The 115,343-nt window shown below is 51.2% G+C and carries 74 protein-coding genes and 4 pseudogenes (2 of these 78 only partly in view); 18 read left to right on the top strand and 60 right to left on the bottom strand.

Annotated features, from left to right (window positions below; translation table 11 throughout):
• Both MHI42_RS01690 and MHI42_RS01685 read right to left on the bottom strand, forming a co-directional pair.
• Positions 1–441, bottom strand: the 5' portion of a protein-coding gene (locus tag MHI42_RS01690; protein WP_171715811.1) for a carbohydrate ABC transporter permease. Its footprint begins 438 nt before the window's first position; only the first 441 of its 879 coding nucleotides appear in the window; it begins with the start codon at positions 439–441; the stop codon falls past the left edge of the window.
• Between the two features lie 32 nt (positions 442–473).
• Entirely contained in the window at positions 474–1,325 is an 852-nt protein-coding gene (locus tag MHI42_RS01685; RefSeq protein ID WP_342424669.1) for an ABC transporter permease subunit, read from the bottom strand.
• 223 nt (positions 1,326–1,548) lie between these two features.
• Between MHI42_RS01685 and MHI42_RS01680 the strand changes: the two genes are divergently transcribed.
• The 7 genes from MHI42_RS01680 to MHI42_RS01650 all read left to right on the top strand — a co-directional run bounded on the left by MHI42_RS01680 (position 1,549) and on the right by MHI42_RS01650 (position 13,881).
• The gene (locus tag MHI42_RS01680; protein ID WP_342422515.1) at positions 1,549–3,312 is read left to right on the top strand and encodes a histidine kinase; all 1,764 of its coding nucleotides are present in this window, start codon (positions 1,549–1,551) and stop codon (positions 3,310–3,312) included.
• On the top strand, positions 3,290–4,900 hold the full coding sequence (locus MHI42_RS01675) for a response regulator (protein WP_342424668.1): 1,611 nt from the start codon (positions 3,290–3,292) through the stop codon (positions 4,898–4,900). Before MHI42_RS01680 ends, MHI42_RS01675 begins: the two co-directional genes overlap by 23 nt.
• A gap of 111 nt (positions 4,901–5,011) precedes the next feature.
• Entirely contained in the window at positions 5,012–6,739 is a 1,728-nt protein-coding gene (locus tag MHI42_RS01670) for an extracellular solute-binding protein (protein WP_342422514.1), read from the top strand.
• Between the two features lie 166 nt (positions 6,740–6,905).
• A complete protein-coding gene (locus MHI42_RS01665) occupies positions 6,906–8,048 on the top strand; it encodes a hypothetical protein (protein ID WP_342422513.1) in 1,143 nt (380 codons plus the stop codon).
• Between the two features lie 32 nt (positions 8,049–8,080).
• On the top strand, positions 8,081–11,098 hold the full coding sequence (locus MHI42_RS01660; RefSeq protein ID WP_342422512.1) for a right-handed parallel beta-helix repeat-containing protein: 3,018 nt from the start codon (positions 8,081–8,083) through the stop codon (positions 11,096–11,098).
• 314 nt (positions 11,099–11,412) lie between these two features.
• The gene (locus MHI42_RS01655) at positions 11,413–13,278 is read left to right on the top strand and encodes a beta-L-arabinofuranosidase domain-containing protein (protein ID WP_342422511.1); all 1,866 of its coding nucleotides are present in this window, start codon (positions 11,413–11,415) and stop codon (positions 13,276–13,278) included.
• Positions 13,279–13,578: 300 nt separating this feature from the next.
• Positions 13,579–13,881: a MazG-like family protein gene (locus MHI42_RS01650; RefSeq protein ID WP_342422510.1), complete on the top strand. Its 303-nt coding sequence runs from the start codon at positions 13,579–13,581 to the stop codon at positions 13,879–13,881.
• Positions 13,882–13,980: 99 nt separating this feature from the next.
• Here MHI42_RS01650 and MHI42_RS01645 read toward each other — a convergent pair whose 3' ends face one another.
• On the bottom strand, positions 13,981–15,585 hold the full coding sequence (locus MHI42_RS01645) for a M4 family metallopeptidase (protein WP_342422509.1): 1,605 nt from the start codon (positions 15,583–15,585) through the stop codon (positions 13,981–13,983).
• A 552-nt stretch (positions 15,586–16,137) separates the two neighbouring features.
• On the opposite strand from MHI42_RS01645, the gene MHI42_RS01640 reads away from it, so the two are divergent.
• The 4 genes from MHI42_RS01640 (at position 16,138) to MHI42_RS01625 (ending at position 22,629) form a co-directional block, all read left to right on the top strand.
• The gene (locus MHI42_RS01640; RefSeq protein WP_342422508.1) at positions 16,138–19,914 is read left to right on the top strand and encodes a glycosyl hydrolase 53 family protein; all 3,777 of its coding nucleotides are present in this window, start codon (positions 16,138–16,140) and stop codon (positions 19,912–19,914) included.
• A gap of 276 nt (positions 19,915–20,190) precedes the next feature.
• Positions 20,191–21,033: a hypothetical protein gene (locus tag MHI42_RS01635; RefSeq protein WP_342422507.1), complete on the top strand. Its 843-nt coding sequence runs from the start codon at positions 20,191–20,193 to the stop codon at positions 21,031–21,033.
• 144 nt (positions 21,034–21,177) lie between these two features.
• Positions 21,178–21,645 carry a MarR family winged helix-turn-helix transcriptional regulator gene (locus MHI42_RS01630; RefSeq protein ID WP_342422506.1) on the top strand — a complete coding sequence of 156 codons (468 nt, stop codon included), beginning with the start codon at positions 21,178–21,180 and terminating at the stop codon, positions 21,643–21,645.
• Between the two features lie 45 nt (positions 21,646–21,690).
• The gene (locus tag MHI42_RS01625) at positions 21,691–22,629 is read left to right on the top strand and encodes an NADP-dependent oxidoreductase (protein WP_342422505.1); all 939 of its coding nucleotides are present in this window, start codon (positions 21,691–21,693) and stop codon (positions 22,627–22,629) included.
• A gap of 170 nt (positions 22,630–22,799) precedes the next feature.
• Here MHI42_RS01625 and MHI42_RS01620 read toward each other — a convergent pair whose 3' ends face one another.
• Positions 22,800–23,168 carry a helix-turn-helix domain-containing protein gene (locus tag MHI42_RS01620; RefSeq protein ID WP_081970015.1) on the bottom strand — a complete coding sequence of 123 codons (369 nt, stop codon included), beginning with the start codon at positions 23,166–23,168 and terminating at the stop codon, positions 22,800–22,802.
• A gap of 217 nt (positions 23,169–23,385) precedes the next feature.
• Between MHI42_RS01620 and MHI42_RS01615 the strand changes: the two genes are divergently transcribed.
• The 4 genes from MHI42_RS01615 (at position 23,386) to MHI42_RS01600 (ending at position 28,593) form a co-directional block, all read left to right on the top strand.
• Positions 23,386–24,354 (top strand): nitronate monooxygenase, encoded by a 969-nt coding sequence (locus tag MHI42_RS01615; protein ID WP_342422504.1) that lies wholly within the window; start codon positions 23,386–23,388, stop codon positions 24,352–24,354.
• A 102-nt stretch (positions 24,355–24,456) separates the two neighbouring features.
• Positions 24,457–24,882, top strand: a complete 426-nt coding sequence (locus tag MHI42_RS01610; protein WP_342422503.1) for a MarR family transcriptional regulator — start codon at positions 24,457–24,459, stop codon at positions 24,880–24,882.
• An 872-nt stretch (positions 24,883–25,754) separates the two neighbouring features.
• The gene (locus MHI42_RS01605) at positions 25,755–27,113 is read left to right on the top strand and encodes a glycosyl hydrolase family 28 protein (protein WP_342422502.1); all 1,359 of its coding nucleotides are present in this window, start codon (positions 25,755–25,757) and stop codon (positions 27,111–27,113) included.
• Positions 27,114–27,153: 40 nt separating this feature from the next.
• Positions 27,154–28,593, top strand: a complete 1,440-nt coding sequence (locus MHI42_RS01600; RefSeq protein WP_342422501.1) for a glycosyl hydrolase family 28 protein — start codon at positions 27,154–27,156, stop codon at positions 28,591–28,593.
• Between the two features lie 379 nt (positions 28,594–28,972).
• Here MHI42_RS01600 and MHI42_RS01595 read toward each other — a convergent pair.
• The 5 genes and pseudogenes from MHI42_RS01595 to MHI42_RS01575 all read right to left on the bottom strand — a co-directional run.
• Positions 28,973–29,485 (bottom strand): annotated as a pseudogene (locus tag MHI42_RS01595) (C40 family peptidase); the annotation flags it as partial.
• 838 nt (positions 29,486–30,323) lie between these two features.
• On the bottom strand, positions 30,324–30,779 hold the full coding sequence (locus MHI42_RS01590; RefSeq protein ID WP_342422500.1) for a hypothetical protein: 456 nt from the start codon (positions 30,777–30,779) through the stop codon (positions 30,324–30,326).
• Positions 30,780–31,290: 511 nt separating this feature from the next.
• On the bottom strand, positions 31,291–31,953 hold the full coding sequence (locus MHI42_RS01585; RefSeq protein ID WP_342422499.1) for a reverse transcriptase domain-containing protein: 663 nt from the start codon (positions 31,951–31,953) through the stop codon (positions 31,291–31,293).
• Between the two features lie 1,422 nt (positions 31,954–33,375).
• Positions 33,376–34,227, bottom strand: coding sequence for an aldo/keto reductase (locus MHI42_RS01580; protein ID WP_342422498.1), 852 nt, complete (start codon positions 34,225–34,227; stop codon positions 33,376–33,378).
• Between the two features lie 157 nt (positions 34,228–34,384).
• Positions 34,385–35,146, bottom strand: coding sequence for an SDR family NAD(P)-dependent oxidoreductase (locus MHI42_RS01575; RefSeq protein ID WP_342422497.1), 762 nt, complete (start codon positions 35,144–35,146; stop codon positions 34,385–34,387).
• 236 nt (positions 35,147–35,382) lie between these two features.
• Here MHI42_RS01575 and MHI42_RS01570 point away from each other — a divergent pair, with 236 nt between their 5' ends.
• A complete protein-coding gene (locus tag MHI42_RS01570; RefSeq protein ID WP_342422496.1) occupies positions 35,383–35,928 on the top strand; it encodes a TetR family transcriptional regulator in 546 nt (181 codons plus the stop codon).
• A gap of 820 nt (positions 35,929–36,748) precedes the next feature.
• Here MHI42_RS01570 and MHI42_RS01565 read toward each other — a convergent pair.
• The 18 genes and pseudogenes from MHI42_RS01565 to MHI42_RS01480 form a co-directional block, all read right to left on the bottom strand.
• Positions 36,749–37,108 carry a hypothetical protein gene (locus MHI42_RS01565; RefSeq protein ID WP_342422495.1) on the bottom strand — a complete coding sequence of 120 codons (360 nt, stop codon included), beginning with the start codon at positions 37,106–37,108 and terminating at the stop codon, positions 36,749–36,751.
• A 643-nt stretch (positions 37,109–37,751) separates the two neighbouring features.
• Positions 37,752–38,483: an NAD(P)-binding domain-containing protein gene (locus MHI42_RS01560; RefSeq protein ID WP_342422494.1), complete on the bottom strand. Its 732-nt coding sequence runs from the start codon at positions 38,481–38,483 to the stop codon at positions 37,752–37,754.
• Positions 38,484–38,551: 68 nt separating this feature from the next.
• A complete protein-coding gene (locus MHI42_RS01555; protein ID WP_342422493.1) occupies positions 38,552–39,988 on the bottom strand; it encodes a DHA2 family efflux MFS transporter permease subunit in 1,437 nt (478 codons plus the stop codon).
• A 153-nt stretch (positions 39,989–40,141) separates the two neighbouring features.
• Positions 40,142–40,669, bottom strand: coding sequence for a hypothetical protein (locus MHI42_RS01550; RefSeq protein ID WP_342422492.1), 528 nt, complete (start codon positions 40,667–40,669; stop codon positions 40,142–40,144).
• On the bottom strand, positions 40,642–41,235 hold the full coding sequence (locus MHI42_RS01545) for an LLM class flavin-dependent oxidoreductase (protein WP_342422491.1): 594 nt from the start codon (positions 41,233–41,235) through the stop codon (positions 40,642–40,644). The genes MHI42_RS01550 and MHI42_RS01545 overlap by 28 nt, the downstream gene beginning before the upstream one ends.
• 94 nt (positions 41,236–41,329) lie before the next feature.
• Positions 41,330–41,464 carry a hypothetical protein gene (locus MHI42_RS01540; RefSeq protein WP_342422490.1) on the bottom strand — a complete coding sequence of 45 codons (135 nt, stop codon included), beginning with the start codon at positions 41,462–41,464 and terminating at the stop codon, positions 41,330–41,332.
• 112 nt (positions 41,465–41,576) lie between these two features.
• A complete protein-coding gene (locus tag MHI42_RS01535) occupies positions 41,577–42,002 on the bottom strand; it encodes a MarR family transcriptional regulator (RefSeq protein ID WP_342422489.1) in 426 nt (141 codons plus the stop codon).
• 83 nt (positions 42,003–42,085) lie between these two features.
• Complete coding sequence (gene nfsA, locus MHI42_RS01530; RefSeq protein ID WP_342422488.1) at positions 42,086–42,826, bottom strand: oxygen-insensitive NADPH nitroreductase; 741 nt, start codon at positions 42,824–42,826, stop codon at positions 42,086–42,088.
• 321 nt (positions 42,827–43,147) lie between these two features.
• A complete protein-coding gene (locus tag MHI42_RS01525) occupies positions 43,148–44,179 on the bottom strand; it encodes an aldo/keto reductase (RefSeq protein WP_342422487.1) in 1,032 nt (343 codons plus the stop codon).
• Positions 44,180–44,417: 238 nt separating this feature from the next.
• Positions 44,418–44,563: pseudogene (locus MHI42_RS01520) on the bottom strand (LLM class flavin-dependent oxidoreductase); the annotation flags it as partial.
• 53 nt (positions 44,564–44,616) lie between these two features.
• Positions 44,617–44,811: pseudogene (locus tag MHI42_RS01515) on the bottom strand (nitronate monooxygenase); the annotation flags it as partial.
• An 11-nt stretch (positions 44,812–44,822) separates the two neighbouring features.
• Positions 44,823–46,181 carry an NtaA/DmoA family FMN-dependent monooxygenase gene (locus MHI42_RS01510; RefSeq protein ID WP_342422486.1) on the bottom strand — a complete coding sequence of 453 codons (1,359 nt, stop codon included), beginning with the start codon at positions 46,179–46,181 and terminating at the stop codon, positions 44,823–44,825.
• A 15-nt stretch (positions 46,182–46,196) separates the two neighbouring features.
• Positions 46,197–46,622, bottom strand: coding sequence for an alpha/beta hydrolase (locus tag MHI42_RS01505; RefSeq protein WP_342422485.1), 426 nt, complete (start codon positions 46,620–46,622; stop codon positions 46,197–46,199).
• Between the two features lie 453 nt (positions 46,623–47,075).
• Positions 47,076–48,065 (bottom strand): nitronate monooxygenase, encoded by a 990-nt coding sequence (locus MHI42_RS01500; RefSeq protein WP_342424667.1) that lies wholly within the window; start codon positions 48,063–48,065, stop codon positions 47,076–47,078.
• Between the two features lie 645 nt (positions 48,066–48,710).
• A complete protein-coding gene (locus MHI42_RS01495; protein WP_342422484.1) occupies positions 48,711–48,854 on the bottom strand; it encodes a hypothetical protein in 144 nt (47 codons plus the stop codon).
• Positions 48,855–49,141: 287 nt separating this feature from the next.
• A pseudogene (locus MHI42_RS01490) lies at positions 49,142–49,234 on the bottom strand (YARHG domain-containing protein); the annotation flags it as partial.
• Positions 49,235–49,409: 175 nt separating this feature from the next.
• Positions 49,410–50,072 carry a nitroreductase family protein gene (locus MHI42_RS01485; protein WP_342422483.1) on the bottom strand — a complete coding sequence of 221 codons (663 nt, stop codon included), beginning with the start codon at positions 50,070–50,072 and terminating at the stop codon, positions 49,410–49,412.
• A 750-nt stretch (positions 50,073–50,822) separates the two neighbouring features.
• Complete coding sequence (locus MHI42_RS01480) at positions 50,823–51,185, bottom strand: helix-turn-helix domain-containing protein (RefSeq protein WP_342422482.1); 363 nt, start codon at positions 51,183–51,185, stop codon at positions 50,823–50,825.
• Between the two features lie 250 nt (positions 51,186–51,435).
• Here MHI42_RS01480 and MHI42_RS01475 point away from each other — a divergent pair, with 250 nt between their 5' ends.
• Together MHI42_RS01475 and MHI42_RS01470 are read left to right on the top strand one after the other, a co-directional pair.
• The gene (locus tag MHI42_RS01475) at positions 51,436–52,542 is read left to right on the top strand and encodes an IS110 family transposase (protein ID WP_342422481.1); all 1,107 of its coding nucleotides are present in this window, start codon (positions 51,436–51,438) and stop codon (positions 52,540–52,542) included.
• A 579-nt stretch (positions 52,543–53,121) separates the two neighbouring features.
• Positions 53,122–53,751 (top strand): hypothetical protein, encoded by a 630-nt coding sequence (locus tag MHI42_RS01470; RefSeq protein WP_342422480.1) that lies wholly within the window; start codon positions 53,122–53,124, stop codon positions 53,749–53,751.
• 203 nt (positions 53,752–53,954) lie between these two features.
• On the opposite strand, the gene MHI42_RS01465 is transcribed toward MHI42_RS01470, so the two are convergent.
• The 33 genes from MHI42_RS01465 to MHI42_RS01305 form a co-directional block, all read right to left on the bottom strand.
• Positions 53,955–54,926, bottom strand: coding sequence for an aldo/keto reductase (locus MHI42_RS01465; RefSeq protein ID WP_342422479.1), 972 nt, complete (start codon positions 54,924–54,926; stop codon positions 53,955–53,957).
• A gap of 16 nt (positions 54,927–54,942) precedes the next feature.
• On the bottom strand, positions 54,943–55,365 hold the full coding sequence (locus tag MHI42_RS01460; RefSeq protein WP_340986976.1) for a MerR family transcriptional regulator: 423 nt from the start codon (positions 55,363–55,365) through the stop codon (positions 54,943–54,945).
• A 129-nt stretch (positions 55,366–55,494) separates the two neighbouring features.
• The gene (locus MHI42_RS01455; RefSeq protein WP_342422478.1) at positions 55,495–56,058 is read right to left on the bottom strand and encodes a GNAT family N-acetyltransferase; all 564 of its coding nucleotides are present in this window, start codon (positions 56,056–56,058) and stop codon (positions 55,495–55,497) included.
• A gap of 65 nt (positions 56,059–56,123) precedes the next feature.
• Positions 56,124–56,318, bottom strand: coding sequence for a hypothetical protein (locus MHI42_RS01450; RefSeq protein ID WP_342422477.1), 195 nt, complete (start codon positions 56,316–56,318; stop codon positions 56,124–56,126).
• 431 nt (positions 56,319–56,749) lie between these two features.
• Entirely contained in the window at positions 56,750–58,708 is a 1,959-nt protein-coding gene (locus MHI42_RS01445; protein ID WP_342422476.1) for an ABC transporter permease, read from the bottom strand.
• Positions 58,698–59,465 carry an ABC transporter ATP-binding protein gene (locus tag MHI42_RS01440; RefSeq protein WP_039291976.1) on the bottom strand — a complete coding sequence of 256 codons (768 nt, stop codon included), beginning with the start codon at positions 59,463–59,465 and terminating at the stop codon, positions 58,698–58,700. The genes MHI42_RS01445 and MHI42_RS01440 overlap by 11 nt, the downstream gene beginning before the upstream one ends.
• A gap of 87 nt (positions 59,466–59,552) precedes the next feature.
• Positions 59,553–60,584, bottom strand: coding sequence for a HAMP domain-containing sensor histidine kinase (locus tag MHI42_RS01435; protein ID WP_342422475.1), 1,032 nt, complete (start codon positions 60,582–60,584; stop codon positions 59,553–59,555).
• Entirely contained in the window at positions 60,581–61,285 is a 705-nt protein-coding gene (locus tag MHI42_RS01430; protein ID WP_342422474.1) for a response regulator transcription factor, read from the bottom strand. The genes MHI42_RS01435 and MHI42_RS01430 overlap by 4 nt, the downstream gene beginning before the upstream one ends.
• Positions 61,286–61,330: 45 nt before the next feature.
• Positions 61,331–61,579 (bottom strand): phosphopantetheine-binding protein, encoded by a 249-nt coding sequence (locus tag MHI42_RS01425; protein ID WP_039291970.1) that lies wholly within the window; start codon positions 61,577–61,579, stop codon positions 61,331–61,333.
• Positions 61,576–62,946 (bottom strand): radical SAM protein, encoded by a 1,371-nt coding sequence (locus tag MHI42_RS01420; protein WP_342422473.1) that lies wholly within the window; start codon positions 62,944–62,946, stop codon positions 61,576–61,578. The genes MHI42_RS01425 and MHI42_RS01420 overlap by 4 nt, the downstream gene beginning before the upstream one ends.
• Positions 62,943–65,873 (bottom strand): amino acid adenylation domain-containing protein, encoded by a 2,931-nt coding sequence (locus MHI42_RS01415; RefSeq protein WP_342422472.1) that lies wholly within the window; start codon positions 65,871–65,873, stop codon positions 62,943–62,945. Before MHI42_RS01415 ends, MHI42_RS01420 begins: the two co-directional genes overlap by 4 nt.
• 5 nt (positions 65,874–65,878) lie before the next feature.
• On the bottom strand, positions 65,879–66,166 hold the full coding sequence (locus tag MHI42_RS01410) for an acyl carrier protein (RefSeq protein ID WP_342422471.1): 288 nt from the start codon (positions 66,164–66,166) through the stop codon (positions 65,879–65,881).
• A 6-nt stretch (positions 66,167–66,172) separates the two neighbouring features.
• Complete coding sequence (locus MHI42_RS01405; protein ID WP_342422470.1) at positions 66,173–67,780, bottom strand: amino acid adenylation domain-containing protein; 1,608 nt, start codon at positions 67,778–67,780, stop codon at positions 66,173–66,175.
• Positions 67,773–68,927: an acyl-CoA dehydrogenase family protein gene (locus MHI42_RS01400; protein WP_342422469.1), complete on the bottom strand. Its 1,155-nt coding sequence runs from the start codon at positions 68,925–68,927 to the stop codon at positions 67,773–67,775. Before MHI42_RS01400 ends, MHI42_RS01405 begins: the two co-directional genes overlap by 8 nt.
• Before the next feature lie 74 nt (positions 68,928–69,001).
• Positions 69,002–70,630: an AMP-binding protein gene (locus MHI42_RS01395; RefSeq protein ID WP_342422468.1), complete on the bottom strand. Its 1,629-nt coding sequence runs from the start codon at positions 70,628–70,630 to the stop codon at positions 69,002–69,004.
• Positions 70,631–70,652: 22 nt separating this feature from the next.
• Positions 70,653–71,687 (bottom strand): hypothetical protein, encoded by a 1,035-nt coding sequence (locus tag MHI42_RS01390; protein WP_342422467.1) that lies wholly within the window; start codon positions 71,685–71,687, stop codon positions 70,653–70,655.
• Positions 71,688–71,703: 16 nt separating this feature from the next.
• Positions 71,704–72,777: a 3-oxoacyl-[acyl-carrier-protein] synthase III C-terminal domain-containing protein gene (locus MHI42_RS01385; RefSeq protein ID WP_342422466.1), complete on the bottom strand. Its 1,074-nt coding sequence runs from the start codon at positions 72,775–72,777 to the stop codon at positions 71,704–71,706.
• 26 nt (positions 72,778–72,803) lie between these two features.
• A complete protein-coding gene (locus MHI42_RS01380; RefSeq protein WP_076243108.1) occupies positions 72,804–73,073 on the bottom strand; it encodes an acyl carrier protein in 270 nt (89 codons plus the stop codon).
• A 4-nt stretch (positions 73,074–73,077) separates the two neighbouring features.
• The gene (locus tag MHI42_RS01375; protein WP_342422465.1) at positions 73,078–74,100 is read right to left on the bottom strand and encodes an electron transfer flavoprotein subunit alpha/FixB family protein; all 1,023 of its coding nucleotides are present in this window, start codon (positions 74,098–74,100) and stop codon (positions 73,078–73,080) included.
• Positions 74,101–74,239: 139 nt separating this feature from the next.
• Positions 74,240–74,992, bottom strand: a complete 753-nt coding sequence (locus MHI42_RS01370) for an electron transfer flavoprotein subunit beta/FixA family protein (protein ID WP_342422464.1) — start codon at positions 74,990–74,992, stop codon at positions 74,240–74,242.
• Between the two features lie 31 nt (positions 74,993–75,023).
• Positions 75,024–75,536, bottom strand: a complete 513-nt coding sequence (locus MHI42_RS01365; RefSeq protein ID WP_042137623.1) for a flavodoxin domain-containing protein — start codon at positions 75,534–75,536, stop codon at positions 75,024–75,026.
• A 33-nt stretch (positions 75,537–75,569) separates the two neighbouring features.
• Complete coding sequence (locus tag MHI42_RS01360) at positions 75,570–76,343, bottom strand: 4'-phosphopantetheinyl transferase superfamily protein (protein ID WP_342422463.1); 774 nt, start codon at positions 76,341–76,343, stop codon at positions 75,570–75,572.
• A gap of 10 nt (positions 76,344–76,353) precedes the next feature.
• On the bottom strand, positions 76,354–77,136 hold the full coding sequence (locus MHI42_RS01355; RefSeq protein WP_342424666.1) for an enoyl-CoA hydratase-related protein: 783 nt from the start codon (positions 77,134–77,136) through the stop codon (positions 76,354–76,356).
• A gap of 12 nt (positions 77,137–77,148) precedes the next feature.
• Positions 77,149–78,381 carry a hydroxymethylglutaryl-CoA synthase family protein gene (locus MHI42_RS01350; protein ID WP_342422462.1) on the bottom strand — a complete coding sequence of 411 codons (1,233 nt, stop codon included), beginning with the start codon at positions 78,379–78,381 and terminating at the stop codon, positions 77,149–77,151.
• Entirely contained in the window at positions 78,382–79,686 is a 1,305-nt protein-coding gene (locus tag MHI42_RS01345) for a beta-ketoacyl synthase N-terminal-like domain-containing protein (RefSeq protein WP_342422461.1), read from the bottom strand.
• Positions 79,673–79,912, bottom strand: coding sequence for an acyl carrier protein (locus MHI42_RS01340; RefSeq protein WP_039291935.1), 240 nt, complete (start codon positions 79,910–79,912; stop codon positions 79,673–79,675). The genes MHI42_RS01345 and MHI42_RS01340 overlap by 14 nt, the downstream gene beginning before the upstream one ends.
• Complete coding sequence (fabD, locus tag MHI42_RS01335) at positions 79,909–83,460, bottom strand: ACP S-malonyltransferase (RefSeq protein WP_342422460.1); 3,552 nt, start codon at positions 83,458–83,460, stop codon at positions 79,909–79,911. Before fabD ends, MHI42_RS01340 begins: the two co-directional genes overlap by 4 nt.
• A 26-nt stretch (positions 83,461–83,486) precedes the next feature.
• Positions 83,487–84,164 (bottom strand): MBL fold metallo-hydrolase, encoded by a 678-nt coding sequence (locus MHI42_RS01330; RefSeq protein ID WP_039291928.1) that lies wholly within the window; start codon positions 84,162–84,164, stop codon positions 83,487–83,489.
• Positions 84,165–84,305: 141 nt separating this feature from the next.
• Positions 84,306–86,864: an alpha/beta fold hydrolase gene (locus MHI42_RS01325; RefSeq protein ID WP_342422459.1), complete on the bottom strand. Its 2,559-nt coding sequence runs from the start codon at positions 86,862–86,864 to the stop codon at positions 84,306–84,308.
• Complete coding sequence (locus MHI42_RS01320; protein WP_342422458.1) at positions 86,861–95,842, bottom strand: SDR family NAD(P)-dependent oxidoreductase; 8,982 nt, start codon at positions 95,840–95,842, stop codon at positions 86,861–86,863. The genes MHI42_RS01325 and MHI42_RS01320 overlap by 4 nt, the downstream gene beginning before the upstream one ends.
• A 53-nt stretch (positions 95,843–95,895) precedes the next feature.
• A complete protein-coding gene (locus tag MHI42_RS01315; RefSeq protein ID WP_342422457.1) occupies positions 95,896–105,141 on the bottom strand; it encodes an SDR family NAD(P)-dependent oxidoreductase in 9,246 nt (3,081 codons plus the stop codon).
• Complete coding sequence (locus MHI42_RS01310) at positions 105,142–108,957, bottom strand: beta-ketoacyl synthase N-terminal-like domain-containing protein (RefSeq protein ID WP_342422456.1); 3,816 nt, start codon at positions 108,955–108,957, stop codon at positions 105,142–105,144.
• Positions 108,954–115,343 carry the 3' portion of an SDR family NAD(P)-dependent oxidoreductase gene (locus tag MHI42_RS01305; protein ID WP_342422455.1) on the bottom strand. The gene runs 6,003 nt beyond the window's last position, so the window shows 6,390 of its 12,393 coding nt (coding positions 6,004–12,393); its start codon lies off the right edge, out of view; its stop codon occupies positions 108,954–108,956. Before MHI42_RS01305 ends, MHI42_RS01310 begins: the two co-directional genes overlap by 4 nt.

Here is a 115,343-nt window from a genome sequence, read left to right as displayed (position 1 = left end):
GAGGATGAAGATCCAGAAGGAGTTGATCAGGTTGATCTTCTCCATCAGGATATAATGCGGGACGAGCCCGGCGTCGAAGATCATAATAATCAGAAAGAACCATACATAGAAGCTGCGTCCGCGGAATTCCTTGGAATTCCGCGAGAGGGGGAAGGCGGCCAGCACCGTTACGCACATGGCCAGTATCGTGCCGACAGCGCTGCGCAGCACTGAGATTTTAAGTGCCGACAGGAAATTACTATTCTCGAAGGTACGCAGATATCCATCCAGCGAGAAATCCACGGGGATCAGTCCGACCAGGTTGGAATCTGCTGCCGATTTACCGCTGAGGGACACCGCAAAGATATGGAGCAGCGGCAGCACGCAGACCACGGATATCAGCACAAGAAAAGCGATATTGAACAGATAGAATATGCGGTAGGTCGGGTTTTTATGGTACATGAGGCCTTTCCTCCTTCAAATTGACAAGCATGTCAGAAAATCCGGTAATTTGCCCACTTGTAGGCTGAATAGTAGCCTCCACCGATCATGATAAAGCCGATCACCGACTTGAACAGGCCGACGGCGGTGGACAAGCTATATTGGCCTTCCTGGAAAGAACGGTAGACATACGTATCGATAATATCGCCCTTGTCCAGCACCAGGGAATTGATCAGATTATAGATCTGGTCGAAGTTGGCGTTCAGCATGTTGCCCAGCGATAGGGTGAAGACCACAACGATGATCGGCAGCATCGAGGGGAGCGTGATGTAGAGAGTCTGCTTCATGCGGCCCGCCCCGTCAATCTCCGCCGCTTCGTAGAGCGCGGGATTGATGCCGGACAGCGAGGCCAGGAAGACGATGGCGCTGAAGCCGAATTCCTTCCACAAGTCGCTCAGAATGACAGTGAAGCGGAACCAGTTCCCTTCACTGAGGAACATCACGGGCTGCATGTGGAAGAAGCTGAGCAGCTGGTTCACAATCCCTTCCAGGGACAAGAGATCAAGGAGAATGCCGCCCAGAATCACCCATGACATGAAATGGGGCAGATAGACCAGGGTTTGAACCGAACGCTTAAGCCCCGTCTGGCGGATTTCGTTGAGCAGAAGGGCGAATATCACCGGAACTACGAGCCCGAAGGCGATTTTGAGACAGGAGATAATCAGTGTGTTGAGAATGACCTGCCGGGAATCATGCATCGAGAAAATCAGCTCGAAATTGCTCCAGCCCACCCACGAAGAGCCGGAAATCCCCTTCCAGGGCTTGAAGTCCTGAAAAGCAATGATGATGCCCGGCATTGGGGCATATTTGAATATCAGCGCGATGATGACGGCTGGCACCAGCATAAGATGCAGCCTCCATGTGGCGGCAAACTGCCTGGCTATTGTGCCGGTTCCGGGATTGGCCTTGGGAGCGGCATTGGCCGCCATATCTGTGCCTGGCTTCATACGGGTCTCCTCCTAAATGTCCGCCGCTTGCGGATTCTACAACCATATTAGGCTTGACAATCCTGAACTGTACAGATATAGATATTTAAGGTAACTGTCAATTTGTTAAGGGGGTGCTGCCATGCGGAGATACCGGCCGGTATTTGTCAAAATCACTGCTGTTATTTTTATGCTGATTTTGCCAATGGCTCTGCTCTATACGTATTTCAGTGAGAAGAGTCTTGAAGTCATCGATGGACAGATTACAGATAACAACGAAAGCCGCTTGTTTTTCCTGAAAAATCAGATTGAGTCGAACATCGACCGCTTGTCCTTATCCTCCAGTGTGCTGACGAGAGATTCCTCCATTACGGATTTGCAGCTCAATTTGCTTACCGAGGATTATTATCAGACGCTATACTACCAGACACAGGTCAAGGAAAAGCTGCAGCTGCAGAGTCTTTCCAGCAACTGGCGCAACGATCTGTCCGTCTATTTGCCGGAGAGCCGGCGACGTATATCCACCAATCCGGGCGACACGTTCGACATGAAGGAGATGAAGCTGTCTCCCGCGGGTGTATGGAGGCTGCATCCGGGCACCGGTGCGGTGAATCCGTATTATCAGATGTTCGTCTGGGACCCTTATCTTTCGCAGGAGCAGAACCAGGAGCCCGTTGCTGTATTCGAGGTACGGTTCACGGTCGACAACATCCGGCGGATGCTGGGTGACTACAAGCAGGATAATCCGGGCAAAGCCTTTCTGCTCACGGCTTACGGTACAGCTTACGGTGCCGTATCGGCAGACGATGCGGCCGCAAGGGAAACCGGGCGCCGGCTGCTCAAAGATCCGCTGGAGGAATCCGGACACCGGAGCCTGGAAATCGGCGGGGAGGATACTTTTATCAGCTATGCGTATCTCTCTTCCCTGGATGCCTATCTGGTGGATTATGTCCCGCTTGATGTTATTCACGCACCGGTTGTGCAGAGCCGCAGAATGTTCTATCTCAGCTTTGTTGTCTTGGCCCTGCTGGCGCTTATTGCCTCTTATCTGTTGTACCAGCATGTGCAGAAGCCGGTGTCAGAGGTGGTCAAAGGCTTGCGGAGCTTTGAGCGGGGCAATTATTCCTTTCGCATAAGAAAGCGCTTTAATAACGAATTTGACTACATGCGCCTGCGGTTCAATGAGATGGCCGAGCAGACCCAGCATTTGATCAACGATGTCTATGAGGAGCAGAACCGTTCAAGGCTCGCAACACTGAAGCAGCTGCAGTCCCAGATTCATCCCCACTTTCTGTACAATTGCCTCTCCTTCATCGCCGCCTGTGCCAAGGCAGGGGAAACGGAAACGATCCGGGAGATGGTCTATCATCTGGGTGATTATTACCGCTATACGACACGGGTGGAGAACCAGCGTCCGCTCCTGGAGGAAGAGGTACAACAGGCCAGGAACTATCTGCATATCTACGCCTTCAGACTGGAGCGTCTGGATTTCGGGCTGAATATTCCGATGGAAATGCTGGCTGAGCCGGTCCCCCGGTTGTTTCTGCAGCCTGTAGTGGAGAATGCAATTATCCATGGTGTGGAGCCGCAGCCGGGAGCGGGAACGATACAGGTCACAGGTGTACAAGAAGGGGAGTATAATCTGCTGCAGGTTGAGGACAGCGGGGCGGGCATGACGGAGGAGCAGATCGCCGGCTATATGAAAGAGCTGGCGCTGCCCATGAATGAGCAGACAGGCTGCGGCCTGTGGAATGTCAATCAGCGTCTGAAGCAGCAGTACGGTCCGGGGTCCGGCATCAGGCTGGACGCCTCGCCGGGTCTCGGCGGTTTACGGGTCACCCTGCGCTGGAAAAGGGAACATGAAGGAGGACAGCCAAGTGAAAATGCAGCTGATGCTCGTAGATGACGAGCCGATGATTCTTAAGAGCATGGTCCAGAATGACTGGGCTTCCGCCGGTGTGGAGCATGTGTATCAGGCAGCATCCGGTCTGGAGGCGGCAGAGCTGCTGAAGCATCATCCGGTCGATATTGTGGTCACGGATATCCGCATGCCCGGAATGGATGGTTTGGCCTTATGCAAGCATGTGCATGAGCATTATCCAAGAACCCGCTGTGTGCTGCTGTCAGGCTTCGGCGAATTTGAATACGCCCGGCAGGCGATTGAGCACCGGACGGTAGGCTATCTGCTGAAGCCGGTCAAGGATGAAGAGCTGCTGGCCGAGGTGAAGCGGGTTGCCGCCGGCCTCCGCACGGAATGGGAGCAGATTGCTTCCCAGGAACGGGCGCGGCGGACCTTGCACCAGCATATGCCGATGCTGCGGTCGGGATTTCTGAATAATCTGCTGTCAGGCCAGCTGCCGGAGAATGGAGCGTTAGCCGAGCGGTTGAAGGAGTACCAGCTACCCTTCCATGCGGAGGATTCGCTGCTGCTGGTGATGGTGCGGCCCGAGAAGGTATTCGGCAGCGGAGAAGAACCGGATGCTCTGCTGTTTGAATATGCGGTACGGAATATTGCTGCAGAGATTCTGGAGCCGGACTGTGATGTCTGGCATTGCCGTGATGCGTATGGCTATCTCATCTTTGCGCTGCGCAGCCGGGAGCAACCGCAGGAGATGGGCGAAATGGATGTGAAAGCTCTGCATACACATGCGCATGAACTGCAGCTGAAGGTGTCCGGACTGCTCAAAGGACAGGTCTCACTCTTGCTGAGTGAGCCGCTGCAATTTCCCGGGGAGCTGGCACAGGTCTACCGCAAATCACTGAATGAATTCCGGAAAATCCCGCGCAGTGAGCAGGAATTCCTGGCTCTTGCAGGCGGCAACCGGACGGTTGACCGCACCTTGACCTCACTCTATGCGCCGCCGGCATTCCTGCGGCTGATGGAGGGAGGGCGGTGGGAGGAGGTACGCAGCAAGCTGTCCGCCATTGTCCGCGAAATGGAGGAGAAGCGGCTCGATTCCGAAGAGCATCTGGCCGAGCTGTACCATACGCTGGTGAGCGCTTTCCTGGCCATTGCCCATCAGCAGGGAAAGACCCTGATGGAGGCGACAGCCGGGAAGGGAGAGCTTGGTGAACCAGCCCGGATTATGCGTAGTGCCGCCACCATTGCGGACTGGGCGGAGGGGATATTGTCCTGTCTTGCGCAGTCGGAGAATGCGGAATACAACGATCACAAGCGCCAGCTGCTGGCGAGAATCCACCGCTTCATCGAAGAGAATCTTGCCCGGGATGTCTCCCTGCAGAGCATTGCCGACCACGTGAAGCTCCATGCGGTATATCTGTCCTCCATGTACAAGCTGGAGACGGGCGAGAATCTGAGTGATTACATTATGCGTTACCGGATGGAGCAGGCGGCGGTGCTGCTGCGCTCTACGGAGATCCGGATTTATGAGCTGGCCGCCCGGCTGGGCTTCCAGAATCCTCCGTATTTCAGCAAGCTGTTCAAGAACTATTACGGGATTACGCCGCAGGAATACCGGGAACGCCTGCTGTAACAATGCTTAAGAATTTACCATATCACCTTAAATCTTTCTCTCTTACTCCCGTGAAAGCGTTGTAATAAGATGAATGCGTCAGAGATTACAGGAACACAGGGAGGCTCTTGCATGAAGAGGACAAAAAAAAGGTTCGCGCTGCTGCTGTCGGCAACGCTGCTGCTGTCGCTGCTCACAGCCTGTTCACCGAACAGCAGCAACGGGGCTGCCGGCACAGCGCCGCCGTCATCCGCCCAGCCGTCTGCGCCTGCGGAGGCGGAGGGAGACGCTGCCCGGATTGAAGGGATCAGGGACGGGACATACCGCTTCGAAACTCCGGTCACCATCACTACCGTTACAGCCACGGATTCCAGCTTCAAGTACAAAAACGGAGAGACACTGAGCGACAATGTGCATACCCGTTGGGCGAAGGAGCAGCTGGGGATTGATATCCAGCATCTGTGGGAGGTGCCCGGCGAGCAGTTCGCCACCAAGATGCGGCTGATGCTGACAGCCAAGCAGGAGCTGCCGGATGTCGTCACAACGATGGATATCGGACTGATGAATGAGCTGATCGAATCCGGAGCCTACAAGGATGTTTCAGCGGATTTCGACAAGTATGCCTCGGACCGTGTGAAGGAGATCTTCAGCTCCCACCCGCTGATCTGGAGCCAGGTTACCTTCCAGGGTAAGCATATGGGCCTGCCTTACTTTGCCAACGCCGGGAACGATAATGCTGTCATGTGGGTCCGCCAGGACTGGCTGGACGAACTGGGGATGCAGGCACCGTCGACCTTTGAGGAGCTGGAGGCCTTCATGCAGGCGCTGCTAGATAAGAAGCCGGGCAATACGGATTCTATCATTCCGCTTGGCGTGAGTCTTGGCTCGGGCGGCGGCCACCCGAATCCGCTGGCAGGCTGGCTCGGGGAGAGCACCTGGATCTTCGGGCCGTTCGGAACCGTTCCTTACCAGTGGAACCAGGGCGCGGACGGTAAGCTGGTGCATGGTTCGACCGTACCGGAGATGAAGAAGGGCCTTGAGGTAATGCGGAACTGGTACCAGAAGGGCTATATCTCCAAGGAGGCCGGGCTGCACGATGAGAACAAGCTCGCTGAGCTGATCGGCCAGGGACGGGTAGGGGTTGTGGTGGCTCCGTATTGGATGGGCAGCTGGCCGGTTCCTGACCTGCAGAAGAACGTACCGGGAGCAACGATGAAGCCCTACCCCATCCCCACTGAGAATGGCAAGGCGGGAGCGCGGGATACCACGTTCCTGAAGGGAGGGATGCTCGTAAGGGAAGGCTTTGAGCATACCGACGCTCTGTTCCTGTATCTCAACCGTCTGTTCGCCGGAGTGGACAAAGAACCAGGCAGCGAATTCGAGCACGGCTGGGCGGAAGACTATGACTATACCCTTAAGGCGGACGGAACGGTCTCCACGGTTAGCGAGGATATCCCCGGAGGCTCGGTAGGGGTCTACAAATACTTCCTGTATGAGCCGAAGGACCCGTTCAGTGTGCTGCAGCAATCCGCAGACAAGGGGGATTTGCTGGAACAGGGAAATCTTACAGAGGCTGAAGCTGCGGCTCTTGGCAATCCCGATATTCTGAAGGCGGCGCAGATCGTCGTCGATGGATGGGCCAAGGACAGCTACTGGGCGCCCAAGTTCCTTGGCGCCAGTACACCGGCGATGCAGTCCAAGGGAGGCATCACAACGAAGCTCGAAGGAGAGGCGATCATGGCGATCATCTACGGCCGCAAGCCGCTGGAGGATTTCGATACATTCGTCAAGGAATGGTATAGCATTGGCGGAGAGCAGATGACGAAGGAAGCCAATGAATGGTTTGACAGCACGAAGTGACGGGGGAACACAGCAGGAATCATCAGGATTAAAACTGCCGGCTGCATCTGCCGGAGGCTAGCCGGAAGGAGGAGGGGAAACGGACGGGAAGCCGGGATCATCCTCCTCCTTTTTGCTGCCTGGTGAATATGCAATGTATACCTGTTAAGGAAGGTGGGAGAATGCGGTGAAATGGACAAAAAGCAGAGCCGCCGCAGCTTTAGGTGTCCCGCTGTGTCTGGCCGTTGTCCTGCTGTTAAGCGGAGGCGGAGTCCCGGAAAGGCTCGTTGGGCCTGAGGGAAAGGAGAATGCTTCCACCAAGGCTCAACTGGGCATAACGGAGCGGATGGCAGCGGCCGAGGTGGCAAGGATCAACGGGCATGCAGTGACGGCGGCGGAACTGAAGTATGCGATGGGACTCCAGCGCACGCAGGTGATTGAATACTTCCGGGATACTTACCATCAGGCGTATGAAGAGAACTTCTGGGAGCTGGAGATTGACGGGGTGAATCCGCTGGAGCTGCTCAAGCGTGAGGCGCTTACGTCCTGGACACGAAGCCGGATTCTGCTGGAGATGGGGTATGAAGGAGGGCTTGTTGACAGCACGGACTTTGACGGGTTGCTCTCTGAGATGGAACGCGAGAACAAACGGCGGGCTCAGGCAGCGGCTGCCGGGATAGCGGTGTTTGGTCCGGCCGAGCTGGATGAAGGCAGCTTCATCCCTTACTATCTGAGCAATCTGGAGGTTGCGCTTCGGGAGAGGATGACAGTGCCTGGGGAACACGGACGGGATGCTGAACCGGCAAGGGAGGATCAAGTTAGCAGCATTCCTGAGGAACAGGAGCTTACGTTTACCCGCATTTCCATAGCATACCGGAGCAAAGGGCAAGGTGTAGCGGATAACAAGCCGGGAACACAACAGCTTCTGTCTGAGGTGCGTCAGTTGCTTCTTGAGGGCAGAAGCCCGGAAGAGGCGGTTTCAGAACCGAGAAATGATAACGCTTCCTTTCCTGACTTGACTCTAAGCAGTGAAAGTCTGGACAGCGCAAACGCCAGAGTGTATTTCCGCGAGCAGGGCCAGCTGTACGCCTGGCTGACCGGTGAGCGGGAGCCCGGCGAGATCAGCCCGGTCATGGATGAAGGCTTCACAGGGGAATGGGTAATGGCGGTGCTTGGCGATGTAAAACCGCAGAAGCCAGAAACAGCAGCGGAGGAGCGGAACAAGAAAGCGGCGGCGGAGACAGGCTTCGGGCGGGAACTGGAGCTGCGAATCCGTTCCGCCCGGATTGAGCTAACGGAGCCGGGATATTCCGGCTTGCAAATGCAGTAGCATACCATTCATATCGGGAGGTTTAAGACAAGATGACAAGAAGACCATGGCATCAGATGAACAAGCTGATTTTGACGGCAATCCTGATTCTGGCATCTGTACTGTCCGTATTAGTCCCGTCAACGGTCCGCGCAGACGGTACATCCTATTATGTCGATTCGGCAGGGGGCAGCGACAGCAACACAGGCAGCTCCGAAGCCCAGGCCTGGAAGACCCTGGACAAAGTGAACGCCTCAGTTTTTCAGCCTGGGGACCGCATTCTGTTCAAGGCGGGCGGAGTCTGGACGGGGACGCTGTCACCCCAGGGTTCCGGCAGCGAAGGCAGCCCGATTCAGATTGACCGGTACAGCGAAGGGGCCAAGCCGTTGATTGCAGGTGGTGGTGCCGCCGCTGCCGTATATTTCTACAATCAGGAGCAGTGGGAGGTCCGTAATCTCGAGATTACCAATAATGCAGCCAGTTCGGGCGAGCGCAGAGGCATTCATGTCAGCGGCAGCAGCGGCAGCTGGACCAATCCCAAGGTCTATAAGCATTTCGTGTTCGAGAATCTCGATATCCATCAGGTCAAAGGGACAACAGCCACTGATTATGTGCATAACGGCGGAATTATCGTCTGGGGTCCGGACTGGGATCTGCATGTGTCGGACGTGGTCATCAAGAATAATCACATCTATTCGCTCGACAGTGTAGGAATCTATCTGAATGGAGCACAGCGTACCTACTCCACCGGTCTTAAGGTGCAGAATAATGTCATTAACGATGTGGCTGCCGACGGGGCGGTTGTGCTCAATACGACGGGCGGGGTCATCGAGCATAATGTGGTGTACGATACCCATGTCCGCGCGTCCGGATACCATGTGCCGCTGTGGGTATGGGGCACGAAAGATGCGGTCATCCAGTACAATGAAGTCTACAACACCGCCCCCGGCGGCGACGCAATGGCCTTTGATGCGGATTATAACAGTGACGGCACTATTATCCAGTACAATTACAGTCACCATAACGCAGGGGGGATGGTACTGGTCGTCAATGACGGGACAACTGCCTCCAATTACAATACCAATGCGGTCGTCCGCTATAATATCAGCGAGAATGACGGCGGTGCGGTGTTCAATCTGAACGGCCCGGTCAGCGGCGCGAAGTTCTATAATAATACGGTCTATCTGCCGCTCACTTCCAGCACCAAGGTGGTCAATTACGGCTTTTGGGATGGCTATGCTTCAAATACGGCCTTTTACAACAACCTGATCTATAATCTGGGCACCGGGGGATACCAGTTCGGCTCCAGCACCGGCAACATATTCGATAATAATCTGTTCTACGGCAACCATCCATCCAGCGAACCGGCTGACCCGTACAAAATCACCACTGATCCGAAGCTCGCTTCGCCAGGCTCGGGTGGCATCGGACGCGGCACGCTGGCCGGTTATCAGCTGCTGAATACCTCTCCGGCCATTGGCAGCGGCAGAATCATCAGCAGCAACGGCGGCAGCGATTATTTCGGCAATGCTGTTCCGGCAGGCACTGCTCCCAATATTGGGGCCTACCAGGGAGCGGGGCTGGACCCGAACAATCTGCCTCCGCTGCCACAGCCACCTTCCCAGAGTAATCTGCTGCTCAATCCGGGGTTTGAGACAGGTGATTTCAGCAACTGGCCGCTTCATTACAATGGAGCTTCTATCGTAAACACCGGAGCACATACCGGGACCTATGCAGCAGCACTTACCGGCAACTATGCCGGAATGGAGCAGAACATTGGCGGACTGCATCCGAACACCATGTATAAGCTGTACGCTTATGGCGCAGCCAGCGGCGGCGGCTCAGCCGTATTCGGAGTGAAGAACCACGGCAACGCCGAACAGAGTGTCTATATGACTGCAGCTGCTTATACCCGCAAGGAGATTACCTTTACGACAGGAGCGTCCAGCACCAGCGCTACGATATTTCTGTACAAAGCCGGAGGGTCCGGACAGGTGACATTCGACGATCTGGAGCTGATTCAATTCAGCGCATCCCCCGCCGGTCCAGCCGAACCGGTGTTCACCGAAGGCGGAAGTGACGAATTCGCCGGGCCCGATCTGGATGGTCAGTGGACTTGGGTTAGGGAGAACAGTGCAGCCTGGTCGCTGACGGCTAATCCCGGCTCTATGCGGATAACAGCAGAGAGCGGGGAAATCGCAGAGGGGGCTGCAACGGCCAAGAATCTTCTGCTCACCGGAGCGCCTGAAGGGGACTGGACCTTGGAGACTAAGCTGACGGGATTGCCGGCGTCCCCTTGGGCCCAGGGCGGCCTGATTGTCTATGAGAGCGATGCGACCTTCGTCCGGATTACCCGGATGTACGGCACAGGCAACGAATTCCAGTTCACCGCACAAAAAAATACCGTGCGGCAGCATGTCGAAACTGCCGATACTCTGGGCTCGGCCGTATACCTCAGACTCGTGAAGACGGGCAATACGTACAGCGGCTTCTTTTCCGCTGACGGTGTGAGCTACCAGCAGGCCGGAGCGGATCAGACAGTGGAAATTGCGGAGCCGAAGATCGGCCTGTTCACGGGAGGCGGTACAGGATTTACGGCGAACTATGATTATTTCAAGTTCATTCCGGCGGAGACCGAACCGGAACCGGAGCCTGTCAACCTGCTGCAGAACCCCGGCTTCGAGAGCGGTGATTTCACCGGCTGGGCAGTCCATTATAATGGTGCTGCGATCTCAGACACTGCCCCGTATACAGGAGAATACTCCGCAAGGCTAAGCGGGCCGGCTTCAGGCATGGAGCAGACGGTCTCCGGCCTGCTTCCGGACACGACCTACAGGCTGTCCGGCTTAGGACAAAGTGCAGACGGCGGTGTAGCGGTATTTGGGGTCAAGAATTACGGCGGCACATTCACGGATGCCTGGGGCTTCGAGCAGGGCACAGGATATGTGCACAAAGAAATTGAATTCACAACAGGAAGCGCCAGCACCAGCGCCACGATTTATCTGTATAAAGGCAGCGCCGCCGGTGAAGTCCATTTCGACGACCTGGTGCTGACGGCGGTGCAGGAGTAGAAGCCAAGGTATCACAATAGATCATCAACCGGATTGAAACAGTGAAGTAGATTACGATAATTCCGGTAACCCGGCAATCAAAAGGGACGGTTCTTTAAGTCACTTCAGTGACTTAAAGGACCGCTCTTTTTTAAAAAAATGGGGCTAACAAACCGAAAGTGGAGGCAATCTATCATAATTTTATTTAACACCGGCTTTCAGCTTATTACTCAGTATGGATCAACTTTATATTAGGATTAATCATTGGATTGATGGAAGCGCTGCTATATACTTTCATTGTAAAATCAATGTCAGTATATTAAGGGGCTGCAGCAATGAGAGAACTTAAGGGCAAGCATGTCGTTCTTCATGATAATGATCTGACACGCAGGGAGGAAGCAAACCGGCGGTATTTAATGAAACTGACAAATGATAATCTCCTGTTTAACTATAAAGTAGAAGCGGGAAGATACCATGGCAGAGATATTCCAAAGGATGCACATGGGGGATGGGAGACGCCAGTCTGTCAGATCCGGGGACATTTTCTTGGACATTGGCTGTCTGCGGCAGCTATGCGGTTTCATGAGACCGGCGATCTGGAACTCAAGCTCAAAGCGGATCTCATCCTGGACGAGCTTGCCGAATGCCAGAAGGACAACGGTGGACAATGGGCAGCGCCTATTCCGGAGAAATATTTACACTGGGTTGCTCAAGGTAAAGCGATATGGGCTCCGCAGTATAATATCCATAAGTTATTTATGGGACTGGTGGATATGTACCAATTCACCGGCAGTCAACACGCGCTCGAGGTGGCCGATCGTTTTGCAGACTGGTTCGTCACATGGAGCACTACCTTCACCAGAGAGAAATTCGATGACATTCTGGACATGGAGACAGGGGGGATGCTTGAGGCTTGGGCGGACCTGCTCCATATTACAGGGAATGCTAAATACAAGACCTTGCTGGAGCGTTATTACCGCAGCAGACTTTTCCGCCCGTTACTGGAGAACAAAGACCCTTTGACCAACATGCATGCCAACACCACCATTCCTGAAGTACTCGGCTGTGCCAGAGCTTACGAGGTCACCGGCGAACAACGCTGGATGGACATTGTCACTGCCTACTGGAAATGTGCGGTCACGGAGAGAGGCACTCTGGCAACTGGCGGAAATACGGCAGGTGAAGTGTGGATGCCCAAAATGAAGATCAAAGCACGCCTCGGGGATAAAAATCAGGAGCACTGTACGGTTTATAATATGATTCGTCTGGCAGAGTTTCTTTTCCGGCATACATCAAATCCGGCATATGCGCAGTATATTGAATATAATCTGTACAACGGTATTATGGCTCAAGCCTACTACCAGGAATATCATCTGACCGGCAACCGGCACGACAATCCCGGAACAGGGCTGCTCACCTATTTCCTGCCGATGAAGGCAGGCTTACGGAAGGATTGGAGTTCGGAGACCGATAGCTTCTTCTGCTGCCACGGAACGATGGTACAAGCCAATGCAGCGTTGAACAGAGGCATTTATTATCAGAATCACAACGATGTCTATGTATGCCAGTATTTCCATTCAGAGCTGACCACAGAGATCAATGGAGAGAATGTCCGCATTCATCAATCTCAGGATCATATGAGCGGAAGCATGCTGAACTCTTCGAATACCGCAGGACAGCAGGAATTGAATGAGGTTACAGCGCTTCACGAGAATCTGCCGAATTATAAAAAGTATGATTTCATCGTCCATACAGACTCTTCTAGTGAATTTGCCATCCATTTCCGGATTCCGGACTGGATCCTGTCGGAAGCCGTAATCTATGTGAACGATCAGCTTCACGGGAAATCTGCGGATCACAGTGCATTTTATACCCTGCTGCGGAATTGGAAGGACGGTGATCGAGTCAGTATCATTCTGCCTGTCGGGATCCGCTTCATTCCTCTGCCGGACGACGAACAGACAGGTGCGTTTCGTTTTGGTCCTGAAGTGCTGGCTGGGATTTGTGAGAATGAGAGGATTCTCTTTACACAGCTAGATGATGTTGCCTCTGAGTTGATCATGGAAAATGAACGGGAGTGGGGCAGCTGGCGCTATTTCTTCAAAACGGCCAATCAGGACCCGGGAATTCAGCTGAGAAGAATTCGCGATATCGGTTATGAACCCTATCAAGTGTACTTCACGGTAAAAAATAGTGGCTGACTATCATTATAGGCTGCTTGAAAGGATGCCATAATTAGTGGCATCTTTTTGTGCTGCAGATTGGCCATATGAGTCAGCAGCAGTCCGTTCGTACCGCAGAATTTTGAATTCACCCTGCGCTCAAATCGCATAGAATTCTATATTTTGGAATGTTAGACTTTTTGGTAAGCACTGTAGATATAAATGGTGATCGGAAGGATTGTTGTCTGAAATACAAGAATAATCCTGCGGAGCTGCTTGAAAGGGGTGAAATACTGTTTTTAGTACATGAAAAATATTTGTAGAATAGGAGAGAATACAATGATTGATTTATTACAATTACAAAAAAGAGTTTATCAGAATAAAGTTGCGAAAGGATTTAATGTTACAGATATTTTCCAGGAATTCTGTTTCATATATGGCGAATTATCAGAGGCTTGCGAAGCTTATCTGAAAAAGAAAGACGATTTGGGCGAAGAACTGGCTGATGTTGCACTCTACTTAATAGGACTTTCGGAACTTCTGGGAATTAATCTGGAAGAAGAGATCATACATAAAATGGAGAAAAACGAAAAAAGAATATACGAGAATAAAGATGGTGTGCTCACAAAAGTAAGCGAATAATATATAGATTTCCTGCAATATGATTTTCAGCAGTTGATCGATCCCTTTTACACCAAACAGGCCAATGATCTTGAGGATCATTGGCCTGTTATTCTGTTCTTAGTAGACGCCTACCGCATTGTAAGCTTTGGTTACGGCAGTTACTTGAGCCGAGCCTGCTCCAAACAATTCCGTTGCCGATTGAATGATTGCTGTGCGTGCAGCGGAGAAGTTGGATGAAGTCGTAAGGTAATATACAAGTGCATTGTAATAGATTTGAACGGCATCCTCACGGCCGATACCTGTGACCGTTACACCGTTAAACGTACCGCCTTGGGCAGCCAGATAGAAAGCTTTGTTATTGATTCCGCTGTTCGTATGCACACCGCCTTCATCACCGGTACCGGTATAGCGGTCGCTGTATTTGTCAGGCTGTCCGTACAATGGGGGATTAGCCAGTGAGCGGAGTGCGTCACCCGCTACACCCGGTGTATATACTTTATCGCCGATCAGCCAGTTCGCACCTTCAATTGAATTTCCGATAATGTCGGAGAAGGACTCATTCAGTGCCCCTGGTTCTCCATAGTATTCAAGATTGGATGTTTTCTCAGTTACACCATGCGTCAGCTCGTGGCCCACAACATCCAAGTCACCGGACAGCAGTGTAAAGGTAGATCCATCTCCATCACCGAAAACAATTTGCGCACCGTTCCAAAATGCGTTGTTATAGGAAGTGTAGTAATGGACGGTGGAACGGATCTGCAGTCCGTTGTTGTCCAGGCTGTTGCGGCCGAAATGCTGGAGATAATAATCATAGGTTCTCTCAGCATACGTGTGGGCATCAACCGCGGCTTTGTCAGTCCAGACATTGTTGGTGCTGGTTAAGAGCGTCCCCGGAAGAGAGGTCTTGTTTTTGGCGGTATACGTCACAATGCCCTTGCCGCGGGTACTGTCATAGAGCTGATAGGTTGAACCCGAGAGGCGTGTCTCGAACGTTTTGGTATCTCCAAACACTCCAGTACCCGTACCCGTCAGGTTCTCTAAAATATTATATTTGAACAGTACGCTGCCATTCTCCGCAGAAATGAAGTACCGTATCCGCAAAGGCTCGGGCTCCAGAACATTCACTTCCGTTTTATAGGCTAATTTAGGTTCTCCGTCAACGATGAAATAATATAAATCCGCTGTAGGAGTAACCTGCGGCTCACCAAGCGGTCCATGTTCCAGCGTCGCATCCTGCTCGGCTGCCAGAATGGCATCTGCTCCGGAAATGGTTTGGAGCTGAATCAGCGGCTGCGGAATCGTCTGGTAAACATCTTCAACTACGCTTCCCAGCAGGGAGGTAACGTTGCCGGCTTTGTCGATATGCAGAGTTTGATCAGCTCCATATACCGGTATCCCCGAGATATACTGGCTTAAGCGGTAATGCTGGCTGCCGGTCTTGCTGTTTGTATTTTGCTCTGAAATTTTGAATTTTCCCCGAATATCCTCTTTAGCCGAAAGATTCAGGTTACCTTTCACACTTTCAAGATATCCCCATACTTTGTCCTCAGAAGCGGAGCCAGCAGGAGCTTTCCAGGATTGGTCCGTAATCGAAATAGGGGACGAGCCTGAGAAGAGCTCGACAGGATTATTGCGTTCATTGTTTTCAGCAGCAGTGCCAATCGAGGCAAAGGACCCAAGTGCTACAACACCTGCAAGAAGCGAAGCTACAGTCTTTTTCATAATTAATACTCCTCCGATCAAAATGGTTGGTTTTAAGTTATGCCGGGTTCTTGTAGACATCCTTTTATCTAGCCTGTGTACTCAAGCTGCGATCTGGGGTGCAAGGACTTAGGCGGCGAACAACCTTAAATGTACGGAGGGAGAGTGTGTGGAGACGGCAAAACCCCTTTCATGAAATTTACAACTACACTCTTGTTCACAGACCCCCGAAATGGATATATATGAAAATAATGTAATTATAGTGTTTTTATTATATTTTGGAAATTGAATATCAACTGTGATAAGAATCACAATTAATGCAATAAATTTAAAAAATGATAATTATGCAATAGCGAAGTTTAATACCCATACAGAAACAGGAATCTCTACAATATGTAATCGAATTTATTAATTTAATTAAAGAGAGCTTTGGATTAATAATTTTTTTTAGTTTGTTGCAGAAGTATTACTTATAGTTGATCTGCTCCATCCACACCTGATCTTTAATTCTTTACAATAAGGATGTTAAAGGCTGGAAACTGCAGTTATTAAATAAATAATGGAGGTTAAGCTATGAGAATCAGCAAAAGAGTTGTTGTAATCATTCTTACATGGGCGATGATTCTGTCGGCAGCATCAATTGGTTTGCCCGCTAATGTAAACGCTTCATCGGTTTCCGGAGGCTTTTCCAAAGGTGCAGATATCAGCTGGCTGCCGCAAATGGAGGCTTTAGGCTATAAATTCTATAATGATAATGGCCAAGAGGAGGATCTTTTACAAATACTTAAGGAGCACGGCATCGATTCCATCAGAATCAGGGCCTGGGTTAACCCGTCGGATGATCCGGCCAGTGGTCATAACAGCACACAAGAGGTTGTTGCACTGGCTTCCCGGGTAAGTGCCTACGGGTTCCGTGTGATGATCGATTTGCACTACAGCGACAGCTGGGCTGACCCTGGTCAACAGGTTACCCCTCAAGCCTGGAAGGATGACAATATAGAACAGCTGAAGGCGCATGTCTCGCAGTACACTACGGAAGTGATGCAGGCGCTCAAAGATGCAAATGTAACACCGGAATGGGTGCAGATCGGAAATGAGATTAATAATGGAATGCTGCATCCTTTAGGAAGCTACAGTAATACAACCAACCTCGTTCAGTTGATTCAGGCCGGCTCACATGCTGCCAAGGCGGTGTTCCCGGATATTAAGGTCATCATCCATCGGGCCAGCGGAGCTGAAGCAGGGGTTGGGCCATTTTTTGCCGGTCTGACAGCGGCAGGTCTTAAGGATACGGATTACGATATCATCGGCTTATCTTATTATCCTGATGCCATTTTCACCTCTACCATTAACGATCTCAGCAACAATATGAATGCGCTGGAAGCTAAATATGGCAAAGAAGTGATGATCGTTGAGGTTGGAGGTAATGTTTCAGACGATGTTGATAGCGTATACAATATGCTCGTGGCCGTTCAGAATAAACTGAAGGCTGTTCCGGACAATAGGGGAACCGGTATCTTTTATTGGGAGCCTACCGGTGTATTGTTCGGCTATCCGTTATCGGCATGGAATATTGACGGCTCACCGACATTGGCTATGGATGCCTTCATCGACGGTGCAGCCGAAATCAACCGCCATCCGGTTACCGCGGTGTCCTTAGATAAGCCTGTAACCGCTATTGAAGTAGGCGGGACGGATAAATTAACTGCCATTTTCGATCCGTTGAATGCAACCTATAAAGGAGTGAGCTTTACAAGCTCTAAGCCGGAGGTTGTTAAAGTAGATCCTTATAGTGGAATACTTTCCGGGGTTTCAGCCGGAAGTGCCACCGTGACTGCAGTTACCTATGACGGAGGATTCTCCGCATTCAGCGAGATCACCGTAATTCCAAGTTCAAATCTGATACAGAATCCCGGGTTTGAAGATGAATTGAACGCATGGGAGCTTTCGGGAGATACAAGTGCAGTCAATATTGAAAAAGATGCACATTCGGGGTCGTCCGCCCTGCATTACTATAGTACGACTCCTGCTGAATTCAGGACTTCGCAGACGATCACCGGTCTGGAGAATGGAACGTACACTTTGTCGGCCTGGGTATCCGGCGGGGGCGGTGAAGAGATTTCAGAAATTTTTGCCGGCAGCAGAACACAGCAGTTTACAAATACAGGATGGCAGAAATGGAGTAAGCCGGTTCTGGATCAAATTGAAGTTACGGATGGAACCTTGACCCTGGGCGCTCATCTTAAGCTTGCTGATGGAGAGTGGGGGAATATTGACGATTTCGAGCTGATTAAGAAGGATACCAGCAAGCTGCTGGATTTGAGGGTGAACGGCGCTACGGTTAGCGGATTTGATCCGGCCGTTCAGGACTACAGTGTAGTTCTACCGTATGGTACGACTGCATTGCCAGCGGTTGAGGCGGTTGCAGAACAAGGCATATCGGCAGAAATTACACAAACGGCTGCGCTGCCTGGAAGTGCAACCGTTGTTGTCAAGGGAGAGGTAGTGAGAACCTACACCCTCCACTTCACGGTGGATTCGAACCCTGTGGTTAACTCCGGCTTTGAGCAGGTGAATGAAGCGGGTCTGCCTGATGGCTGGACCATTCCTGACCCTGCTGCCCTGACCGCGAGTTCGGATGGCCGTACCGGTGCAAGATCACTGGGATTCTGGAAGGATTCCGCCTTTACACTGGACGCCTATCAGACGCTTACCGCTCTGGAGAATGGAATCTACACGCTGACGGCCTGGTCGCAGGGCGCCGGGGATGAGACGAAGAATCAGCTGTATGCCTTGAATGGCGGGAAGACCCTACTGAGCTCAAGCTTCGCGAACAAAGGCTGGAATGTATGGAACCAAGCGGTTGTTGGGAATATCAAGGTTACGGATGGAATACTGAAGATCGGGATTTCCCTTGAGGGGAATGCGAAGGACTGGGGCTCTTATGATGATATTGTGCTGGTTAAGACTGGTGACATTCCAGTAGAACCAACACCTACGCCTACACCTACACCTACATCATCACCAACGGCGATACCAACGGTGACACCAATACCAACACCAAGTCCAACAGCTGCTAGTGAAGATAACGGGTTGGCTTCAACAGGGGGCGTCAGTACTGCAACCAGTACTCCGGCGGCAATTCCGGTGGCCGTGACCTCGGGCACCGCTGCTGACGGCAGCACTACTTATAGTGTGAAGATCCAAGCAACGGCAGGCAAGGAAGCAGGATCTGCCATCGTCAAGCTGAATTCCACTATAATCAGTGATCTGGTCGGCAAGGTCAAGCAAGCCGTAGCGGCCGGTCAAAAGGTTGTCATGGAGATTCAGATGAATCCGGAAACAGGCCAATCATCTGTTGATGTAGTTATAGCTACGGATGCTCTCAAGCAGTTAATGGAAGCCGCCGGGGCAGAGCTGAAGCTGAATACAGGCATTGCTGATATTACCTTTACGTCTAAAGCAGTAGCTGCAATTGGAAGTGCAGCAGCAGATAGCACAATCAGCATTAAGAAGCTTGCTTCATCAAGCTTGCCGGACAAAGCCCGGAGTAAGCTTGGAGACAGGCCGGTTGTAGACTTCTCTGTAACAGCCGGAAATGCTGAAGTTACAACATTCAACGGTGAAACAGTTAAGATCAGTGTACCTTATACGCCAAAAGCAACGGAAAAATCAAATGCCATTGTAGTGTATTATATCGATCAGACAGGAAACCTTCAGCTGGTTAATGGCGGCTACGATGCTGCAGCCGGAAAGGTTAATTTCCAGACCGCCCATTTTTCAAATTATGCTGTAGGGTATAACGAAATCAAATTCAATGATGTTGCACCGGGCAACTGGTATTCCAGCGCTGTCGATTACTTGGCAGCGAGAGAGGTGGTTAAGGGGGTAAGCAGCTCTGTGTTTGCACCCGAGGCCCAGGTGAAGCGGGCTGACTTTCTGATGATGGTCATGAATGCTTTCGGCATTAAGCCTGATGCAGATAGCGCCGATAACTTTACAGATGTAGGGAATAAATACTACACAAGCTATCTCGGTACAGCCAAGAAACTGGGCTTGATTTCCGGTGTGGGCGGCAACTCCTTTATGCCGGAGGCCGTCATCAGCAGACAAGAGGCATCGGTAATTCTGTACAATATCATGAAGCAGCTGAACCGTCTGCCGGATGGCAGCAACGTTCAGAGCTACGACAGCTTTACAGATGTCAGTGCAGTAGCCGGATATGCCCAGACAGCCATGAAGCAGTTTGTGGAAGCGGGAATACTCACGGGCTTGGGCAAAGAGCTGAGTCCAGGGGCTGCCGCGACCCGGGCAGAGGCAGCACAGATTATATATAATTGTATTAAATAACAAGCTGAATAGCCGGCTGCCAGCAGATTCCTGGCGGCCGGCTATTTGTGTGAGTGGATAAGAATGGACCCGGTCTCAAAATCGATCCTTTATGAGGTTGATAATTAAGAACCTTAATGGGGCAGCAACAAAAAACACAGGACAATTTTACCTGCTAAGTTATATAATATCAGAGGAAAGCACTTTGCTGTTTGCTACCTGCAACCTATTCAGAAAATGTTCTAGCAAAATTGGTAGATGCTTTACTATTAATAATTAAGCGGGGAATAAGGTTATATGAAACGAAAGAGTTTGATTTATTCGTTAATGCTAGCAATTATAGTATCGGTTGTATCCGGGAGTGGTAGTATTCATGCGGCTGCACGGAACATCACCGACATTGTCAAAGTGACCAAACCTGCTGAGATTAAAGTTGGAGAGTGGAAGTCATACGAAATAGCCATCACTGACTGGACCGATGCAGACGTTACGGAACATGACTTCACTCCAATCTCTTCAGATGATAATGTTGTCAAGGTCGTACGGAAAACGAATTGGGTTTCTGAACTTCATGCAATAAATAAAGGGATTGCTACCTTAACTGTCAATATTGGAGAAAAGTTTGAACCTTATGTATTCACTGTTCAAGTGGTGGATGAGTATACAGTCATTCCTGAACCAGCTTCTGAGCCAACAAAGCCGGTAGTGATAAAGGAACCTACCCGCGAAGAAATCATGTTACGGGATTTGGAAGATTATAATGAACAGTTGCAGCCAATAGCAAGCTATGAAAATAAAGCCATAGATACGTTTATTCAAAATAGACACCTGAACGATTCAACAAGAAAGTCACTCTTTCTTACTTTAAACAATACTGTATTGCCCAATTATACTAAGTTTGTATCCGGCTTGAAAAACCTCAAAGCCAATAATGCAGAGTTGAAAGAAATACATAACTACTGTCTGGCAGGAGCAAAACTCCAGCTGGAAGGGTTCACTATAATGCGGGATAGCCTGAAGACGACCAAAATAAATTATTCCAAATTCGAAACGGGTAACAAGAAGGTTATAGAAGGTGCTAAGCAATTGGACAAAGCCGGAATGCTTCTTGATAAGTATAAAAGTAAATATATCAAATAAATAATTTAATAAACAGAACCCTTAGAGCACTTTAAGGGTTCTGTTTTTAATTTGTCTGATTGAATTTATGTTGACGACCACATATTTAAATGTTACTGTAGGTGTGCAGATATGTTGTCGACCACATAAAAGGAGATGACTTTATTGAAGCCTAGTGACAACAGCGAAACCATTGAGGATGAAATCAGCGCAGTCACGCATTTCCCCGTGAATTTCTCGATCTTCAGTCTGGCTCGTTCCCATCACCGGATTGCGGGACAACTGCTTCGGGAAGCAGGCTTATACCCGGGCCAGGAACTGGTGCTGATGCAATTATGGCACCGGGACAGTCAATCGCAGAATGATCTCACAAAATCGTTGCGGCTTGATCACTCTACCATAGCGAAGTCCGTTCGCCGTTTGGAAGCTGCGGGTCTCGTCAGCTGCAGCCGTTCCGAAGTGGATAAACGGGTAACCATAGTATCACTCACCCAAGAAGGGCGTGATATAGAAACCAGAGTCGATCAGGCTTGGCGCAAGCTGGAGGAGATTACAACGGAACATCTGAGTGCTGAAGAAAAAGTTCAGTTTGCAGTTTTGGCCAAAAAAATAGCCGCAAATCTTGAAAAATAAATGCAAGTAAACCAAACTATTAATCATATAGGAGGAGAGATAAACATGTCGAATAAATCTATGCAAGCTGTTCAGGTCAACGAATACGGGGATCCAAATGTTTTGAGGTTAGTCACCATTGATCGCCCTCAACCGCAAGCGGATGAAGTCCTGGTTCGCATCGTGTATGCTACGGTCATTCCGCTTGATTTTAAAATTCGTAAGGGTTGGCTTCAAAATGTATTTCCTGTAACCTTTCCCTATATCCCTGGTTTCTACGCTTCAGGAGTTGTCGAAGAGGTGGGGCAAACGGTAACGGAATTTAAGCCCGGAGACCGTGTTTTTGGCGGCATCAAAGGCGCTTATGCAGAATATGGAATTGCGAAGGAACAAGAATTGATGGCGATGCCGGAAAATCTCACTTTTGAGGATGCTGCAACGATCAAAGCTGGAGCAGAAAGCGCCTGGAAAGCCTTGTTCACTGAAGGTGAGCTCCAGTCCGGGCAAACCCTTCTCCTCCATGCGGCAGCAGGGGGTGTTGGACAGTTTGCAGTTCAGTTGGCTAAATGGAAAGGGGCAACCGTGATCGCAACGGCTTCATCCTCAAACGTGGACTTCGTAAAATCGTTGGGGGCTGATCAGGTCATCGATTATACCACAACAAAATTCGAAGATATCGCAAAGGACGTAGATCTGGTAGTTGATTCCGTTGGCGGCGAGACAGAATCGAGATCCTGGCAGGTTCTTAAAAAAGACGGAATCCTGGTTTCTTTAACTCAAGATCCCTCCCAAGAAAACGCTGAAAAATATGGCGTTACAGCTAAGTTCAATACCAAATCCCCTAACCGGGAAGACTTGCAGCATCTAACGAAATTAATTGCCGAAGGTATGATTAAAGCGGAGATTGATTCCATATTCCCATTAAGCCAAGCGGATCAAGCGCTGGAGAAGAGCGAAGCCAGACATGGACGGGGAAGAATTTTGCTGAAAATCAGTTCCATCTAACAAACCCCGGCCGGTCCTAATTATGAGCAGATCAAAACACCTTCAAGAGAATGGAACCCTGTCCAGTCGTAAGAAAGGGAGATAATCTTGGAGGTGTTTGGTTTGGATTGCGCGATTTTATGTGCTGGCTGAATAGGGGGTATCCTTTACCTTTACCTTTACCGTTACCCTTATCCTTCATCTAATTCAGGCTTCTCGCCATATTCTTTACCGAATTCCTCCATCTTCTTTAGGACCGGCAGCAGCTTGTTTCCTTTCTCTGTCAGCGAATATTCGACCCGTGGCGGAACTTCAGGATACACATCGCGCAGAATAATTCCGTCGTCCTCCAGCTCCTTGAGCTGCTTAGTGAGCGAGCCTTGCGACAAGCCTCCCAGGAATTTTTTGATCTCGGTAAACCGGCGTCTTTCCCCTTCCAGATACCAGATAATGAAGTATTTCCATCGCCCCGAAAGTACATTTTGCGTAAAGGCTATTGCGTACATATCTCTTTTTTCATCAATAAACTCTTTTTCAAATCCTTCATTACATACCCGCATGATATCGCTCCCAGTCTAAAAGTACAAAAATATGTACTACGTTCATTTAAATTGCCTTCTTCGCAAATGAAACATATGGACGTATGATATTGCCAAGGCTGCTAACGAATACAAATATTATTAGCAAGCTAATGATTATTGTAGCATAACCCGTAGAGGAGACCAATTATGCTATACAGTATTGCGACTATAGGGTGCTAAAGAGAGGATAATATTAATGAACAATCGTGTAGCAGAGATTCTTGGAATTGAAAAACCCATTTTACAAGGACCAATGAGTTGGATTACGAATGCTGAATTTGTTGCTGCCGTGAGTAATGCGGGGGGGTTAGGGATTCTTGGTCCTAATGCCGGCCAAACGACAATAACAACCTCACCGGAGGAAACCGCGGAACGTATGCGCCGTGAGATCCGGAAGACAAAGGAACTGACGGATAAACCATTTGGTACAACTTTAATCACTGATGCAGATATGAAGTATACTTGGCCCATTTTGGAAGTTGTCATTGAAGAAGGTGTGCAAGTTATTCTTCTTAATGGTGTTGAAGGAACGCTAACTGAAAAAATAATCACCCCACTAAAGGAAGCAGGCATTAAGATTGTTTACCGTCCTTTAACTCCAACGATCGAAGATGCAAAGTCTGCTCAAGCTATGGGTGTTGATGTTTATGTTGCTACCGGGTTTGATGAGGGTGGAACATTGCCGACAAATATTATTGGTACGTTTACAATAACGCCTATAATCGTTGATGTGCTTGATATTCCAGTGATCGCTGCTGGTGGAATAGGTGATGCTCGCGGTGTTGCCAGCGCCTTTGAATTGGGGGCAGAAGGTGTCTTTTTAGGAAGCCGTTTTATTCCTACTGTTGAAAACCCCGCAGCACAATCAGTAAAGCAAAGGATAGTGGATTCATCTGCAGCAGATTTGTTGTTGTACCGTACTTTACCTGCTTACTACCGTTCGTTGCCTACACCGTTTGCTGAAAAATTGGTGGCTATGGATAACCAGGGCGCATCTCGTGAAGAAATTGCTAAGGTAGGGGGTAGCTCTAGTGTAATCCGTATCGGTATGCTTGAAGGTATTGGCGAAGGTGGTATTATCACTGTTGGTACTGGAATTACGCCAATCACAAAGATCCAAACGGTACAAGAAGTGGTTGATGAGCTGGCAGCTGGTATCAAGTAAAATATAGGCCATCCACGTAAAGCTCCGTTCACCGGTAGACACCTCAATTTCACCATGTTATAGTTAGTTCGCTAAAAATACTTTACAAGTTGAGGGTAAACTATGAATGATACAGTGGATTGTGATATCCGTCAGTCGCTAGACCGGATTTCTTCGCAAATGCGCCGGGATTACAGTGAATCTCTAAGAGAACTTAACCTTTATGTTGGCCAGGATAATTTGCTGTATCGCTTGTGGTTAGGCGATGGGATTACACAAATGCAAATAAGTGAACATCTGAAATGTGAGCCGCCTACGGTTACCAATATGGTTAAGTCACTGGAGCAAAACGGATTTATATACCGCAAGCGTGATGAACAAGATGCAAGGGTTATGCGAATTTTTTTAACTGATAAGGGAAAAGAGTTAGAACAACCAATCGAAGTCAAGTGGAAGCAGCAGCAAGAGAAATTACTGAAATCAATTTTACTCGAAGAGCGCTTACTATTAAGACGGCTTTTGAAGGAAATGGAGAGTAACTTATTCTAAGTTCTCTCTTGCTCATATTGTGCAAAGAATATTTGTACTTAATCAGTTGCTTCTAATTTATGAGAAGTGTAGAGCTGAACAAGTGAGATGCTGTTCCGGTGAGTATTTCAATCGGAAAGTAGCAGGAATTGAATATTCAGAAATGAATTTGCAATTCGAATAACGAATTATTTTATCCTAGCGCGGACGAGACCGGGAAAATAAGGTCTCGTCTTTTTTATTGAAAACTATGTCCATTAACATCACCGAACCACCATCTGTCCGGCAAGAAGAGAAGGAATAGTGTATTTCTGAAGCAACGGAGAGGCCATCAGCTGCCATTAAGCCTGTTGGTCTCTTTTTTATGAGCTCCCGTGCTGACGCACCGGCTGCCGGTCAGGTAAAGGTATGACAAAATATAAACATTTCAGGTGAATTTGCAGAAACTTTTAATACACGCTCGGGAATACAATTAAGCGATATGAAGAGCATCAATTTAGCACAATGGGAACGGAGGTAGAACTTGAAGCAGATTCTTTCAACGGAGACAACTATCCGAACGGCTTCTCGCAGGGACGAACGATGCGTGGTGCGGAAACAACATCTCTGTTCCATTATGACGGCCAGGTAGTGGAAGTGAAGTTTTCACGATCACATCCATGTACGCAGCGGCCCCCTTAAACACGGAACTCCATACCAATTATTGAAAGCGGGAATAACCATGACGTAGAGAGCAGATTCGTTATTGGAGCGGGGAGAAGAAGGAAGAGCTAGGCCGGTCCATGGACAAATTGAAGGCCGAACTGAGAGGCTTCAATCAGATAAAGGACGGAGAAGCACTTATCACGGAGCTTGAATAATGATCGTTTTCATCAAGATAATTGGAGGAGCGAATGATGAAGGATAGTTTTGATCCGAAAGAATATGGCGCTGTGGCCGACGGCATTGCCGTAGATACGGGAGCAATCCAGAAAGCGATTGATGTTTGCTTTGAGGCGGGCGGCGGAACCGTGGTGCTTGCGGGCGGTACATTTGTCTCGGGAACCATTTTCCTGAAATCCAATGTGTATTTACAGGTGAACCCGTCTGCTGTGCTGTTGGCCAATCCGGATATCAGTGACTACCCGGACGGAACGCATTATAACCGTTACATCAATGAACAGGACATGGATAAATGCTTTATTTATGCCGAGGATGCGGTGAATATTGGGATAATCGGCCAAGGTGAAATAAACGGCAATGCGGAGAGCTTCCCGAATGAGGGCAGCATTTATCGTCCGATGATGATGCGGTTTCTGCGCTGTACGAACATTCAGGTCAAGGGACTGCGGCTCTATAATTCAACGGCATGGACAACGGCTTTTTTGGACAGTGAGAATATATGGTGCGAGGATTTGAACATTCGTAATGACAGAAAATATAACGGGGACGGCCTCGATTATGATGGTTGTACAAATGTGTTTATCTCCAATTGCAAAATACTAGGTACCGACGACAATCTTTGTTTACAAGCCAGCAGCAAAGAATATCCGATGAAGAATGTGCATATTGTCAATTGTCATTTCACTTCTATCTGTGCCGGAATCCGCATCGGGCTGAAATCTGTAGGCGATATCTCTGCTGTCACCATCCACAACTGTACATTTGAGAATGTATGGCGTGAAGGAATCAAGCTGGAGTGCACAGAAGGCGGCAGCATTACCGATATTGTAGCACAGGGCCTGGTCATGCGGAATGTAACCCGTCCGGTCTTCATGATCCTGAACAACCGGCTGGACGTAATCGGTTCTTCGGTCGGTCTTGAGGTTATACCGGAAATCGGGACCATGGAGCGGATTACGCTGGCGGATATTACGGCGACGGACGACGAGGAGATGCAGCATACCCACTACCGTTTCACTGACGATGTAATGGGCTCTCCATCCTTCAACGGAATCCGGATTGATGCCTGCGACAGTTATCCCATCCGCGATGTAACCTTAAGGAATGTTACGTATACCTTTATTGGAGGCGTTGATAAAGAAGACATCCCCCCGGCTTATCCCAAGGTATGGGACATGCGGTATAACCATCCGGAACAAGTATCCGAGAACTATTATCCAACCTGGAGCCGGGCGGCGTTTATGGATATCCGTAATGTGGAGCGGCTGACACTGGAAGGGATAAAGCTTCACGCTATTAATAAAGATACAAGAGCGCCGTATATTATCGAGAACTGCACGGTCTTTAAGCAAGAAATTGTGGAGTACTAATGTTACTAATCATTAACTACAACATCGACATGGAGGAAAAATGAATAAGACGATTGTTTATAGTGCACCGGGTGGGGCAATTAACACAGATGACTTTGCCGTGTATGTCAGGAATCCAGGACAAGCTTGGGAACAGCTGTTTGTGTACGAGGCTAAAGTAGATATGCACCATGTGCGGCAAGCTTCTATGGCCTATTTTGATATGAGCGGAAGGGTAGAAGTACGGATTGAGAGCCTGAAGCAGAGCATTCAGGAAGCGGTTATTCGTCCGTTGTCAGCGAACCTTTCTTTTGAACATACGGAGAAGACACTTTCCTTCACCTTGGACCGGCCTCTGAAGTTATCGGTAGAGATTAACGGAGAGCGGTTCAGCAATCTTCATCTGTTCGCAAATCCCATTGAGGCGGTTACGCCGGACCCGATGCAAGATCATGTTCTCCTGCTTAAGCCGGCCATCCACCGTACGGAGGATATTTACCGCCTGCTGGCAACACCCAAGGTGGAAGGGGGCAACCTGCCGGATACGATCTATTTCGCTCCGGGGATGCATTATTTGGAGCAGACGCTGCTGCAGATTCCTTCGGACACGACCGTGTATATTGCCGGCGGGGCAATTGTTGTCGGTTCAATGGTCTGTGACCATGTGAAGAATGTCTCGATACGCGGCAGAGGCATTCTTTATTTGTCTGACTATCACCGCTTCTCGGCATTCCGCGGAATCCGCATCGTCTTCTCGGAGAATATCTCGGTTGAAGGGATTATTACGCTGGATCCTCCGCATTACACTATTTATTTGGGACAATCCAAGCATGTGCATATCCAGAATTTCAAATCCTTCAGTACCCGGGGCTGGTCCGACGGCATTGATATGATGTCTTGCTCGCATATTGATATCGACGATGTGTTTCTGCGTACTTCAGATGATTGTATAGCCATATACGGCTCACGGTGGGATTACTATGGTGATACCAGCCATATTACCGTGCGGAACTCTGTATTATGGGCAGATGTCGCTCATCCCCTGATGATCGGAACCCATGGGAACCATCGGGAGAATGGAGATATTATTGAAGATATTCTATTTGAGAACATCGACATTCTGGAGCACCATGAACCGCAGCCGAATTATATGGGAGCGCTGGCTATCAACGCAGGTGATAATAATTCGGTCCGGAATGTGGTCTACCGCAACATCCGTGTCGAGAATATTGAGCTGGGCCGTCTCATCGACCTAAGAGTAGTATGGAACAAAGACTATAATCCCGTACCAGGATTCCGGATCGAGAATATCCGCTTTGAGGATATCACTTACAATGGCGACACCAGTCTTCCAAGCCAAATCTTTGGCTATGATGAAGAACGGACGATCAACAATATCAGCTTCACCCGCCTTTCAGTCAACGGCAGACTAATCCTTCAGCCAGAGCCAGGAATTATGGAGATTAATGAGTTTACCCGCGGGGTTTCATTTGACGCTTAGGATACAACTAAAGATGCGGGAGTTGAGAATTTACAGCGTTATACACGGGTGAATCTTTCAAATTCAACGATACCGTTCAATTGTATAGTGGTTGTGGCGTTCACAATCCATGGGTCCTCCGTTGCTTGTAATAATCACACTAAAAACTCCCTCACCAAGTACACGGTTAAGGAGTTTTCATATTATAGTAAAACCGCATACTCCATCGTTTAAGATAACTTCATTTTTCTTATGATTAAGAAGCTTATTCAATACTGTTAAGCCAATCCCAAGCATCACCGATCGTCTGATCCTGAGACGAATCAGCGGAGGGAGAAGTTGGGGAGAGTGTGTCCGGAGTAGCAGATCCGCTATCTGAAACAGCTTGTCCGTTAGCAGGTAATACGCGGCGTGCTGTTGTATAATGTGAATCCCACCAGCCTGTATCCAGAGCAGTAATGGTCACTCCATCTTCTCCGTACGTATGAAGTATTTTACCGTTGCCCATATATACCGCTACATGGTGAATCGGAGAATAGAAAAATACAAGATCGCCAGGCTGAAGCTCATTTCTTGGCACAAATGTTCCAGTTGTAGACTGGTCTTTGGAAGAACGGGGGAGTGTGATTCCATTTTGTTCGAAAATAAACTGCGTGAATGAAGAGCAGTCAAAAGAACTCGAATCCCCTGACTCTGCACCGTATTCATAGCGGACGCCCTGATATTTCAATCCTGTTGCAATGACCTGATCGGCAACGCTCGTAGATGCGGAGTCTGAGGCAGATGTACTTGTTGCCGCAAATGCTGTACTGCTGCTGCCGGTCAAGCCGGTTGCGCCAGTAAGCAAGACCACGCCTAAGCTGACTACGATACTTAAGTTGCGGAAACGTCTTGTGTCGTGAGTTGTATTCATATGTTACCTCCTGTTGTTGCAGTCTGGTTAATTGTCTGATTCAACTCTAACACAGAATTTATTAACATTAATTGTTAATGACTGCGATTTCACTTCTCCTCCAAGGCTTACAAGCCGTTTATTAAAAATAGATTACGATTTTGTCATTATTTTTTATTGACATGCCTGGTACAGGGACCGCTTGTTGGAGATTGGCCATTCGCTCATGGAGATGAAGGACACCATCGGATTCACCATTTCCTGCAGTGCTGGACAGAAACGTCGTCGAGAGAGTGAGGGCTGCAGTGATCCAAGCAGCTGTTTCTTCCGGGCAAGCGAGAGTTATGCCTGTTGACTTGATGGATGGAGTGTCGTAATCAACCCAACAACGGGAAAGGCTGTGTATTTCATTGTCCATTAACTGCAAAATTGTAGGTGAAGGATTCCCGGTAGTTATTTTGCATGGCTGGTCTTTGGATCACAGTGTAATGTCTGTATGCCTTGAGCCAAGTATGATGGTGAAATCATATGTACCGGCAAGGATATCCATGAATTATCCAAAAAATTATTAACTGATTAATTACGTAAGTTCTTATATTAAGAAGCATGATTATTAAAACAACTCCAATTTAGTTGTTTTTTTATTGCTAGAATAGGGGCTTTGTCGGCAATGGGACTAAGTTATTGTCACAAGGGACTATGTTCTTGTTCACAAACATGTTTTTGTGTTGTCAAACTACAAAACAAAGGGGCCGACTTAACTATAGACATATGTACAAAATACGGGTTTTGTGAAGAAGTACTAAGTAAATAAATAAGACCAGCCTAATTCAACAGTCCGTATGTTTCTTCACTGCTTTCATAAGCAGCCCATGATTGATGTTGTCGAACAGACCTTTAATGTCAAATTCCAACACCCAATCATATCGCCAACATCTGGTTCTTGTGACTCGAACGGCATCAATCGCAGATTTACCCGGTCATTATCCATAGGAGTCGGTGTGAAATATAGGTTCCACGATCGGCTCAAAGACAACTTCACTGTCATTTGCGCGATTCGATCGGAGACCGTTGGAATCCCCAATATTCTTACTCCGCCATTCTTCTTCGGTATCTCTACCGCCTTAACTGGCGGAGGAAAGTAACTTCCTGAGGACATTCTATTCCAAATTTTAAAGAGGTTGTCTTTCAGGTTTTCCTCAAACTTTTGAATCGACTCCTCATCGACTCCGGCTGCTCCCTTATTCGCTTTGACTCGCTCATACGCTTCCCATACGGTGTGCTTTGAGATTTCATACGACTTTGTTTTGTCCATTGGTTCCTCCCACTTTCGCGGTTGACGTATTTCCAAAACGGGATAACACAGCCCCTTGGCTCCGCCACCTTTTCAGTGGGGTCATCGCTACTACGGGCTATTCCGCCCCTATACTCCGCATTTGTACTTTCATCCTTGCGGGATTACCGCTTGGATTTTTCCATTCGCATCGGAGTTTTAGGTTCCCACGTTCCGAACAAAAGCCTGTGTTACGTTCACCCCGCCTTCATGCCTGTCACCATCTGGACAGTAAACAGGTTTCCTCCAGACTCCTCCCAGGCCAACGACTCCCTCCTGGTTTTGATGACATCCCTACGCTTTCGACACTTTATCAGCCATTGACTTGTGTTCGTCCCCCATAACACTCACCTGACAGAGTTTTGCCCTGCCTTTTCCTTAACGCTCACCACCACGGCTTTTGACCACAACAGCTTACGGTGGTTCGAAGCCTCCGCCTGCACAGCGGCTCCGAAGGGCCCGCCTTCATCTTCTGTTCAGCATTGTTTGGCTCTTACGCGCCTTGCATTCGTGGCGCACAATCGTCAGCGAAGCGCGTCAGTCGGTACCCTCTGTCCGTCATTTCATGGTCGAACCGATTCAGGTAAATGTTACTAAACAGCGGACTTACTACGCTACCTTGCGGCGTGCCGCTCGCTGTCGCGTATTTCTTCCCACCTTCCATGTACCCGGCTTCGAGCATTTGTCTGACCAATTCGAGAATTCTACCATCGCTTACTTGCTCCGCAATCCTGTCGACCAGCGGTTCGTGATGAACCGTCCCAAAGAAATCTCGCAGGTCTGCGTCCACAATCCATTCGCACCCGTCCATCATCTCGCGGTAAATCTTCCGCATGGCTTGGTGCGTTGACCTACCCGATCGGTATCCGAAACTGCATTCACTGAACAAGGGTTCGAAGATAGGTTCCAGCCTGTTTTTCAGCGCTTGCTGGCAGACTCTGTCCCTTATCGCCTGGATGCCGAGCGGACGCTTCTCGTTTGGCTTCCCTTTCTTGGGAATGTGAATTCGTCTGACCGGCATCGGTCGGTACGTCCCTTGTTTCAATTCTTCGTGCAGCTTCTTTAGCTCCACTTCGGCTACAGCTTGGAAGGCCTGGAAGGTGACCTTGTCAGTTCCACCACTACCTCCGTTTGCCCTCACCGTTTCCCATGCCATTTCCAGGTTTGTTCGGTGATACACCTTGTTGACTAATGAATGAACCTTTCGTCCTGTGCCTTCTGCTTACATGCGCTTCGTATCCTCCGCCTGCAAGTTTTGGGTCTTTCACTTAGAAAATATTCCTCCCTTGCCGCTTACTCGCGAAACTCATGCCAGCTCCGGTCTCCATAAAGCGAGCCGCCTTCCCCTTCTGATTTACCTTTTGGGTGAACAGAAGGCAGTCACACCAAGTTGACTTTTTCGTCCGTTCGTAAGTAGTATGCAGCTCTCCTACTTCTCGCCGTGCGTCCGGTATGCACTTCGGGGTTTCCTTATAGCATCCGTTACTGAAGCTGCCGCGTATTCTTTGAAGCGGTAGACGCGGCCCGACCGCTTCGACTTTGTTTATCCACTCGTCCTGGAAGTGCACTCGTTTCAGACACGACGAGATCTCCGTGGGTCACAACGTCATCTTCCGTACCATGCCGCCCGCACACACCTAGGTGCGATGGGTGGACTAGAACGCCTTCGTCTCCATAGTGCAGACCCGACCTTGCCCCATCTTTGGCCGACCGGTTCGCGAGTTCGGGTAGCCCCGATTCACTACGGCCTGGTACTTCTCCTCAAGCCCTTCAGACTCTGCCTCGCGGTAGACGCCCTGCCCTCCAGTAAAAAAAATACCGGCCCCCGAGGCGTTACCCCCAAGTTTGGATATGAGCTCCCTAGTCCGGTGCTCAGCGGGACTTTAACCCAACTGATGATCGTGCTGCCACGCACGCACTATGAGCCCCTCGGACTCCCTTCCCACAGACGGTTCATTTCATCTTCTGGACTTATTGAGCACCTCTTTAGGGGTTCCTAAAAAAAATCCGTGTGGGGGAGGGTCTCGTAAGTAACACTGCATTATCTTTTGACCCATGCCGTTCCCTCTACGCCGGAGGATTCTTCACCGTTGTTCCAAGTTCTGTACAGCTTCATGGCCTTCATCCATTATACGCGAGACTCGGCATCCTCTTCTCCCCTTCGCAGAGCCTTTTGGACGACGCAGCAGGATTCACTTGAAGTTACGGCCTGGGTTGTCGCTCTCCCGGTCTCTGACCGGTACTTTTGTCGATGCGCTTTTACACACAGATTTCGCCATGCGCAAGCATCCTAGCTACAAGAGTGGCCTTGGCCCCTCTCTTGGTTGGACTTGCACCAACTAGATAATGCGTGCCTCTGGGCACGCCCAAATAAAAAAAGGATCAACCTGAAAGAACTGGTTGATCTCATAATACGAACGAGCAGGATAGAGGTCCGGTGGTTCCATGTGTTACCTGCAGATAGCAGCAGTTTTGCTATGCATAGAATTCGATGTTCAAGTAAAGAAAGGACAGGGGCACCCTGTCCTTTCTAATAGATGAGGATAAACGCGTGATGAGTTTACTGTTCGATCAAGGATTACAGTTCGACTCTCGAGGTGCCCAGCATCTTGGCAGATTTCGGATCGTGGAAGGATAAGAATAAACTCTCCCGCGTATCGAGGGTAGAGATTTGTTCGATATCAACTGCACTCAATTCGAAATCGAAAATGTCGATATTCTCGATGATCCGCTCTTTTCTCACCGATTTTGGAATTACAACGACTTCACGCTGGACAAGCCAGCGCAGCACGACCTGGGCGACGGACTTGTTGTATTTTTCTGCGATCGAGGTCAGCACTTCGTTGCCGAACATGTTGCCCAGTCCTTCAGCGAACGGCGCCCACGACTGGTGCTGCACTCTCTGCTCTTTCATAAAAGCGGCGTTCTCAGTCTGCTGATAGAACGGGTGCGTTTCGATCTGGTTGACTGCGGGCACGATTTCGTTATGCACGATGAGGTCCATCAGACGGTCGGGCAGGAAGTTGCTGACTCCGATCGCCTTGATCTTGCCTTCGCGGTACAGGTCTTCCATCGCACGCCAAGCGCCGTAGTAATCGCCGAACGGCAGGTGAATAAGGTATAGATCGAGATAGTCGAGCTGCAGCTTATTCAAAGATTTAGCAAACGCCAGCTTGGCACTCTCGTAACCGGCATCCTGAACCCAAAGCTTGGTCGTGATGAACAGCTCTGCGCGTGGTACGCCGCTACGCTTGATCGCGCGTCCTACCGCTTCCTCGTTGAGGTAACCGGCCGCGGTGTCGATCAGGCGATAACCAGCCATCAGCGCGTCATATACGGCGTTCTCGCATTCTTCAGCATCCGGCACTTGAAAGACACCAAAGCCGATAATCGGCATTTTCACACCATTGTTCAATGTAACGGTTTGCATTGTAATTCCTCCCAGTGTTCAAATGTATAAAAACAAACGGCGCGTATCCCGGGAATCGGGCACTGAGGCAGGAATTCCACTTACGTCCGATTTGCATTATAATAAGCCTCCGCCTCCGTGTTACACGAAGTTAAGCGTCATTACTATTCTGCTGTAATTAATGGTCTGTTGGTGCTTGGCTCGCCATATCGTTAAGTTGCGTTACAAAAGCTCCTTCATTCGGGCCTTGATTATCACGAATCATTTTCGCTTGTTCCACTAGAACCTCTTCAGCATCCGTACCGAGTAATCTTATTGTTCCTTCAATAAATGCTTCAAGTGGCATCGCATGCGGATCGTCTTTGAGATCTGTCATGAGTTCCGTTTGAACCCCAGGTGGTATAATTTCTAATACTTTTACTGTTGTATCTTTAAGCAAATAGCGTTGTGATAAGGTATAAGAATGGAGCGCTGCTTTGGTCGCCGAATACACCGCAGCCGCTGCGTACGGAATAAACCCGATTGAAGAAGTCGTATTAATGATCACAGCTTCTTCTTTAGACTTCAAATGTTCGATTAATGAAGACGTCATTCGAATGGGTCCAAGCAAGTTTGTTGAGACCGTTGAAACCAGAACCTCTTCGTTAATCACACCCACAGCCTCATCGAAAAGCATGATGCCGGCGTTATTAAATAAGACATTCAAATCAGGGAAGTCCCGAATAAGTTGCTTAGCGGTTGCCTCAATACTGGAAAGATCCTGTATGTCCAGTTCAACTGCAGACATTCCGGGATTAGCACTAAGTACTTCCTCCAGACGCTCTTTTCTTCTACCCGAGATGATTACTTTGTTTCCAAGCTTGTGTAAGGCTTCTGCCAATGCACGTCCAATTCCTGAGCCGCCACCTGTAATGAAGATCGTGTTGCCTGTAAGTTTCATTTAAAATACCTCCAATATTTGGTTTTTAATTACTTTGAAATTTTATTACATTGTTAGATGAAATCGGGACTTACTATTAACCTTGCACTTTAAAGTTTCTGAATGGACTAACCACCTTCTTAGTATTATACTATTACAACAATAGTTGCTTTAGTAGTTCAATTGTATCTGGAACATCATTGAGGAACAACCAACAATGCGAGTCATTTGTTGGTTTAAAAAAAGGAGTTAGATCCATGGGACTTAAAGTAAGAAATATTCGTACAACTCGAACAAGAGAATCCATTTTTGAGTCACTTTTTGAACTGATGGAAGAAAAAGATTTTGATAAAATCACAATACAAAATTTAACGGAACGGGCCCAAATCAATCGGGCAACTTTCTATGCTCATTTTCAAGATAAATATGAATTGTTGGATGAGATTATAAAAAAGTCAGCGGAAGAACTTATTCAACAACATACTCATGGTGTGTGTGCATTTACAAAAGATAATATGATGCAATTAGTATTCGCAGCTTTTGAGTATCATCAACAAGTCAAAAAGAAATGTCGCCGTAACTATAACAAAATTATTCCTCTACTCTCTTCAAAATTAGTCATTGCACTAAAGCATTATTTGAATCTTTGTATGCAGGAAATATACTCTGATGAACGTACTTTTTTCGTACAAATCTATGCCAACATGATTAATGAAGCAGTTACTCTGCATACTGCTGAACAAACTAAACTAACAGAACAACGTATAGCAGAGAATGTTGTTCAAATGATACACCTGGACTAATCGAAAAAGTGAGCCGTATTTAGGTAACAACAGCTACGGCTTTTCTATTGTAATTTATAAAATTGGCCTTTAAGATTGCAGCCACTAATGTCGCTTCATTTACATGTGCATCTCTTACTAATCCTGAAGAGTTCAATAAGAAAAACATCGAACCAGCCGCTGAATCCTTAAAAATGCATGGGAATGAAGCAGCGACAATGCTCACTAAATCTCTTAGTTATAAAGTGGCACATCAAACCAAGGAATTTTGAAGGTTAAGCGCGGTCTCAACTACAATAGCTATGGTTCCCGTTAGTAGCTTAATGATTTTAATCAACCAACGAAGTCATCTGTTCTGATTTTTCCAGATCGGTCAGACAGTTCTGCTCCAGTGATTTAACCATGTTCGTTACCGTTGGTGGCTCACATTTAAAGTGTTCACACAGTTGCACCTGGGTTACCCCATCACACAGACAATACAACAAATTATCTTGCCCTACATAGAGATTAAGTTCCCTAGAGACTCACTAATTCCGACGCATTTGGAGGAAATCCGACCTAACGACTGTCGAATATAACAATCAACTGCATCTGTCATGAATTATCCCTTCCTGTCGTCCAAATGATATTTAGCATACTAAATTTATCACGGTAAATTACAATTGTCAGTTTACCTTAGAGCTACCGCCTATTGGGGGCAACTCTAAAGTTCAGGAAGTTTGGCTTTGTCGTGAAATTTATTTTTTAGCAAATCCTTGCTTTTTCAAATAGTCCATCACTTGAGGCTGAATACTTCTCTGGAGATGATCCTGAATGTGGTCACTCCATCCTTTTACTTTTTTCACGCTGAAAGGGGCTTTCGTCGGTCGATTTCATAATACTTCAACATCTTCTCATCATAGGTAGCTATTTTATCTTGATCTAGAGATTGATACTGATTTTCAATTAATACCATGGATTGAGGCAGCCGAGGTTTAAGCTCAGGTTTATCTCCAGCTGAATGACCGATGCATAGCCCCACTAAAGGAATCAAATACTTCGGTAGACCCAATACGACGGGTAGTTCGTTAATATTTGCTCTGACAGCACCAATATCCCCCCCACCGAGCCCCATGGATTCGGCAGTGGTTAACGCATTCTGTGCCATCAGTCCGGCGTCAAATGAACGGATTAACAAAAAATCAATATATTCGATATCCACTTCTGGAGCAATTTAATGATTGCGGTTGAAATCTGCACAGAAGATCCAGAACTCTGCCGCTTCTTCAATATATGGTTGATCGACACAGAGATGACTGACTTTTTTCGAAGAACTGGATCTGTGAATCGAATAATGGACACAGCGTAAGCGCCAAACCCAGCCCACCTGTAAACCTAACGCCAGTCGTGAGATCATAGGCATATCTTAAATCAAGGAGATCTGCCAGATGACCAAAGCCGAAAGACGCCAGCACTAATGGACAGAGCGCATCAAGGACTATCGAGCCAGTGGGCTCACCATGTCTGCCTGATGAGAAGCACAGGGATTGCCCCTACATCAATTAAAATATTGGCTCCGCAAAATCGATTCCAGCGTGCCTCGCTCTTCCTCGCCTTCCTTTATTCCGGTGACCGTCTCCCCGCCATCTATGCCTCCCTTCTTGACCCTTCGCATCGGTCTGGCCTCTCTTGACGTGCAGGAAGGCTTATCTCCCGAACTGTTGCGTCAAATCGTTCGAGCGCTGCAGACCCTATACTAACGCTACCGGAGAAGGTTTAGAAACGTTAGTATTATGAAGAAGCGACAGAACTAGACCTTACTAACATTGCCTAGTCTGCCGCTTTTTGAAGGCTAAATTCCTGAATCAGGAATTATATAATTCTCTGTTTAGATTAACAATTTCTTCATGTGAATATTTTCCTGCAGCCGCTGACAGAATCTCCATCGCTTTATCCCTTAGAAATGGGGCTTTTTCTTTATTTGCTTTTTTTAATGCATCTGTTAGTTCCTCCTTAGTTAGTTCTGTGCAGTATGCTGGAGTACCTGGCTGCTGTCTCCATGAATCATTTAAAGAACCACTATCTACTGTATCGAAACCTAGTTCGTTGGCTATATTCATGATTTTTTGCTTCTGCTGTACATCATTACCGGTGATGGCTGTGGCAATACGTCCACTATTACCTTCTGGTGTTCCTTCATGTTCTAAAGTATAGGCTAATAAATTGTTGAAAGCTTTAATAATTGATCTGTTTAATTGATTTGAGACCCAAACACTTTCAACCATCCCGTTCTCAACTTCTTCAATTTTACCGCTCATTTGAGGATAATAATTTGAAGTGTCAACAACAACAACTTCCTCCCCAACTTCATCTATAACGTTGCGAATGCTTGGCAGTGCATGGAAAGGAATAGATATGATAAGAACATCAATATTTTTAATCACTTCTTCTACACGCACAGGCGTTCCTGTAAGTTTTTTTCCTTTCAAACGTTCAATTCCACGAGCATCTGCAATCATTACATCATGCCCATTCTTAACTAGTTTTCGAGAAATACTTGACCCGATTGGCCCTGCACCTATAATTCCAAATCTCATTTTCATTCCTCCCAAATATTATCTTATCGTTTCCCATTCAATATCAAAGCATAGAAAACCGCGTAACATTAATGGATTGTTCTCATCGCCTCACGGTTGACTACGACGCGGCGGATGAAGAACGCTATGACCAAGCCAATCAGTGCTATAATCAACGTGAAGACGAACACGTTTTGTGACCCAGCCGTCATCGCGTTTGAAATTTCGGCCTGTTTGGCCGAAGCGGCGGAGCCGCGCATGTATTTCTCCATACCACTCGAAAGGATGCTGATTGCGACCGCTGTTCCAATCGCGCCCACAACCTGCTGCAGTGTGTTCATGACTGCCGTGCCGTGCGGGTATAACTCCGGCGGCAATTGATTTAGCCCGTTCGTTTGAGCAGGCATCCATATCATGCCTAATCCAACCATGAGGCCGATATGCAAAGCCACGATAAAGGCCACTGAAGAAGCAGGAGATAAGGTAGTAAAGAACCATAATATGACTGAAACGATCACGAGTCCGGGAATAACAAGCCATTTGGGCCCATATTTATCAAACAAGTGCCCCATGCGCGGGGAGAGGATACCATTCAGTGCGCTGCCTGGCAAAAGCATGAGTCCCGCAGTGAACACAGACAGTCCTGCACCCGTCTGCAGAAACATCGGCAGGATAATCATGATCGACATACTAATCAATGTACAAGATAGTACCATAAGCACACCAACGACATACATCGGATGCTTGAAAACGCTAAGATTCATCATGGGATCGTGCATAACATTCTGCCGCATTATAAACAGGACCAGCGCGATGAGCCCAACGACGATTGAAATGACCACAACTAAGCTACTCCATCCTTCTGATCCTTCGCCTGCCTTACTAAAGCCAAAAACAACTCCTCCAAAACCGATTGTAGATAATACGACAGACAATAAATCTATCCGGGGCTTCGTGACATCAGTGACATTTTCCAAATACTTCAGCCCAATCAACAACCCAATAATCAGTAACGGCAGAGACAACCAGAAGATATAATGCCATGTTAAATACTCGATTAATAGCCCGCCTATGGTCGGACCGGTTGCTGGCGCAAACATGATAACTAGTCCAATGAGGCCCATCGCCGCCCCCCGCTTTTCCGGAGGATATATGACAAGAATAGTATTGAACATAAGTGGCAGCAATAATGCCATACCTACCGCCTGTAAAACTCGAGCGAACATCAACATTTCAAAATTAACCGCGAGCGCTGCAATGAGAGTACCCATAATCAAGCTTATGAGCGAACCTGTGAACAGCTGTCTCGTTGTAAACATCTGCAGCAGCATTCCACTAATCGGCATTATAATACCTAGAGTCAGCAAGAAACCGGTTGTCAACCACTGTGCGGTTGCTGCTGAAATTTGGAACACGTCCATTAAATTAGTCATTGCTATATTTAATGCAGTCTCGCTAAACATGCCAACAAAACCGCAGATAAGCAGCGACGCCAAGATAGCACGCGTATTGTATTGCTTCTTCATTGATATCCCCCATGTGTGTAAATATTTTGGTTTATCTATTCGCATATTCTTGTTTTTTGTTTAATTAGTTCATCATTTGAGGCATAATACTTCAACGTCGATTAATCATAGATGGCTAACTTTTCTTTATCCTGTGATGATTGATACTGGTTTTCAAAACACTCCGTATTGATAAGGAACTCTCATATTCTCGCACAGCGTTGTTCCTTCATTTTCCCTGTGGAATAAGCCGCGGTCTTGCAAAATCGGGATAACCTGATCCACAAAATCAGCAACTCCATCATAGGATATATCCGGAACAACCGAGAAGCCGTCACTTGCACCCGCCAAAAAACATTCTTCCAAGAAGTCAGCAACTTGCACAGGGATACCTGCAACTACCGGATGATAGTTAATGACCCCATGGGCAAGAACATCTCGAATGGATAGCCCTCGTTTGAGCAACTCCAAAGCTCTTGGGGAAGGTGGGTCCTTTGGGTTGGCATATGCATTTTTCAACAAATCCGTTGCTAAAGGCTGATCACTATCAACCGAGTTCACAGATAGCGGTAAACCAATCATAGACCCAAGGTAACTTACCCTGCTTGGAATCTCCCCAGGATTAAAACTCATAAGCTGCTTTCGCCGTTCCAAAGCTTCTTCTTCAGTTGAGCCTAGGGAAAACATAAAACCTGCAAACATCTTGATGTCATCTGGATTTCTGCCAAAACGAACGGCACTTTGTCAAAGCGCTTGTCTGTGTTCACGTCAGATTCTATATCAAAAGGATTTGCGTAGACACCAGAAACGTACCTTCCCGCCAGTTCCAATCCCTCACCCCCTCCGCCTGCCTGAAAAATAACGGGTTGTCCTTGATCAGAGGGAGGGATTGGCAAATGACCGCGGGATCTATAATATCGCCCTTGAAGATTGATAGGCTGAATTTTGTCCATATCGGCAAATTTCCCTTTTGCTACATCTAACGTCCAAGCATCTGATTCCCAGCTTCCCCACAATGCCTGGACAATTTGTATGCTTTCTTGAGCCATGTCATATCGTTCTTTACGATCGGCAACACGAGCACCGAAATTTGCTGCCGCTAATGGTTCGGATGTGGTGACCGCATTCCATCCTACACGTCCATGACTTATAACATCCAATGCTTTGAACTGACGTGCTAAGTTATATGGATAATTGAATGTCGTTGAGAGTGTAGCAAAAAGCCCAATATGTTTCGTTTCTCCAGCTACAGCCATGAGTGCTAACATAGGTCCATAGGGAACATAGGAGATTGGGGACCTAAGTTAATCGTTAAAGCTGGAGTATCGGCGATGAATATCATTTGAAATTTTCCTTTTTCAGCTATTTGGCCCGCTCTACATAACTATCCATATCTGTGTACGCCGCCAGATTGCCAGGCATTCTCCATGCGCTGAATTCAGCTCCATATCCAGAAACCATTTGTAGAGCCAGTTGCATCTCATTTCTTTGTTTCATGTATTTCTTCTCCTTCCTTTCTTTAGTTAGCCGATAAAGGAAGCTCTGACTATTTATCAACTTAGTTAATCGATTTAATATTTAGCCTGCTAAGCAATTTCGCGTGAGGAACTTATAGTAAGTTCCTCTCCAGTCGCTTTAAAAGCTGCCTTAAAAGCAGGCGTTCTTCCGGTAAAATGGAATGTAGTAATTTATCTTGCTCCTGTCTCCATTTGAAACCAACTGGCTCCTCTAATTCTTTGCCCTTATCTGTTAAAAAAATCCGCATAACCCTTGCATCCTTTTCATCACGCTTACGGTATATAAATCCGTTTTTCTCTAGTGACTTAACCATGTTTGTTACCGTAGGTGGTTCACAGTTCAGATGTTCGCATATTTGCACTTGTGTAATACCATCACCTGACCACAACCGGTTAAGCAAATTCTCCTGGCCAACATACAGGTTAAGTTCCCTTAGAGAATCACTGTAATCCCGGCGCATTTGGGAAGAAATTCGATCTAAAGACTGACGAATATCGCAATCAACCTTATCGTTCATAATTTACCCTCAATTTGTAAAGTATATTTAGTGGACTAACTATAACATTGTGAAGTTGAGGTGTCCACATCTCTTAAGGGCATTTATTTGTTGGCATATCCTTGCTTGTTCAAATACTTCACTATTTCTGGCAGAAAAGTTATTGGAAGATGCTCCTGAATGTGCTCACTCCATCCTTTTACTTTTTTCACGGTAAATGGAGCTTTAACTGGACGGCCTCCATAATATTTCAGCATGGTTTCATCATAGACTGCTAATTGCTCTTTATCGAGTGGCTGATACTGGTTTTCAAATAATACCATGGATTGAGGCAACCGCGGCTTCAGTGCAGGCTTATCTCCAGACGGAACACCGATACATAGTCCCACCATTGGAATTACATATTTAGGTAAATGCAATAATTCAGATAATTCGTTAATATTTGCTTTCACCCCGCCAATAAATACGCCGCCAAGTCCCATGGATTCTGCTGCAGTTAATGCATTTTGCGCCATGAGCCCGGCATCAAGTGAACCGATCAGAAGAAAATCAATATATTCGAGATCAACATCCGGGGCAATTTGATGGTTTCTGTTGAAATCCGAACAGAAGATCCAAAACTCTGCTGCTTTTTCTATATAAGGCTGATTGACACAGAGCTGCATCACTTTTTTACGAAGTTCCGAATTTGTGATTCTAATGATTGAAACGGCCTGAAAATGACTGAAGGAAGATGTTTGATTAGCTGCCTTAAAGATTGCTTCAAGTTGCTCCTCTGTCAGGTGTTGATTCGTATAAGAACGAACGGAGGTATGGTTTTGAAGCAATTCAAGCGTATTATTCATTGGATTGGTCCCCTTTGCTAGTTATGTTATAATGATTATTAGCTTGCTAACTATAATGCCGATGTTTTATCTCACATATACTTACTAATTCGTAGGATTTCATCGACTTGGATCAGATCAATCATAGGAAAAGGTACAGATATTACCGATCAAGAGCTGGGCTGGGCATCTGGAATAGCTAGAAAAATTTCCCCAGTTTACTTCTTCTGCACATACTCCACTAATTCCCTTGGGGTTCACCATCCCATATCTCAACGGTTCATTGCCTTTACATTCCTTCGTTATAACCTAAGCTCACGATACTCTGGACTGAATATTCTGTCAAAAAAGCGGTTCCAGGCGATCTCTTTTCTGATAGTCAACCATCCAACCTGGGTATTCAGGAGGCAGTGTACTTACTTCGTCAAGTTGCTGAATTTCATCATCCGTCAGTTCTAAATTTGCGGCTTCCAGATTTTCTTCCAACTGTTCCAATCGTTTCGCGCCAACAAGAACAGAGGTTACAACTGGTCTTGTCATCAGCCAAGCGAGCGCTACACTTGCTATACTTGTCCCATGTGCTTCAGCGATCGGTTTTATCTTATCAATGATATTCCAAGCTCGCTCTTTATCTACAATCGGGAAATCAACCGCAGAGCGGCGCGAATCCTCTGCTTTTTGATTGTGTCGATCGTAACGCCCTGACAGCAGACCGCCAGCAAGCGGACCCCACACTAGAAGTCCCATCTTCTTTGCTTCCATCAAAGGCGCCAACTCTCGTTCAACATCGCGGCTGGCAAGAGAATAATACCCCTGAACCGTTTCAAAGCGAGCCATATTTTTGCGTTCAGAAATACCAAGAGCATCAGCAATTTTCCAAGCATGCCAGTTCGATACGCCAATATATCGTACCTTACCCTGTGTTACCAGATCATTTAAAGCACCTAAAGTTTCTTCTACAGGTGTCAAGAAATCATCGGCGTGAATCTGATACAAATCGATATAATCCATCTTCAATCTCTTTAAACTTGCTTCCACTGCATTCATAATATGTCCTCTTGAAGCACCGACATCGTTACGTCCCATACCTGTTCGTCCGGCGGCTTTGCTAGCAATTACAACTTCCTCCCGCGCAATACCAAGATTGCGGAAGGATTGTCCAAGAATAATTTCACTTTCACCTTCTGCATAATTATCAGCAGTATCAAAGAAATTAATTCCGATATCGACACTCTTTTTTATCATCTTGTCGGCTTCTTCCTGCCCAACTAAACCGAGAATTTTATGGTTATCCTTTCCACTCGTGAACGTCATTGTGCCTAACGCAAGTTGTGAAACTAAAAGTCCTGTATTTCCAAGCTGCTTATACTTCATTCTGTATATCCTCCTTAATATTGGGGCATTTTATAGCATGACAATCATACTCGCTTGGCAATCAGTAACTGTCCGCTACATCCGTGATTATGTGCCTTTTTCTTTTTTATAGATAGTCATAGAAGCATGGTGAATACGTGTAAATAAACTTTTATATTTAATGCATTTGCATGCTCTTTACTGTTCCGCGGCTGATAATCGTTTATTTTTTGCCCTACCTGCACCATAATGATGGTCGTCAGGCTTTATCTTTTGTATACCTATTTTCCAGGAAAGGAAGACCTAAATTACCTCTCAACGTGCGGGATTTATATTCACTTCGGAATATTACTTTTCCTGTAGGATCGGTACGACCAAATCAATAAAATCATCAATTCCCAAAGGATGTTCTTGTCTTAGAAGCAATACGTCCATTGTGTCAGTTCCTTTATCTTCTAAATCTCACGGCGCATACGTTCCACGGTTTCCTCTGGAGAGACTGTAACTGTCGTTTGACCGGCTTTAGGTCCAAGAATCCCTAAACCGCCCGCATTACTCACTGCTGCAACAAATTCAGCATTCGTAATCCAACTCATAGGTCCTTGTAAAATGGGTTTATCAATTCCAAGAATATCTGTTACACGATTTCTCATTATTTTTATCCCTACTTTCTCACTCCATATTGCTTCGGCACACCCAAGTGCTCACGCAAAGTATTTCCCTCATAATCAAGATGATATAAGCCTCGTTTTTGCAACACGGGCACAACTTTTTCCACAAAATCTTTTACACCTTTTTGACTTTCTGGCACAATGGAAAAACCGTCCGTTGCCCCTGCTTTAAACCATTCTTCAATGAAATCCGCCACATCTTCAGGCGTGCCAACCACTACAGGGTGATAATTGATGACTCCGTTTGCCAATACATCTCTTGGACTTAGCCCTTGTTTGATTAGCTCTACTGCTCTTGGTGAGCGCGGGTCGCCTGGATTCGGCGTGGCTTGATATTGTAAAGATTTTGGTAGGGGTTCATTCAAATTCAAGTCATTTAAATTTACGCCAATCATCGCTGATAAATAGCGAATTTGTCCTTCAAATGCATCTTTCCCCATAAAATCCAGTAACTGATGACGGCGGGCAAGTGCTTCTTCATAAGTATCGCCCACCGTAACCATAAAACCAGAAAACATATTGATTTCATCAGGGTTTCTACCGTATTTTATCGCACTTTGTTTTAACAAATTACGGTAATGACGAGCTTCTTCAATCGTAAAAGGGTTAGCATAAACACCAGTGGCAAATTTACCTGCCATTTCCACCCCTTCAAAACTTGGACCTGCCTGAAAAATAGGCGGTTGCCCTTGCGGACTTGGTGGAATGGGAAGTGGGCCTCGGGTCTGGTAGTATTGACCATTGAAATTGGCAGGGGTTAATTGATCCATTTTGATAAATTCGCCAGTTTGTTGGTCTGTAATGTAGGCATTTTCGCCAAAACTTCCCCAAAGAGACTGCACTGCTTCTACCATTTCATCTGCCATTTCATAACGAGTGGTAGTGTCAGGCAGAGGACTAGCTCCAAAATTATAAGCAACCTCACGAGTTCCTGTTGTTACCGCATTCCAACCGACACGCCCACCACTTATGTGGTCCAGCGTTTTAAGTTGGCGAGCCAAATTATACGGTAAGTTGTAAGTGGTAGAATAGGTTGCTACCAAACCGATTTTCTGGGTATGCGTGGCAACAGCAGCTAGCATCGTCATCGGTTCCATTACAAACATCGGTGATTTTCGAGCCGTATCACCATTTACCCCAGCTCCCACCATCCCAGGTGTATCCGCAATAAACAGTGTGTGAATTTTACCCTGTTCAGCAAGTTTGGCAAGCTCAATATAGGCATTAATGTCGGTGTAAGCCTTTGGATTACTATCATTAAATCGCCAAGAATAATCCTCACCACCATAGCCTGTTACAAACATGATGGCCAGCTTGATTTGCTTGTTTGAATTATCTAAATAGTCGTGCATCGTTTTCCTCCTTTATTATTTTTTCACTCTCTGATTGATCCATCCCACAATATCATCAACTACTACATCTCCATTTGGTTCAAACATCAAATAATGTCCAAGTCCGCTATAAAGTCTCAAACTTTTATCTTTTGAAGCCGTTTCTTGATAAAAATCAATGGCATCTATAGGCACAACATAAACATCATCACAACCGCTTACCAGTAAAACAGGTGCGATAAATTTGTCAGCATTAGCTTTGAGGTATTGCGCGCCTTCTTTAACACCATTGAAAAAGGACACAGAAAAGGTTTCTAACATCAATGGGTCGTCCCAATCATTGTCGCTTTCTTCCACCATTGGCAAGTTCAACATTTTATGGAGGATCTCCATGCCATTAACAAAGATGTCAGCAGGTTCTGGGCGTGGTAAGTCATCAAGATTTAGTTGATTGTAACGCACCCAGCCGCTGCCAAAATCACACCATCAGCAGCTTGCGGATATTTTGGTAAAGTGCGGTGATGTGTCCACCCATACTATGTCCCATCACAAAAATCGGAAGATTGGGATTTTCGGTTTTGGCTTTTTCTACCACAAGACGTTAATCTTCTACCATTTCAAAATAACTGTTGAGATGGATTTTATCCCTACCATCTGACTTACCGTGTCCTCATGCATCAAAACGATAGACGGCAATATCATGATTATTCATCGTTTTGGCAAAATCGGCAAAGCCGTGCGAATGCACTGCCAAACCATGCGAAATAATCAGTACCGCTTTGGGTGGATTTTGTGGATAATCTCTGGTTAGATAAAGGTTTAAACCATCATATCCTGCAACCAGTTCTGTAGTATTTCTCTGTTGTTCATTTTAATCGTCCTTTCTTATCTTAAAGCATCTACCAGAATATATTTTCACTCAATGCCACTCATTAAACGATCGATAATGATTTCAACCGAATCAATTTGATGGATCATTGAAATGCCAAGCCCCAATGAGGCGAAACCTTTTGATAAATCACCGTATAGCATGCCATTTCTCATCCCCGATGCTGGATTCGATGCTTGGTAAATTTCTTCATTTGTGGCTAAATTGCGATCCATTTCTACCAATTTATTTGGGAGTTCCCCCGGTAGAGAACGGTAATAGGCAGGTTGCGTGCGATAAAGCAACATATCATTAGCATCTAATTTAATTAAAGCATCTTTAATATTATCAGCCATACGAGACTCTTTTGAGGCAAGAAAGGCAGTCCCGACAAACACCCCTTCCGCTCCTAGAGCCATTCCGGCTTTGGCAGTGCGTCCATCTGTAATCCCGCCAGCGGCTAATACTGGCACACGACCTTTTGCAGCATCTACCACCAAGGGCACAATAGAAAAGGTACCAATAACGTTTGCTGGAACTTGTCCCCCTTCATCAAAACCTGTGGCAACTAGAATATCCACACCACCTTTGATAGCTTCCTCTGTCACTTCAACAGTTGGTGCCCCTCGATAAATGACTTTGATATTGTTGGCCTTAAATTTTTGAGTCCATTCCTTTGAAAATGCCCCTACCATCACAGCCACTTCGACCCCCTCTTCTACCATCATGTCTAGCATGGGTTGTGTATAGAGGTCAAAACCTGCCACCGTAGGAATGATATTGATTCCAATAGGATTTGAGGTGATACTTCTAGCAATACGAACCTCATGGCGCATATTCTCCACCGTTTCTTCAACGGTCTTGGCAGGTTCTGATTGTCCAGCATTGATGCCAAGCACACCCAGTCCTCCAGCCTTACTAATAGCTCCTACAAACTTACCGTCTGTTAGCCAACTCATTGGTCCTTGAATAATAGGTTTTTCAATCCCTAAAATGTCTGTTACACGATTTTTCATTGCGTTTTCCTCACTTTCTATTATAGAATACTTCGCCTTCTGTCAGTCTAGTCTGGTTAGCTAGTTTGAAAAGGAATCTGAGGTCCTAAGTCGACGGTTAATGCTGGAGTATCGGCGATAAAGATCATTTGAAAGTTTTCCTTTTCAGCTAATTTAGCCCGCTCCAAATAACTATCCGTATTTGTGCTGCTAGGTCGGTCCCAGGCATCCTCCAAGCGCTGAATTCAACTCCGTATCCAGAAACGAAACCATTTGTAGTGCTAATTGCATCTCTTTTCTATTCTCCATGTATCTCTTCTTCTTTATTTCTCCAAGTAACTAAAAGAACCTGGGTTAAATCCCTTTAAACAAATGGGGTGATATTTAGCCTGCTAACTAATTACTGGAGGTTTATCTTCTGACAGTTCTTCTTTTTATTACTAATATCTCGAATACTACTAGTATCCTCAGGGTCTAAATAAATATTAGTTGTAAAGAAGGGTTCAATGCGCCTTTAGAAATCCATTTGATAAACGATATTATAACTATTTAATATATTAAGGTTGAAATTATTTACTTAATATACTAAATATTTGAACAGAGAACACCTAGAGCAAGTTTCTCTCCATGCGCTTCATAAGCGGTTCACATTTTAAATGTTCACATAGTTGCATTTGTGTTACCCCATCACCTGAGCACCAGACGAGAGAGTAAATTATCTTGGCCTACATAAAGATTAAGTTCTCTTAGACTTTCACTATAATCTCGACGCATTTGAAATGAAATTTTATCTAGCGACTGACGAATATCGCAATCCACCTTATCATTCATAGATATTCCTCCACCCACTAAAATGTATTTAGCAAGCTAACTATATCACGATTTAAATCTAGTTGTCTATTTATTAAACATACCTCCTCACAATCGTTAAATTTAGAGATCCACGTTCATCTTCTTCTGTTTAAAGCTCGAATCGCCTGTATAACCCCGTAAATGGACGTCATCTGTATGAGAAGACTCGAGCTTAAAGTCAGCATATTTAGCTTCATAGTCACGAAGTAGCGCAACGTTCTGTTTCTCCGTCAGGTAAGATGTTCCTTGTAGGCAGAGTCTGCATGATACCAAGGCTTGGAGGCAAAGTAGTCCTGCAAATCCTTCTGTTTAAATACATATCCATGCCTTGCAAATATCTCGTTGCGCGCAAGCTTCAGAATTGCCGATCTTTTCCGGGGAAAGCAACGTATTCGAACTGTCTTTCAAAATATACTCACGTATCAAAACTGCAACAGTAGAAGGAGCAGCAGTTGTCTCACTAGTCGTAGCTAGATTACCGACCGCTCCTTCAGGGGCTTTCTCTTTTTCCGAAATAACTACAGCCAAATAAGCTTATTCTGATGGAAATTCGTTAAAGAACGCTACATCCTCAATAGGAAGACGTGTAGGAGGATGTCCTGGTTTCGTTGCTTTTCCGATCGCAATGATCATAACCGGCACATACTGCTCGGAAATTCCGTACGCTTCAAATAACTTTGCTCTATCGTATCCATGCATCGGAACAGTGTCGTAACCTTTGGATCGTGCGACAAGCATGAGCTGCATCGAAACTAGGGCGCCATCCGTATATACGATTTGTAGCGTCTCTTCAGGAGGCAGGTTTGAGTACATATCAACATTTCGTTCGATGTATGATTTAGCCGTATCAATCGTCATAAAGCCTGCTTCAACAGCCTGTCCATAAATTTTCTCTACCTTCTGGTAGCTTTTCAAATCTCCTAGCACAGCAATAACGGCAGAAGCTTCGACTACTTGTTGTTGGTTAAACGCGATAGGCAAAAGCTTTTCTTTCAACTCTGGTTTATCGATAACGAGAAAACGCCATGATTGCAGGTTCGAAGACGAAGGAGCCAATGTTGCCAGTTCGAGTATTTCAGTCATTTCTTCACGTGAGATCTGCACGTTTGGATCGTATGAACGAACAGAACGACGTTCACGAATCACATCTAAGAACAGTTGCTGTTCGATTTTTTCTGAATTTTGAGAGTTTGACATCGTAATTCCTCCTAGAAATAACTTGATTGTTTTATTCTCCATATTTGTTACCATAGGCGGTACGCATTTTAAATGTTCACATAGCTTAGTTACATTTGTGTTATTCCATCACCTAACCACAAACGAGCGAGTAGTTTATCCTGGCGTACATGAAGATTAAGTTAGACTTTCGTTATAATCTCGACGCATTGGGGATGAGATTTTATCTAACGACTTATGAAAATCGCATCCAACCTTAAAGACCATAGGTACGCCCCCACTATCAAAATGTATTTAGCGTGCTAACTATAACATGGTGAAACGGACCTCCTCACATTTTAACGGATTGAATTTGTCTAGAACGGGGGCAAAAGTATGGATCTAACTCAAAAGATTGAAAGATGAACCCACATCAGCGTTTCACACTAAAATGACAGATTCAGTTTATTACACCGTTTGCCTATCAACTTGGTGCATTGAGTAACTTTGTTACAGACAATAGAATAAAACCAATTCTCATTTTTTTAAAGAGGGCAATAAAAATTGCCTTAGTATATTTTTTGTACTGAATAGCTTGGTTAGTGCAAAAAAAGCTGCCACAATGACAGCTTAGGATCTTTACTTCTTCCTACGTTACTTTAATACATTTCTTCACAAACTTTTATCGTAAAAGAAAACTGCCGTTAGAACGATCTCTCCTCCCACAACTATTACTTTATCCACCATTTAAATTTTGGGGTAAATTGTAAACGATAAATGTGAACGCTTTGGTTAGTCTACCTCCTCTCTGAATTTTTTCCCGAACTCTTCCATCAAATTAATTATAGGAATGAATTCTTTCCCTTTTGAGGTTAATGAATAATCTACTCGAGGAGGAACCTCTGGATAAACTTTACGATTTATTAAGCCATCTCTTTCTAATTCTCGAAGTTGCTTTGTAAGAGAACCTTGTGGAATATCCCATAAAAAAGCTTTAATCTCACTATAACGACGCTCTTTGGTCTTTAAATACCAAAGAATGATATATTTCCAACGCCCAGAAAGTATGTTTTGGGTATAGGCAATGCCATAAACTTCTTCTCTATGTTCCTTTATACACTCTTTATCAAATCCATCCTTATATAATCTAGACACCTTTTCACCTGCTTTCTACTGTTAAGTACAAAAAAAATGTACTATGTGAATGTTTATTCCCTTCATCAAAAAGATGAGAAATGATTATATTCTAGTATATGTAACTGTTTGGTGAAAATAAAGTGTTAGACTGAAGTCGTTGAATTACCGTAGGTTTTAAAGAGAAGAATCGTCAGCTAAATGCTGCATTTATCAGGAGGCCGTAGTAGAATCAACAGAAACCGATACACCTAACGATTCGAGTTTCCTTATGGATTGTTTAATCATAGAAAACGTTACCGTTCATCATTTGGTCATTGGCGTAGACATCGCTCAAGAAGTCCATGTGGCCCGCGCGGTCAGCTTTCGTGGGATTGCTTTGGGAACTCCGCTCGAATTCGGTAATCATCGTGAAGGATTCGATCTGTTCGAACGCTGGATCCAAGATCTACTCAAATCCTACAAACTCAGCAGCGTCATAGTTGGTATGGAACCCACTGGCCACTACTGGTTTAGCCTGGCACATTGGCTACTCGATCAAGGCATGGAGCCCGTTCTGGTTAATCCTCATCTTGTCAAAAAGAACAAGGAAAACCGGGATAATACACCGTCTAAAAGTGACCATAAAGATGCGCTTGTCATAGCAGACATGGTCAAAAACGGGTACTACTCCCCAGTTCGTTTTCATCCCGAAGATTACGAGGAACTACGTATTTTAATAGCAAACCGAGAGACGGTTACCAAGCGCCTCAACGCTGCGGTTAATCAAATTCATCGCTGGGTAGACATTGTTTTTCCTGAACTTCGTCAGGTCTTTAAAATCCTTACTTGCACCAGTGCAATCGCAACACTCAGACTCTTCCCCTTACCTATAGAGATCCGTCTGTTAAATACTGAACAGGTCCATAGCGGTTGGAAGCAATATGTAAAGCGTCATGCTGGAGTTAAACGTGCTGAACTACTCATTTCACTTGCGAAATCCAGTGTGGGTGCCACTCAGGCACTCCACGCATACAAGCTCCATCTTGGGCAATTACTCGAAGAATATGACCTGGCCCAGCGCCAGCTTGAACAAATTGAGCATGAGCTCCGCCTCATTATTGAGCGTATTCCTTATGCACAGAAGCTCCTTGAAATACGAGGCATCTATGTTAACAATCTAGCTGGTGTACTCGGTGAGGCTGGTGATCTAAGCGGATATACACACGGAAATGCTTTACTGCGGCATGCTGAGTTAAATCTAGCTGAAGCTAGCTCTGGAAAATGGCGGGGAAAGATGGTGCTCAGCAAACGAGGTCGGCCACGTTTACGTCATTTTCTTTATCTCATGACAATGTTTTTGCATCTGATTTGGCTCATTGTACTTATGTACTTTTAATGCTGATTTGATCCTCTTATCTTTACATAGATCGATTAATAAATTGTTTTTGCATTTCCTTTTATCGGCACAACACTTTTCATTTAGTTAGTACAGTCATTCAAGTATTGTTAACGTTTATGTTGTTCTTAATTAGGCTGTGCTTGATGGTCTGTAACTCGACCGCCTGAATCATCCCGTGAATTCTAGGCTATTCATAATAGTCTTAACTATAATTCTGAATCTCAGTATCATAATTCGGGCTAATTTATTTAACTCTTGTCATATAGTTCTAAGTTAGTACTGTTGCTAACCACATCTTCAATAAAATTCCCACCCCCTCTTTCATACTAATTTATTTACACATATTGTAATTTATATATCAATGCTATTTCAGAATTATTTATAGAATTCATTACTCCACCTACATTACAAGACCTCCCACTCATTGGAGAAAGCGTTGCCGTCTGATTTTCCAGAAAAATATTGTCAAATCCTTAATAATCATGTCATTATAAGTAGGTTCGTATTATAAATAAAATTAAAGGGAGTGTGTATTTGAGTCGGTTTAATCTAGTTCTCATCTTTGTTTTATCCATCATGATAGCTTTTCTCCTGGGGATCTATGTGGCCCCTAGCATTGACCCGCGTCTGAGCGGGCAGACTGTGGCAAGCAGTCCCATTGCGGCAGAAATCCCGCCGAGCCCTACTGAGATCCCCTCTACTGCTGCAGTAGACGTCGCACCTGCACCTTCTCCTTCTCTGGAACCCGTTGTCTTGGAAGATATGCCATCGGACAATGATACGGGTACCATCGGTGATGACTCTGCCGGCTATGACGCTGAGGAGCTACCGGCAGACGTCCCATCTGGAGAAGGCATTGGAGAGCCCATTGATTTCAAGTACAGCATGAACTCAGCCGATGCTGTTAAGCTTACCTGGGAAGCCTACAATCTAACCGGAAAGACGATCAATTATTACACCGCACATATCAGCACGTATAATCCGGTAGGCGATCCTTCTTATGATCAGCTGAGCGGTGAAAGCAGCTTTCTCGTTAAATACGTGGGGCCGGTTGAGCCTGATGAAACTTTATTTATTTATAGTGACTTTACATACCAGAACACACTGGAGCGGATTATTATTGACCAGCTTACTCTTCAATATGATGACGGTACTATAGAAACCTTCGACTATGGTTACGAAACCACCGAAGAACGCAGCTTTTAATCGGAAGACTCAATTGGCGCGCAACGTCAATGGGTTCTATCCGATTTCTGTCAGGCTCGTCCAGAAGTCCAGAAGCCTGAAGCGATTTTGATTCGATCTGTAAAACGAGAAAACGAGCGTTCCCGGCTGCCTACCTCCTAAAACAATATCCAATTGCAAAAGGTCCACGGAGCCCGTGGACCTTTTCTTCTTCTGATTATCGTCTAGCCGTCGAGCAGCGTCATCTGTTCTTTCATATAACGCGTGCCGTGAATGACATTCTTGGGGCTGACCTGATCGATTTGTTCGAGGTCCTCCTTCATGAGAAGGATATCAGCTGCGGCCACATTTTCCTCCAGGTACTTGATACGCTTCGTACCCGGGATAGGCAGCGACCCGTTGGCAATCGTCCAGGCAATGGCCAATTGGGATGGTGTACAGTTCTTCTCCATCGCGATCTCCTTAATCTTGTCGACAACCTCAATGTTCTTCCGGAAGTTGTCTCCTTGGAACCTCGGCATCCATCTGCGAAGATCACCTGCGGCAAGATCCTCGAAAGTGCGAAGCTCGCCGGAGATAAAGCCCCTGCTCAGTGGACTGTAGGCCACATGGGTGATCCCCAGCTCTCTAACGGTAGGGAGTATCTCCTCTTCGATGTCACGGCTCCAGAGCGAATACTCACTCTCTAGCACGGAGATCGGATACACGGCATGAGCGCGGCGAATGGTGGAAGCGGAAGCCTCGGACAGGCCGAGCGCCCGAACTTTGCCTGCCTTGACCAAGTCTGCCATCGCTCCGACCGTCTCCTCTATCGGAATTTGCGGATCGACACGGTGTTGGTAGTATAGATCGATGTAATCCGTATTCAAACGGCGAAGGCTATCCTCCACTACCTTCTTAACGTAATCAGGATGGCCGCTGATGCTCTCGTAATTTGGGGTGTACGAGAACTTGGTGGCGATAACGGCTTGCTCGCGGCGCCCTTTAAGAGCACGGCCGAGCAGCTTTTCGTTATGCCCGTTCCCGTACACGTCCGCGGTATCGAACATCGTGACGCCAATGTCCAAAGCGCGATGGATCGTTTGGATCGACTGTTCGTCGTTAGTCTCCCCGTATATGCCTGGAGACATTCCCATAATTCCCAGTCCGATCGAAGAGACGGGGATATTGCTATTGCCCAGAATTCTTTGCTGCATTTGTTAATCCCTCCTTCTATGTTTGTTGTCGCTCTGACTCTTCCATCTTGATTAACAGTTGGCTCTCGGAAGGGATTCTCCCTTTCTCGATGTCTTCGTATATCGACAGTTTGTTATTGACGGCGTCGAGCGCTTCGGCCAATTCGTTCTGGCGGCGAAATAAATCCTCCTTGTACTGGTTTAAGATCGCTTTGCGCTGTGGAATCGTGGAATCACCACCCAGTGCAAGATTCACCATCTCCTTCAGCAACGACAGCTTCATCCCAGTCGCCCGGAAACATGTCATCAGCCGGATCCAATCTAGGTGATCTTGTTCGAACAGTCGATTCCCGTTCTTATCCCTCTTAATGTAAGGGAGCAATCCCTCCTTCTCATAAAAACGAATCGTATGAGCCGGGCAACCAAGCCGCTCTGAAGCTTCTTTGATTGTGAATGCCATGGGCCGGATCGCTCCTTATCGGTTATTTCCAGGGCGGAATCAGCTGTTCTTCCTCATCCTAAACCTTAAAGTACACTTTAAGGCAAGCGTTATTTTGGGAGAATAAACTGCCGATTGATTGTTAGATTCTTATGTTTCCGGATTTTCCTTCACAGGATTAAGTATCCCGTAATAAACAAGATCCTCATAAGAATTATTCTTGTAAATATGATCTTTCAGCGTCCCTTCATAGCTCATTCCGCACTTTTGCATGATCTTACCGGATGCCGGATTAGATGCGAAATGACGTGCGTATACCCGGTGATAATTCTTTTCGGTGAAAACAAATTCAATAACTGCCCGGGCTGCTTCAGTTCCATAACCTTGACCCCAATGGGCTTCTCCGATCCAATAAGCGATCTCACCGTTATGGTATGGCTGATGGTTGGAAATGCCGACTGCTCCATACAATTTGCCTGTGTTCCTATCTGTGATTGCGAATTCATACATCCGGTCCAGGTCAAAGTTCTGCTCATGATTGGCCATCCAGGACACAGCGCATTCTAGTGGATACGGATACGGCAAGGTCAATGTACTCCGGTAGATATTGTAATTGTTACAATAGTCTCTAACTTCCTCCGCATCCGCTGGTTTGAATAGGCGCAGAAGTAACCTGTCCGTTTCAAGGGTCCGGTCTGTCCGGTTATAGTTCATCTGATTTCTCCTTCTCTCTATGTCATATAATGAACACCTATGTAATTCTTGTATATTGGAACCCCTCAATCAACATAACTATTCTCAAAAATATCCATAAAAGCGGTCACCAGTTGCGATTGCGCTACTGCATCCGCATCTTCCGTCTCCGTCAATTGCCATCCGTATGTACCATACTGCTGATAGTTCTCCATAGATAATGGACGCAGCTCAAACTCTTTGCGGATAGCTTCAATACCTGCAGCATAATCAATCTTCATCCGGGCGAACGCCTGTTCCGGGTCCTTGAAAACTGCATAACCTTTGCGGTCTGCCCCAATGTGATATGCCGGATCATCTCCCCACTGCGTAATGTCTACAGAACCTTTGATTCCCTAAGCACCAATCACATACTCTCTAACATACTTATTCTTGTTACCGAACGGAGAATGGTTCGAATACACCCACAGTGCGGCCAATATCACGAATGACAGCAACGCCAAACAACCAATAACCTTAAATTTGTTCATAGATTTCATTAGGCTTATCCTTTCCTTAGATGGATGCAACAAAAAAGCGGATGCACCAGGACCGGGAAACCAGCCATTGACTGCCGCTTTTGGGAGGAATAAATCAAAAGATCCACATCATTTAAACAGGCCAAGAATCAGAGACGATTCCCAGCCTGCCTTTTTGCCAGCTATACTAAACCTTATGCCGCACGGGTCAGCTTACGGACAACCTCCTGGCTGTACTTGCGCTTGGTGATGAAGTAAAAGCTGAGCTGGAATACGAAATAGATCGCGACCACAATCGTTGTGTTCTTCATGAATTCGCCAATGATGTCGGACCCGCTCATGACGTGGGTGATTAGATAGATGAAGCAGTAGCCGAAGATGCTGCCCAGCAGCAGCGGAACAAAGAAGGTAATGAGCAGCTCTGCCGATACTACCGACCTTATCTCCTTATCACTGATGCCAATCTTATACAGCTTGCGGAAAAAGACAGTGGCGTTCCCGATTTCGGTATATTGCTTGAAATACAGCACCATGCCGCCTGCTACAAAGAACAATACACCGATCAGCGAGGTGACGAACACGAAGAGTGAATAGTTCTTCTTCAGCTCCTTGAAGGCATCCACTTTGGAGGCTACCGCAAACATTTGCCCGCTTCCATCCTTATCCGTAGCATTCAGCGTATCCTTGAGCTTCTGGACAACCCCTTCTGTCCCTTTCCAGGCTGTAAAATCAATTCCGTAGTGGGTACCCATTGCATTCGGGCTTACCTTGGACTCCATATTCTTGTAATCCTCATTGCTCACTACGATCCCGGAGCTTGTCGGATAAGAGCTCGCTGTAGCAAACCAATCCCCGTGATAGGATGATTTCACCTTGTAATTGAAGGTTTGCGTGCCATCCGTGAATTGAATCGCCTCCCCTTCGCCAATGCCATGGGTGCCCGGCTCCCAGGCCGTAACAATATTAAGAACTTCCCCGTCGCCAACCGTTACCTTCTCCCCGGTCAGAGAGTTGTACATGTCCTGCGACACAATCGGCTTCGTCTTCAGGACATCGTATTTATCTCCTTCCAGATTCATTTTGAGGTTCAGGAAGCTGGTTTCCTGGATCGACTTCAGCGGCTCGGAGGACTGCTTCAGCACCTGCTCCAATTGTCCGCTCTCCAGCACATGCACGCCGGCTACCGAGATATACTCGATATCATACTTATTTCGTTCCGCGATGCTCTCCGACAGCTGCAGCAGCGAGAATGGCGAAGCAACAAGAAAGATAGTCATCCCGCTGAGAATGCTCAGAATGAACATAATCCGCTTGTTCTGATTGAATTTATGATTGATTTCGGTGATGGACAGGATATGCCGGTAATAGAATTTCTTATTCTTCAGGAAGCTGATCAATGTGTTTCCGAGATGGGAGATGACCATGTAGATCCCGATGAAGCTAAGCAGGATATAGGTAATAATCATAAAAGGATTCGTATTCAGACTTTCGTGATTGGAGATTACCACCAGGAAGATGATCGAGGCCACAACCAGCCCCACTCCCACCAGCCCAAGACGGGTGTCACTTTTCTTCGCCTGGTTATCCTGCTTGCGGGAATCCTTCATCAGGTCTGCGATGTCCAGCTTACCGACCTTAACACTTGAAATCAATTGTGAGGCGGCAAAAATCACGGTAAATACAACCGCAGTGACGATGAAGCTTGCCGCACTGAGTGAGTAGGATACCCCTTGCAGATCCAGCAGATCAATCGCCACATTCTGGAACAGCCGTGAAAAGATTGCGCCCGTGATAATCCCGGCAATGAGCGAGGAGACACTGATAATCAGATTCTCCAGCAGGATAATCTTCTGCAGATCGTTCTTGTGCATCCCGAGCGACATAAAGATGGCAAATTCCTTGCTTCTCGACTTGATGAACGAGGAATGCGCATAGTTAATGAAGAACACCGAGAACAGGGTCAGTGCAGCCAGACTCAGCATTAGCACAATCTGGATCACATCCTCTGTCGCCCCTTCCCGGATGCTGTTATTGAACAGCAAGGCGGCATAGAGGAAAAAGATCGTAATCGCAAAGGCGCTGCAAATGAAATAGGAGAAGAAATTCCGCACATTGCGTTTGAAGTTCTTAATCGTGACATCTCTAAAGGTCATTTCGTTCCCCTCCGATGATCGCCAGGCAGTCGAGGATTTGATCAAAAAACTCCTTGCGGACCCCGCTGCTGACAATCTCCATGCTGATGGCACCGTCCTTGATGAAGATGATCTTTTTGCAGAAGCTCGCGGCGAAGGCGTCATGAGTCACCATCAGGATGGTGCTCTCCCGTTCCTGATTCATCTTCTCGATACATTTCATCACTGCATTGGAGGACTTGGAATCCAGGTTGCCTGTAGGCTCATCGGCGAAAATAATATCCGGATCATTCACAAGCGCCCGGCTGACCGCCACCCGCTGCTGCTGGCCGCCCGATATGTTGTAGGGATACTTGCCGGCGATTTCCTCAATGCCCAGCAGCTTCATAATCTCTTCACTTTTGGCTTCCATTTGCGCTTTGTCCCGCTTGTCAAGGATCATGGGCAGCATGACGTTCTCCTTCAGTGTCAGACTGTCCATCAGATTGAATTCCTGGAAGACAAAGCCGAGATGCTGTCTGCGGAAGAGCGCCATTTCATTCTTATCCAGGGAGGTGATATTCTTGCCCCCAATAAAAACCTCGCCGTAGCTCGGCTTACCGATGCCGCTCAGGATATTCAGCAATGTGGTTTTGCCGCTGCCCGAAGGGCCCATGATGCCGATAAACTCCCCCTTCTCTACGTTAAAGCTGACGGAATCCAGCGCCACTGTGGAATTCTCACCGTTCTGCACACCATAAACCTTCTTAACCTCTTTGACTTCCAGTACTACGCTCACAGTTTCATCTCCCGTTTGTCATATATTTATCCTCAATTACAGCTTATAGCTTCATTGTAGTAGACACTGGATTCCATATCCATCCATTTACCTTACGTTATCTTTCATTTTTGAAAGGTAAGAAATCTGCACCTCTGTGCCTTGATTGACTTCCGAGGTAATCGTGAGGCGGTGGCCCAGCTTCCGGGCTATTTCTGAGCAGACATAGAGGCCGATGCCTGTCGCCTGGTGATGGGTACGTCCGTTTTTTCCGGTGAAAAAGGGCTGGAAGACCCGCTGCAAATCGACCGGCTCAATGCCGATCCCCTCATCCCGGACGGACAATACCACCTTGTCGCCACGCTGCTCAATGCGGAAGTGGATGGATTTCGCCGCTTCGCCCGAGTCAGAGTATTTAATTGCATTGGAGATGATCTGATCCAGCATCGCGGTATTCCACTTACTGTCCGTCATGACCATGATACGCTCGTCCTCACATTCGATCACCGGGTAGACATTATTATAGATATATTGATTCCGCTTGCTGTTAATCAGGCTTCTGAGTGATTCCAGCAGGTTGATAGGCTCCGGATTATAGTCCCGGGTGAAATGCTCCAGGCGGAAGAACTTCAGCATCTGGTTCAGCATGCTAAGGATTTTATCCTTCTCTTCCTCGATATGCTGCAGGGCCAGGGCATGGCCGGTGGGGTTCATTTTGTAGTTCTGCAGAATGAGGTCGATGACTGACAAGGGCGTTTTGAGATTATGTATCCACTGCGAGATGAACTTATGGGTGTTGTCGGCCTGGGCTTTGACCTCATAGATCTGGTCCTGATAGCTATGGTGTATCCGGTGAATGAGCTGAATGACGGCTTGCTGCTCGTACGAATAGCCCTTCTCCTCAATCTCGATATTCTCGGATAACCGCTGTATTTCCCGGTGGGTGGAGACGTATTTGATCAAGCGGAAGCACATAAATATGATAAATACATAAAAATAGATGCTAAGCAGGTACATGAGCTGGATATTGCTGCTGATAAAGAAATTGCAGTATACGCTCACCAGGATATGACTTAAAAAATAGACAAGGGTGAACGACAGATGATCACGCATGAAACCCCGAAACAGCTTAATGCTCACTGGCGGGTCCCTCCGATCATAGCCGAATCAAAAATGTAACCCACGCCTCTTTTGACTTTGATTACATCCTGAAAACCGAGACTGGCCAGCTTGCTTTTGACCCGGGTGACATTGACCGTCAGCGTATTATCCACGACGAAATGCACATCATCCCACAGCTCTCCCAGCAGATCTTCCCTGGTGACAATGGTATCCATATTCTCCATCAGCTTCTTCAGCAGCTTATATTCATTCTTGCTGAGCTCTTCTACGGCTCCCTTGCAGGAAATGCTGAAATTGCGGTCATCCAGATGAATCGGCAGCGGCTCTTTCTCCGGCTCCGGCTTGCCTGCATATTCCCCGTAATTCCGGCGCATGATCGCCATAATCTTCGCCAGCAGCACTTGAATATTCAGCGGCTTCACGATATAATCGTCCGCCCCCAACTCCATGCTGAGCACCTGGCTGGATTCCTCGTCCCTTGCAGAGATCACAATAATCGGCACCGTAGTTTTCCTTCTGAATACCCGGCAATAATAGAACCCGTCATAATAAGGCAGATTCAGGTCAAGCAGCACAAGCTGCGGCGCTTCCTGCTCGAAGATCTTCTCCACCTGCAGGAAATCCGCAACCTCCACCACTTCATAGCTGTATTTGCGCAGGATATCGGTCATCAGGGTTCTGATTTTGATATCATCCTCGACGATCATGATCTTGAACAATTGGCTCACCTCTTAGCAGCCCTGGCAGTCCTGAGACACTCGCTGTTATGAAGCCTCCGCCAGCTTGTTATCGATAAACCCGATAATTGTGGCAATGCTCGCGAAGTGTTCATGAATCAGTTCCTCGGGCAGAATAATAATCTTGAATTCCTGCTCCAATCTGGCAACCAGATCCAGGAGACCCAGGGAGGTCAGCAATCTGGACTCAAAAATATCGGTGTCCAGGTGCAGCTCCCCTGCCGGAATACGGGTCAAACCCGCTACGATCATTGTAACTTGTTCTGTGATTTTCATATACTATTTTCTCCATTCCTGGTGGATTTGTAGTAGGGATCAAAAACATGGGCAATCGCCCGGATAAAGTACGTACCGGTAGGGGTTACTGTAATTCGCGGAGAGTCCACACCCAGCAGCAGGCCATCCTTCTCCATGCCTCTAAGCACGCTTAGCTCCTCCTGAAAGTAAGAGTCGAAATCGATACCAAAGCACTCCTGGAGCATTTGCTTGTCAATAGGGTTACCGCCCAGCAGCTGCTTCAGAATAACATCCTCACGAATGGCATCCTCCCCGGACAAAAGATGGGTCTTCCCGGTCTCAACAGGGAATCTGCCCGAATCAAGCGCGAAGCAATAACGATCCATCGCCGGGACATTCTTATAATAGAGTCTGCCAATCTTACTGACTGCCGACTTGCCCAGACCCAGCAGATGCTGGCTGCTTCTTTCGGAGGAGCCCATGAAATCACGAACCACATGCGTTCCGGGATGCTTCTCCCGCCCGTTGTTGCGGATAAAGGTATCACTGCCCATCTCGGTGTAGTCCGTGGATAAATACTGGCGGGCCAGCTCGAACAGGCGGGACACCATATAATTGTTGGGCAGGCTGAGATGCGGGATTTTGCGCTGCAGCGGGTAGATGGCCGGGTAATGGGCATAGGGAAAAGCCACGATTTTATCGGGGGCAATCCGTACGATCTCCTGCAAGGTACGCTCGAATTCCCCGAGTCCCTGAAAGGGCAGGCCATAGCATAAATCCACATTGACGGTGAAGCCCATGCTCCGGGCAAGTCCGATAATCTCCCGTGTATCCTCAAGATCGCATTCCCGGTGAATCGCATTCAGTACCCGGGCATCAAAGTCCTGAATGCCAAAGCTGATATAGTTAAACCCCAGTGTCTTCAGCAGCCGGAGCTTGCCTTCGGTAACAATCTGCTTGTCCGGGTAAGCCTCCAGCTTTATTCTGGCGTTGTCTTCAAAATCCACGTACCGGGCAATAATTCCGTACAGCCGTTCGATCTGCCGTTCATTCAAATATGCCGGGGTCCCGCCGCCCCAGTGCAGATTACCGGATTTCAGCTTCCGGGAACGGCCGGAGAGCTTGAGTGCCAGCTCCTGCTCCAGCGCATCGATATAATGATCCTTGTCTTCATCCTTGCCACTCAGCACCCGGTCACAGCAGCAGTAATAGCAGATCGACTTGCAGAACGGAACATGCACATAAACCTGTGCTTCTTCGATTTCCTTAAGCTCCTGAGCTATAGCAGATTCATCCGCAGGCTGGCGCCAGTGGCTGTCCACCGGATAGCTTAAATACATGGGAAGGTTATATTCGTTGTACTTTTGCGATAAATAATGCAGCTGATTCTGAATGGTCTGATTCATTGCCAAGCTCCCTCCTTGCCCCGGCTTGCCGGGCGGCACATCATCTCCATGACTTCCTGCTCCTTGTGTACAATGTCTTCCAGTAAGCGGCCATGAACAGTTCTCCATGTGTCCGGCAGCGCAATGCCTTTGCTGCACCTGATCAGGTCACTGCGGATGTCCAGCCATGCACCGGTAATTTCTCCGAGCCTCGCTGCAGCTGCTTGCCGTTCGGTAAGAAGACGCTCCAGCCGGTACTTTTCAGCCCGCTTGAAATCAATGATGGCGTTCAGGCCAGCAATCTGGCGGTTGACGTGCTGCTCTGTATAACTCCAGTGCTGTGAAGTATAGTGATCTTTGAAGGCAGACAACGCCTGCAGGCTCTGCGTAATGTCGTCCCGCTGTGTGCGGTACAGGCAATTAAGTCTATTAACATCTGGCAGCAGTTCATAGGTGTACGGCTGCTGGAAGCGCGGGAATTCCATCAGGGTGTACGTCTGCGCAGATGACATTAGATGCTGGCGGTACCCCTGATAACTGTTCAGCAGATCCGCTGCTGCCAGGGTCCGTTCCCTGTAATTCAGCGCATCCTTATGGCTGTGCTCCAGCACAATAAACTGATCCTGCGCCTCACTATAACCGTAGACCAGCAGCGTATGGGCAAGATGTTTCTTCATATAAGCGTCTCTACGGGCCGGTTCATAGAAGCTGTCCACCCATAGAATGAACAGGCTTTGCCGGGCCAGTCCAGCGGTAAGCCTCTCCTTCAGCCCGTTCCCGCCCTGCGGGGACTCATACCGGGCCGTAAGGTGCAGCTGCTCCAGAATAGCTTCCGGGGGTGCGGATTCCATGCAGGCAGCAGAGAGGTACGGCTCTGCCTGTGCAGATTCCAGAGTATACACAAACATATCGCTGCTCAGAAACGTATTGATATTCCGGCCAAAGACATTCACTACAGGAAATAGTGAGTTATATAGGCAGCTTTTGTAATAGAGATCGGTAAACGGCTGCGGCTGTGTGAACGGACGGGACAAGCTCGGCTCCGTTATGATCTTTACCGGGAGGCTGGAGGCAGCTGCAACTTCCCCGCAGTGAACCTGAACCGGCGGGATACAGGCTGCACTTACCCGCGGAGTAACTCCCGCTTCCACAAGCCCGGCCTGCGCCCTAATGGTAGAGGCGCTCAGCAGCTCTTCGTAAGTAAGGGGAATGCCCCTGCGGGCAAGCTCACTCTGCAGCGTAACCGCCTCAATCGAGCTTCCGCCAATTTCGAAGAAGTCATGGTCCAGTCCGATGGGTTCAAGCTCCAGGACAGCCCCCCATGCCTGGCAAATGGACTGCTGCAACGGAGTGGTGCAGGGAGTGAATTCACTATCCGTAAGAATATTGTGCAGAGAAACCTCAGGCAGCTGCTTTTTGTCTACCTTGCCGTTGGCATTCAGCGGGAAGTGCTCCAGCCGGACGAACACGGACGGGAGCATATAAGCAGGCAGGCGTGCAGCCAGGTACATCTTAAGTGCAGCGCCGGAGACGGCTTGCGCGGCAGTCAGATAGGCACAGAGGTATTTATCCCCTGAACTGTGGCTCCTGGCCATAACGGCAACATCCCGGATGCCCGGATATTCCAGCAGCAGCTTCTCCACTTCCTTCGTCTCGATGCGGAAGCCTCGGATCTTGACCTGATCATCGCGGCGGCCGAGGAATTCGATGGTTCCGTCCTCCCGCATCCGGCCCAGGTCCCCAGTCCTGTACATCCGGTCTGCCTCAGATTCGCGGAAGGGGTCCGGCATGAAGGCTTGTGCCGTCTTCACCGGGTCCTTGATGTAGCCGCGCGCTACCCCGATACCGCCGATATACAGCTCACCTGTCTCTCCCGCCGCAACCGGCTGCAGGTCATCGTCAAGAATGTACCAATAATTCTGTTCAACCGGTATCCCGTAGGGAATGCTTGTCCAATCCTCCCGGACCTCCGTAACCGGATAATAGATGGACCAGACCGCAGCCTCTGTAGCACCGCCGAGAGCGGTCAGCTTCGCCTGGGGGAAGTAACGCGAGTAGTTCCGCGCCAGCTCCAGGGGAACCCAGTCTCCGCTCAGGAAGATGTGCCTCAACTCCAATTGGGCGAAATCAGGGATATACTCCGCCAAGTGCCGGACCAGATAATGCAGCGTGGTCGGAACGGAATTCCAGAAGGTGATCCTCTGCTCCAGCAGCAGCCGTGTTAAGCTGTCAGGATCAGTGATCTGCGGCTCCGGACACAGGACGATCGTGCCTCCGGCGGCCAGCAGGCCGAAGATATCATACACGGACAGATCAAAGCACACCGAGGTTACGAACAAGCCCCTGTCATGGCTGCCTATATCCAGCTCCCGGTTCACCCAGGAGATTAAATTCACAGCGGAACGATGCTCGATCATTACGCCTTTGGGCGTGCCGGTAGAGCCGGAGGTGTACATGATATAGGCCAGATCGCTGCCGTCAATAGAGATATTCGGGTTGTCTGCCGGATAGTCTGCTGAATTGGGAGCAGCGGTTGCGTCCACTTCGGCAGACCCCAGGCTGATCTGAACCGGCACAGCGAGCGGTTCTTCGTCATCACAGATAGCGGCCGAAGCCCCGGAATGCTGCAGAATATAGTTTTTGCGGCTGGCCGGATAGCCGGGATCCACCGGGACGTAGGCAGCGCCGCTTTTTAACACGGCAAGCAGGGCCATGACCAGATTCATATTGCGCTTCACACTTATGCCTACATGATCATTCGGACGAACGCCCCGGGCAATCAGCTCATGTGCCAGGCAATTGGCACGCCGGTTCAGCTCCTGGTAGCTTATTGACTCTCCGGCAAAAACGATGGCCGGATGCTCCGGCTGCTGCACTGCCCGGGCTTCGAACGCTTCGTGCAGCGTGGCAGCAGCAGATATGGACAGCTTGGAATGGGAGTCGGCCAAAGCTCTCACCTCCCGGGCAGGCTGCCCTGCGGATGTTCACTGCTCAGCTCAGCGGTCAGCGCAGTCAGATCGCCCAGCGTCTCACAGCTGAGCAGCTCATCTACATGCTCTTCCAGGTTCACGTCAAGCCTGCTCTCCACCATCGCGATAATCTCCACAATCATCACCGAGGTAATGGCCAGATCACCCTCAACCGACAAGCCGGGATGCAGCTCCTCCTTATCGAAGTAGCATACGCTGGCGATAATCTCATACAGCTTGTCCTGCATCTGCACAGTCTTCTCTCCCCTCATCTTCCTTCAGAGCCGCTTGCGGAATTCATGCTTCAATTGCTGCCGGTCAACCTTGCCGCTCCCCCCTGTAGGGAAGCTGTCAAAGACATGCACCATATCGGGAATCATATACCGGGGCAGCAGCTTGCCGACAGCCTGCTTCAGCCCAAGGACGGTGAAGCTGCCAGCTTCATGCACAACCACGGCAGCGCAGATCAGCGGATGGCCTTCACCATCCTGGATATCCACGACCGCGGCATCCAGAATATTCTCCATGTCATGCAGCACGCGTTCAATCTCCGGCAGCTCAATGCGAAAGCCGGAACGCTTAATCAAGGCGTCTTTGCGGCCAATCAGGACGAGCACTCCGTCTTCGTTAACCATAGCCATATCCCCGGTACAGTAGAGCTTGTCTCCAAGACCCCAATTCGGCGGTATGCTGCGGAAGCTCTGCTCTGTAAGCAGAGGGTTGCGGTAATAGCCCTTCATGACTATTGAGCCTCTTACACAGAGTTCACCCTCTTCACCGGCACCGGCAATGCGCCCGTCAGCGGTTACCACGACAACTCCGGTATTCCCGCAGGGATACCCGATGGGTACGGGAGTGTCGCGTATACCGTCTTGCTCACTCAGCGGATAATAGGTACAGACGTTGGTTTCAATCAGCCCGTACAGATTGTAGAAATCCGCCTCTGGCAGCAGCTCCATCACCTGGTGCAGCAGCTTCGGCTGCAGAACCTCTCCCGCAAACAGCACGCCCCGCAGCGAAGGCAGCCCGCCTGCTGGCAACCGGCCGTATTGGACCACGGCAGCCCAGAGTGAAGGCACGGAATAGACCCAGCTAATTTCCCCCTGTTCGATGGCCTTGGTAAAACGCGCCGGATGCTGAATGACCTCAGCCGTCAGGAGGACGAGCGTTGCCCCTACGGCAACCGGCACGAAAATATCAAACACCGAAAGATCAAAATGAAAAGGTGCGATGGCCGCGAAGCGTTCATGTTCTTCCGGTTTGAAGTAACCGCAGCACCAGTCAATGAAGGTTCTGGCATTCAGGTGGGTAATCATCACGCCTTTGGGTACTCCTGTGGAGCCTGAAGTGTACAGAATATAAGCCAGATCCTCGCTGATCGGCTGTCTTCTGCCCTTGTACAAATGGCGAAGGGGCTGTTCCGGCGAAGCATGTACGATCTTGACAAAATCTGCGTCGTCCAGTTTGGCGCCCCCCTCCACCAGCAGTATATGAAGTAACCTCAGCCGCTCCCATTGCTCCGGATTCGCACCTTGCAGCAGCTTCAGGAGGTTCGCACCATCAGTAACCAGAAACCGCGTCCCGCTCTGCTCTAGAATGGTCAACATTCTGTGTACAGGAGAGTAGCTCGTGTCCAGCGGAATGTACGCCCCTGCGGTGAACAGTACGCCGAACATGGCGCATACTGCCTGCGGGGACTTGTCCAGACAGATTGCAGCGGTCTCCCCCGGCTCCATGCCGGTATCGATCAGTGCATCGGAGATTTGAATACTGCGCCGAAGCAGCCCGCCATAGCTTAGCTCCCTGCCTTCAAAGCGCAGCGCAGTCTGGTCCGGGCAGCGCTCAGCGCTGCGGAGCAGGTAATGCTGCAGCAGGAAATCACTCATACCCTTCCCCCAGACCTTCCAGCATGATTTTCTTCTGCATCTCGCTCGTTCCCGAGTACAGCTTGGAAGCAAGGGAATCCCGCATCTGCTTCTCCGGCGGGCTCTCCTTCACATAGCCGTAAGCTCCCCAAATTTGTACCGCCGCAAGGCTGTTCTGCACCTTGGATTCGGAGGTATGCAGCTTCAGCATGGAGGCGTTGTGCATTCCGCAGCGGCCCTGGTCAAAGTCCTCGCACACCTTATACAGCATCAGCCTGCTTGTTTCCATCCGGATTCTCATCTGGACCAGCTTGTCATAGACCCCCTCGAAGGAGCGGATGGCCTGCCCGAATTGCTTCCTCTGGCCCGCATAATGATAGGTCTGTTCATACTGCTGTTCCATGGCTCCGACATGATAAGCACTGACTATAATCCGCTCCCACAGCATCGCCTTGAAAAAAACACCCATCCCCTGCCGTTCCCGTCCCAGCAGCCTATGTGCCGGAATGCGGGTGTGGTTCAGCAGAACCTCACTCATCGGGCTGGTCCGCAGGCCCATCTTCCCGAAGACCTGTCCAATCTCGTATTCCTGCTGCCGTGCTTCCAGAATAAAGGCCGACACATCCAGCATGGGCAGTCCATTCGCATGCTTGCCATACACCAGCAGGATGTCGGACTCCGGGGCGAGTGTTGCAAAGGTTTTGATGCCGTTCAGGATATAACCTTCCGGCTCCTTCTCGACAGAGGTAATCATGGCGGAAGAATCAGAGCCCGCCCCAGGTTCCGTAATTACGCTGCTGCCGATGAATCTTCCATCAATGAGCGGTGCCAGATACCCTTCCTGCTGCTCCTCACTGCCGTACACCCATAGCGGCACTTGGGCCGCTGACATTTGAGCGCATACCGAGAAGACCAGGCCTTCATCCTGGCAGCGGCGCGCCAGCGAACGAATCGCCAGCGCCGTGGTCAGCATTCCCTGCTCCGCTCCTCCATACGCTGCCGGAAAGGGAAGTCCGAGCAAGCCGGTACCGGCTAATCGGGACCACTTATCCCTGCGGAAGGTGCCGCTCTCGTCATCCGCATACACTCCGTCATTCAAATACCGCTCACAACATTCCTCCATTAAGCCGCAGATCTGCCGCTGCTCCACGGTATAGCTGAAATCCACAATAAGCGCCCCTCGACCTGTGATTTATTGAAATATAAGAATTTGAAGCCAAAGCCTCACTTTGCGGGGTTATCTTATAGCTCCCCGGCCATGCCTCTGACGATCATGTCATTGAGCAAAAACTGGCTTTCCGCCGGAATACCCTCTACAGCCCATCTTCGGAGGATGTTCTTCTGCACCTTCCCGGATTCCAGCACCGGCAGCTGGGAGACGAGATGTACCCGGTCCGGGACCTTATAGTTCGCGATTTTGCCGCGGCAATAGGCTTTGACCTCACCTTCGGTAAGCAGAACTCCGGGCCTTGGGATCACAAAAGCAGCCAGGGCCTCACCCAGAATCTCGTCCGGCTCCCCGACAACCGATACATCCTCAACCTTGTCCATGTTCAGCACACATTCTTCAATATCTACCGGGTAGACATTGAAGCCGCCGCGGATGACCATATCCTTGATGCGGCCGGCAATGCAAATATTGACGCCGTCCTTGTAATAGCAGGCCAAATCGCCGGTGTACAGCCAGCCTTCCTCGTCAATTACCTCACGCGTCTTGGCTTCGTTGTTGTAGTAGCCCTTCATCAGATAGCCTCTGATTGCCAGCTCCCCGATCTCGCCCTTCGGCAGCTCCCTGCGGTCCCGGTCGACAATCTTGACCTCGAAGCCTTCAATCGGCCTGCCCACGGTGTTCAGCCGGACCTCCGGCGGATCATCCAGCCGTGTCATTGTGACCAGACCCGTAGCCTCAATAATGCCGTAGGCGTTAATCAGCGTGCAGCGGGTCGTTTCCTCGATGGAGCGGGCTAAATACGGGGTACAGAGGGAACCGGAGACCACGACCTTGCGCAGCTCCCTGAACAGACCGGGCTTGCAGTAAGGCATGGCCAGGATCAGGCTCCACATCGTCGGCTGGGTGTGAAAGAGGTTGATCCCGTTTTTGGCGACATGGGTCAGAATATCATTCGGATTGAAGTTGGAGATCCATTTCATCGTGATACAGGAGACAAAGTAGACGAGCACGGCATTGAAGCCCTGCGCAGCATAGAGAGGAGCAATCGAGAAGCCGATATCATCGTGTATATCCAGCAGCTGTCCGCCATAGTAGGAGGTGGCCACCAGATTGCGGTGCGTGATCATCACGCCTTTGGGGTGGCCGGTGGTTCCGGAGGTGTAGCCGAGAATCGCAATATCCTCAGGATCAATAGCTTCGAGCTGTCTGTCCTGAAAAGGGACTGTGAGCGGCTTCAGCAGCCTGGCAAAAGACATGCTGCCCGGTGCAGGCTCATCGCCAAGCACGATATAATTGCGGATCGCCGGCAGTTCGGGACGAAGCCCGGACAAGAGAATTTCCTCATAGTTAAAAATGCCCAGCCGGTCCTGGTAAATGATCGTCTCCGCATCGGAATTGTCCAGAATCCGCCGGATTTCATCCGGTTCATACCGTGTGCTGACAGGAACAATCCACGCGCCGATTTTGAACAGGGCGAAGTAGACGTACAGATATTCAAGACTGTTGGGCAGCAGCACGGCCACCTTGTCGTTCTTCTTGATCCCGAGGTCCAGCAAATTACCGGCAATGGTGAGGGAATAGTCATACAGCTGCGCGAAGGTGACAGTCTCCTGCTCGAACACCACCGCAGGCTTGTCCGGGAAATCCCTTTGTAATGTGTCCAGCACGCAGTCAATGGTCAAACGTTCATATTGGATCATCGGTGTGCCCTAGTCTCCTTTGTTAGCCCAAATAGGATAAATCAAAGCCTTCGAAATGCTGCGCTGCCTCTTCCTCATTCAGAATGGCGCCGATACAGCCCGGCAGCCTGCGGGGGCGCTGCATGGCCGTCATAATATACTGGATATAATTGAAGTTGTTCGAGAACGAACGGATGCCGATGGCCTGCATGATGATCCCGATGAACGCGCCGGGAGCCAGATTGGTGTTCATCATTTTGTCCGCAAAATCCGGAAACAGCACCGCCTTCAGCTTCTCCACGCATACGAACAGAAACTTCTGCATACGGATGAAGATATAATCCTTGTCCTTCTGGTAGATTTCGTCTGTATGGACCAGCTCCCCGTCCAGGTAAAACTCCGCCAGAATCGGAGATTTCAGCTTCATATAACCTTCCTGGTCGAAGGTAATATGATTGAACACATCGTACAGGACAACCGTATACTTGATGTCCTCCTTACCGCTGAACGCCTGGAGCCCGGTCAAATACAGATTGCCTTCAGCGGCGTAAATATCTACGATATCTTCCTCACAAAATAAAGCGCCGGGTCCAGTGTCCCCTTGCTGCTTGTGCATGAAATAGGAGCTGTAAATCCCGCTCATAATCTCAAAAATATGAAAACATTTGAACCGGTCAAAGCGGAGCCGGGCAGCGAGTTTTTTGTCAAACCACTGACCCTCCAGCTCCTCCTTCAGCTTCTGCTCCAGGTAATCCCTCGAACAGAGCACACCCTTGCCTCCGTTAAAAAGATCATCCACCGCCGCTTCCAGAATTAGTCCGTCCGGGCTGACGGTAAGATGAATCATGAAGGACAGGGAGACATCCTGCTTGCGCATGCGGGTGATATCCCGCTGCCAGCCGATAATATGCAGATTCCCTTCATCATCCGTCTGCAGATTGGTGCCACGCGCCCTGATCATGGGCACAAGCTTGTCCGTGCAGGAATAGTTGCCGTAGGCGACCTTTTTGCGGATGATTGCTTTGTCGAGCGGTTCTCTTACAATCAGCTTGGGAACGGGAAAATTCGTGACCGTCATAGTCTGCCTTCCTCCCTTACCATATGAGGTATGCCGCCGCATAGGTTAAGCCGCAGGCACTGCCCAGCAGCAGGATCGAGTCGCTCTTACACAGCAGCCCCTGCTCCTCGGCGATCGCCAGACCGGCGGGAATATTGGCGCTCCCCATGTTGCCGTTCTCGGGGAAGGTATTAACGGGGAAGACTTTCTCCGTCTTGACCTCCAGCTTGTTCAGCAGTGAGTTGGTGATATTGCGGCCCAGCTGGTGGGAGAAGATATAATCAATGTTGTCTTTGCGCAGCTCATGCTCCTCCAGGAATTCATAGACAAAGCCGGGCATATCGCGAATGACATTGGCGGCAATCCCGCGCCCGTCCGCCCAGCTCATGAAATCCATTCCCTCGAACCTTGGAGCGGGCATATGGATTTTGGGCGATACATAGAGCGACAGCTCCCAATCCGCATGGTTCCTCTGCTCCCCGTAGTACTGGATGGACTTCTCGCCATTGTCAGCACTCAGCAGCATGGCGGCGGCTCCGGCCCCGGCGAACAGCAGATTCATTTTGTAATCGGCTTCTTCAAGACTGCCGACCTTGCCTGCATAGTTGGAGGCCTCCAACAGCTCCAGCGGATTCTCACTGGTTACAACGAGGATATTGCGGTATTTGCCCGATTGAATATAGAGGCTGGACAGCTCCATTGCTTTTAGGAACCCGTTGCAGGTGTCGTTGATGTCGTAAAAATTGCCCCGGGTCATTCCCAGCTCATGCGCCAGGATAATCGCATAAGACGGTTCACGGAAGGGATTGCACACACCCACGAACAGCAGCAGGTCAATTTCGCTTGCTGTGATGCCCGCTTTGCCGATCGCTTCCTGCGAGACCTTAACGGCCATCTGCACAGAGCTCTCCTCCCGGTAGTCCGCTGAGCAGGAACGGGTCGTAATTTCCAGAAAATCGAGCTTGCGCTTACTGCCGTACACCAGTTGCTCCAGATCATCCTTCGGCAGATGCTGAAAGTACTTCTCCGCGAACAAATCTACGATCTCCCCGTTGGTCATCCGCCCCTTGGGGATGTAATAGGATAGGGCACGTATAGACAGATTCAACATGGTCATGCTCCTCTGCATCAAGATGATTAATTGCCGGTCTGCGCGTCCAGGACCAAACTTCTATAGTTGTCAAACAGCTCATAGGCTTCGCCCAGTGTCCGGGTCATTACCCGGTCTTCGGGATTGAACATGACCTGGTACTCTCTTTCGAGCCTAAGCATCACATTGACCAAAGATAAGGAATCAACCCCCAGCTCCAGCAGCAGATTGACCTCCGGGGTCAGTCTTGAAGCTTCAATCCCCAAATATTCGGCAAAGATTCCCTGGAACTGTGCAAAGCTTATCCGTTCTTCCATATGCTCACCTGCCTACTGTTATGTTTTGTCTAACCTGGTCAATCAGGAGCGGCACCGCTTCGAACAAATCGGCAACAATGCCGTGCGCAGCAAGTCCCAGAATAGGGGCTGTCCTGTCCCTGTTGATAGCAATCACGGTGTCCATTCTGCGGATGCCCACAGTATGCTGAACCGCTCCCGAGATGCCGACCGCGATATAGATTCTGCCGCTCACATTCCGGCCTGTTAAGCCAATCTGCCGGGAATAATCCAGCCAGCCCTGGTCAATCACGGGTCTTGTTGCACCCAGCTCTGCGCCCAGGCATGCGGCAAGCTCTCGGACCAGCTCCATTCCTTCCTTGCTGCACACGCCCCGTCCTGCGGCGACGATAATACCGGAAGCGGCGGAGCCCGGCGCTTCTCTGCTCTTAATCACCTCAAGGATAGAGGTGCGTAGCACGGATGGAAGCTGGAGCTGCGGATGAATAATCCGTCCGGTCCGGTACGGATCGGGTACGCAAGGGGACATGGCCCCGGGCCGGACTGTCGCCATTTGCGGTCTGGCCTCCGGGCAGCAGATGGTCGCCATTAACGCCCCTTCCCGGGCTGGCCGGATCTGCAGCAGCACCCGGCTAGGCGGATCAATGTCAAGCTCTGTGCAATCCGCAGTTAAGCCGGTGTTAAGCCTTGCAGCTAATCTAGCAGCGATGGATTTGCTATGTATAGTGGAGGGAAGCAGCAGGATTTCCGGTTTAACCTCCAATACCAGCTGATGCAGCAGCTCCGTATGAACCTCTTCGCTCAGCGGACTGAGGCCGGGCTGATCGAGCACATAGACGGTGTCCGCGCCATGGCTGATGCATGAGGCCGCATAGGCTGATGTACCGCTTCCGATAAGCACGACGGCAATGTCCGTCTGCAGTTTCCGGTTCAGCTCACGGGCTGAGCCCAGCAGCTCATATACAGCCGGGCTCAGCTGTCCTTCGGCGTATTCACCGGCAATCATGAGACCTTCATATTCTCTGGCCCGCAGGCTCTGGTCCGGCATGGAAGCCTCCTTATCTGAATGAAAATAACAAGTGGAAACGGCTTTGCCGTCCTTTTGTAAGGACGGTACTGTTTCAGCGAGAAATAGAAGGATAAGTTATCATGTGAAACATATAAATTCTTATATTTTAGAAAAAGCATCATATACCCGGTGACATATTCTTATCTGTCAAAAGCTGCGCGATCTCCTCAATCTGCTCCCGCAGGCTCTTGCCGCTTACGGTGAAGGGCACCTGCCGGTCTGCGGCAGGACGGGTTGCCTGCACCCGGGTAGGCGATCCCGCAAGCCCGCAGGCTTGCTTGTCCAGGCTCAGGTCCTGGGCGGACAGCCTGGTGATTTCACGGCGGTTAGCCTTCAGAATTCCATTAATAGTAGCCATCCGCGGCTGATTAATGCCTTTATGCACCGTAATCAGGGCCGGGAGCATCAGCTGCACAATTTCAAAACCGGTCTCTGTCATCCGCCTGCAGGTGATGTGCCGCTCTTCCAGGGCGAGGATCTCCAGCACATGCGTGGTGTGCGCAGTGCCCAGCTTCTCCGCCAGGGCCGGACCGACCTGTGCGGTCTCCCCGTCAGTCGAATGGGTGCCGCAGAGAATCAGATCCGGCTTGCCTATCAGCTCAAGCCCCCGGGAGAGCACAGTGGCCGTTGCGAGTGTGTCCCCTCCCGCGAACAGCCTGTCAGTCAGCAGCACGCCTGCATCCGCACCCAGTGAGATGCAGCTCCGTAAGATCTTCGCTGCGGATTCTGCTCCCATGCTTACTGCGGTTACGCTCCCGCCCTGGCGCTCCCTGATCCGCAGCGCCTCTTCCAGGGCAAAGACATCCGCCGGGTTCATAACAGGCCCCATGTTAGCGGAGGCTACCTGCTTGACACATACAGCGATTTGCAATCCGCTCACTCCTTCCTGGACAAGGGTGTGCTCATGAGGTCTGACGCAGTTCCTGAAGAATCGGCGAAATGTTTTCTTTGCGCACATCGTCGCAGTTTCTGACCATTTCTTCTGCCATTTCCTTGCCCATGAACAGCCGGGTCATTTTCTGTCCGACCTTCATCATGGTTTTATCCTTGTCGGCCAGCTGTTCAAAGTTAAACCGGCCTTCCAGCGGGAAATATTTCAGCCCGGCACGGATTTTTTCGGGAATGCTTTTGTTGTAGTTCTTGATGGAGGCTTCGCTTTGCACAGGCGTTTTGGAGACGGAAAAGAGGATGACCTTCTTATGCTGCAGCTGGTCCCAGACCTTCTTGAGATAATCGGCGATGACCAGCTTCTGTACCCGCACATAGGTACCTATAATTACGGTGTCATACTGGCCTGCCTGCTTAATATCAAACGTGTCGATGTCCGCGAGATCGGCTCCAAGCTCCTCCGCGATCCATTCCGCATACTGCTTCGTACTTCCATAGACGCTTGTGTAAAGGACGAGACTTTTCATAAAGCACCTCCTGAAATGGTTGATACTCATACGTTATAATGGCAGCATCTCTTGCAGACATTGCAATAACCGGGCTTCCGAGCCGTTAGTCATGGCCTTGGCCGGAAGCACAATGGTAAAAACATATTCACGGCGCAGAACGGATATGGCCTTGAATTGCGGGAAATTCTTGAACTGGCTGATCACTCCCTGCTCACCGCGGGTGCATGCTTTGATTTCGAACAGGTCGGTGGGAACGGTGAAGCCGGTCTGAAGCACTTTGGACATCGCTTCCTTGGCCGTCCAGAGCAGGGTCAGGAAGTGCGTCGGCGCAAGCTCAGGTCCAAGGTCCTCCATCAGCGCCTCTTCCTCCTTGGAGGTAATCCTTCTTAACGCGTCCATCGCCTTCTCATCCACAAGCTCCATGTCAACGCCCAGCAGAAGACGCGGGTCATAATCAACCGCCGCTCCCAGGGCGTCGCAATGGGTAATCGTAATCTTCCGGTCGCTTCCGGCCACCAGCGGCTGGCACATAATCCCGTGATTGATCCTAATTTCGGACAGATCATCCTGCTCCTCAGCCACAGCCATCTTGGCGGCCAGCTTGCCGAGCAGGTAGCTGTTGCGGCGTCTGGGATATTTGAAGCCGAAGTATTGCTCCTTCTCCGCCGCACTCAGATAATCCAGTGGCCCGTCCTCCGGCGGCAGGGAGACCACACTCAGCTTCAGCCCATAACGATCCTCCGGGCCTTCCAGCTCAAAGCTGATCCTTCTTACCGTGTGGGAGAGGAACTGTTCGTATTGCCTTGCGAAGGTTGTATATAGCATCACTGTGCCCCTATTCTTTTTCCCAGGGAAATCTTTTGTAACGCACATAATTCTGAATGTTCTCTCTGACTTCTGCAGAAGCAGTCAGCTTGTCAATCTCGGCTACGGCGGCATGTTCCATCGTTTCGTTGATAATCCACATTTGCCGGAAATAGCCTTTGATCTCCTTAACTGTCTGCGGCGTGATCCGGCTGATTCTCCGGTATAGCCGCAGAATGCTGGCATCCGGGTCAGCAGTCACTTCATCGGCGAGTCTGCACCCTAGCGCTTCTTCCGAGGACAAGGGCAGCGTGGTCAAGGTCATCTTGTATGCCTGCCAATAGCCGGTCCGCCGGATAAGATAAGGACTGACGAGAGCGGGCACGAGGCCCCAGATCGCTTCAGGCAGGGCAAAGGTGGAACGCGGCGAAGCGACCACATAATCACAGGCAGCCATCAGCCCCACACCACCGGCAAGCACCTGCCCGTCTACCTTGGCGATCACCATCTTGGACAGCTCGCCGATCCTTTTCATCGTCTGCAAAAAATCTACGGATGGCGGGGCGGCTGAATCACCGGGTGCGTCGTCCTCCCCGTCCGTAAACGCCTGAAAATTCATCCCGGTACAGAAATACCCGCCCGTACCTTCAAGGACAATCACCCGGCAGGCGCTCAGCTCCTCCAGCATTCCTAAGGCATGCTGCAGCTCTGATACCAGGGTGGCGGTGATACTGTTCTTGTGCTCCGGACGGTTCAGCCGGATGCTGTAGAGCCCTTCGTCCAGGTGACTTACGGCAATAGAATGATACTCCATAGCAGTCACTTGTCAGCTCCACGCATATTTGCGGTGAAAGTCATCGACTTCGGTCAGAACCAGATAACCTTTGCCTTTAAAGAAGTGATCATAGACGCGGCTGAATCCGGAGAAATCCACCTTCTTGTCCCGAATACCGAACAGCCATTCCACGTTCTGGTCCAGGATGTCGTCATATTCCTCAAAGCTGAGCTCATAACGGCTGTCCAGCCCCGCCTGAATATTCATCGTACTTAGCTTCCTTACGGATTCCGGCGTAATCACCCCGCTGTAAAATTCGGAAGAGCAGCCTGAGCCGTAGGAGAATAACCCGACTCTGCGGTAATCCGCAATGTCTGCCTGATCAATCAAACTGCATAAACTAAGGTATAAAGCTGCGGAATAGACATTGCCCACCTGCATGCCGTAGGTCAGGGACGGGGCGACTCTTTTGTCAAAGTCCTGCTGGACTACTGCGCCTCTCAGTTTCAGCTCCTCATGGATCAGCTTGCGGTGCGCGCCTTTGACCATGCCGCCGAAGGGCGTATGGAAGGCCAGGAAATCAAAGGTCTCCTGAAAATGGACGCCGTCCACCTTCTCCTTATAATTCTTATAGGCATTCTCCAGGCAGTCCAGATAAGACAGCAGCGACAAATCTGGGTTCCCGGTCTCGATCTCCGGCAGCGGCCGGCAGGTATCCATCACCTCATAGCTGTAATGTCCGGTTGCGCCGAAGTCCAGCTCCAGAATCTCCGGATTGGCACTGATGAGCATGGCTACGGCTCCAACAGCCTGAGTCGGCTCACCGTAGGTACTCTTGGCTGCTGCTCTCGCTACATCCGTGGCAATGACCAGCGCCTTGGCTCCGGGGGAAGCACCCGAGGCGATGAAGCAGGCAGCCATGTGCAGCCCGGCCGTACCGCCGTAACAGGCCTGCTTCAGCTCGAACAACCGGCAATGGCGGCTCAACCCCAGATAGTCATGGATATAGGTACTGAGCGATTTGCCAAAATCCACACCGGACTCGCTGGCAGTAATCACCAGCTCGATCCGGTTCTTGTCCTCTTCGCTTAAGGCATCGATGATCGGCTTCGCCGCATTGACTCCGCCTGTTACAGCATCTTCGCAGGCTACACCCACAGATTTCCGGTCCATCATCAGATTATCGAACCGGCTGAGGTCAAGGCCTCTGCCTTCAAAGATACTGCGGGCGGAGATCACCGCCGGTCCCCCGTAAAAGTTGATACTCTCAATTCCTACTCGCATTCAGCTTGCTCCTTTTCTGATGATAATGCTGGTATTGATTCCTCCGAAGCCGTAGGAATTGCTAAGCCCATAAGTAAATCCCGCCGGTTCCGCCAGGCTGGAAGCGAAATAATGCTCCCGGCTGATCGGGTCCTCCAGAGAGGGCAGCGGATGAAGGAAATTCCCCTGCAGCTGAAGGATCGTCGCCACGGCTTCCACCACTCCGGCCGCATACAGGCAATGTCCGGTCAGCGCTTTGGTCGAATTCAACCGGATGTGACTTAGCTGGCCGCCAAACACCCGTGAGATTGATTTCAGCTCCGTCACATCCCCCAGCGGTGTAGAAGTGCCATGCGCATTGATGTAATCAATGACCGAGGGGGCGATTCCGGCGGTGCGGAGCGCCTGCTCCATCGTCCGCACCTGTCCGTCTTCACTCGGGTCAGACAGGCTGTGTCCGTCCAGAGCAGCCGCGCCGCCGGCTATAGTCGCCAGCACTTCCACTTCCCGGGCTTGGGCACTGTCCGCCCCCTCCAGGATCAGGCAGGCGGAAGCCTGTCCGAAGATGAAGCCTTCATGCCTGCTGTCGAACGGCCGGCACGCCGCGGCGGGTGCATCATGGAAGCTCCGCCCTCCATACGCCCCTATATTGAGGAAGCCCTGCAGCTCCAGCGGGGACAGATCGGCCAAAGGTCCGATAACCATACAAACATCGACAATCCCGAGCTGGATTAATTGCGCTGCCCTCAGCACCGCCGCATTGCCGCTGGCTGAGGCGCCGCCAACCGTCGCCCCCTCTCCCTGAATGCCGAACATTTCACTAAGTACCCCAAGCTGATGGGTATCCATGTAATTCAGCGCATATCTGGGATGGAGCAGCTCCAGCTGGTGTCCGCATTCCACCATTGCTGCATAGCTGACCGCCGGAGAAATATTGCTTCCAGCAATGATCAGGCCGATCCGCTCTGCCTCCGGCCTGCTTACATTCAGCTTCGCCTGCTGCCATGCCTCGGCTCCGGCCAGTGCGGAGGCCTTAACCGATTTGCCGGAGATTCTGAACAACCGTCCGGCATTCCGCGATAAATCCCCTTCATAGCGGCGGAAGGATTCCTGCAGCCCTTCCTCGCGCAGCTCAGCGCCGATCAGCGGCTGTCCGTCCGGATAGGTTAATCCCTGAAGATAGCCAATTCCGCTGCGGCCTTCTTTCAGGGATCGCCCGAAGGCTTCTATACCGCTTGCCGCCGCGCTGAGGACCCCCATCCCGGTGACCGTCACCGGGCGGAAATCCTCAAACCGCCAGCCTGTTGCACCGTTATAGATTTTCATGCAGGAAATCTACGACCTCCCCGATATTCTTCAGGCTCCCGAACTGCAGCAGCGGGATTTTAATGTTCAGCTCATCCATGGTGTCGGAAATAATATCAAAGCGGTCAATGGAGTTCGCGCCGAGGTCCTTCATGCTTGCTTCCCTGTGAATCTGCTCTGCTGTCAAATCCGGCAGGATATCGATCATTTTACTCTTCATAATCTCCAGTACCTGGTCTTTGTTCATACAAGAACCTCTCCTTTTATGATCTGGGCAGCCCCGTTCATCATCTTGATAGCAATCTCGCCAGCCCGGCGGTGTCTCCAGGCCTCCAGCTGTGTACCCTTCACCCACTGGTTGAAGGCTCCCATGGCCGGACCGCACATAATGCTGTAATTGACCTTATTGCCGGATTCGCCGGCGATGGCGGAGGCTTTGCCTCTGGCGATATACCATTTGAAGACGGCCGCCAGCTGCTGCTTCGAATCTCCCTGGACAGCAGCCCTCTCCTCCGCAGACATTCCGCGCTTGCATATCTCCAGAACGTCCGTCATCGGCTGGCCGAAATATTTATCTTCGAGCTGAGACTTCGTCTTGCTGTCCAGCTGCGCGATAGAGCCGGTATTACGGTACAGCTCATACAATTTGTTGGCTCTTGCCGAGAAGAACAGCCCCTTCTTGAGCACCTGGGCCTTGCCGCCCAGCTCGAACAGCTCCAGAGAAGGAACATAGGCCATGTCGTAGACATTCACCTGCTCCAGAAGCTCCTTCACCTCCGGGCTTGCCCCGCTCTCCACCGTGCATTGATTAATCGATCCGGTCAAAATAAAGTCCGCGCCCATCAGGAATACGCCAGCTGCAGCTTCCGGGGTTCCAATCCCTCCGGCGGCACCGATGTGCATCTCCTGCACCGGAGCGAAGGTACGGGACAATTCCTTCTTCAGACGCAAAAGCGTCGGCAACAGGCTGATAAGATTGGCCTGATCGGTCGGACCTGCCGAATCTCCTGCTGCGCAAAGATCATCCGCCACCGGAACAAGCCGGGCCAGCTCTGCCTGCTCTGCCGTAATCTGCCGGTCGGCCAGCAGCTTGTCCACGATACGGGACGGAGCCGGCAGCATGAACAGTGTGGCGATATCCGGCCGGGATACCTTGGCAATGATCCGGTTGGCACGGCGCACTGTCCCATCTTCCGCTCTCGTAAGTCCCAGCAAACGGTACTTTACAAGAGCCGGTGTCAAGGTGAGGTACGAGGAGGCTTCAACCAATTGAATCTTCTCTCTCAACAGAAGCTCTATCAGCTCCTCTTCCCGGTTTGGATAGATTGGATGATAGGTTACGGCAACCCCAATAGATTTGCTGTTCCCCAGCTCCCGGCGGATATGGCGGATGGCATCTGCAAGCTCTGCCGGCTTCATCCCGCCTGCGCCCAGAAAAGCGAGACAGCCTGTCTTGCCAGCCTGTACAACCAGTTCTGAGGAGGAGATTCCGTCATTCATCCCTCCCAGCAAATACGCATAATCCAGTCCGTAGCGCTGCTTGAATGCCGCGCTTCCGAGCCGGGTTCCGGTGAAGGCAGTCTGTACCAGCGCCTCTTCCTGCGACTGGACAGGCTCCGGCTCCACTGTGAAATCTGCGGGTGGAGCTTCCGCAGCTGCGATCGGTTCAATTCCTGTAGAGACCTCCTGAACCTCAGCCGCATGTATCGCACTCACTGCAATTAACTCCTCTACTTCATTTGCAGCAATTACTGTCTCAGAAGCTTCCTCCTGTTTCCCGGCTTCAGCTGTCTCCGGAGCTTCAACTACAACTGGCTCTGCTGTGCTCAGAGCTTCAACTGCTGCAACGGGCTCAGCCGCTTCCGCTACTGTATCGGCTTCGGCAGTTGATGCCGATTCGGCAAATAACAGCCGTGCCTCGGCGGCATCATCCACGATCAGCGGCTCCGCTTCCCGTTTGATTTTGCTGACCAAGCCTGCGATGACGTGACCCGGGCCGATCTGGGTCAGCTCCATTTCGGGATGCCTGCCCATGAGGTAACAGACAGATTCGGACCATTTCACGCTGCTGACCATCTGCTCTGTCATATAATGTACGGCATCGCCTACGGAATAAGGCCGCGCCGTCAAGTTGGCGATAACCGGAATAGTGGGCGGAGCGAACTCGAACTGGCTGAGGAACTCCTGAAATTGCAGCGCCGAGCTGCGCATATACCGGGAGTGGAAGGCGCCGCTGACATTCAGCACGACATAAGCGGAAGCTCCATTCTGTTCAAAAATCTCTTTGGCAGCCTGCACATCCTCCATCAGCCCCGAAAGGGCAATCTGCGTAGGCGTATTCAGGTTGGCCACATCCAGCTTATCGAGGCGGTGGTCGGCGAGAATCCGGTGAATGGCTTCCTCGGTCAGGCCGATGACGGCGGCCATACCGCCGCCGGTCGCCGTGTTCATCAGCGCGCCTCTCTTTTGCACAATCTTAAGTCCGGTCTCGAAATCGAACACGCCTGCCGCATACAGCGCACTGTACTCGCCTAAGCTGTGTCCGGCTACGAAATCGGGGGCCTCCCCGGAATCCCGCAGCTCCTTAAGATAGGACAGGACATTAACGACATAGAGCGCGGGCTGTGTATAAGCGGTAGTATCCAGCAGCCTGCTGCTGTTCTTCAGACACAGCTCTTCAATGGAGTAGCCCAGCACCCGGTCGGCAATCGCGGTATATTCGGGGAACTCCTTGAACAGCGTGCCTCCCATACCCATGAACTGCGCGCCTTGCCCCGGGAATAAATAAGACTTCATCTTCATCTTCGCCTCCGACGCCTCCTTCTTAAGGTTCATTTGCCCATACTCTGCCACGATCTCATTCAGCTTCTTCAGCTCGCTGCCCATTGGCGTAATCACAGACCGTACCTGCCGGGCCTGCGGCTGCTCCAGAATGTATTTGCTGAAATTCTCCAGTGTACCCGACGGACCCAGGTCGAGAAACAGCCGCTCCCCGCCGGAGGACAGACTCTCCAGTGCACCGCGGAAATTCATCGGTTTCCTCAGTACATCCCACAAAAAGGACTCTCCTACAGCCTGCACGCTTCCCCCGGCCATAGCCGATACCAGACTGACTCCCCGGGCAGGAGTCTTGTAGTCAATCTTCTGCAAATATGTACGGTAAGGCTCCTCCAGTTCATCGATGGATGCGGAATGAAAGGCATAGTTCACAGGCAGCTTCAGACTGGCGATGTTACGTTCCTTGATAAACTGCTGGATTTCTTTGACATGCTCGCGTTTGCAGGCGATTGTAAAATGCTTCTCAAAGTTCACGGCAATCAGCTCCGAGCGGGTGTTCAGCTCTGCATTCCCGTGATACAGCTGTTCATTGTCCAAAATGGCAATCATCGCACCGGTTTTGCAGGTCTTTTTGAGCAGCTCGACTTGCTTCACGATAAGCTCCAGCGCCTGTTCAGCCGTCAGCACCCCAGCCACCGCCAGCGCCACATATTCCCCCAGGCTAACCCCCAGCGTATAGCGGGGAGTCATTCCCTCAGACTTCAAAGTCTCCGCCAGCGCATATTGAACCATGAAGATCGCGGGATGGGTATACAGGATATCCTCAAATCTGGAACCCTTGCGCTTGGTGTTGAGATATAGCTCTTCTATTACGCTTTTGCCGGTCAGATCATGAAAAATACGGTCCAGCTGTTCCATGGATTGTCGAAACACAGGCTGATTCTCGTACAATTCAAGACCCATTTTGTTGTATTGCGAGCCTTGCCCGGAGAACATAAACACCATTTCGCTGTGCATTACGGTACCTCCTGAATTTGAGCAGCTTATTTGAAATCAAAAACTCTGGCATTGTTCTTTCTGTTCCTGTATTTCACAAAATGATTGATGTCATCGATTTGGAAATACAGATTTCTTTTATAGAGATAGCTCATCTCTTTGCCCGGCGGATCGCCGAAGGAATGGCCCGGGAAAACCCGCACATGTGCCGGAATCAGCCGGATCAGCCGGTGGATGCTGTAATACATATCCTCTGCCGAGCCCCCCTCGCTGTCGCATAAGCCGCAGCCTTCGATAAATACCGTATCCCCGGAGAAAAGGTTGTCTTCGCCCCAGTAGCAGACACTTCCCTGCGTATGCCCTGGAGTCACCAGACAAGTAATCTGGGTGTCCCCGATACGTATCCGGTCCATGTCTTCAACGGTTCTGAGCCGGGTGCAGCGGTATCTGTAGTAGTCCGCCTCTGTTCTGGAAATATAGACCGACGGATGATAGAGCATTTCCAGTTTTTTGACCATATTGGTGTGATCGAAATGAGAATGCGTCAGCAGTACAGCCTCCAGGGAAGCGCCCTGCTTCTCCAAAATCTGAATCATCTGCGATACATCCCAGGACGGATCAACAACAAAAGCTTTACGGGAGGTCTTGTCAATTCCGAGATAAGCGTAGTTAGAAAAAGTCATACACTGCGTTTTGATGGTAAACAGATCATACGTTGCTTCCATGTCCGCCTCCTCGAAAATCTGGTTTGTCATATTTCCACAATTTTCTTTATGAATCTACTAAATTATCATCTACGATTTCCTTCAATGTCAATGAATGTTTATGCTGTATAATGTTAAAATTAGTATCATATTTTTGAATTTTTACCTTTTGTGCGCTGCGACAAGAACACAGTCGGCCATAAAGCGCCGTTCATCGTCGCCAGGGAAGACCTGAATGTCCTGATAACCGGCGTCCACGAATACTTTTTCCCAGGCATAAGGGTCAATAATCGGAGATTTATCGCGCAGGCTCCGGTCCTCGAACATCCACCAGCCTTCGGCCAGCCCCCAGACCATATCCACCCAGCGCAGGCGTTTGCAGGCCTCAATCAGCAGCATCAGACCGCCCGGTACAAGCAGCTGCCGCAGATTGGTCAGCGTTCCGCCGATATCCTTAGTGGCATGGACCACGTTCAGCCCGAGCACAACATCAAAGCTGTGCAGTGCCAGGCCCTGCTCTGCCGGATTTTTGCTGATATCAAAAGTCTTAAAGCGCAGGGAAGTGAATTCGGGCTCATCCTTCGCCTTGTTAATAAAATATTCGCCGATATCGGTGAAATAGTAGTTCACATTCGGGAGTTCTGCCAGATCCAGCAGCTGCCGGGTCAAGAGTCCGGTTCCGCCGCCGACCTCAAGAATATTGAGCGGTCCGCCGCCTCCGTCCCTGGCGATCAGCATGGAGAGAATATCATGCACCACCCGGGCATAGACCCGTTCCCTGCCATGCTCCACGGTATCCCGGTTGCTCCGCTCCAGGGCGTCCGAGCTGCCCTTAGGGAACAGCACGCTGACCGGAGGGATTCGTCCGCTGAGCGCATCCTTATAATTGCCGGTGCAATAATCCAGGAACTGGAGCATCCCCCGGAACTCAGGGAAATCCTGCAGACAGGCCTCATACAGCTCCTGCGGTTGCGGAATCTCCGCTTCGGCCTTGATGAATTTGACGCGGCTGTTCAACAGCTTCACCACGCCGTCTTCCGCCAGCATGTCGATCATGCAGTCCAGCAGCTTGGTATACCCGGGGAGGATCTTCAGCCGCTTCACCCACTCTGTCCGGTCATGAATCGTGCCGGGAGTGGTGTCGAGACCGCACTGCCTGATATAACGGTAGGCATAGCTCATGCACAGCTCATTCAGACGCTCTTCCAGTCCCTCGTAGCCTTCGATTCCCCGTATGTCCAGCTCTGATCTGCGCAATTGCTCAGCATCCAGAATTTGCGCGTAGCTGTCCCGCAGGCTGAAGGGTTCAGCCTCGGGCCGGAAGATGAACTCTTCCATCGCCCGGTGCAGCTGCTCATGATGCGTCATGAACAGGAAGTGGGCGGCGTCCTCCATTTCAACGCAGCGGGCCCCCGGAATTGCAACTGCCATTTCTCTGGATTGCCGGGTATTGATGATGGTGTCTTTTTTGCCGTATACGATCAGTACCGGCACCTGAATGCGGCCGATCAGCTGGATGGTCGAGTAGCTTTTGTGATTGCCGGGCAGATAATATTCCATGTACTTCGTGAAAATCTGCTTGTTGATGCTCTTCCCATACTCCATCAGCTCCAGGGAATCCAGTCCCCGCTCGACTGCTTCAAGATCCTTCTTCATCGCTGCGTCAGCATTCATTTGCGGGTTCTCATTGACGATTTCATAGATGGAGCTGACCAGGATCAGGCTGGAAACCCGCTCCGGATACTCCACGCTGAACGTTTGCCCGACGAGTCCCCCCCAGGAAATGCCGACAAAATCCACCGGCCCGCTCACTCCCAGATTGTCCAGCACCTCCGCAATCACCTCGACCCTGTGCTCCAGCGAGTAATTGTCGATATCCTCACTGAGTCCGCAGCCCGGATTATGGATACTGATGACCCGGCAGCGGCTTGAGAAATAATCGAGCTGATGCAGAATCATCGGCGAAGCCATACCCACACCTCCGACAATGACCAGCGGCTTGCCCTGACCGGAGATTACTACCTCCATCTTCTGACCGGCCGAGGTATTCACCAGCAGCTGGATGTATTTGTGCGGGACACTATCCAGCTCAGCTGTGGACAGCGGAGGGTAGTTCGTCCCGGGAGCATTGATGGAGGAATCTGCAAGCTTGCTCCAGAAGTCGAGAAAAAAGGTATCCGCACTGTTGACCAGCCACAGGGAATCCTGCCGGGCAGGGGTGAACTTTCCAGTCTCAGCGGGGCTTTGAGAAAGCAGGTGACCCGTAGGGTGTACTGCAGGCTCCCCGCTGAAGCTGACCTCTGCACCGGAGGATTGGGTCAGCAGGAATCCGGTTAAGGTATTGATCGTGCTGTATTCAAAGAAGACATCCAGGGGAAAGCTGAATCCCAGCTTCTCCGTCAGATAGCTGTGAAAGGCCGTGAAGCTGATGGAATCAAACCCAAAGCTTTTCCAGTCGGCATCCGGGTGGATTTTGCCCGCCGGTACCTTAAGCAGCGTGGCTACTCCCTCCACCAGGAGCTTGTTCAATTGCGAGCCCAAATCCTGCCGGTCCGCAGGAGCCGCGATTAGCGGCTCCTCTTGGATCGGCGGCTGCGGCTGATGCTGTGGCTGGCCTGCAGGACGCTGACTGTTCTCCCTGATGATCTTCAATGCTTCCTCCGGAGACATTTGCTGGCTCTCCACCAGCTTTAACAACTGCATTCTCGAATAGGTGCTCATTCCAAGAGATCCCCCACTAACAGATTTAAGTTCTCGGCGCTTATTTCCCCTTTGTGTACTTTGTTCAGCCACAGCAGCAGCTGATCGTCATCCAGAACAACCGGCTCTTCTTCCGCAAGTACTTCTGCTTCCGGAGTATGAGCCGGGCTTAGGGCAGACTCTGGCGCGCTTATGCGGTCCGGTCCGGGGAGCCAGTATCTTTCCTCATCAAAGGCGTACTCGGGAAGCGGCGTCTTGCGCAGCGGCTGCGGGTACCAGGCCGTCCAGTCGATGGCAACGCCCTGCACCCATAGCTGGGCAATCTTGTCCAGCTTCTCTCCCAGCAGCAGCTCATTCATGAACAAGCGGCTCTCCTCGCCGTCGAACAGCTTGCTGAGCGCCGAACGCTGGCTGCTCTGTCCTTCATGTATGCCCGCCTGATCCTGCTGCCCGGACAGGTACATTCCCAGCTTCCCGTGAAGCATGCTCAGGCTGTCGGCCACAATGGCCAGCCGTTCAGTCATTTCAGCGCGTCCGGTCTGCAGACTGTAAGCCAGCTGCTCCAGGGTGAGGCTGTCCGGCAGAGCAGTTCCTTCCAGGTGCACTCTACTGCGTCCCGCCGCGTAGTAACTGCTGATCCCCTCGGGATCGTGCTGCAACAGGAACATCACCAGACTATTCAGCGAAGAGAAGCCGTACACAGCGTCCTTGAATTCGAGAGTGAATTTGTCCTTCAGTAATTCCAGCAGCTGCACGTTCTTGACTGCGTCCAGTCCGTATTCCTCGAGCTCCGCTGCAGGATCAATGTCCTCACCGTCAAGAACCATCACCTGTCTGAACAAGGCAATGACATCGCGCCGCAGGCTTGTTTCCAGACTGTGGGCGTTGTCCTCCGCTGGAAGAGCCGCCTCTCCCGCAAGGCTGCGGGCGACAAAGGCCTGGAGTCTGCGGCTATTCTCCTTTAGACTGCTTTGGCTTTTGGCAGACAGAATAATGATGTGCCGGGAGCGGCTCTGTGCAGGCAGCTCAACCGGCGGATTGCGGTATTCTTCCAGAATGATATGCGCATTGCTTCCGCCTACACCAAAAGCGCTGATGCCCGCCCGGCGCGGAATCTCACTGCCCCGGCTTCCGGCAAACGGCTTCCATGGGACAGTTTGCCCTGCAATGCTAAGACCGCTGCCTTCCAGCTTGATATAGGGATTCAGCTCCTTGAAGTGAATATTGCCCGGAATCTTCCCGTGCTTCATGGACAGCAGCACTTTGCTTACACCCGCTATGCCTGCCGCCGATTCCAGGTGGCCGATTGCTGTTTTGACCGAGCCGATTACGCATTGCGGCAGCTCTGATTCCGGCTTGCCCCACTCTTGATACAGAGCCTTGAATGCCTTTTTCAGTCCCTCTACTTCAATCGGATCGCCCAGGCTGGTACCTGTTCCGTGCGTCTCAATATAAGTGACCGTGGAAGGGTCTATGCCTGCCCGCTCATGTGCGCGGATAATGACTTCCGCCTGGGATTTGGCATTCGGGGAAGTAATCGAATTCGATTTCCCGCCGTGGTTGACCGCTGTTCCCCGGATCACGCCATGAATATAATCCTTGTCCCTAAGCGCGGCAGACAGCGGCTTAAGCAGCAGCGCCCCTGCCCCTTCGCCTCTCACATACCCGTCGGCGTCCTTGTCGAAGGTCTTGCATTTCCCGTCCTTGCTCAGCATCCCCAGGCTGCTGCCAGCGATGAACAGGTTCGGGCTGGCGATCAGATTGATTCCGCCTGCGACTGCATATGGACAGCCTTCATGCCAGATCGACTCCACCGCGCGGTGGATGGCTACCAGCGAGCTGGAGCAGGCCGTGTCAATCGGCTCGCTCGGTCCGCTCCAGTTGAAGAAATAAGAAATCCGGTTCGTCAGCATCGTGCGGGTCAGCGTGGTGGCAATCTCATCCTTCAGCAGCAGCTCCTGATAATCCCCGTTCGATACCCCGATGAATACCGAGGTCCGGGTTCCCGACAGTTCCTCCGGCTTGTAGCCCGCATTCTCAAGCGTATGCCATACGGTCTGGAGCATATGTCTTTCCTGCGGGTCCATCTTTTCCGCTTCCACCGGCGAAATGCCGAAGAAGAGCGGATCAAAGGTGTCGATGCGCTTAAGGAAGGCACCGTATTTCACATCGGTTCTGCCCGTCTCCCGGCGCGGGTCGCCGTAGCGGTTCTGCCAGCTCCAGCGGTCTTCAGGAATGGTCGTGACCATGTCCTTCTGTGCTTCCAGATTGGACCAGAACTGCTCCAGATTGTCCGCTCCGGGCATCATCCCGCTCATGCCCACGATAGCGATAGGCTCCCTGGTGTCCGGCAGGGCACCGGTGTTCCGCCCTGATCGATCCGCCAGGTCCGGGAACAAGGAGGTATCCGGTTTGCGGTGCAGCAGCCTGAATTCAGTCTCCGGCTGAAGGTGGGGTTGCCGTGCTTCCGCTTGCAGGGCCTGAACCGGGACGCGTTCGCCGCCTCGTTCCGGCGGTGCAAAATGAAGGTCAATCGCCGTCCGGTATTCACCGTATATCGCTTCCGCAATGGCAGCCGGAGTAGACTGCTCGAAGAACAGCGTTGGTGTAATCTCCACTCCTAAGGCCCGGTTGATGGCATTCGACAGCTCAGTGAACGAGATCGAATCAAAGCCAAGCTCACTGAGATCAGAATCCCGGCTGACCTCGCTCCGGCTGCTCTTGAGAATATCCGCCATGATGCCGATGAGCGCCTCCTCCAGCTGATGGCTTCGTCCGTTATCCCCAGGCGCAGCGGCCGCAGCGGCGAAACTGCCTTCCGGCTGCCGGCTTTGCCGGCTGGCCTGGCGAAATTGGCCGGTGAAGGTACGGATGAGCTTCTCCCTGTCTCCCGATACCGCCATCACCTGGTCCTCCCGGAAGGACAGGCTGTCTTCCAGGGCCCGCAGTCCCTGTTCATCAGACAGCGGGTTCATCCCAAACTTTGACCAGAGCAATTCCCTGGTAGCGCCGTCCACCTGCATGCCGCCATTCTCCCACAGGGACCAGTTCACTGCGGTATCGCTTCTGCCTCGCTTCTCATTCATCAGCGCCACATAATGATCCAAAAAGCTGTTGGCATAGGCATAATCGCTCTGGCCGATATTTCCGACTAAGGCGGTTGAGGAGGAGAATGGCACGAACAGCAGCTCCGGATTTTCCCGTGACAACGCCCGGTACAGATATACCGTTCCGTATACCTTGGGACTGAGCACATCGGCAAAATCCGCCATGTTCTTCTTAACCAGCAGCGAATCCTTGATTACTCCGGCGCAATGAATGACTCCATCCAGCTGGTTAAACAAATTCTTAATCTCAGCTACCGTAAGCTCCACCGCTTTCGCATCGGCCAAATCCATCGAAAGATAGACCGCCTCTGCACCCAGCGACTTCAGCCGCTCAAGCTTGGCCGGGTCACCTTCCGGGCTTCTGCCGCACAGCACCAGGCGCGCCTGGTAATTCTCTGCGAGATGCTCGGCAACCCTATAGCCCAGTCCGCCGAGTCCGCCGACAATCATATAGACACCTCGGGCCTTCAGCCTGCGCGTACGGTCCCGGGGCGGCTGTGCAGGGATTAACTGGCGGGTATATCTGCAGCCCGCTTCATATTTCACCTCATGCTCAGGCTGGCTGCCTGAAAACTCCTGTTCCAGCACATGATTCAACCTGCTGTGATCCTTAATATGGATCAGGCTGCCCTGCAATTTGGGACTCTCCAGCACGGCTGAGCGGAAGAAGCCGGACAATGCGCTATAGGCGGCCACCGTTTTCTCATCGCGGTATATGCAGAACAGGCGGACCGGACTTCGGAACCCGAAGGAAGCCAGCCATTTGCACAGATGAAACACAGGATAGACGTCCTGAGCCACACACTCTCTGACCGTCCGGGCACCTGTGCCGCTAAGCAGATAAACAATCTGCAGCTTCGTATCCTCAGCAATGCCGCAGGCTTCGGCCAGTCTCGTATAACTCTCCGGATCGGCTGGATCAATCTGAAACTGATTAACGGCTAGTGCCTTGTATATTGAGCCAAAGCTCACCCGAATGGCTGGGTCCCCAAGTGTGTTTGTCAGACTCGCCTCCTTCTCCGCCAGAGCGCCGCCCATGAGCAGTAGTCTGGTTCCCGGTGCGGACGGCACCGCAAGTGGCTCTATTGGACTCTCCACCCAGCCTGGAGTCAAATAGACCAGCTCACCTCCGGCGGATTTCGGCTGCGGCAATGCTGTGGTGACCCCTGCCAGCGGGTTCACCTGAAACGGACGGATGGCAAGCTCCTTCATTCTTGAAACCACTTGTCCTGCTTCTGCCACAAAAGCGATATCGAATTTCAGTCCCTGACCCGGCGAACGCTGAACATAGGCGTAGGCGGGCTGTACTGAAGCATCCAGAATTTCGAGCTGTCCCAGCACGAACGGTACAAACAGCACCTGCCGGTCAATCAGCCCGGTCTGGTAGGCAAAAGCCACCGCAGACTGCAAGCCTCCATCGGTCAGGGTCGGGTGCAGCTGGTAATGATCCAATGTGGTCATAAGACGGTCCGGAACAGCCAGCCTGGAGACGGCTTCGGACGGATTGCAGTACAATGCCTGAATCCCCGAAAACCGGCTGCCCAGCTCAGCGCCCAGGCTGCCCAGCAGCTCATAATAGGCACGAGCTTCCTGCTCCCCTCCGCTGCTTCTGCCAATTATGGCGTTGATATCCAGGCTCTCCTGCCGGAAGCCCCCGGAAGAACCCAGCTCCAGCTTGCCCTGGGCATGCTCCACCCGCTGCCCGCCTTGCTCGGAGTAAATCCTGAAGTCAATCCCTTGGGGTCCGGGCTGCACAGCGGTTCTGACCAGTAACGCCTCCTTGTCCACAAGCACCGGACTCGACCAGACCACATTGCGGATTCCGGTTACAGCATGCTTAGGATCAGCCAAGGCTCCGGCTGCCCGGACCATCTCCAGATAGACAACGCCTGGCAGAACATGCCCATGATCCGCCAGATAGAACTCGTCGCCCTGAAAGGTCTTCCCGAACTCCTGTTCATACAGCGTCGACAGGTTGCGGTCGATCAAGGCGTGCAAGGCTGGCTCCGAGGCCACAGTCTTGACGGAAGCGGGGTCTGCCTTCTTCAGCGGCATCCAATACCTGGTCTGTGCAAATGGATAGCTCGGTAAGGAAACTCTCGCCGGACGCGCATTCCCGTATAGCTCGGTCCAGGAAATACGGGCTCCGGCTGTCCATGCCTTGGCGAGGGTAACGTGATCCGTAGCCGCCAAGGCATGGGCGATAAACGCTTGTGAATAGTCCTCAGCTCCTGTCTCTGGACGGGATTTCTTAACGCTGCCCGTGTACAGGCCGGATGCTTCATATCCGCCGCAATAGGCAGCCAGCCTGTCCCGCAGCTCCTCTGCAGTGGCTGCGACGATAGCCACCCGTTCCTCCAGCTCTTCGCGTCCCACCTGGAGCGTGTAGGCGATCCCTCGCATATCTACAGCCTCGGCTAGAGCGCCGCGGAAGAGTGCAGCGTATTCGCGCAGTCGGTCACGGTTCTTGGCCGACAGGAGGAATACTATAGGTTCATCCGCAGGTTGCGCAGGCGCCACAGACGGCACATACTCCTCGATGACGGCATGGGCGTTCGTGCCGCCGAAGCCGAAGGAGCTGACACCCGCGCAGCGTGGTAAGGACTGGCCAGACGCGTCCACCTTGGCCTCCCAAGTCTTCGTGCGTTCCAGCACGTAGAACGGGGAGCCTTCCAGTTGAATGTAAGGATTCAGCTCCTTGAAATTCAGGTTACCCGGCAGCTTGCCCCTGGAGAGGGATAGCAGAACCTTAATCACTCCGGCAATACCGGAAGCCGGCTCCAGATGCCCGATGTTCGTCTTGAGCGCGCCCAGACCGATCTGCGGACCGGGGGCCGGAGCCTGTCCCCGGCTCTGGTACAGCTCGGAGAAGGCTTTTTTCAGCCCGTTGATTTCCACCGGGTCGCCCAGCTCCGTTCCTGTTCCATGCGTTTCGATATACGATACCGCAGCCGGATCTACGCCCGCTTCGGTGAAGGCCTGAACCACCAGCTCAGCCTGTGCATCCGAATTGGGAGCGGTAAGGGAATGACCCCGGCCGCCGTGATTCTCGGCTGTGCCTTTGATCACGCCGTAAATGTGATCGCCATCCGCCACGGCCTGATCCAGCGGCTTCAGCACTACGACGCCGACGCCTTCTCCTTTGACATAGCCGTTCGCACTGCGGTCAAAGGTTTTGCACTGCCCCTCCGGTGAGAATACACCCATGACTCCAGCACCTACATAGGTATTGGGATCAAGCATCAGGCTCACCCCGCCTGCCAGCGCAAGGCTGCTCTCGCCATGCTGAATGGATTTCACCGCCCGGTGCAAGGCTACGAGACTACTGGAGCAGGCGGTATCAATTGATTCACTGGGCCCTTTGAAATTGAACAGGTAAGAGATGCGGTTGCTAAGTAAGGCTGTTGCGTTGCCGATACTGGACTGGGCCTGAATCTTCTCCATATTCGCGGACAATAACTGCTGGTAATCGGTAAACTGAACGCCGGAGAATACGCCCACTTGCTTCCCGGCAAGTGTAGACATTTTATATCCGCTGTCCTCCACCGCTTTCCAGACCGCCTGAATATATAATCTGTGCTGCGGGTCCATCAGCTCCGCTTCGCGGGGCGACAGCTGGAAGAACTTGGCGTCAAAGGTATCATGGCCGCCGATAAAGCCTCCCCAGCGGGAATTGGTGCGGTTCTCAGCCTGCGGGTCGGTGCTGTAATAGGCCTTCCAGTCCCAGCGGTCTGCAGGAATCTCCCGGATCTGATTCTCCTGGCGCTCGAGGAAATTCCACAGCTCCTCCGCCGTGTCTGCGCCCGGCAGCTTGAAGCTCACGCCAATCACCGCCACATCCCGCCGCTCCGTAGCTTCCGGCACGACCTTTGCGCGGCTGGTCTTGCTGCGGCCGGAGAATTTCTGTGCCAGCGGCAGCAGCGCAGGCGGCTGTACTTCCCCTGCACCAGCTCTCATGGAGCGGGGCAGACCGACGGGAACCTCAAGCGGAACTGTCTGCGCAGCCGGAGCATTCTGTAGATTCTGCGGAATTGCCTCCTGTGCCGCCAGCGGTGCAATACGTATCTGCTGCTCAAGTGAATCAGTCACAGGAGTCGCCGCAGCATAATGCGCCTGAACCTCCCGGCTGAATTCCTCCAGCAGGAACGGGGTCAGCTCGCTCAGTGTGGTTTTGGCGAAAAAGACAGCAGGAGAGAGTTCAATGTCATACAGCTCGCTTAACCCGTCAGCAAATTCCTTCAGTGAAATCGAATCAAAGCCGAAATCGCCCATGTTCTCCTCCGGGTTCAGCTTGCCGGGCTGTGTCTGCAAAATTTGCGCCGCCAGGTGCAGCACATCGCGCATTACCTGTTCTTCCATGGACTCCGTTGTATTCTCCCTATGCTCCTCCAACTTTGCTATTCCTCCTCTGGCCTGCTCGGCCTCCTTCGGCTTCAGCCTCAGCTGCGTTTCCAGCCTTGTTCGTTCCCCGTATACTACTGCAGCTTGCTGCTCCTGGCCCGCCAGGATGGCTTCAAAAGCGCTGATGCCCAGCGCCTCTGTTAAATACCCCATTCCGGAAGTCTGCAGATAGAGCTGTTCCCCCTGATTGTCCAGATGCATTCCGCCCGCTTCCCATAGCGGCCAATTCAGGCAGAGGCTTCTGCCCTGCCGTTCGCCCTTCTCGGCCTTTTGCTGCCTGCTGCGGCAAAACCGGTCCAAAAACCGGTTCGCCACGGCATAATCACATTGTCCGAAATCCCCAAGCAGGGATGAAGTCGAGGAGAAGGCGGCAAAGAAATCCAGCGGCTCCTGCTGTGTGGCTTCATCCAGAGCAGCAATACCCGCGATTTTCGGCTGAAGAATCTCTGTAAAGGAGGCCGTGCTTTTCTGAAAAATAAGCTGATGGCTCGCTTGGCCCGCCGCATGAATCACACCGTTAAGGACTCCGTAATGCTGCTTGGCCAGACGGACTGCCGAATGCACTTCAGCGGGCTTCGCAATATCGCAGGTCAGATACAGCGCTTCTCCACCGGAGTCACGCAAGGCCGCCAGTTTATCCTCCACTGAGGCTGTAAGCGGACTTCTGCCCAGCAGAACCAGCTTCGCCCCGTAATTCTCCGCAAGATGAGAACTCAGGATCATGCCCAGCGCACCGGCTCCGCCGGAAATCATGTACACGCCGCCTTGCTTCAGCAGAGCAGGCCCGTCTGTCCCCAGGTTAAGCTCGCTGAACTGCTGCTCCAATCGGCAGCCACCCGTATATCTCACTTCATGTGCAAAAGAAAAGCGGGTCAGCAGGCTTTCCTCCCGGATGAGTTCCGCCAGATTCGCTTCTCCATCCTGCAGCCCGATATGAGTGAAGCGAAGACGCGGATATACCCGCTGCAGCGAGCTGCCGTAGGCTCCCAGAGCTTCGATTGCCGGCTGCTCTCCGCAGCCGCTCCGGGAGACGGACAGCCAGCGGATATTCAGCCGCAGCTTAAGGGCATGAAAGGCCTGAACCCAATGAAAAATAGTGAAAATAGCACCGGTATCCGGCGGTGTCAGTGGATCATCCGGCGGCGCGGTATTCTTCCAGAGCATCGCCATATAGGCGATTTGCAGGTTGTCCCTGGCAGCTTCAGCCAGCACAGCGGTATAATCCTGTTCCACCGCAGGATTGATCGTGTAAGTATGACCGTCCTGTTTGTGGAAGGTGCTTGCCGCCAGTACGGTAATTACAGTGAAATCCCGGCTGAGTTCCCTCACTGCCGCCTGTCCTTCCCTGTCCCCTGCCTCCATAAACAGCAGCATTGCCTTAGCCTCTTCCTTAGAGGGGATCGCCGGGGCTTGCGGAACGGGGGCGGATTCCGCCCACAGCTCCTGGAAATAGATTAATTCCTTACGGTCTTCCGGTTTGTCCATGCTCATTGTGCTGACCACCAACCTATGTTTGATATGCTATATTCTGGCGCTTGCCCTGTTCAGACGGTTGCGGGTACTCCCGGCCGTTCTGCGTCTAAGACTGGGGCTTCTGTGAGCTTCAGGGTCAGCTCTTCCATGGTCATCAGAACCCGCGCTTGCGGATCAAGGATCGAGATGTCAACTGCTGTCAGCCCGTCACTCATCGTCCGCCACCGGGCGAGTATCTGAACATCCCGGGTCAGCGGACCGAGCACCGTACATCTCAGCAGCTTGCGGTATTCAACCCGGTCAGCCTGTGCAGCCAGCCGCACAAGGCAACCCAGCAGTTCTTCAACAGCCGAATAGTGAAGCAGCGCCCGGTTCTGCGCGGAGTCCAGAGTTTCCTTAAGGCGAACGCTGATTGCCGCCTGATGTGCGCCGGTCCGCAGCTCATGAATAGTCTCAATATGCTGAAAGGCGGTGGTATTAGGCTCAGGCCACGCAGCGGGCGAGCCCAGTTCAGCCATACGGATTGGCGTTACTGCGGCTGCAGGTCTGTAAGGAGCTGCTGTGACTTTACCCTGGGCACAAATAACATAGTCACCTTGCTCGTTGTCATAGCCTGTCTCACATTCAATGTGCGCTCCAGCTTCATACAGGGAGGTCATAAGGCTGTCCGCCGCCCCAGGCTGCGGCTGCACTCCCCAAATCACATCCTCAATCACATGGCAGGGGGACTCCAGTGACAGCTCTGCGGTGATGCGGAACAGCTCGATAAAGGCTGTATTCGCCAGTCCGCTGTTCCTATCAGACGCCTGAAGGACCGTCTCGTACCGCTGCTTGCTGAAGCTGGACAGGTTGCGGTCCACCAGCGGATGGAGCTTGCGTTCTTCCCCGCCCTTTGCGGAAGCCGGCGATTCGGTCCGGGTGATCCAGTAACGCTCTCTTTCAAAAGCATAGGTCGGCAGCGGTATAATCCGCACCTCCTGACCCGAATGCAGCTTCGGCCACTCAACCTCGGCCCCCTGCACCCATTCAGCTGCCACTTCTGCAGCAACTCCGGCCGTGAGCACTGCCCCTTTCGTCCGCTTGGATACCTTGCCGGAATAGATGTCTTCCAGGTTCTCACCGGCCAGATAGCTGTCCAGCTTCGCCTGTAGTTCCGTGATGCAGGTACAGGCAAAGGCCAGGCGGCAGGTCATTTCTTCCCGTCCGGTCTGTAAGGTGTATGCGGCATCCGCAAGCGCGGTATCCGGATTGCCTTCCAGGAATGAGCGCAGCTTCACAGCCATTTGCTTCAGGGAATACGGTGTCTTGGCTGACAGCACGATGACCTGAGCATCGCTGCTGTGTCCATTGCCGGAACCAGGCTGTGCCGAAGGCACACCCGCCTGGACTTCAGCGGTGTATTCCTCAATAAGCACATAGGCATTGGTTCCACCGGCCCCGAAGGAACTGACACCGGCCCGCCTTACGGCTGAGCCGTCCGGTCCGGCAACCGTCCAAGGTGCCTGCTCATGCTGTACTCGGAAATAAGAATTGGCAAAATCAATATTGGCATTGGTCTGCTCCGCATGGATGGAAGGGGCAAGTTGCCGGTGTTTCATCTGCAGAAGCACCTTCGTAATGGAGGCAATGCCTGCTGCCGCTTCCAGGTGGCCGATATTGGATTTGACCGAACCGATGGCGCAGGACTGCTTGGGCGGATTCGCTTCAGCAAATACCTGATTGAGCGCATTAATCTCGATGGGATCTCCCAGCTTGGTCCCTGTACCGTGCGCCTCGACATAAGAGAGGCTGCTTGCATCCACTCCCGCCTGCTTCAGCGCCTTGGAGATCAGGCTGACCTGGGCATTCGGATTCGGAACGGTATAACCGCTGACCTTGCCGCCATGGTTGATTCCGGTCGCCTTAATCACGCCATAGATATGGTCTTTATCCTTAATCGCTTCGCTCAGAGGCTTTAAGAGAACGGCCCCCACCCCTTCGCCGGGGACAAAGCCGTCAGCGGCATCGCCGAAGCTGTGGCATTTCCCCGTCGGAGACAGCATCTTGGTCTGGCACATCAGCACATATTTATAAGGATGCAGATATAAGTTCACTCCGCCCGCTACCGCAAGGCGGCATTCTTTGTTCTTCAGGCTCTCGCACGCCGCATGAATGGCCGCAAGTGACGACGAGCAGGCGGTGTCTATCGCCAGACTGGGACCGCTGAAGTTGAACATATAGGAAATCCGGTTGGCGATGGACCATGGCGACACGTTCGGCATGGCCGAAAGATTGCCCCTTTCCCATTCCTCCGGTCCCCACAGCTGGTACGAATAGGTGGTCGCTCCGGCAAAAACGCCGATATTCGCGCCATGCTCCTCCCCGTCCCGCTGCAGCTTCTTCTTGGTATAGCCCGCATCCTCCAGAGCCGACCAGACCGTCTCGGCAAACATCCGTTCCTGCGGGTCCATGATCACTGCTTCCCGCGGCGCAATATTAAAGAATGCCGGATCGAATTTGTCCACATCATCGAGGAACCCGCCCCACTTGCTGTACATTTTGCCTTCCTGCACCTTCTCGAAGCTTCCGCCCAGATATTTCTTATAATCCCAACGGTCTGCGGGAATCTCGCGGATACAGTCTCTTCCGCCAGCGATATTATCCCAGAATTCGTAAATATCTCCGGCCAGCGGATATTTCCCGCTTAGACCGATAATTGCGATCTCCTCGCTCTTCCCGGCCGCCGCATGGGCTGTACCCCTTTGCCCGCCTTGTCCCGCGAAGGAGGTCAGTTCTTTCCATACCAGCGGCTGGGCGGCAGAGATTACCGGCTGGCCAGCCAAATCAGCGGTTGAAGAAGAAACAGCCTGCTCCGGGAGCTCCCGGCCTGAACCGTGAGAGCGGAACAGCTTGTTCAAAGCACCGGTGTAGCGGCTGACCATATGTGCAGCGAGGCTCTTAAGGGTCTGGTATTCAAACAGCAGGGTCTTGGAAATCTCGCCGAGATCCTCTTCCAGCTTGCCGTTGAAATAGCCGACCATCACCGATTCAATGCCGTATTCCTCAAATTCGGCGGTAATATCAATCTCTTCCGGCTGAAGCTTAAGCAGTCCGCTGAACAGCTCCGTCAGATAGTGCAGCGTCCGGTCCAGCAAGTCAGTGCCAGAGAGGCTGCTATCTTCAAGCTCCTCCGGGTGAATCTCCGCTTCCACCGGATTAACACGGTTAATCCGTTCCAGCAGCCTGCTTACGCGCTCCGGCTGACCGTATCCGACAATCAGCGGATTGATATTGCCCTGCTGGAGCAAGTATTCAAAAGCTGCGATGCCCTGCTGCACAGGGAGCGGCGTCAGGCCGGTCTGCAGCTCCAGCATTCTCCGCTGTTCCGTGGTCAGCTGCATGCCGTCCGCTTCCCACAGCGGCCAGGCCACGGAGAAGGTGCGCCCGGACCGGGCACCTGCTTCAGCCAGCCGTTCATGGTAGACCGCGAATTCATTCATGAAGCTGTTCGCATAGGCGTAATCCGCCTGCCCGGGATTGCCTGTCTCTCCTGTAATGGAGGAGAACAGCAGGATGAAATCCAGCTTCTCCTCCTGCGCAGCCTGATCCAGATTCAGTGTGCTGAGGATCTTGGAGGAGATGACCTGGTCAAAGTCTGCCTGGTCTTTGTTCAGAATAAAAGCATCCCGGTGAATCCCCGCACAGTGCAGAATGCCGTCAATCCGGCCGTATTTCTGCTTCACATAGCCGACAAGCTCCCCTGCTTCCTGCCCGTCTGCGGCGTCCGAAACGAGGTATTCGGCAGAACCCCCGTGCGCCCGGAGCGCCGCGAGCTTCTCCTCCTTCTCCCGGTCCAGCGGCGAACGGCCGGTCAGGACAAGCTGCGCCTGCGCCGTTTCGGCCAAATAAGCGGCGAACACGCGCCCCAGCCCGCCAAGCCCACCTGTAATGATGTACACACCGTTTGCTCTGACGGTCACCGGAGTGCCGGGCTTTGCTTCACTTCCGGCTTGAACGAGCCGCTTGACGAACCGGCCCGCGCTGCTGTATTGAACCTCTTGCTCCCCAGGGTCCAGCAGCAGCTCTTGTTCCAGAATGGAATGAAGCTCCTCCTGCGGCAGCGAAGCTGCCAGGGAGACGGTCTTGAAGTTGTAATTCGGGCTCTCCAGATGCAGCGTCTTGATGAATCCGCCCATTGAGGCATCCAGCAGACTGCCAGCATCCCCTGTCTCCCTGAAGGCATACAGCAGCCGGATGCCGGCCGCAGCCTTACTCTCCATCAGCGCCTGGGTCAGGAACAGCAGCGGGTATACGCTGTGATTCATCTTGTCGCGCGGCTTCATTGCAGCCGAAGCTGCCAAATATATAATCTGCGTCAGGCTTACACGCCGCGCCTGTAGAGATTCCAGCAGCGTATGAATATGCTGCTTGTCGTCAAAGCGCAAGCTGTAGAGATTGTCACCAAGCTGGGCATATTGCTCCCCGGCGGTGACGAAGATCAGCCTTGCGCCCGCTGCGAAGCTGCGCTTGAAGTGCGGCAGCTCCTGTATATCATCCAGGAACAGCACCACATCACCGGTCAGATTTCCGGCCGTCTCCTGCGGACTTGGGGTCCACGCGGTGGTGTAATACTGGACGGTTTCCCGTTCCTGTACCTCCTGTGCCTGAAGAGCGGCAAGACGAACGCCTTGCATTATCCAGATCACTGTCCCATCTCCGGTTAATACAGCCAGTGTGTATTCATCCCCGGCAATGTGCTCGGCACGAATCACGAATTGCTGCAGCGGCTTGTGCCGGAATGACATTTGGCGGATGGAATGCAGCACCGCCGGATGCTGCGGCTGCTCCAGCGCAGCGAGGGCCAGCAGAGTGTGGCAGGCTGAATCCACGGCCTCTGCGGAGAGGGAATCCGCTGCCGGAGCTTCCCCCAGATCAACAAAGGCCAGCAAGCTGTTCTTGTCTTGCCGCAAGCCGGTGACATGCTTCAGTCCGGACTCAATGCCATAGAGTAAGCGTAGTGCCTGCCGGGCCTGCTTCAGAACCGGCTCCCCTTGTCCTGCTTCCGGGATATCCTTCATTGCATAGACTGCATCTACGGTCTGGTTAGCCTCTTCAACTGCCTCACATTGAAAGACAACGTGCTCACCGACCCGGATCTCGGCCGCTCCGGTTCCCCTGTTCGGGAAAATGTGAATGTCCAGTGCCGGCGGAAGCTGCTGCCGGTCTATCAGACCCGACCATGCCATATTCTCCAGCAGCAGCCCTTCCTGCTTGTAACCGGCCAGCTCCAGTGCTTCCCGCGCAAACGCCAGCAGCCCGAAGCCGTTCATGTATTCTTGTCCCTGCCAGGTGTAGGGCTCATAGAAGCTGCTGATCACCGCAGACCGGGAAGAGAAACGGTAGCCGTCGATGGTGGACAGATTATGCTCGACCAGCTCTCCCATACCAGCAGTCTCCGGGACCAGAGCCGGGACGCGGATTTCCCGCCGCTTCACCTCGCTGACCCAATAACGGTTCCGGGCAAAGGGGTAAGTCGGCAGCGGAACTCTTGTACAGCTGTCTGATTCATACAGCTTCCGCCAGTCCACATCCAATCCCAGGGACCAGAGCTGGGCTATTTTACCGGTATTGCCGCCGTCCAGCAGCAGGTCTACATAAGAGATTCCCGCCTGACCCGCATTGAACAGCTCGATATAATCCTTGAAGCCTTTGACATTGCCACGGTATACCTTGCCGCCCGGTAATCGGCCCTGATTGAATTCGTCCAGCAGCGCTTTGAGCTCGGAGACCGAACCGGCAATGATCGCCAGCCTCTCTGCAAAAGACTCCCGTCCCACCTGCAGCGTATAGGCAATGTCCTTAAGACTGGCCGCTTCCGCTTCAGGCAACTCCAGATACTGTGCCAGCTTCAGCGCGTAAGCCTTCAGCCGGTCCTCTGCTCTGGCGGATAAGACAATGATGTGCGGCTCACCGCTGCCTTTGCTGTCTTGACTGCTGCTCTGCGGGGCCGGGATATATTCCTCCAGAATAATATGCGCGTTGGCTCCGCCTGCCCCAAAGGAGCTGACCCCTGCCCGGCGCGGATATTCCTTCTGAACTCCGCCTTCCGGCAGCGATACACGATCCCACGGACCCGCCTGCCGCTGCACATAAAAAGGCGTTTCCTCAAAGTTAATGTGGCCGTTCAGCTCCTCGGAATGAAGCGAGGGAACAAGCACGCCGTACTTCATTTGCAGCAGCACCTTGGTGATGGCCGCGATCCCGGCTGCAGATTCGCAGTGTCCGATGTTGGACTTCACTGAGCCGATGGCACAAAACTGCTTGTCGCCTGTCCCATCCTTGAAGGCCTTGACCAGTCCGCTGACCTCAATCGGATCACCGAGCGAGGTTCCTGTGCCATGGGCTTCAATATAATTGACCGTACGCGGATGAATTCCAGCAGCCTGCAAGGTCTCCTGGATCACCGCACCCTGCATGGTCGGATTCGGCACGGTATAGCCTGTGGTTTTGCCGCCATGGTTGATGGAGCTGGCTTTGATTACGGCGTAGATATGATCGCCATCCTGTACTGCCCGGTCCACCGTTTTCAGTAGAACAGCGCCAACGCCTTCCCCGGGAACATATCCGTCTCCGCCTTCACCGAAGCTTCTGCACCGCCCATCACTGGCCGCGAACTTCTGCTGGCTTAGGAATATGTATTTATCGGGATGAATGGAGACATTCACGCCCCCAGCGATGGCAAAATCGCTCTCGCCCCTGCGGATGCTGTCACAGGCAAGATGGATCGAAGTGAGCGACGAGGAACACATCGTATCCAGTGCGATACTCGGTCCATTCAGGTTGAGATGATAGGACACCCGGTTGGCAATCGACGCATAGACGGAGGATAAGGCGATTTTATTGCCGTCAATCTCGGCATCCAGGAGCTGATACTGGCCATACATCACACCGGCAAAAACACCGACCTTGCGGCTGCCCAGCGTATCACGTGTATATCCGGCATCCTCAATGGCACTGTAGGCGCACTCCAGGAACAGCCGCTCCTGCGGGTCCATAATCTCCGCTTCCCGGGGCGATATATTGAAGAACAAAGCGTCAAAGCGGTCCACATCGTCAAGGAATCCGCCCCATTTGCAGTACATTTTGCCGAGCTGATTCTTATCGGTAGTGTAATATTCGTCAATGCTCCAGCGGTCTGCGGGAATCTCGGTAATGCAGTCCTGCGCCTGAAGCAGGTTATTCCAGAAGGCCTGCAGATCCGGGGACATCGGGAATTTTCCGCTGACGCCGACGATCGCAATATCCTCATTCACCCGGCTGCGGTCCCGCTGCCTGGCAGCTTGCCCGGCGTTTGCGGAAGGCTGAATCCGCTTAGGCGGAATAGGCGTTTTGCCTGGGAGCTGCGGACGCACATCTGAACGAAGTCCTTGCGGCGGCACGGCAGCCTTCTTGGCGGCAGGAGGCTCAATCAGACCGGCGAGTACCTCCCTGTGCTGCTCAGTGAAATATTCGCTCAATTCCCGCAGCGTCTGGTATTCGAACAACAGCGTTTTGGAAAGCTCGCCGAAGCTGGCCTCCAGCTCCTCGTTGATGCTCATCGCCATAATGGAATCAAAGCCGATCTTCTCGAACGAATCATCCAGGCCTAGCGCATGCGGCGGGATTTTGGTGACTTTGATGAAAATACTCTTCAAATATTGCTCCGCGCCTTGCTTCAGCGCCTCCGTATCTATAGATATAGCGGGTGATGCTTCAGGCAATAATACAGCTCCGCTACCGGCAACCGCTGTGTCAGCCCTTGACTTGTCCCCCTGCTGCGGATAATTGATTGCCTCTACCGCTTGCTCTATCCGTGCAGCATCGCCATAGAGTACTAAGGCATTCTCCGCCATATGGCAGCTGAGCTTATCGAAGGCATCCAGTCCCTCGGCCGTAGGCAGGACCGATATCCCAAGGTTCCTCCGCATAATGTCCAGGCTGTCCGCTGTCGTCATCATCCCGCCCTCCTGCCACAGCGGCCAGTTGACGGAGAGGATGTTTACACCGGCAGAGGCTCTTTTTTCATTGGCAAAATGGTCCATGAAGCTGTTGGCGTAAGCATAATCGCATTGCCCCACATTGCCGGTCACGGCGGAGATGGAGGAGAACAGCAGCATGAACTCCAGCGGCTCTTGCCCAAATGCCTCATACAGGTTCTGCGTACCGGCAACTTTCGCGGTCAGCACCCGTTCAAGCTCTTCCCGCTCCTTATGCAGGATGAAGGAATCGCTGGTCATTCCGGCACAGTGCAGGATGCCATAAAGCCGGGGGAAGCTGGCTTTGAATTCGGAGAACAGCGCCTGGGTATCGGCTGGACTTGCCACGTCAGCACAGACATACCTCACCTGATTACCGTTTCTGTGCAGCGCCTGCAGCTTCTCTTCCAGCGCACGGTTCAGCGGCGTTCTTCCGGTTAGAATAAGGCTGGCTGAACAGGTATCTGCCAAATGGCGGGCCAGCGTGTAGCCGAGCGCACCCAGACCGCCTGTGATGAGGTAGACCGGATGAGCTGCGGGACTTTGCTGCCGTACAGGGAGGTGATCTGCCGGAGCAGTATACCGTTCAAGAACCGGCACATACCGCCGGGAACCCCGGTAATGAATTTCCCGGTGGCCGTTCTGCATGGAGCCAAGCTCCAGCAGCAGCTGCTCCAGCAGTTGCGGGTCAAAAGCTTCGCGGCCCAGATCGGTGGATACCGTCTTGTACAACAGGCCGGGGTTCTCGATCATGACACTTTTCACAAAACCGTCCAGTGCAGCATGCACCGCGTGATTCTCCGCTTGTTTATATTGGAACAGGATATTAACCTTTGCGCGTTTTTTGAAGGACAGAAGGGCTTTGGTCAGCGCAAACATTGAATATACGCCGCTCTCCATGGCAGCATCCGCCTCTCCATCGGCCACTTCCTCCTGGGACAGGAGATGAAGAATGCTGCCGGGAAAACGTCCCTGCCGCTCCAGGCCGGACAGCAGCCGTGTATAATCCTCCTGATCCTGCAAAGGAAGCCTGTCCTGACCTGTTTCCGCCCCGGTGCCTGCTTCATCCGCCGTCACAAACGTAAGCGACTGGAACAAGGAGGCAAACTGGCCGCGCAGCTTAGGCTCAAGCCCCCTATCGGCTGCCAGAACGAGCACATGTCCGAGAGTATCCCCTTTAAGGTCTGTAAGCGGCTGTTCCGCCAAAGTCTTGGTGAAGGTTAGGAGCACTTGCTTATCCGAGCGCTTAAGCGCCTCAATCTGCCGGAGGCCTTCCTCCTTGGAGATGGCTCCGCTGGCGATCCTTTCAATAATTGATCTCACTTAGATTCCCCCCAGCATTCTCTCAACTTCATCTACCCCGGCTTCTCCGTTCAGCAGCTTGGTCAGCATCTCATCCAGCAGCGCAGTCCCGGCCGAAGCGCCCGTATCTGCTTCCGCCGCCTTGGTGTTCTGCGCCGCAGAGGTCAAATCTCTTCCCGAAAGACAGGAGAAACGCACTACCGGCAGACCTGAGCTGTCAAGCAGCAGCAAATCGAACTGCATGCCCTGCTCCTTCGCAGAAGCAGGAGCAGCAGGCGCAACCAGACAATAGCTTACAGGGGTCAACGGTCTGTAGACCTCTACAGTCTGCAGGGCAAACGGGACAAAGGTTCCATTCTGCCGCTGGCCGCTGAGCACCGAATACAATGCTGTCTGCATCGCTCCGTCAGCAAATCCGGGATGAAGGATATATTCCTGAAGCGGCATTTGCGTGTGTACCGGCAGTGTCAGCTTGGACAAGGTGCCGTGATCCCCGGTATATACCGCTTCAATGGTCCGCAGATTCGGGCCGTATTTCATTCCGTGAGCCGAGAACAGTTCATAACAGTCTTCGCGGTAAAGGGTGCGGCTGGCTGTTTGGAGGATGTGCGGAATATCCACAGCATCCGCATCCGCGGCTTCGGCTTCACCGTCCGTATAATTCACCGTACAGGTGCAGTGCAGTACTCTTTGTCCGTTCCCGTTCAGGGAATAGATGCTGGCTCCGATCCCGTCTTCCTGGGCAACCAGCCCCACAAAGATGTCCTGGACATCCTTGTCTGCCGGCAGCTCCAGCGTTCTGCGCCATTTCACATCGGTAACCGACTGCACCTTCCACTCCCGGCTGGAGAGCGCCCCTGCCCGCCAGGCCATTTCGAGATAGACCACTCCCGGCAGCACCATCCGGCCTTGGACCACATGATCGCGCAGGTAGGCATCGGCTGCACTTAAGCTTTTTTTGTAGCATTGCTCCTCAAATACAGATTCATTGGAATCGATGACCGCCGCCAGGGCTGCGGGTTTGCTGCTGTATACTGCTGCAGCGGCTTCCGTAGAGTTATACCAGTAGCGTGTCCGGTCGAACGGATAAGTCGGTAAAGAGATTCTGCCCGGCTTGCTCTGTGCATACAGCAGCTGCCAGTTGAAGCTCACCCCGCTAACCCACAATCTGCAGAGCTGGCTCAGCTTGCCGGACTGCACCAGGGACAGCAGGAAGGCTTCCCCTTCCTCACTTTCCGTGAATACATCGCGGATCTCGCTGCCGGAGCTGATATTTCCCGCATAGACCTCGGAGACTTTGCGGCTGCCGGCCAGAAACTGGCTCAGCTTCTCCCTCAGCTCCTGCGTACCAGATACCACGATCGCCAGTCTTTCTTCCATGGGTTCCCGGCCAACCTGAAGCGTATAGATCAGCTCTTCCAGACGAAAATCATAGGTGGCCGTTCGGTTCGTATCTATTGAGCTTTCCACATCTTCCGTTGATTCTGCCGTTCCCGCTCCAAGTCCATGTCTGGCCGCAATGGCTGCTGAACCCAGCTGCTCCAGCAGATGACCGGCAATGCCTTCAATCGTGGCACTGCCCGTCAGGAGGCCCATAGGCAGCCGGACCGGATAGGCTTCATAAAGAGCGTCCGCAGCAGCCATCAGCTCTTCTTTTGACAGGCCGTATTCCTCAATGGCCTCCTGGGCGCTGATGTATGCAGGCAGGAGGGCCGATTGCAGGAAGCAGGCGGTGATATCGGCGATCACATATTTTCTAAGTGCAGTGCTGCTGATCTCTTCCGGCGCATTTCCCTGCCACACCGTGTGCAGATCAATGTAATCAAGGACATGCTTGGCATAAGCGTTCAGCCGGTCCTTGTTTTTGGCGGATAAAATAAAGATGTACGGCCCGCAGCCGCGGTCAATGTGCGTTGCGGACAAGACACTTTCCGGCTTCCCCATGTATTCCTCCAGGATGACATGCACGTTCGTGCCGCCTGCGCCGAATGAGCTTACCGCCGCATAACGCGGGCATTCCCTGGACACGCCTCCCTCTTCAATAACGGCAGGCTTCCACTCTTCCAGGCGGCGCTGAACATAGAAAGGGGTCTCCGCAAAGTTAATATTCGGATTCAGCACCTCGGAATGGAGCGAGGGTACAAGCTGCCTATGCTTCATTTGCAGCAGCACCTTAATGATGGAGACCACCCCGGCCGCCGATTCCAGATGACCGACATTGCTTTTGACCGAGCCGATCGCGCAGTACTGGTTATCTGCCGTCCGGGTCCTGAAGGCTTTGGTCAAGCCGCTGATCTCTATCGGATCACCGAGCGCGGTTCCCGTTCCATGTGCCTCCATATAGCTGATATGCCGTGGATGGACGCCCGATTTACGCAGCGCCTCCGCGATAATATTCGACTGCGCATTCGGATTGGGAACGGTGTAGCCGTTCGTCTTGCCGCCATGGTTAATCGAGGTTCCCCGGATCACCCCATAGATGTTGTCTCCGTCCTCCATTGCTTTGGCGAGCGGCTTCAGCAGCAGTGCACCCACCCCTTCGCCGGGCACATACCCGTCTCCGCCGCTGCCGAAGGCGCGGCATTTGCCTTCACTCGAGGCGAACCGCTGATTGCAGAGGAACAGATACTTATCCGGGTGAATGGTGACATTCACTCCCCCCGCGATCGCAATCTCGCTGTCTCCCCGGTAAATGCTCTCGCAGGCGAGATGCAGCGCGGTAAGCGACGAGGAACACATCGTATCCAGCGCAATGCTGGGCCCGTTCCAATTAAAGAAATAGGACACCCGGTTGGCGATGGAGGCATACGACGAGCTGAGTGTCAGAGTATTTCCCTTGGCGGTCTCCTCCGCTCCGTACAATTGGTAGTGGCCGTACATGACGCCGACGAACACACCTGTCTTACTGTTCCACAGGGATTGCCGGGTATAGCCGCCATCCTCAATAGCGCTGTGTGCACTCTCGAGGAATAGGCGCTCCTGCGGGTCTAGCTGCTCCGCATCCCTTGGCGTCAGCTGAAAAAACAGCGGATCAAAGCAGTTATATTCGTCGATAAAACCGCCCCACTTGCTGTACACTTTGCCTTTCTTGCCTTTCTCCGGATCGTAGAATCGGCTGTGATCCCACCGCTGCGGCGGAATCTCGGAAATGCAGTCTACACCGTTCTTCAGATTATTCCAGAATTCATCCAGATTGCGGGCACCCGGAAAAGCGCCGCTGATGCCAATGATCGCAATCCCCTCGTCCTTTGCCGGATGAGCCTGCTCCTCTGCCTGGTCCCGGCTCTTACCGGGCGTCACGAAGGATCTGTATTTCTTCGAAGGTTCATCAGTCTTCTTCTGGACCGGTGCAAGGTCTGCCGCCGGTACGGCGGGCTTAGCCGTCTGGTAATTCTCGCGGGTCTGCCGGTAGCCGGCCTGCCCTTCCAACAGCTCCCGCTGATTCTGTACAAAATACCCGGCAAGCTCAGCCAAGTTACCATATTCGAACATCAGCGTCTTCGGAAGATTAGGAAAATCCTTGTCCAGCAGCGAGTTGATCTCCATAATCGCCACCGAATCCACCCCGTACTCCTCCAGGCTCTGCCCCGCATTGATCCGGTCTGTCTCCAGACCGATGACCTGCGAGAGCAGCCCCTTCAAATACTGGACAGCATAGTCATGCAGCCCTTGACCTCCCTGTGCGTCTGCATTTGATCCGGTTGTCCGCTTGGTGTCTGCTGGCACTGCGGGCTGGCTTTTCAGCTGCCGGATCAGCATATAGCCCTGCTCGGGGTCTATCTCTCCCCGCTTGATCTGCTCCAGAATTCTGCCCATTTCCAGGTTTGCGTCACTCATCGTAGGCCCCCCATCCACTGTTCCACTTCCGCTTCGCTCATCTCTCCGGCCTGCAGCCGGGTCAGCAGGTCAACAATGGCCTCCTTGTCCTCTAGCGGAACTTCTTGCACCGGTGTGTTTTTTTCCAGCTTGAACGCATGATCAATCTTGGGCTTGTTCCCTGCAGCAACTATGATATTGCCGCTGCCCGCCTGGCAGATGGCTTCAAAAGCCCGGATGCCCGTATCCTCATCCATCATGCTCATGCCCAGGTAGCTGGAATAGAACGCCGACTCACTCTCGGGAATTTCAAATCCCCCGTCCTTCCACAGCGGCCAATTGACCGAAATCGTCCGGCCCTTGCGCTTCCCTTGTGACACTGATTCATTTCTAAGCTGTGCATAACGGTCCATGAAGCTGTTGGCCATGGCATAATAACCAACGCCCAGATCACCCAACTCCACCGAAATGGAGGAAAAGAGGATCAGAAAACCGAGATCAAAATCCGTACTGAACAGGTCCAGGTGGATCAAGCCTTTTACCTTGGAATTCATGATCTCCCGGCCTGCCGCGCGGTCCGTTTCCGTTACTGGTACTGATCCGCCCTGGCCTGCACAATGGATGATACCGTCAAGCACGCCGAACTCGTTCTTGATGCTGCCCATGATCTTCTTCACATCCCCGGCGCTTGCGATATCGCCCTGAAGATAACGGCCCTCTCCTCCAAGCCGCCCCAGCTCCGCCATGAAGACATCCGTCCGCTCACTTGCCGGCTGTCTGCCGGTGCAAATAACGGTGGCCCGGTAAGTGCGGGCAAGATATCTGGCAAAAATCATGCCCAGCGCGCCTGTACCGCCCGGAATCAGATACACACCGTTCTCTTTAAAAGTCACGGGGGATGCAGCAGCCGGCTTCCTGCCGCCATGCTCCAGCGGTCTGATCTTCCGCACCTGCCGCTGTCCTCCGGTATAACGGATATCCGCATGACCTGTGTTCTCTGAAGAAAACAGCTCTTGATAAAGTCTTTCCTGGAAGCCCGCACCGCTGATTGTATGGTCATCCGCCGATACGCTGGCAATCTGGAACTTATGGTGCAGCGTTACAATCGACTTCGCGAAGCTGGCAAGCAGTTCATGAGGAGCCGAGAAGGCTCCCTGGTCTGTCCGGTAGATGAACAGCAGCTTCAGCGGCTGCTGTCCGTATACCTGGACGAAGGCTTTGAACAGTGAGACGACGGAAAATACGCCGTTCTCCAGCATCTGTGTCAGCACAGGCTGGATCATGTCATCACTTAGCGCAGTCAGCGGCAGCGGCGCTGCCGTTCCTGCCCACTGATGCAGGACATGGGTGGCGTCAAAGCCGCTCTCCCGCAGCTCCTGCAGCAGTCTCACATAATCCGCTTCCCTCTGCGGGTTAATCGCTATATGATTTCCCTGACGTGGCCGGTATTCCGTATGTGGTGTAATCCAGACGCAGCCGTCTGCTCCGCTTGGCAACATATGGAGCGGAGGATAAGTGGCATCCTTATCACCGTTGCCCCCGCCGCCAGCCGGTTCGCCAAAGATTAGAACATTCCGCCGCTCTGCGCCCATTACCGGGACAAGCGCCTCATTCTCATAGACCGGAGTATAGTAGAATATCTCCTCCTCCGGGCGACGGCCTTCCGGCTTCCCGGCAAACGGCCGGACGATGAAATCCTCGATTCTGACCACTTCATGGCCGTCCAGGTCGAGAATGGCAATATCAAAAATGTTCAGTCCCTGGTTGTTCTCTCCCGGTTGCTCCTTCACCCGGGTGTATACATAGCAGTCGGCAGGAATCGGTGCGAATATCCCGATGTTCCCCATCGAGAAAGGAATGTGCGTGGCTCTGCCTGCTTCATCCCTGCCTGCGGCCACCGAGCGTACCGCCCCGTCGAATAACGCCGGGTGAAGTACAAATTCAGGCAATGCGGCTCTGTAGGCCTCGTTCAGGGACAAGCGGGCCAGCGTCTCTTCCTTTCCGCTTAGCACCTCTTCTGTCACCTGGAAGGAAGGACCGTAATCGAAGCCAATTCCTTTGAATACATGCTTGTAGCATTCGTATTTATCCTTGCGGCCCGGGCAGCGGCCCTTGATTCCATCCAGGTCTAGGCTCCGGCTTCTCCGGGATGCAGGCACCTCAGCGAATTCCAGAACGCCTCTGGAATGAACAACCTTGCCGCTCCGGGCATTACTGAAGATTTCATAATGCACAGCCTCCCCTTCAGGCTCCAGAACGATATCCAGGTCCATGGAATCCTCTGTCATCACCACCGGCTTCAGCCAGACAATGTCCCGGACCGCGCTGACCGTGGCTTCGGCGGCGATTTCACCTGCAGCTCTGGCCATCTCAATGTAAGCGACACCGGGCAGCAGCATCTGCTCCGCAACGATATGATCCCGCAGGTAGAACTGCTCGACAGAGAGCCGCTTGCGGAACCGCTGCTCGCGCAGTGTGGAGATATTGACATCCACCAATGGATGCAGCGGGTGCAGGGCGAGCAGCCCTTCAGGCATTAGCCCGTTCCCTGCTTGTCCGTTCGCTGCTGTTACAGCTGTTCCCGTGCTGCTTCCCGTGTTCTCCAGCCAATATCGTTCTCTGGCAAAAGGATACAGCGGCAGGGAAACCTTCTGCGGCTTATAGCCTGCAAAGAGCAGACTCCAGTCAATCGGCGTGCCGAGGACCCATAGCTTCGCGATCCGTTCCAGCTGATTCCTGCGGGCCAGCGCGGCGATATAAGCAATGTCCTCGGGGTCATTTCCGAGAATGGCGGCTCCGTTCGTTAGCGCCGCCGCCGAATTGCCTTGGTGTACCCCTTCGTGGACAATACCTGCCGCAATAGCTTGCAGGGCTGACTTCAGTTCATCCATTGTCGAGGCGGCAAAGGCCAGTCGTTCCTCCATTTCCTCCCGGCCTGTGCTCAGCGTGTAGGCGATATTTGCCAGTGTGTATTCTCCCGGAAGCGGTGCTTCCAGGAAACGGTGCAGCTCATGAATCTTCTCCATGAGACGTTCCCGGTTCTTGGCGGACAATACGATCAGCGTGCTTCCGGCGATTTCTGCAGCAGCCTGTGCCGGTACGTATTCTTCGGCAATCAGGTGCACGTTCGCTCCGCCTGCCCCGAAGGAGCTGATGCCGGCTCTGCGTATCTCTCCGCTGCCCGGAGCTTGCTCCCAGCGGTCCAGGCTGCGCTGCACATAGAATGGCGTATCCTCAAAATGGATGCCGCTGTTCAGTTCCTCCGTATGAATCGACGGTGCGAGCATCCGGTGCTTCATCTGCAGCATAACCTTGGCTACTGAGGCAATCCCGGCGGCAGATTCCAGGTGTCCGATATTCGATTTGACCGAGCTGATCGAGCAGAACTGCTTCTCGTCCGTGTACTGGCCGAAGGCCTTGGACAGTCCGGCAATTTCAATCGGGTCGCCCAGGGAGGTCCCGGTGCCATGCGCTTCGAGACTGGTGATTGTTCTGGGATGCACGCCCGACTTGCGGAGGGCCTCGGCAATAGCCGCAGCCTGGGCACCCGGATTCGGCACGGTGTAGCCGCTGGTTTTGCCGCCGGAATTCACTGCCGTTCCCTTGATGACACCGTAGATATGATCTCCGTCTTCTATGGCCTTGCTGAGCGGCTTGAGCAGAACTGCGCCCACGCCTTCACTGGCTACATAACCGTCTCCGCCTTCGCCGAAGGCCCGGCATTTGCCTTCGCTCGAGGCGAAACGCTGGCTGCACAGGAACACGTATTTGTTGCGGTGGATCGTCACATTGACGCCTCCGGCAAGCGCAGCCTCGCTCTCACCGCTGCGGATACTCTCGCAGGCCAGATGAATCGCGGTCAGCGAGGAGGAGCACATGGTATCAACCGCCATGCTCGGCCCCTGGAAGTTGAACAAGTACGACACCCTGTTGGCGATGGACGCGAAGGACGAGTTAGGCGCAACCAGATTGCCTGAGGCGTAGCCTTCCGTGCCGATAAGCTGATAATGGCCATACATGACGCCGACAAAAACTCCGACCTTAGAACGGGCGAGCTTCTCCCTGGTGTATCCGGCATCCTCGACGGTGTGGTAGGCGCATTCCAGAAACAACCGTTCCTGCGGGTCCGTCAACTGGGCATCCCGCGGTGTCATTTGGAAGAATAACGGATCGAATTTGTCCACATCGTCGATAAAACCGCCGTATTTGGTGTAAATTTTCCCCTTCTTGCCCTTCTCCGCATCGTAGTCCCGCGTGTAATCCCAGCGGTCAGCGGGAATTTCGGTAATGCAGTCCCGGCCGTCCCTCAGGTTATCCCACAGCTCGGAGATATTGCCCGCCATCGGGAATCTGCCATCCATGCCGATGACCGCGATATCCATACCGCCATTGTTCACCGCGTTTCTTACCGGCGGTACTGCCTCCCCTGCCTTCGGCAGGAAGCGTCCGCCCTGCGGTGCTGTATAGGCCGCAGCCTGCGGGTCTAACGACAATTGTACCGGCGTCTTCAACGCCTCCGGGTTCTGCAGCTGCTCAAGCTTCAATAGGGAAGCAAGCTGGGCTCCGTAATGCCCGGTGAAGTAACCGGCAAGCGATTCTACCGTGTTATATTCGTAAAATAATGTGGTCCGCAGTCCGCTGAAATCGCGCTGGAGCGACTCATTCAGCTCCAGAATCATGATCGAATCCAGACCAAAGGCATCCAGCGGCGAAGCCTGGCCGATCCGGTCCCTAGAGATGCCCAGAGTCTTGGCAAGCAGGCTGACAAGATAAGCCTGCGTCCGTACCAGCAGGTCCCCGCTGTCAACGCTGCTGCTTGCTGACTGCGCCGCTGTGGCCGCCTGACCAGCTTGACCAGTTTGACCTGCTCCGCTTATACCGAGAGCACGTGCGATTTTGTGCGGATCGCCGTAGCCGACGAAGACCTGCACGGCTTCCTCTTTCAGCACAGCCTCCAGAATATTCAGCCCTGCTCTGCTGTCAAGCAGGTGCATGCCATAATAATCGGCCAGCACCTGCTGCTGGACTGCAGCAACCTGATATCTTCCATCCTGCCAGAGCGGCCAGTTGATGGATACGGTCTTGCCCTGCCGCTGATGCTGTGCGGCAAGACGGTCACGATAGACGGCAAAGCGGTCCAAGAAGCTATTGGCAGCCGCATAGCTGCCCGCTCCCATATCCCCGATCTGTGCAGAGGTGGACGAGAACAGGATGAACAAATCCAGCGCTTCATCCTTGCTGGCCAGATCCAGATTCAGGGTCCCGCTGACTTTGGGGCCGAGAATACGGGCAAAGCCGGCTTTGCTGCTCTCCGCTGCCTTCACCGTCTCGCCGATTCCGGCACAATGAAGGATGCCGTTAATCCCGCCGAAGCGAGCTTTGGCTTGTCCGATTAACCGGACTGCGCTATCCATGTCGGCAACATCTGCCTGAAGGTAGACCGCTTCTGCGCCAAGTCCCGCCAAATGCTCCAGCTTCACCTGAATGGCCGCATCCACCGGCTGCCTTCCGGCCAGCACCAGCCTGGCTTGAACCGTAGCGGCCAATTCAGCTGCCACCAGCATGCCGAGTGCTCCGGTGCCGCCGGTAATAATATAGACACCGCCTCTGATGAACCTGGATTCTCCGGCCTGGTGAAGCATGGGCTGCGGAAGGAGCTTCCGCAGATAACGTGCTCCGCCGTCGTATCTGATTTCTGTCCCGCCGGCAAGCTGCGGCGGCAGTAATTCTTGGACCAACCGATCTGCGGCTTCTGCCGGGGCCTCTGCATTTAGCTGAACAAGACTCAATTGGAACAACGGATGATCGGCAGAGATTGAATGGGCCAATCCGGCAGCCATTTCATTCAGCGGCGTCAGCACATGTTCTGCACTGTCATAGGCATATAAGCATCTGATTCTGGACTTCGGCTTCGATGCTGCCGCCGCCTGCAAGAGATGCAGCAGTGAATACAGCCCTTGATCCATTTGCGCCTCCAGAAATTCAGCCAGCCCTTCTTGCAGACTTCCCTTATCTTCCAGCGCAGCCCCAGCCCCGGCACCGCCATTCACATTCCAGCCATGCACAATATGCTGTAGCTCCACGCCCTGAGTGTTCAAAGCTTCCAGTAACCGGAGGTAATCCGCTGCCTGTCCCGGGTTGATCACATACTCTGTGCTGCTCAGCCGGGCATATTCGGCCCCTGCCTGAACCTGAATGCAGCGGTCTGGCGCCAAGCCTTGCTGCGTAGCCTGCTCACGGATAGAAACGGCCAAAGCCGCTGAGCCGAACACTATAATAGAGGACAGCGCAGCGGATTCCTGCGGCAGACCAGCCTCTATCCATTCCGACGCATACAGCGATAAACCGGCAGCTTGCACGGGTGCGGCTCCTTTGGCTGATGCGTACTGCTTAATCGAGAAACCGAA

Source organism: Paenibacillus sp. FSL E2-0178, assembly GCF_038593005.1.
Classification (GTDB): domain Bacteria; phylum Bacillota; class Bacilli; order Paenibacillales; family Paenibacillaceae; genus Paenibacillus_AQ; species Paenibacillus_AQ phytohabitans.
The sequence above is the reverse complement of the archived record's forward strand: the minus strand, read 5'-3'. Positions and strand labels throughout refer to the sequence as shown.

Excerpts from the sequence above, each read along its gene's own strand:
- MHI42_RS01685 (WP_342424669.1), bottom strand. The coding sequence starts at position 1,325 with ATGCTGGTGCCAGCCGTCATCATCGCGCTGATATTCAAATATGCCCCA.
- MHI42_RS01680 (WP_342422515.1), top strand. The coding sequence starts at position 1,549 with ATGCGGAGATACCGGCCGGTATTTGTCAAAATCACTGCTGTTATTTTT.
- MHI42_RS01675 (WP_342424668.1), top strand. The coding sequence starts at position 3,290 with ATGCAGCTGATGCTCGTAGATGACGAGCCGATGATTCTTAAGAGCATG.
- MHI42_RS01670 (WP_342422514.1), top strand. The coding sequence starts at position 5,012 with ATGAAGAGGACAAAAAAAAGGTTCGCGCTGCTGCTGTCGGCAACGCTG.
- MHI42_RS01660 (WP_342422512.1), top strand. The coding sequence starts at position 8,081 with ATGACAAGAAGACCATGGCATCAGATGAACAAGCTGATTTTGACGGCA.
- MHI42_RS01655 (WP_342422511.1), top strand. The coding sequence starts at position 11,413 with ATGAGAGAACTTAAGGGCAAGCATGTCGTTCTTCATGATAATGATCTG.
- MHI42_RS01650 (WP_342422510.1), top strand. The coding sequence starts at position 13,579 with ATGATTGATTTATTACAATTACAAAAAAGAGTTTATCAGAATAAAGTT.
- MHI42_RS01645 (WP_342422509.1), bottom strand. The coding sequence starts at position 15,585 with ATGAAAAAGACTGTAGCTTCGCTTCTTGCAGGTGTTGTAGCACTTGGG.
- MHI42_RS01640 (WP_342422508.1), top strand. The coding sequence starts at position 16,138 with ATGAGAATCAGCAAAAGAGTTGTTGTAATCATTCTTACATGGGCGATG.
- MHI42_RS01635 (WP_342422507.1), top strand. The coding sequence starts at position 20,191 with ATGAAACGAAAGAGTTTGATTTATTCGTTAATGCTAGCAATTATAGTA.
- MHI42_RS01625 (WP_342422505.1), top strand. The coding sequence starts at position 21,691 with ATGTCGAATAAATCTATGCAAGCTGTTCAGGTCAACGAATACGGGGAT.
- MHI42_RS01620 (WP_081970015.1), bottom strand. The coding sequence starts at position 23,168 with ATGCGGGTATGTAATGAAGGATTTGAAAAAGAGTTTATTGATGAAAAA.
- MHI42_RS01615 (WP_342422504.1), top strand. The coding sequence starts at position 23,386 with ATGAACAATCGTGTAGCAGAGATTCTTGGAATTGAAAAACCCATTTTA.
- MHI42_RS01610 (WP_342422503.1), top strand. The coding sequence starts at position 24,457 with ATGAATGATACAGTGGATTGTGATATCCGTCAGTCGCTAGACCGGATT.
- MHI42_RS01605 (WP_342422502.1), top strand. The coding sequence starts at position 25,755 with ATGATGAAGGATAGTTTTGATCCGAAAGAATATGGCGCTGTGGCCGAC.
- MHI42_RS01600 (WP_342422501.1), top strand. The coding sequence starts at position 27,154 with ATGAATAAGACGATTGTTTATAGTGCACCGGGTGGGGCAATTAACACA.
- MHI42_RS01590 (WP_342422500.1), bottom strand. The coding sequence starts at position 30,779 with ATGGACAAAACAAAGTCGTATGAAATCTCAAAGCACACCGTATGGGAA.
- MHI42_RS01585 (WP_342422499.1), bottom strand. The coding sequence starts at position 31,953 with ATGGCATGGGAAACGGTGAGGGCAAACGGAGGTAGTGGTGGAACTGAC.
- MHI42_RS01580 (WP_342422498.1), bottom strand. The coding sequence starts at position 34,227 with ATGCAAACCGTTACATTGAACAATGGTGTGAAAATGCCGATTATCGGC.
- MHI42_RS01575 (WP_342422497.1), bottom strand. The coding sequence starts at position 35,146 with ATGAAACTTACAGGCAACACGATCTTCATTACAGGTGGCGGCTCAGGA.
- MHI42_RS01570 (WP_342422496.1), top strand. The coding sequence starts at position 35,383 with ATGGGACTTAAAGTAAGAAATATTCGTACAACTCGAACAAGAGAATCC.
- MHI42_RS01560 (WP_342422494.1), bottom strand. The coding sequence starts at position 38,483 with ATGAGATTTGGAATTATAGGTGCAGGGCCAATCGGGTCAAGTATTTCT.
- MHI42_RS01555 (WP_342422493.1), bottom strand. The coding sequence starts at position 39,988 with ATGAAGAAGCAATACAATACGCGTGCTATCTTGGCGTCGCTGCTTATC.
- MHI42_RS01550 (WP_342422492.1), bottom strand. The coding sequence starts at position 40,669 with ATGTTTGCAGGTTTTATGTTTTCCCTAGGCTCAACTGAAGAAGAAGCT.
- MHI42_RS01545 (WP_342422491.1), bottom strand. The coding sequence starts at position 41,235 with ATGTTAGCACTCATGGCTGTAGCTGGAGAAACGAAACATATTGGGCTT.
- MHI42_RS01540 (WP_342422490.1), bottom strand. The coding sequence starts at position 41,464 with ATGAAACAAAGAAATGAGATGCAACTGGCTCTACAAATGGTTTCTGGA.
- MHI42_RS01535 (WP_342422489.1), bottom strand. The coding sequence starts at position 42,002 with ATGAACGATAAGGTTGATTGCGATATTCGTCAGTCTTTAGATCGAATT.
- nfsA (WP_342422488.1), bottom strand. The coding sequence starts at position 42,826 with ATGAATAATACGCTTGAATTGCTTCAAAACCATACCTCCGTTCGTTCT.
- MHI42_RS01525 (WP_342422487.1), bottom strand. The coding sequence starts at position 44,179 with ATGAAGTATAAGCAGCTTGGAAATACAGGACTTTTAGTTTCACAACTT.
- MHI42_RS01510 (WP_342422486.1), bottom strand. The coding sequence starts at position 46,181 with ATGCACGACTATTTAGATAATTCAAACAAGCAAATCAAGCTGGCCATC.
- MHI42_RS01495 (WP_342422484.1), bottom strand. The coding sequence starts at position 48,854 with ATGAATGATAAGGTGGATTGCGATATTCGTCAGTCGCTAGATAAAATT.
- MHI42_RS01485 (WP_342422483.1), bottom strand. The coding sequence starts at position 50,072 with ATGTCAAACTCTCAAAATTCAGAAAAAATCGAACAGCAACTGTTCTTA.
- MHI42_RS01475 (WP_342422481.1), top strand. The coding sequence starts at position 51,436 with ATGGATTGTTTAATCATAGAAAACGTTACCGTTCATCATTTGGTCATT.
- MHI42_RS01470 (WP_342422480.1), top strand. The coding sequence starts at position 53,122 with ATGATAGCTTTTCTCCTGGGGATCTATGTGGCCCCTAGCATTGACCCG.
- MHI42_RS01465 (WP_342422479.1), bottom strand. The coding sequence starts at position 54,926 with ATGCAGCAAAGAATTCTGGGCAATAGCAATATCCCCGTCTCTTCGATC.
- MHI42_RS01460 (WP_340986976.1), bottom strand. The coding sequence starts at position 55,365 with ATGGCATTCACAATCAAAGAAGCTTCAGAGCGGCTTGGTTGCCCGGCT.
- MHI42_RS01455 (WP_342422478.1), bottom strand. The coding sequence starts at position 56,058 with ATGAACTATAACCGGACAGACCGGACCCTTGAAACGGACAGGTTACTT.
- MHI42_RS01450 (WP_342422477.1), bottom strand. The coding sequence starts at position 56,318 with ATGAAGATTGATTATGCTGCAGGTATTGAAGCTATCCGCAAAGAGTTT.
- MHI42_RS01445 (WP_342422476.1), bottom strand. The coding sequence starts at position 58,708 with ATGACCTTTAGAGATGTCACGATTAAGAACTTCAAACGCAATGTGCGG.
- MHI42_RS01425 (WP_039291970.1), bottom strand. The coding sequence starts at position 61,579 with ATGAAAATCACAGAACAAGTTACAATGATCGTAGCGGGTTTGACCCGT.
- MHI42_RS01420 (WP_342422473.1), bottom strand. The coding sequence starts at position 62,946 with ATGAATCAGACCATTCAGAATCAGCTGCATTATTTATCGCAAAAGTAC.
- MHI42_RS01410 (WP_342422471.1), bottom strand. The coding sequence starts at position 66,166 with ATGAGGGGAGAGAAGACTGTGCAGATGCAGGACAAGCTGTATGAGATT.
- MHI42_RS01405 (WP_342422470.1), bottom strand. The coding sequence starts at position 67,780 with ATGAGTGATTTCCTGCTGCAGCATTACCTGCTCCGCAGCGCTGAGCGC.
- MHI42_RS01395 (WP_342422468.1), bottom strand. The coding sequence starts at position 70,630 with ATGATCCAATATGAACGTTTGACCATTGACTGCGTGCTGGACACATTA.
- MHI42_RS01390 (WP_342422467.1), bottom strand. The coding sequence starts at position 71,687 with ATGACGGTCACGAATTTTCCCGTTCCCAAGCTGATTGTAAGAGAACCG.
- MHI42_RS01385 (WP_342422466.1), bottom strand. The coding sequence starts at position 72,777 with ATGTTGAATCTGTCTATACGTGCCCTATCCTATTACATCCCCAAGGGG.
- MHI42_RS01380 (WP_076243108.1), bottom strand. The coding sequence starts at position 73,073 with ATGGAAGAACGGATAAGCTTTGCACAGTTCCAGGGAATCTTTGCCGAA.
- MHI42_RS01375 (WP_342422465.1), bottom strand. The coding sequence starts at position 74,100 with ATGCCGGACCAGAGCCTGCGGGCCAGAGAATATGAAGGTCTCATGATT.
- MHI42_RS01365 (WP_042137623.1), bottom strand. The coding sequence starts at position 75,536 with ATGAAAAGTCTCGTCCTTTACACAAGCGTCTATGGAAGTACGAAGCAG.
- MHI42_RS01360 (WP_342422463.1), bottom strand. The coding sequence starts at position 76,343 with ATGCTATATACAACCTTCGCAAGGCAATACGAACAGTTCCTCTCCCAC.
- MHI42_RS01355 (WP_342424666.1), bottom strand. The coding sequence starts at position 77,136 with ATGGAGTATCATTCTATTGCCGTAAGTCACCTGGACGAAGGGCTCTAC.
- MHI42_RS01350 (WP_342422462.1), bottom strand. The coding sequence starts at position 78,381 with ATGCGAGTAGGAATTGAGAGTATCAACTTTTACGGGGGACCGGCGGTG.
- MHI42_RS01345 (WP_342422461.1), bottom strand. The coding sequence starts at position 79,686 with ATGAAAATCTATAACGGTGCAACAGGCTGGCGGTTTGAGGATTTCCGC.
- MHI42_RS01340 (WP_039291935.1), bottom strand. The coding sequence starts at position 79,912 with ATGAACAAAGACCAGGTACTGGAGATTATGAAGAGTAAAATGATCGAT.
- fabD (WP_342422460.1), bottom strand. The coding sequence starts at position 83,460 with ATGCACAGCGAAATGGTGTTTATGTTCTCCGGGCAAGGCTCGCAATAC.
- MHI42_RS01330 (WP_039291928.1), bottom strand. The coding sequence starts at position 84,164 with ATGGAAGCAACGTATGATCTGTTTACCATCAAAACGCAGTGTATGACT.
- MHI42_RS01325 (WP_342422459.1), bottom strand. The coding sequence starts at position 86,864 with ATGAGCACCTATTCGAGAATGCAGTTGTTAAAGCTGGTGGAGAGCCAG.
- MHI42_RS01320 (WP_342422458.1), bottom strand. The coding sequence starts at position 95,842 with ATGAGCATGGACAAACCGGAAGACCGTAAGGAATTAATCTATTTCCAG.
- MHI42_RS01310 (WP_342422456.1), bottom strand. The coding sequence starts at position 108,957 with ATGAGTGACGCAAACCTGGAAATGGGCAGAATTCTGGAGCAGATCAAG.